The organism is Ruegeria sp. ANG10, from assembly GCF_040705255.1.
Taxonomy (GTDB): domain Bacteria; phylum Pseudomonadota; class Alphaproteobacteria; order Rhodobacterales; family Rhodobacteraceae; genus Ruegeria.
Map to the genome: position 1 here is coordinate 115,344 of NZ_JBFCVU010000004.1, position 110,872 is coordinate 226,215.

Sequence of the window (110,872 nt, forward strand, 5' to 3'; positions counted from 1 at the left end):
ATTGCGGTTCTGCCATTGTGGACTGATCCGGCTGATGACGCGGATCAGATTGCCTGGGCGCGCTCCATGCATCATGCAATGGCGCCCTATTCCACGGGCGGAACTTATCTGAACTATCTGGGTGCCGACGAAGACAGTGCGATAGAGACGGCATTCGGTGAAAATCTTGACCAAATGAAAGAGGTTAAGCGGAAATACGATCCAACCAATTTCTTCAGCGCAAACGCAAATGTTTCACCTTGAAACAGATGTCATCCGTTTGAATATGACGTAACACTGCAAAACTCGGTTCATAAGCGCCTTGAATGCGCGTGTGAACCGAGTGGCGGAGTTTTCAGGCGATGATGTCCGGTGTCAAGCGGTCCTCAATCAAACGAATGATATCTTTCAGGCGAAGTTTCTGCTTTTTCAACCGTTTAATCGTCAGTTGATCGGCTGTGCCGGTGGACTGCAGCGCCTCGATCGCTTCGTCCAGATCACGGTGCTGGCGGCGGAAAACCTCCAGTTCAACCCGCAAAACCTCGTCTGTTTTCATCGAAAGATCTGTTGGCGCATTCATGAGCGACTCAGTGCCTTTTGTGGTGCTTGTGACACAAGATAGTGTGTCAGGGTTTATCCGGCCAGACCTTGTGGACATCACGGCATAATCCCATATTCTATTATGCGCGGTTGCCGGAACGGGGCCGCATCACACGTCGCTTTGGCAATAAAGGACGAAAATACGTGTCAAAACTTACTCTTGGCTCATACCCGCATCTTTTGGGGTTCGAGCAGTTGGAACGCCTTCTGGAACGGTCTGCAAAGGCCGGCAACGAAGGATACCCGCCTTATAATATTGAGCAGACCTCGGACTTTTCATACCGCATCACCCTGGCTGTAGCTGGGTTCGCGGAACAGGATTTGTCGATCACAATCGAAGATCGTCAGCTTGTGATCCGGGGGCGCCAACGCGACGACAGCGAGGGGCGCATTTTTCTGCACCGCGGCATCGCCGCGCGCCAGTTCCAGCGCATGTTCGTGCTGGCCGATGGTGTCGAGGTAGGCGAGGCGATCATGGAAAACGGTCTGCTGCATGTGGACCTGACCCGCGCCGTGCCTGAAACCGTGGTGCAAACGATCAACATAAAAAAGGGGTAAGAGCTATGAATACACCGATTGAATATAACGCCGAAGGCGACCGCATCGTTTATGTGAAAACCGTCGATGTTGCCGATCTGCCGCGCGATGTCCGGGATAAGGCAGGTGATCTGGATCAGCTGTATGCGGTTCACGATTCCGACGGCCAGCAGCTTGCGCTTGTGACAGATCGCAAAATGGCCTTTTTCCTGGCCCGTGAACACGACCTATCACCGGTGGCCGTTCACTGAACGACCTCGCCGGTTACTTTTCGGCGTGACAATCCCAACAACAAGCGCGACACATACGAACCGGCATGACATGCCCGGCTGATTTACTCTGCATCAGAGGATTTTGCGGATGAGCTGGTTCGATTTCGATTGGGTAGACGCCTTCAGTGATCGCGCCTTTGGCGGAAATGGCTGCGCCGTGGTTTTTGACGGCGCTGACTTGCCCGAGGATGTTTGCACGGCTTACGTGCGCGAGACCTCTCTGGCTGAATGTACTTTTACGGGGCCATCCGATGTGGCCGATATCCGGGTGCGTTACTATTTGGCCAGTCGGGAAATTCCCTTTGCCGGGCATCCCACGATTGCAACTGTCGCGGCGATGCGGTCCCGTGGCATGGTTGAAGGCGACACGCTGACGCTGGAAACTGGTGCGGGAATTGTCTCGATCCGACTGAACGGGGATGACATCGAGATGACGCAGGTCGCACCGCAATTCGGCAATCTTGTACCTGCGGGTCTGGTCGCCGCTTCGGTCAGTTTGCCTGAGGATGCGATTATCTCTCAGCCGCAGTTTGTCTCTACCGGGTTGCCCTTTTGCATTACGATTCTGCGCGATCACAAGGCTCTGCGCGCAGCGAAATTGAACCTTGAGATGTTGCGTAAAGTAGCAGCAGAGGCCGGGTTTTCTGGCACGGATATGGCAGAGCCGTTCCTTGTCACGCTGCAGGGTGCGACTGCGGTTGGCGATACGTTCTCGCGCTTGTTGATGGCGCCGCCCAGCCTGCCCGAAGACCCGTTTACCGGATCGGCCACCGGTGCCATGGCGGCTTATCTGTGGAAAAACGGGATGATGCCAAAGGACAGCTTTATCGCTGAACAGGGTCATGACATGGGGCGCCCGGGTCAGGCCGTTGTGACGCGTGTTGGCCCAAGCGATGCGATGACCGGTATCAAAGTCGCAGGGCGCGGTCATGTGCTGATGCGGGGGCAGGTTGATCTGCCCGAGACAACGCAATGACACGACCTGCCATCGCCATCCTGCCATATGGGCATCGGCTGGGGCCAAAACTGGCCTCGGTTCCGTTGTCTGAGCTGATCTGGCCCGAGGGTTGCCCGGATCGCCTGACTGGTAAGACGGTGGGTGATCTAAAGCGTACTGATCACCTGATCATGTACCCGAATTCGACTGTGCATCTGCGCCTGCGTCGCGGCACTCGCGCGCGGATTTCATTGATGATGGGCGAGCCTTCGGCCATTCACGCCAAACACGACCGGATGCTGCGCCACACTTGGCGGCGGTTCTTCCGGGTGCTGACCTTTCATGACGTGCTGCTACACAACATCCCGAATGCGGTGTTCTTGCCGTATGGCGTGACGATGGTGCCCGACTGGCAGGACCTGAAGGTCGAAAAAACCAAATCCTGCTCGCTGATTGCTTCGGCCAAGCGCGATCTTATCGGGCACCAGTTGCGCCATTCGGTGATCGACTGGGTGCGCGAGACCGGCGCGGATATTGATATTATGGGCCGGGGGTACACTCCGTTTGATCTCAAATCCGACGGGCTGGCGCCATACCGCTATTCCGTGGTGATCGAGAATGTGCGTGAGAAGAATTACTTTTCGGAAAAGTTGACGGACGCGATCTTGTGTTCCACGGTCCCGATCTATTGGGGTTGCCCGAATATCGACGATTTCTTCGATACCTCTGGCATGATCCTGTGCGAGACTAAAGAAGATATTCAACGCGCGATCCAATCCGCATCAGTCGAGGAATTCGCCGCGCGCCTGCCGCATCTGCAGGCGATCCAGCAACACGCAGCAGAATATGGGGATTTTGAGGGCAGGGCCGTGCGCCTTCTGCGCGCCGAACTGGACGCGACCCCGGATTAATCTTTGGACTCGGCAGGCGCCAGCCAGCCCTTAGGCAGGATTGGGCGGGCCTTGGGGTCAATCTCGTGCCGATCGCATAGCCGCTGTAGATACGATCCGCGGACCGGAAGACCGCCTGTGTTCTGCGCCATTAGCCGTTTTTGATGACCATAGACGTGGACGGAATGAACCGTGCCACCTTCAATCTGTGTGGTCGGGGTGAACGGGTCGTGCAATTTCCACAAATCATGCTTGGACAGAGGGTAAAACACCTCCGCTTGCATGGCATGGCTGTCCTCGTCGGTCTTGCGCAGGAAATGTGCAAAGGCTTTGGGGCCGGAGCTGCCCCAGGGCAGGCTCTCGATCCCCCAGGTCTCACCGTCCCGGATGCGTTGACGGTTGCGCCGGTGTAGCGGACCGCCCCGCCAGGGCTGGGTCGGGTTGGCTGCGGTCACAAAGTCCAGCATATGCGCTAGTGTTTCCGAGTCTGTTGGCAGGCGCAACACTCCGGTCAGGAAATTTCCGGTATGGGACTGTCCAAAGATATGTGGTGATGGAAAAACGAAGGGCCTGACGCAATAGGCGTCCAGATCGACCCAGATAAAATCGGTTTTCTGCATCAGCCGCAGACGAAAAATGTCGGAAAAAACTGCGACGCGCCGCCGGTCACCGGCAGGCATATCAAACGGCGCGGGCCAGAGGATATCACTGGCGGGCCGCAGCTCGGCCCCTGCGGGAACGCCTTCGATCTCGTGCCCGGTAAAAAGAATAAACCGGTGACCCCGATCCAGATAGGATTGGATGCACAGCACCTCTAGCCAACTTAGGTCTGATCCGAACCAGAAACTGGCGATGGTGGGCAGGGTAGGGGGCATAGGCGTGATGCGTCCAAATCAGGTCAGGCAAATGCACCAATTGGCCTGCGCCTTGTCAATCGAGCCCACAAAAAAACGGCCCCCGAAAGTCGGAGGCCGCCTGAATGGAATTGCCTGCGCTTAAGACGCGGCGATCAAACCCATGCTTTCTAGCTTGAGCAGCACCTGATGGGCGCAGTTGTCGACGTCGACATTTTCAGTCTCGACACTCAGTTCGGGGTTGGCCGGTACATCGTAGGGGTCGGAAATACCGGTGAATTCCTTGATCTTACCTTCGCGCGCCAGCTTGTACAGGCCCTTGCGGTCGCGGCGTTCGCATTCTTCGATGCTGGTCGCAACGTGGACTTCACAGAAGGCACCGAACTGTTCGATGTCTTCACGTACGGCGCGGCGGGTGGTGGCATAAGGCGCGATCGGGGCGCAAATGGCGATACCACCATTCTTGGTGATCTCGGAGGCCACGTAACCGATACGGCGAATGTTCAGGTCACGGTGTTCTTTCGAGAAACCCAGTTCAGATGACAGGTTCTTACGAACGATATCGCCATCCAGCAATGTAACCGGACGGCCACCCATCTCCATCAGCTTGACCATCAGCGCGTTCGCGATGGTGGATTTGCCCGAGCCCGAGAAACCGGTGAAGAAAACGGTAAAGCCCTGCTGGCTGCGCGGCGGCTTGGTCTTGCGCAGTTCTGCGACAACCTCGGGGAAGCTGAACCATTCGGGGATTTCCAGCCCTTCGGCCAGACGACGGCGCAATTCTGTTCCGCTGATGTTCAGGATCGTGACGTTGTCTTTATCGGCGATCTCGTCATTCGGCTCGTACTGGGCGCGCTCTTGCACATAGACCATATGTTTGAAATCGACCATTTCGACGCCAACTTCATCCTGGAACTGGCGGAACAGGTCCTGGGCGTCATATGGGCCATAAAAATCCTCACCAGCCGAGTTCTTACCCGGGCCTGCGTGGTCACGACCAACGATGAAGTGGGTGCAACCGTGGTTGGCGCGGATCAGACCGTGCCAGACCGCCTCGCGCGGGCCAGCCATGCGCATCGCCAGGTTCAGCAGGCTCATCGATGTAGTCGACGCCGGGTATTTGTCCAAGACGGCTTCGTAGCAGCGTACGCGGGTGAAGTGATCGACGTCGCCCGGTTTGGTCATGCCGACAACCGGGTGGATCAGCAGGTTAGCCTGCGCTTCTTTCGCGGCGCGGAAGGTCAGTTCCTGGTGCGCGCGGTGCAGGGGGTTGCGGGTTTGGAACGCAACGATGCGGCGCCAGCCCAGCTTGCGGAAATAGGCGCGCAACTCGTTCGGCGTGTCCCGGCGGCCACGGAAATCATAGTGAACCGGCTGTTGAATGCCGACTACGGGGCCACCCAGATAGACCTTGCCAGCCACGTTGTGCAGGTAGTTCACCGCCGGGTGCGCATCGTCATCGGCACCAAAGACCTTTTCGGCCTCGCGCGCTTTGTTCGGGGTCCAGCGGTCGGTCACGGTCATGGTGCCGAGAATGACACCTTCCTGATCGCGCAGGGCAATGTCCTGACCCAGTTCAACGGTGTCTGCGAAGTCTTCGCTGACGTCCAGCGTGATGGGCATCGGCCACAGGGTGCCGTCGGCCAGACGCATGTTTTCGACGACGTTGTCGTAGTCAGCTTCGCTGAGGAACCCTTTGAGAGGGTTGAACCCGCCATTCATCAGCAGTTCCAGATCGCAGATCTGACGCGGGCTCAGGTCCCAGCTGGTCAGGTCGGCAGCTTCCACTTTCAATTTCTGCGCCGACTCGTACGAAACGTACAGTTCGGGGATCGGAGCCAGATTGCTTAACATCGTCATAGGAATACTCTTGTCGCAGTGCGGTTTTATCGGTGATTCAGGGGTGCTTGTGGGGCATGTGCCCCGGCTGCTGGGCGAAGTCCATATACATTCACGAAATTAAGGACGATATGCGCGGTTTTTGTCCGGAATGGAAGGATTTTTCGCCTGACGCAGCTTTTCCCGACTTGTATCCCGCTGACACGCGCCTGTCGTGTGAAATCAGTACATCCGTTCCTAGGCGGCTTTAACTGTTGCAAGGTCCGCAGCCCGTGTCACCGGCAGCGCGGAAACCGGTTGCGTCACGCCGCGCAGCTCAAACGATTGCAGGCCAGCCAGATCGCCGTCATACCCAGCCGCCTGCAGCAATTCGGCCGAGACCAGGAGTTCCGCCCCAAGCGCCTTGGTCTGGCCTTCAAGACGGCTGGCCACGTTAACCGCGTCTCCGATGATTGTGCGCGCAGAACTGCCTGCAGCGCCGATTTCTCCCAGTACCAGATCGCCCAGATGCAGACCCATTCCGATGCGTATCCGGGGGCTGCCTTCGGTTTGAAGCTGTTGATTGAAATGCTCAAGCGCGCGGCTGACATCGGCGGCGGCCTTCAGCCCCGAACGGGCCGAATCTTTGGCTTTTGGGGTTTCGAACACGGCCAGCAAGCCGTCGCCCATGTATTTGTCGACCACTCCACCATCCGCCGTGATCGCCGGGACGATCGCATCAAAGAACCGATTCAGCAGGAACACGATGTCATAGGGCAACTGGCCCGTGGTCCGCGACGTGAACCCGCGCATATCCAGAAACAGAACCGCCAGCTTGCGTTCCTGCCCTTGGCTGGCATGGGCTCGTCCGCGTTTGCCATCAGAGCGGAACATCCGAAACGCGGTTAGGGGGGCGGTTGGCCGTATCTGACAGGCCAGCCGTGCGCCATTGGGGGCGCTGACGGCGGCAAGGCTGCGGGTTTCAACCTCGTCAGGGGCGGGCAGCTGATCCGCGCCATCCTCAATGATCACGCGGCAGGTGGTACAACGCCCCTTGCCCCCGCAGAGGGCGGTATGCGGAATGCCATTGGCCTGCGAAATCTCAAGCAGGGTCATGCCTTTTTCGGCTACGACCTCAGGGCCATCGACATACTTGACCCGGACCGAATGCCTGCGGCGCCACAGTTTGCGGATTGTAAATACCGCAAGCGAGGCTCCCAAGGCTATCCAGAAGGCCATCAACGCATTGTCTTTAACACTGAACATGACCTGAAAGGCCTCGGGCGTGGGCCAGTTGTAGTGTTCGATGTATTGATCGCGCAGGAACGGATCGGCAAAATCCGCCCAGAGGCGCCGCCCTTCGGTCAGCAGCCCGGCCAGCGCAAAGCTGGGCACAAATACCGCCAGACCGATCAAATAAGGCACCCATCTGGACCACCAGCGGGTCAGTCGCAGCCACATGTGCAGCCCAATGCAACTGTGGACCCAAACCACCAGCAACAGCAGGCTTTGCATCCAGATTGCTGAGTTGGGCCACATCAGAATTATGATGTATCCCATCTCGTCATTGACGTTATAGATTTCGTGGGCATAGCGCGTCTGCACGATATGCGAGATCAGTTGCAGCGGGATCAGCAAACCGAGGATGACCTGCAAGGCCGTGCTGAAGGGCATGCGTAGCGTCCGGCGTTGGCTGATGGAATAAAGCGCAAGGCCAAGATGGACAAACAGCGCCAAATACAGGATCACACTGCCAAGATCGTGCCGGGTGACAGCGTGACGGCCATCCTGCATTCCGTGCAGGTAATCGGTGTGGAACAGCCCCAGCCCGATATTGATGAAGTGAAAGAACGCAAAGGCGAACAGGGTAAGACCGCTGACGATCCTCAGCCGGGTTGCCCACCCGCCTTGCCATAAAACGCTTTTCAATCAAGCCACCTGTATTCGTCTTGCGTGTGCCCGATTCTGGTACGGTGGCGCGATTGGGTCAAGCTATGGTTGCGTATCGGACGGCATCCAAGGGACGGCTTGAGTATCAGCGTAAATCACAGTTGGGGATGGTGAGAACAACACGATATGGCTCAGCTCGGGGCGGGACCGAGAGCTGTAGATCATACCGTCAGCGCCCATGTCGCGGGCACGGTTGGAAAACTGCCACGTCGGCGAAACGCCTCGTTCTTCGTGGATATCCTGCCAGACAATCGACGCATCGGGTTGGCCCCTCAGATCGACCAGTCTTGCACCAGTAACTTGGGCTCGTTGCAAAACCCGCGGCGGATCGTCAGGCGAGACATACCGCCGAAGGGCAACCCCTGCGCCTTCGGCGCTGAGAGAGGCATAGAGTGCATTCTGCCCCGAATGATGAAAACGCCCCTCGGGCGCCCGAGCAGGGGCCAAAGGGGCGTCACTTTGGGAGAGAAACAGAATTCTCCAGACCGGGCCGGAGAATTCCAGCATCAGGTTATTCCTGTTCCGCCAGGAACCGCTCGGCATCCAGCGCGGCCATACAGCCCATACCGGCACTTGTGACGGCCTGACGATAGATGTGGTCGGTCAGATCGCCTGCTGCGAACACACCGGGCACAGAGGTTTCGGTCGAGCCCGGCTTGGTCACCACATAACCACCCATATGGGTTTCCAGCGAGTCCTTGACCAATTCGTTCGCCGGCGCGTGACCAATGGCGACAAAGACGCCTTTACAGGGAACCTCGGTGATCTCACCGGTTTTGACGTTCTTGACGCGCACGCCTTCAACACCCAGTGGGGAATCGGTGCCGATCACTTCTTCCAACTCGTGGAACCACATCGGCTCGATCTTTTCGTGCTTCAGCAAGCGGTCCTGCAGAATTTTCTCAGCTCGTAGTTCATCGCGTCGGTGAATCAGAGTGACCTTGCTGGCGAAATTGGTCAGGAACAGCGCCTCTTCCACGGCGGTGTTGCCGCCACCGATCACTACGATTTCCTGTCCGCGATAGAAAAAGCCGTCGCAGGTCGCACAGGCCGAAACACCAAAACCCTTGAACTTGTCTTCCGACGGCAGGCCCAGCCATTTGGCGCGCGCACCGGTGGCCAGAATGACCGCGTCCGCAGTATAAGTATTGCCGCTATCGCCTTTTGCGGTGAAGGGACGTTTGCTGATGTCCAGATCACTGATGATATCGCCGATGACCTCACAGCCCATCGCCTGGGCGTGTTCTTGCATCTTGATCATCAGATCAGGCCCCTGAACTTCGGTGAACCCGGGGTAATTTTCGACGTCTGTGGTTGTAGTCAACTGACCGCCGGGCTCGATTCCCTGAACCAGGATCGGTTCAAGCATTGCGCGGCTCGCGTAAACGCCCGCAGTGTAACCGGCCGGTCCCGATCCGATGATCAGAACCTTGGTGTGACGTGTCTCGCTCATGGTACCCCCAACTCGATCTGCCTGATTTGGGCGCGTGGCCCCTGGCGGATGGATATAGCGACCCCTGTGCCCCGCTTAAAGCCCCTTACTGATTTACGCTTGTCTGAGGCTGGGTAAATGACGGTTGAATAAGAACATTGAAAATAAACAATATTGCGCATTCACGAAAGATTATTGCGCATCTGCCGGGTGCTGATATAACAACCGAAAAATTCAGGAGTATTTGATGGTCGCGATACGGCTGGACGAGATTGACCGCAAGATTCTGGCGGAATTGCAGGCAGACGGTCGCATGACCAATGTCGAATTGGCAAAACGTGTGGGAATTTCCGCCCCACCTTGCCTGCGGCGCGTACGCACCCTTGAAGAATCAGGCCTGATCCGCGGCTACCATGCCGATGTAAATTCACGCGAGCTGGGGTTTGAGGTTCAGGTCTTTGCCATGGTCGGTCTGGAGAGTCAGGCCGAAGCCGAGTTGACCGCGTTCGAGGAACGCTGCCGCGAATGGCCCTTGGTCCGGGAATGCCACATGCTGAACGGCGAAGTGGATTTCATTCTGAAATGCGTTGCGCCTGACCTAAGTAGTTTTCAGCAGTTCCTGACCGGCAAGCTGCTGACCACGCCGAATGTGGCCAGCGTCAAGACATCGCTTGTTATTCGCGGCGCAAAAGACGAACCAGGCGTGCCATTCGACGTTCTTGAGGAACGCATGAGCCGGACGGCCTGAATTCCAGATATTTCGGGTGTGATTTCACCGGTGGCAGGAACGCTGCCACTGACACGTAAACCATCCAACTAAGTAACAACTGCATATTGCCCCCACATTGCAGAAATTGTTTTAAACTAGGCCGATATCGCGTCCACCTCGCCATCACCCGCGCGCGGCATGACCAATGGACCGAAATCGTTCAGCGATTCGATATGCGCGAACAGGTTCAGGTAAACCGACCGCAAGGACCGGCTGACTCTGCGAATAGCGTTTGTACCAGGGTGATAGGTTTCGAATTGCAGACCGTCGACTCGGATGACCGAGTGCCGTTTCAGGCAGATATGAAACAGTTCGACCGGTGTTGGTGGCAGGGTCTCGATGACGCTCATGCCGTCCTGAAATTCGTTAACCGGTGTAAGGACCTGATCGTCACCGTGCAGGTGCCGCAAATGTGCGGGCGTGCCCAGCAACCGGGCAGCAGGGCCAGCGATCACGCCAGACATTGGTTTTTGCATTCCGAATGTGTCGGCCATGATCCGCGTTAACGGGCGCGTCCGGCCCCGCGAATCCACGCGGCCAGGAATAAGGGTGACCGACCCTTTCCACAGCACCGTTTCCGACACTCCATCTTGTGTAAGGACCGTATCGCCAGGCAGCAAGTCTTCAATCGCCATCGGGCCAAGTTCTGTTTCAACCAACGCCCCACGGGTAAAAGCGCAGAATGCGTCCTCGAACATCGGCAGGGCTGGGGCGATATGGCGGGTTTGGACCACGTCGCCGTTTTTCATGAGCGTACTGACCTCATAGCGCCGGAGCTGCGCCTTGCGTTGTGTCGTCGGTCTTGGCGCCTCACGCAGCAATGCTGAGGTTTCAACAGCATTTTTGGCGGCGCGTGAAAAAGAATGTGGAATAGCCATTACAATTCCGTCCCCTCTATAAACCGCGCAGGCAGGCAATACCCCCGTACAGGCCAGCCTGATCGGTTATTTCCATGTCTTGGAAGAAAGCGGCGACACGCAGGGCGACAAAAACGCTGAGCGCTTTTCGCGACGGGTTTTCTTACATCATTGGTCAGCACATTGACCCCCCAGACAAACTCATACAAACGCAGGTGAAATTGCCCGCGCACACACGCCCCAAGACTGAACCGCGCAAAATATCGGCGGCCGGTCGCACATCGGCTCGGAGCACCCCTCCGTTGTGCGTCTTGCTTCCCGGAACCGGCAGCTTGGTTCGCGGGATGTTCATGATCAGCGTCGGGCCGCTAGGCGGCGCGCTACTCTGACCGAGTTGCTGGAAACCCGTTTCCACGGCATCTCCAGTTCTTGCTCTCTGGTGGCCACAAGTACGGCGCTTAGAAAGCGTGATTTCGTCTTCATTGTTGTGTCCTGCTCGCTTGGGGACTGACGTCCCTTTTCCTTCTGAGGCCTTAGGTTGCTCGGCCATTACGGCGGCGATAAGGCTGATCCGGGATGAATTCAGGACAAATGAAAGTTCGCGTTTCCTCTTTTCTAACCGGGTCACGCTCTACTGGAGAATCGGCTGATAAACACCTGAGAGCGGACAATAAATATCAAATTGTCGAGACACGAATAGATAGGAAAATTGTGGCGAAAAAGCGGCGAATTTGCCGCAATTCAGGCCCGTTCTTAAAGTTTTATGGCAGAAATAAGGCGGCCGTAGTCAGCCTCTTTCGCGTGGGTCGACCGGCGATACGAGTAGAATCTGTCGGGGTCAGAATAGGTGCAATGGCGTGTCCATTCGGCCTGTCCAACCCCCGCCTGGCGCAGCCTGTGCAGGCCAAAAGCAGGCAAGTCGAACAGCATCCTGTCGCCCGTCCCATTTGCAAAGAATTGCAGGTTTTTCGGGGAATCCGCGACGAAAGCGTCCAGAAATTCAGGCCCGACCTCATACGCCGCCTGCGAGATCGAAGGGCCGATTACCGCCACCGTGTTTTCCCGCTTTGCCCCCAAGGTTTCCATCGCGTCCAGTGTCGCCTCTAGAACCCCGTCCAAGGCGCCGCGCCAACCGGCATGTGCGGCCCCGATCACGTTTGCGTTAGAATCGGCAAACAGGACCGGCTGGCAGTCAGCCGTGAGAATCGTCAGCGCCAGGCCAGGGGTTGCCGTGACCACCGCGTCGGCTTTCGGTTTGTCACCGTTGATCGGAGCATCGACAGTCAGAACGGTGGGCGAGTGGACTTGATGAATGCCCACCAGGGCTTCCGGCGTGACGTCCATCGCCTGCGCCACCCGTTTACGGTTTACCGTGACAGCTTCGGTCTGATCGGATGAGCCATAGCCGCAGTTGAGGCCCGAAAAGATCCCCGATGACGCACCGCCGCGTCGGCTGAAGAACCCGTGGCGCACAGGGGCCAGTAAATCAGAGGTCAGAATTTCCAAGGTCATGGCTCCAATCCCGGAAGTGGCGCGGAAGGGGTAGGGTAGAGGCCCAGCACTTTGAACAGGTTTCCCATTTCCTCGGGGTGCGTCAACCGGCGATGTGCGGCAATCAGCGCTTCAAGCTCAGACCCGCCGAGGGGCGCGGCAAGGGCTTGTGCGCGGGTGGCAATTCCCAGCCGCTCCAGAAATACACCCTGTGTCGTCAGGCGCGAATGGGCGCATCCAGCGGCGCGGGTCGCCAGTGCCAGTGGTTCGAAATCCACATGTGCCGTCAGATCAACCTGACCGGGGTGAGCCAAAGGATCAGCGCGTTCATGTGCCAGCAGTGCTTGAAACGTGTCGCCAAGCGAATGCCAGTCGCCATAATCTACAATCAACCCTGCGCCGCCATGGGTGCCGATTCGCCCAGCGACCACGGTAATGATGGGAATGGCAGCGGCGCACAGTTCGACCAGATCACCATCAGCAGTGTCGTTCAGCCGATCCTTGAGGGCGATTTGATCTGCACGTGGACCCAACCCCCAGGTTAACGCAGTGCCATCGCGGCCAATCAACCGCTCGCGCCAGCCATCGTGGTCGCGCAGAAACTGTCGTATAGGCAGGGCGTCGAAGAACTCGTTTGCGACCAGAAACAATGGCGCTTCGGGCAGGTCGGCAACCGAGTCGATCCAGCGCGGGTTATGGTCCTTCAAAGTCTGCGCTTGTAAGTCACGCAGAGCAGGCGAGGCTTCAAGCAGCACGACCTCGGCGGCATCATTGAAGTCCGGCACGCGGGACGTGGCGCGCAGCATGTCGGCCATCAACGTGCCACGCCCTGGGCCAAGCTCGGCCAGTACAAAATGTTCGGGGTGGCCTTGATCCAGCCAACTTTGGGCTAGGGACAGGCCAATCAATTCTCCGAACATCTGGCTAATCTCGGGGGCAGTGATGAAATCGCCTTGTGTGCCCAGAGGGTCTCGGGTGGTGTAATAACCGAATGTCGGGTGCAGCAGGCATTCGGCCATGTAGTCGGCCACACTCATCGGGCCGTCCTGCGCAATACGCGCCAGCAGATGATCTTGCAGGCTCATGCCTTCGATCTTGCACGCAGGGCGAACCACAAGCCAAGGGCAATCATCGGCAGTGATAGCAATTGGCCCATCGTCAGACCATAGCCGCCCAAGTGCCAGGCCAGACCCAGCGGATTCCCCGCCGAGATAAACTGTGCGTCGGGCTGACGGAAGAATTCGACAATGAATCGAGAGGCACCATAGCCGGCCAGAAAGACCCCCATGACCAGGCCCGGCCTGTGAAACGCGCCACGCCGATAGGCGAGCCACAGCAGCAGGGCACCCAGAAACAGTCCCTCTAACGCCGCCTCGTAAAGCTGTGAGGGGTGCCGCGCGCACATCCCGGCGGCGACACCGGGGCAATCCTGAGCTGCCCCGCCGGGAAAGATCACGGCCCATGGCAATTCGCTGGGGCGCCCCCACAACTCGGCGTTGGTGAAATTCGCCAACCGTCCGAGCAATAGCCCCGGCGGCACTGTATGGGCGATCAGGTCGGCCATGGACAGAACCGGGATCTGATGACGCCGCGCGTATAGGTAAGAGGCGATCACTACCCCCAACAGCCCGCCATGGAACGCCATGCCACCTTGCCAGACCTTGAGAATCTCCAGCGGGTTCGAAAGGTAATAGGCGGGCTGGTAGAACAGTACGAACCCCAGGCGCCCGCCCAGAATCACGCCGAGGATGATCCAGGTTATCAGATCCTCAAGCTGTTCGGGCTTCATCGGGGGCGTCTTGTCGGGCCAAATGGCTGGGCGTCGCAGCGCCGCAATGCCCATCCGCCATGCAATAAGAATGCCAACGATATAAGCCAGCGCGTACCACCGCAGGGCGAACTCCATCCCAAACAATGAGATCGAGAACAACTCGGGTGACAGATCGGGGAAATTCAGAACAGCCTGCATGTGCGTCTCATTGCCCGGGGTTTACAGGGCAAGTCAACCTTGAGCCTGGCGTAATCATTCCCCATATAGAGACCAACCGCGATTTCGGAGTAACACCATGCAAACCCGCAACAAGATTCTCGATGATGTTTCCCAACTCATGACCAATGCCATGGGCGTGGCGCAGGGCGCGCGGGAAGAAGCTGAGAATGCGATGAAGTCGATGATCGACCGCTGGCTGGCCGACCGCGATTTCGTCACACGCGAAGAGTTCGACGCCGTTCGCGCGATGGCCCAAAAAGCGCGTGAAGAAAACGCAGCGCTCGAAGCCCGCATTGCCGCGCTTGAGGCAAAGCTGGACAAGTAACGTCCCAGTAATCTGATTTTTGGCTAAAGCTATCCGCCGCGCAATCCAGACTTGGGTTGTGCAGTGTTGTGCATCATGCCGCCTTGCAGAGTTTAATCAAGACAAAGCTACAATTCGTGCCAATATTTTGATAGCCGTTGCCGACTGTCCACAACTTATTGCTGTTATCCCCAACAAATAGGGTTGCCAGAACCCATCTCGCATCGCACCATATTTAGTACAGGCAGACGGGGTTGGCCCCGGCTTGTAGAGTAAGCAACTAGCAATGGGGCGCTGCCAGCCCCTTAAAGGCTAGAGATTAGTGAGGTGGCATTATGGCCCTTTCCGAGCAGTTTCTCGAAGAAGACCTTCATCCGATCGATATAGTTGAACATATTGCTGAACATCACGACTGGGACTTTGACCGGATCGGGGATGATCAGATTGCCATGGCCGTCGAAGGGCAGTGGCGCACATACTCGATCACGTTGGCCTGGTCGAACTATGACGAAACCCTGCGCATGGTGTGCTCGTTCGAGATGGAGCCACCGTCGGATCGCGAAGCCAAGCTGTATGAACTGCTGAACAAGATGAATGATCAGTGTTGGGCCGGGGCATTTACGTACTGGGCCAATCAAAAGCTGATGGTCTATCGCTATGGTCTGGTTCTGGCCGGTGGTCAGATGGCCAGCCCGGATCAGATCGACACGATGATCACCGCCGCGGTGCTGAGCGCCGAGCGCTATTATCCGGCGATCCAGTTGGTCACATGGGGCAATCGTACCCCCGAGGATGCGATGCAAGTCGCCATTGCAGAGGCCTACGGCCGCGCGTAAAGCTTTGCCCCGAACCGAATGAGGAGAGGGGCAATCATGGACATGTCACGGGTCGCCGAGCAGGGGCTGGTTCTTCTGGGATGCGGCAAGATGGGATCGGCCATGCTCGCCGGATGGTTAGAGCATGGCCTTCCTGCGTCAGCAGTCTGGGTGATTGATCCGAACCCCTCGGACTGGCTAAAGGCGCAGGGCGTCAACATCAACACTCCGCTGCCCGAGGCCCCCGCCGTGGTACTGGTGGCCGTCAAGCCGCAGATGATGGGCGAGGCCCTGCCTGCGATCAAAGCGCTGGGCGGAGGTAACAGCCTGTTTGTCTCGATCGCGGCGGGGACGTCGATTGCCACGTTCGAGGCCGTTCTGGGCAAAGACACCCCGATCGTGCGCGCCATGCCGAACACGCCAGCCGCAATCCGGCAGGGAATCACGGCGCTTATCGGCAATGCGAAGGCTTCGGACGCCGATGTGGCATTGGCCGAAAACCTGCTGTCTGCCATCGGCGAGACCGTTCGGCTGGAAGAAGAAGAGCAAATGGACGCCGTCACCGGCCTCAGCGGTTCAGGCCCGGCCTATGTCTTTCACCTGATTGAAACGCTCGCCGCCGCTGGTCAGGCACAGGGCTTGCCACATGAACTGGCGATGAAGCTGGCCAAATCCACCGTGGCCGGGGCAGGGGCATTGGCCATGGCGGCCGAAGAAGACCCCTCGCAACTGCGGGTCAACGTTACCTCTCCCAACGGTACAACCCAAGCCGCGCTTGAGGTGTTGATGCATGAGGAAGAAGGTTTCCCTGACCTGCTTCACCGTGCAGTCAAAGCTGCGACAGATCGATCCAAGGAGCTGTCCCGTGAGTGAGATTACATTCGACGAATTTCTCAAGGTCGACATCCGCGTGGGCGAGGTGATCCGGGCCGAACCTTACCCAGAGGCCCGCAAGCCTGCGATCAAGATGTGGATCGATTTTGGGGATGAGATTGGTGAGCGCAAAACCTCGGCCCAGGTCACCGCGCATTACGATCCTTCGACGCTGGTGGGCAAGCAGGTGATGGCCGTCGTGAACTTCCCCCCGCGCCAGATCGGTCGGTTCATGTCTGAAGTTCTGGTACTGGGACTGCCCGATGAAAACGGTGAAGTGGTGTTGATTGGCCCGGATGGCGAAGTTCCTATCGGCGGGCGGATGCACTAATGAAACTGTTGATTGCCCGCCCAATGACTGACGCTGTCGAGGCCCGCGCTCGCAGCGCGTTCGATGTTGAAATCCGTAGCAACACCTTGCCCATGACGTCCGAGGAAATGCTACGCGCACTAAGGGAATTCGACGTGGTCGTGCCCACATTGGGTGACCAGTTCTCGGCCCAGATTTTCGCGGATGTCCCCAATCCTCGTTGCAAGCTGCTGGCCAATTTTGGTGTCGGTTACAACCATATCGACGTCGATGCTGCCCACGCGGCTGGTGTCGCGGTAACCAACACCCCCGGTGCAGTCACCGATGCGACGGCCGATATTGCTATGACCCTCTTGCTGTCTACGGCCCGTCGTGCGGGCGAGGGCGAACGGCTGGTCCGCGCAGGTGAATGGCAAGGATGGCACCCGACACAGATGCTGGGCCACCACGTTACCGGCAAGCGCGTCGGTATCGTTGGTATGGGCCGGATAGGTCAGGCCATTGCTCGACGGTGCCATTTCGGGTTCGCGATGCAGGTGTCGTATCAGTCACGCAGCCCGAAGGATCTAGAGTTTCCTGCCGAGTACATCGCCGAGTTGTCGGCTTTGGCTGCGTCCGTCGATTTCCTCGTGATTGCCGTGCCCGGCGGTGCCGAAACCCGTCATCTGATCAACGCGCGGGTGCTAGAGGCGATAAACCCATCAGCCATTCTGATCAACATCGCCCGCGGAGAGGTCGTTGACGAGACCGCCCTGATAGCCGCCCTACAGTCCGGCCAGATCGCGGGCGCCGGGCTGGACGTGTACGAATTCGAACCCACCGTTCCGCAGGCGCTGCGTGATATGGATAACGTGACCCTGTTGCCGCATCTGGGCACAGCCACCGAAGAAGTGCGCAGCGACATGGGCCATATGGCACTGGACAACGTGGTGGCCTTTGTCGAAGGTCGGCCGCTGCCGAATCCAGTCTAAGACCCGACTGCCTCGCGCCAGTGTTTGCGGCAGAGCGAGACATAGGTCTCGTTCCCGCCGATCTGCACCTGTGCGCCTTCGGTGATGGTGGCGCCGTACTCGTCCTGACGAATCACCATTGTCGCCTTGCGCCCACATTTGCAGATGGTGCGTACCTCACGCATTTCATCGGCCAGAGCCAGCAGTGCGGCTGAGCCCGGAAACAGACGCCCCTGAAAATCCACTCGCAACCCATAAGCCAATACCGGCACGTTTAGGTCATCTACCGCACGGGCCAGTTGCCAGACCTGATCTTCCGTCAGGAACTGCGCCTCATCTATAAATACGCAAGCGATGCCGCCTTGATCCAGCCGCGCTTGGATCATGGCAAAGACGTCATCTTCGGTTGTGAACGTATCAGCGTCTGCGGAAATCCCGATCCGCGACGCAATTTTCCCGACACCTGCGCGCCCGTCCAGGGCTGCGGTCATCAGATAAGTGTCCATGCCCCGCTCACGATAGTTGTGCGAAGCTTGCAGCAACACAGTCGATTTACCCGCGTTCATGGTGGAATAATTGAAGTAGAGCTTTGCCATGCACCCGGGTCTAATTGGCAAGACTTGCCTGGGCAAGGCATCAAAACCCGTTAAGGAAGCGACGTCGCCGTTGTCATTGCAGGGACAGAGCGTACGCTCAAAGGGGATGGATCCCCCGCGCCTACAACAGCGACGCCGTCGGCCAACATGCGGCCTATACCAAACGAGGCTTAAATTGCGCCCCGCAATCACTCTTTACCGGCCGGAACGGCCGCCACTCACTCACAAAACCCCTGCATATCTGAGGGATAGCCAATGTATGACATTTCAATTATGAATCGAATATGGGAAATTTCCTGTCCCTTTCCCCCACAGTGGCAGATGTTGTGGAGGGCACAGGCAGCAAAGGTACAAACATGGCAGATATCGGGGCCTACCTGAAAAAGCACACAGAGGCGTTGGTCAAAGACGTCGGGATTGAATCCGCGTGTGAAATCACCGGTAAATCCAAGGCGACTCTGGGGCGATATTATTCAGACAACGCCGAACACGCCGACCGGTTCATGCCCGTGGACGCCGTGGCCCGGCTTGAGGCTGTGTCAAACTATCCGCATGTGACCTCGGCGCTGGCCGATCTGAAAAACATCACGTTGTCGTATGACGGTCGCAACACCGAAAGCCCGCGCACCGGTGGGGTGAATTCGGACGTGATCGCGTTGAGCCAACGGTTCGCCATGCTGATGACCGAATACCAGGCCGCCATCGAAGACGGCATCATCACCGTGAACGAGGCCAAACGCCTGCTGAAGGAAACCAGCCTGCTACAACAGGTGCTGATCGAGATGAAGCTGCATCTGGAAGAGGAAAGCGTGAGCTGACACCTTCCGCAATGACCGACCACAAGGCTTGATTTCCGTGCGCCGTGGGCGATTGATACTGCTATGTTTACCTTCCAAACCCCCCGCTTGCCCAAGCCTTTGGAGCTGGACCTCGCGGATTTGAACGGCGGCGGCTCTTGCCCCAGTCAATTTTACGGTCACACCCATGATGATCGTAAGGTCTATGTGCGTTATCGTGGTGGGCTCTTGAGCGTTCGGATTGGTGCGGGGTCCGATGAAGATGCTGTGCAGGCAGAGCCTTTGCTGGAGGTCGACATTGGCCCGACATATGACGGTTCAATCACACTGACCCAGTTTTGCAGATTGTTTGGCGTGACGGTGTGCGGAGAGATCCCGCCTGAAGCGAACCCGGAGTCTGATCTCAACACGGACCTGTCGGGCCAGACCACCTATTTGCGGGCCTATTTGGACCCCGTGACACCGCAGACGGCCGATACCATCCTGAACATTGCGAAGGATAGTTTTCCCGATGCACTTTTGGTGCAGCCCGTTGTGAACGAAAATTTCAAGCTGTATGCATGGGCCCAAGCGGTGCTCGACGGATCAAGTGACAGCTTTTGGTTGGTGGATGGAATCACCGATACGTCTCAGATCAAATCGACGCCGGAAAGGTTTATCTTGCCGGTCGACGACCAATTGCAGATTGCGCTGGGATACACGCCCTGGAAATGGCCGGGGCCACGTTACTCCGGTATGGCACTGGAACGCGCGCATCAGGAATTGGGCAGACCGTTCTTCCAGCCGGGTATCCGAGGTGTGCCGCTAGAGCATGAATTGACGATCGACAGCTTTCAGATCAGCACCGCGTTTCCGACGGCCGATGCAGGTACACGCGAACGGCTTTCTGCGCTGGGAGAGCGGTTAAAACCTGTCCTGCCAAGTACCGAGCTTGTCCAAGTCAACCTGACCACGGATCAGGTGATCGCCAAAATGACCCGCAGGCTTGATCCGGTTGTAAATGAATGGTGCCGGTCAGCGCCCAATCGTTGGCTCTCGATTCGGAAAGAAGGGCGGGATGGGGACTGGACTGGTGTTCGCCCGGCCTGACCCTTGCGTTACCCGTGCCGCTTCACAATCACAGACCCAACCGAATACCCGGCGCCGAAGGAACAGATCAGGCCGACATCTCCGTCTGTCAGGTCATCAGAGTACTTAGAAAACGCGATGATCGATCCGGCTGAGGATGTGTTGGCATAGTCCTGCAGAATATTGGGCTGTTCACCCGCTTCGGGCTCGCGGCCCAGCACCTTCTTCCCGATGAAATCATTCATCGTCTTGTTGGCCTGATGCAGCCACAGTCGTTTCAGATCACCGCTGCCAACCCCTTCGGCCCCCATGTGATCCGAGATGTGTTTGCTGACCATCGGCAGCACTTCCTTGAACACTTTGCGACCGTTCTGCATGAACTGCATGTCACGCCGGTCAATCACCCCATCAGGGCGCGAGCGGCGTAGGTAACCGTTGTTGTTGCGGATGTTATTCGAGAAGGACGTGGCGCAGCGGGTCGAGAGGATTTCGAAATGCGGCCCTGTCGCGTCTTCGATCCTTTCGATCAGAGTGGCCGTGGCCACATCGCCAAAGATAAAATGGCAATCCCTGTCGCGCCATTCCAGGTGACCCGAGCAGATTTCGGGGTTGACGACCAGCGCCGACCGGACCGAGCCCGAGCGGATCATGTCTGCCGCCGCCTGAATGCCGAACGTGGCCGAGGAGCAGGCGACATTCATGTCGAAGCCAAAGCCGTCAATGCCCAAAGCCTGCTGAATCTCGATCGCGATCGCAGGGTAGGCGCGTTCATGGTTTGACGCGGCGCAGATCACCAGGTCGACATCCTCGGCACTGCGACCCGCCTGATCCAGCGCCTTTTTGCAGGCATCCACGGCCATCTCGGTCATGATGCCGGGTTCGTCATCGCCACGTTGACGCAGCAGGGGATGCATCACGTCAGGGTCCAGCACACCGGATTTGTCCATCACATAGCGGTTCTCGATACCCGATGCCTTGAGGATGAATTCTTCGGATGAATGCTGCATCGGCTCAATCTCACCCGCTGCAATCGCGTCGGCATTCTTGGCGTTTTGCGCGTCGGCATAGGCGTTGAAGGCGGCGACAAGCTCGGCGTTGGTGATGACGTTCTCGGGCGTGAAAACACCGGTGCCGGTGATTGCGGGCGTATACATGGCGGGTCCTGAATGTTTCGAATCCGCTTAAAATGCAGTCGTTGTGGGCTTTGATCAAGATAAGGTGACCTAAGGGAATGCGGTGGAATCGGTTAAAATACTGCTTCACAACTTGAATGGTTCATAATCTGAAGTATATGACGCCACGGACACACGGAGCCCCAAATGCCAGACAACATAAGCGACAGGCTTGGCCGCCTAAGCCCTGAAATCCAGTCAATCATGGGTGTGTATGCCCTGTACTGGAAGCTGGAGGAGGCGTTCGATTGCATTGAAACGGAACTGAGCCATCCGGAATGCCACATGTTGATCAAATTGGATCAACCCAAGCGTATGGGCGTTCTGGCGGCCGACATGCTGAGTGTCCCTTCGACCATAACCGCCACGGCGGACGGTTTGGAAAAAGCTGGCTATCTGACGCGTGAACGTGACCCCGAAGACCGCCGTGCCTGGTTGCTGGTTCTGACTGAGCAGGGCGAAGAGGCCCGGAATATGCTGGTGTCCGAAGCCGGTGACCTTTTTCATCGCGCCTCAGGGCTGGATGCAAAAGAAACTGCCGAATTCGCGCGATTGGCGCGCAAAATCCGAGACAACATCCTGAAAACAGGAATTCCTGAGGGACTGACGAAATGAAACTCCTCTCTGTTCTGAGTGCGACCCTGATCGCACTGACAACGCCGGTTCTGGCACAAGAAACAAGCAAACCGGTCAAGCTGATGCAGGTGCGCGAAACCGCACCGGGCTTTTCACGCCAGTTCTTTGGGCGCGTGGCGGCAAGGCAAACCGTTGACCTGGCCTTTCAAGTATCGGGGCAGATCGTCGAGATGCCGGTGACCGAAGGCTTTGTGATCCCCAAGGGTGAGTTGATTGCGCAACTGGATCAGGCACCATTCAAGCGCCGGTATGACCGCGCTGTCTTGCAAAAGGATCAGGCGGACCGGACTGTGGCCCGTCTGTCGCGCCTGCGTGGCACCACCGCCAGCCAGGTGGCTGTGGACGATGCCGAGACCGAAGCACAACTTGCTGATATCGCTGTGCGGGATGCGGAATACGATTTGGAACATGCCACTCTGACCGCGCCATTCGACGCGCTGGTCTCCAGCCGTGCGGTCGAAGCCTTTACCACGGTGTCCGCTGGCGCGCCTATCGTGCGCATCCACGACATGTCGGAACTGCGGATCGAGGTCGATGTGCCCGAGATCCTGTTTCAGCGCTCAGGTCAGGAAGAAAGCTATACGATCACAGCGAAATTCCCGACCAGTGACGAGGTATTCCCCCTTCAGATTCGTGAGTTTGATGCCGAAAGTTCGACCGTGGGACAGACCTTTCGCATTCAGTTCGGTCTGACCCCGCCCGAGGGTTTGCAAATCCTGCCGGGCTCGTCCGTGACCGTGACTGTTCAGGTAGAGGATGGCCGGACCGGTATCGTCATTCCGGCTGCGGCCATTGTCGCAGGCGCTGATGGAGCGCTGGGCGTCATGGTGTTTTCGCCAGTCGGCGCCGACGAAGGCGCCGTTCAATACGTACCTGTCACCATCGAACCCACCCAAACGGGTGAGGTCCGAGTGCTGACCGGTCTGTCGGACGGTGACGAAATCGTTGTCGCTGGCGGCAGTGCGCTGACCGACGGTCAGGCTGTACGCCGCTTTGCTGGCTTTGCGAACTGAGGGCAAAAAGATGAACATCGCGCGCGCCTCTATCGACCGGCCGATTTATACGTGGCTGATCATCCTGATTGCCCTGTTCGGGGGTATCTGGGGTTTCCTGTCTCTGGGTCGTCTGGAAGACCCGGCCTTCACCATCAAGAACGCTGTCATAGCAACGCAATACCCGGGTGCCACAGCCGAAGAAGTGGCGCTCGAAGTATCGGAACCATTGGAATCCGCCATTCAGCAGATGGGCGAGGTTGATACGATCACCTCGGTCAACCAACCGGGTTTTTCGCTGATCGAGGTCGAGATCAAATCGACCTATGACGGCACAGAACTTCCTGAAATTTGGACCAAGCTGCGCGCCAAGGTGCGCGACGCATCGCGAGCCTTGCCGTCAGGGGTGAGCCCGCCAATGGTGAATGACGGGTTCGGTGACGTGTTCGGCCTGTTTTACGCGGTCACGGCCGAAGGGTTTTCGGACGCTGAAAAGCATGAACTGTCCACTTTTCTGCGGCGCGAATTGCTGACCGTTCCCGGTGTGGCGGATGTTGAGGTGATGGGCCTGCCGGACGAGGCGATCTTTGTCGAACCCGATCTGGCCATTTCCGTCAACCAGAATGTGCCTATCCCGTCCATCAACGAGGCCATCGCCAACGCGGACTCGGTAAATGCGTCGGGATCAGTCCGAACCGAGAATGACCGCACCACGATCCTGACGGCCGAAGGGTCGGATACAGTGTCTGCCATTGCCGGTTTGTCGCTGGGATCGCAGGGGCAGGTGATCAACCTGTTCGACATGGCGCACGTTTTCCGTGGCCGTCAAACCGACCCCGAGGTCATGATCCGGTTCAATGGGACCGAGGCGTTCACGCTGGGCATCGCGGGCCTGTCGACCGAGAATATCGTCGAAGTCGGCCAGCGTGCCGATGCCAAATTCGCCGAGTTGAACCCTCAGATTCCCTTTGGGGTCGAAATCCTGCCGATCTATCAGCAGCATGTGGTGGTCGAGCAAGCCTCGAACGACTTTCTGGTGAACCTTGCCATGTCAGTCAGCATCGTTGTGGCGGTATTGGCTATCTTCATGGGCTGGCGCGCGGCGGTGGTCGTGGGCTCGACCCTTTTGCTGACCGTAGTGGGGACACTGTTGTTCATGTCGATCTTCTCGATTGAGATGGAGCGGATTTCGCTGGGGGCCCTGATCATCGCGATGGGGATGCTGGTGGACAATGCCATCGTGGTGGCCGAGGGGATGCAGATCGCAATGCTGCGCGGTAAAAATTCCCGCGATGCGGCGGATGAGGCGGCGTCGAAAACGCAAATCCCGCTGCTGGGGGCGACGGTTATCGGCATCATGGCTTTTGCCGGTATCGGCCTCAGCCCGGATGCGACGGGTGAGTTCCTGTTCTCGTTGTTTGCGGTAATCGGTATCTCGCTGCTGCTTAGTTGGGTTCTGGCGCTGACAGTGACGCCGATGCTGGGGCACTATTTCTTCAAGCAGGGAAAAGAGGGCGCGGTGGACGCCTATGGCGGCATCATGTTCCGTGTCTACGGGGCGATCCTGCGGTGGTCCTTGCGGATGCGCTGGCTGGTGATTGCCGCGCTGGTTGGGGTGACGGTGGCCTGTTTCGCGGGCTTCGGGTTGGTGAAACAGCAATTCTTCCCCGACTCGAACACACCGCTGTTTTTCGTGCATTACAACCTGCCGCAAGGCACGCCCATCGCGCGCACGGCCGAGGATATGGCAGTCTTCGAAGACTGGTTGGCCGAGCGCGACGATGTCGTGTCTGTCACCACCTTTGTCGGGCAGGGCGCAACTCGGTTCCTGCTGACCTATTCGGCCGAAAAACCAAACCCCAGCTATGGGCACATGATCATTCGCACTGAAACGCTGGATGACATTCCGGTTTTGCAGGCGGATCTGGAAGCGTTTGGGCAGGCACAATTCCCCGAGGGCAAATTCCGCACCAAACGCCTGATCTTCGGCCCGGGCGGCGGAGACCCAATCCAGGCCCGATTCTCGGGTAGTGATCCGAAGGTGTTGCGCCAGCTGGCCGATGAGGCGGTGTTGAAAATGCGCGAGGCTTCCCCCAATGCGTTGAACGTCTATCATGACTGGCGCGAGCAGGAGCTGGCTGTGCAGCCGATCTATGCGACCGAGCGGGCGCAAACCGCAGGTGTGTCCCGTGAAGATATCGCCGCGACGTTGCAGTTTTCGACGGACGGGATCACCGCCGGAGAATTCCGCGAGCGGGATCGTCTGATCCCCATCATCATACGTCGTCCTGCGGACGGGGATTATTCGATCGTCGATCAGGTGGTGTTTTCGGAAGAATCGCAAAAGTTCGTTCCGATCGAACAAATGGTTGATGGCTTCGAATACAAGCCGCTCAACACGCTGGTGCATCGTCGTGACCGTGTGCTGACAATCACTGTCGGGGCCGATATCCCGCCCGACATGACGGCGGCACAGGTCCATTCCGAGGTACGCGCAGCGATCGAAGAAATGGACCTGCCACCGGGTTATCGCATGGAATGGGGGGGCGAGTTCGAAAACGCAGGCGAGGCCAACGAAAGCCTTGGGCGTCAGTTGCCCCTGAGCCTGCTGATTATGGTGCTGATCTCAGTGCTGATCTTCAATGCGATCCGCCAACCGGTCATCATCTGGCTGTTGGTGCCGATGTCGGTGAACGGCGTGGTGATCGGGCTGTTGGGGACGGGTCTGCCGTTCACCTTCACAGCGCTGCTGGGGCTACTGAGCCTGTCGGGGATGCTGATCAAGAACGGGATCGTTCTGGTCGAAGAGATTGATTTGGTCCGCGCCACTGGCAAGCCCCTGCGCGAGTCGATTGTCGAAGCCTCGGTCTCGCGTTTGCGCCCTGTGATGCTGGCGGCGATCACCACTATACTAGGGATGGCACCGTTGCTGACGGACGCGTTCTTCCGCTCGATGGCGGTGACGATCATGGGTGGTTTGGCCTTTGCCACGATCCTGACCATGGTCGCGGCTCCGGTGTTTTACATGGTGTTCTTTGCACGCGATGAAAAACGCGAGGCGGCACAGCTCTGATGGGTGCCGGGCGGCTGTTTCAGTCGCCCGGGTTTTTACCCGGATCGTAGTGATAGTAAAAGCAGGACAGCTTGTTACCGTCCGGGTCGCGCAGATAGGCGACATAGAAATCAGGCGCGTAATAGTCCCGAATGCCCGGTGCACCTGCGTCCGTGCCCCCATATTCCAGACCTGCCGCGTGAAATCGCCGAACTTGCGCTGCGCTGCGGGCCGGAAAGGCAATCATCGTTCCATTGCCTACGCTGGCCGCCCCGCCATCATGCGGCGTACAGACCCAAAACCCGATCCCGGCATCGGGATCAGCTCCCCAGCCTGCGCGATCCTTTGACCACCCCGGAAGGCGTGGCTGATCCAGTACAGAAAAGATCGCGTCATAGAACCGGATGGCCCGCGGCAAGTCATTGGTTCCGTATGTGGTGTAAAGGCGCATGGTTTCACCGGTTGTCAGAACAGCATCATGCGGCTCTCGACAACACAGGGAAAGCTAAAACGGCGCCGCGGTTCGCGTCAGATCAGTGGGATCAGTGGCACATCACACGCGGCAAGCGTCATTAAAGCGGCGAAAACCATAAACCTGCGCATTTCGTTTTCCTTTTGCTCGTTTGCCGAAAAGATGCGCGCCCGAAGACACAGGGTCAACGGGCGCGGTGTGTTTGGTTCAAAATGCGCGGGTTTCACCCCAGGCGAGTTAGCCCTGCAGCGACTTCACCTCAACATCGCCTTCGGCCTGTGCCTTGATCGCCAGCGCAGCAGCGTGGCTGGCGGCCGCAGTGGTGAAATAGGGAATCTTGTCATACAGCGCAATTGAGCGGATGGACTTGCTGTCCTCAACCGCTTGCGCGCCTTCGGTGGTGTTCATCAGCAACTGCACCTGACCGTCTTTCAGCATGTCAGCCACGTCCGGGCGACCCTCATAGACTTTGTTGACCACGTCGCAGGCTACACCCTGTTCGGCCAGCCAAGACTGGGTGCCGCGTGTGGCCACCAAAGAGAAACCTTGCCCGGTCAGAACCTGCGCGGCCTCAAGCATCGCGGGGGTCTTGTCGGCATCCTTGATCGAGATAAACGCACGACCCGAGGAAGGCAGCACCATACCCGCACCCATCTGTGCCTTGAGGAAAGCGCGGTGGAAGTCGCGGTCCCAGCCCATGACCTCACCGGTCGAGCGCATTTCCGGGCCCAGAATGGTGTCGACGCCGGGGAAACGGGCAAAGGGAAGCACTGCCTCTTTCACCGAAAACCACGGCATGTCCGGATCAGCCAGTGTCATCTGGTCAGCGATCTTGGTGTCCTGACCGTCCTGATAAGGCGGGCGCTGCGGGAAGTTCGCCAGCTTCTCACCAGCCATGACACGCGCGGCAATCGACGCGATGGCACTGTCGGTCGCTTTGGCGACAAACGGTACGGTCCGTGAGGCGCGCGGGTTGACCTCGATCAGGTAAATCTCGCCATTCTTGATGGCGAACTGCACGTTCATCAGACCGACAACATTCAGCGCTTTGGCCAGTTTGAACGCCTGATCCTTGATTTGACCAAGGATTTCCTTCGACAGCGAATAAGGCGGCAGCGAACAAGCCGAGTCACCAGAGTGAACGCCGGCCTCTTCAATATGCTGCATGATGCCAGCTACATGTACGGCCTCACCGTCACAAATGGCATCCACGTCCAGCTCAACCGCACCGGCCAAATAACTGTCCAGCAGAACCGGGCTGTCGCCCGAGACCACCACAGCCTCATTGATATAGCGTTTCAGCTGCTCCATATCGCGCACGATTTCCATGGCGCGGCCACCCAGAACGTATGAGGGGCGGATGACCAGCGGGAAGCCGATTTCATCGGCGATCTCCAGAGCCTGCTCATCGGTCGAGGCGATACCGTTCTTGGGCTGTTTCAGGCCCAGATCATTGACCAGCGCCTGAAAGCGTTCACGGTCTTCGGCAAGGTCAATCGCATCCGGTGTGGTGCCGAGGATCGGAATGCCTTCAGCTTCAAGCGCGTTGGCCAGTTTCAGCGGGGTTTGGCCGCCGAACTGAACGATCACACCGTGCAGCGTGCCGTTTTCCTGCTCTTTCGTCAGGATTTCCATGACGTGTTCAAAGGTCAGCGGCTCGAAATACAGACGGTCCGAAGTGTCATAGTCGGTCGAGACCGTCTCGGGGTTGCAGTTGACCATGATGGTTTCATAACCCGCTTCGGTCAGCGCGAAACAGGCGTGGCAGCAGCAATAGTCGAACTCGATCCCCTGACCGATCCGGTTTGGGCCACCGCCAAGGATGACAACTTTTTTGCGATCAGACGGGCGCGCTTCGCACTCGACCTCGCCCATCATCGGGGCTTCGTAGGTTGAATACATATAAGGCGTCTGCGCTTCGAACTCGGCAGCGCAGGTGTCAATGCGTTTGAACACGGCGTTGACGCCCAGATTGCGGCGGGCACGGCGGACGTTGTCCTCATCCCTGCCAGTCAGATTGCCCAGACGCGCGTCGGTAAAGCCCAGCATTTTCAGCTTGCGGATGCCGTCTTCGGTCACCGGCAGGCCATCTTTGCGGACCTGACGCTCGGCCTCGATGATCTCGCGGATACGGGCCAGGAACCACGGGTCAAACTTGGTGACGCCAAAGATTTCGTCATCGGTCAGGTCGTGACGCATGGCCTGCGCGATGGTGCGCAGACGGTCGGGGGTTTGTTTGCTGATTGCCTTGATGACAGCAGCCTTGTCGGTGGCTTCTTCCCAGACACCAACGTTCAGGCCGGGGATTTCGATTTCATCAAACCCGGTCAGGCCCGATTCCATCGAGGCCAACGCCTTTTGCATCGATTCGTGGATGGTGCGACCGATGGACATGGCCTCACCCACCGATTTCATCGCTGTGGTCAGGTAGGGCTCGGACCCCGGGAACTTCTCAAAGGCAAATTTCGGGATCTTGGTGACGACATAGTCGATGGTCGGCTCGAACGAGGCCGGGGTGACCTTGGTAATGTCGTTGTCCAACTCGTCCAGCGTGTAACCCACGGCAAGCTTTGCGGCGATCTTCGCAATCGGGAAACCGGTCGCCTTAGACGCCAGCGCCGAGGAGCGCGATACACGTGGGTTCATCTCGATCACAACCATGCGGCCATCATCAGGATTGATCGCCCATTGCACATTCGACCCGCCGGTTTCGACGCCGATCTCGCGCAGAACGGCGATCGAACCGTTGCGCATGATCTGGTATTCCTTGTCGGTCAGCGTCAGGGCAGGGGCTACGGTGATCGAGTCACCTGTATGCACGCCCATTGGATCGACGTTTTCGATGGAGCAGACGATGATGGCGTTGTCGGCAGTGTCGCGCACCACTTCCATCTCGTATTCTTTCCAGCCCAGCAGGCTTTCGTCGACGAGGATCTGATTCACGGGTGAGGCATCCATGCCCGAGCGGCAAAAATGGATATAATCCTCACGGTTATAGGCCACACCGCCACCGGTGCCGCCCAGGGTAAAGGCAGGGCGGATGATGGCGGGCAGGCCGATTTCATCCAACTCGTCCAGCGCCATCTGCACACCGGCATCCAGATCGGTGGAACCGTCTTCGCGCTTGGGCGCGGTCACGATGGTTGCCTTGGGGTTTTCCAGCCCCAGCCGGTCCATCGCCTCGCGGAACAGGGCGCGGTCTTCGGCCATTTCGATGGCGTCGCGTTTGGCGCCAATCATCTCGACCCCGAACTTTTCAAGCACACCCATCTCTTCCAGCGCCAGCGAGGTGTTCAGGCCGGTCTGCCCGCCCATGGTGGGCAGCAAGGCGTCGGGGCGTTCTTTCTCGATGATCTTGGCGACAACCTCGGGGGTGATCGGTTCGATATAGGTGGCATCGGCCAGGCCCGGGTCGGTCATGATGGTAGCCGGGTTTGAGTTCACCAGGATGACCCGGTATCCTTCTTCCCGCAGCGCTTTGCAGGCCTGTGCGCCGGAATAGTCAAATTCGCAGGCCTGACCGATGACGATAGGCCCCGCTCCGATGATCATGATCGACTGGATGTCGGTTCTTCTGGGCATGGCCTGGTTCCTTCGGTTGTCTGCGAGTCAGGACGCCCCCATGCGCCCAAATTGTCCTGCGTTATAGGGACCGCGCGAAAAGGTTCAAGGGGTATCGGAAACGGTGACGAAATTGCCGCTTTCCCCTCTTTCCCTTGCCGCCGTATTCTCTATACCGCGCAGCACGACAAATGAGGATGCAATTGCGTATTCGTTTCGATCAGGGGCCAGCCGGACCCGGAACAAGTTTCGACCGGCCAGCCAGAGTGATCCGTGCGGACAAGCCGGACGACGTGCCCCAGGCCCTGGCGGCGCTGGATGAGGCGCGCGCCGACGGTGCGTGGCTTGCCGGTTATGCCAGTTATGAGCTGGGCTATGTGCTTGAGCCGCGCTTGGCTGACCGACTGCCTGCGGATCGCCGTCTGCCTTTGCTGTGCTTTGGCGCCTATGAGGCCCCGGTGCAATGGAATCTTCCCCCGGCGACCGGAGGTGTCACCGGGTTTGAGCCCCGCTGGGATGAGGCGCGGTATACGCGCGCCTTTCAACAGGTTCACGATGCCATCGGGGCCGGGGATATCTATCAGGCTAACCTGACCTTTCCTATCGACCTGACTATCCAGGGCGACAGTGATGCGCTGTATGCAGCGCTGGCAACTGGTCAACCTGTGGGGCACGGTGCGCTGGTACAGCAGGACGGCTTGCCTGATCTGCTCAGCCGCTCGCCCGAGCTGTTCTTTCGTACTGATGCGGACCGAGGGATTGAAACCCGCCCGATGAAAGGCACGCAACCCCGCAGCGACGATATGGCCGAGGATGCGCGCCGCCGAGCCTTTCTGTCGACTGACGAAAAGAATCGGGCTGAAAACCTGATGATCGTCGATCTTCTGCGCAATGACCTTAGCCGCGTTGCGCTGCCCGGATCGGTCAAAGTGCCCGAGCTGTTCAAGGTCGAAACCTATGCCACCGTGCATCAAATGGTCTCGTTAGTTCAGGCGCAACTGCATCTGGGGGCCGAGCTGTCCGATATCCTGATGGCGCTGTTCCCGTGTGGTTCAATCACCGGCGCGCCCAAGATTCGCGCGATGGAGATTTTGGCCGATTTGGAACCCTGGCCCCGCGACATTTATTGCGGCGCCATCGGCTGGGCAGCCCCGGGCGGCCGGTCTGAATTCAACGTGGCGATCCGCACGCTAATGGTCGAGGATGGCAAAGCCACTTTGAACGTGGGCGGTGGCCTGGTCTGGGACAGCACGGCCCCATCGGAATACGAGGAAGCGCTATGGAAAGCCCGCTTTGCCCACCAACTGATCCTGACTTCCGCATAATCGAGACGCTAGCGTACCGACCTGAACAGGGGTTCGTGCGGCGTGATCGGCATTTGGCCCGGATGACCCGATCGGCCCAAGCCTTTGGGATTTCCTTTGACGCGGACCGCGCTATTGATCTGTTGAACGGCGTGGATGGCTCATCACCGCTTAGGTGTCGACTGACGCTAGCCGCAGGTGGTCAGCTGGATATAACGACCGGAGCATTGGCCGATAACCCGACGATCTGGCGGATCGCCGTTGCCGAACCGCGCCTGACCGCGTCTGACATCTGGTTGCAGCACAAAACAACACGGCGTGCCCTATATGACACCACTCGGGCGACTTTGCCTCAAGGCATAGACGAGGCCCTGTTTCTGAACGAACGAGACGAGCTGTGCGAAGGCACCATCACCAATCTGTTCCTGCACATGCCGGATGGCCGCCGCCTGACGCCGACGTTGTCCAGTGGCCTTCTACCCGGCATTCTGCGCGAAGAATTGCTGAGTAATAAAGAGGTTACCGAAGCCACCCTGACCTTGACCGACCTGAAAAACGCAGAAAAACTCTATATGGGAAATTCGTTGCGTGGTCTGATCCGGGCGGAGTTGGCAATACAGTGAGCAAACAAACCGATTGGGCGGACAGCAGGGTGCCGTATCCGCGATTGCGGCTAGAATTCGGATTGTTTTTCATTGCCGCGCCGGTGCTGATCGCGGTGTTCTTCCCACCCGACTGGATGTTCCCCTCGTTATTCACCTTCACGGCCATCGGGATTGTGTTGCTGCACATTACACCCGGCTTTGCCTGGGGTGAACTGCGGTACAACTGGCGCAACTGGTCCTGGCGCGAGGTTGCTTTGTTCACTTTAGCCATGACGATCCTTTGCGCGGCACTTGTAATGTTAATGCGACCCGAGGCGGCGTTTTTCCTGCTGCGCAATCGGCCCGAATTCCTTCTGGTGATTTGGATTGGTTACCCACTGCTGTCGGCCCTGCCGCAAGAGCTTTTGTTCCGGTCCCTGTTTTTCCGCCGCTATCACGAAATCCTGCCTAACGGACGCGCGGCCTATCTGCTGAACGCGACTCTTTTTTCGCTGGCACATCTGATGTACTGGAGCTGGATCGTCGCCGTCATGACCTTTGCCGGAGGGTTGCTGTTCACCTGGGCCTATCGTAAACGTGGATCGTTTTTCTACGCGGTCTTACTGCACGCGATTGCGGGAAACATCATCTTTGCCGTCGGTCTGGGTATCTATTTCTACTCGGGCAACGTGCAAAGGCCGTTTTGACGGCGCGACCTGCCTTGACTTTCCAAGCCTGACAGGGTGTATCGGCGCGACGAATTCTGCGCCCGAAGGGATACTCCATGCACGCCTATCGCAGCCATACCTGCGCCGCTCTGACCGCCGCCAATGTCGGTGAAACCGTCCGCCTGTCCGGTTGGGTGCATCGTGTCCGAGATCACGGTGGCGTGCTGTTCATCGACCTGCGCGATCATTTCGGAGTGACACAGGTTCTGTGTGACGGTGACAGCGCCGCCTTTGCCGAGCTGGAAAAGGTTCGGTCCGAATGGTGTATCCGCATCGACGGCACTGTCAAAGCGCGCGACGCTGAGCTGGTGAACCCGAAACTGCCCACCGGCGAGATCGAAGTTTACGTGCGCGAATTGGAAGTGCTGGGCGCCGCTGATGAGCTGCCGTTGATGGTGTTCGGCGATCAGGAATACCCCGAAGAAACTCGCCTGCGCTATCGCTACCTGGACCTGCGTCGCGAGGCGATGCAGCAGAACATGACCCTGCGCTCGGACGTTGTGGCGTCCATGCGCCGTCGCATGTGGGATCAGGGGTTTCGCGAGTATCAGACGCCAATCATCACTGCGTCCTCGCCCGAAGGCGCGCGTGACTTCTTGGTGCCTTCGCGTCTGCACCCGGGCAAGTTCTATGCGCTGCCGCAGGCACCGCAGCAGTTCAAGCAGCTGATCATGGTCTCGGGTTTTGACAAATATTTCCAAATCGCGCCGTGTTTCCGCGATGAAGATCCCCGCGCCGACCGTTCGCCCACCGATTTCTACCAGCTCGACCTAGAGATGTCGTTTGTTGAACAGCAGGACGTGTTTGATACGATCCAACCCGTTTTGACCGGTGTGTTCGAAGAGTTCGGCGGTGGCCGCAAGGTCGATCAAGACTGGCCGCAAATCTCCTACAAGGACGCGGCACTTTGGTATGGCAGCGACAAACCGGACCTGCGCAATCCTATTAAAATGCAAGTGGTCTCCGACCACTTCCGCGATTCTGGCTTCGCGATTTTCGCGAAGCTGTTGGAGCAGGAAGGCACTGAAATCCGCGCCATCCCTGCGCCGACCGGCGGTAGCCGTAAGTTCTGTGACCGCATGAACGCCTTTGCCCAGAAAGAAGGCCTGCCCGGTATGGGCTATATTTTCTGGCGCGATCAGGGTGAAGGCATGGAGGCCGCAGGTCCCCTGGCCAAGAACATCGGCCCTGAACGTACCGAGGCGATCCGTCAGCAACTGGGTCTGGGTGTCGGCGACGCCGCGTTCTTCTTGGGCGGCAAGCCGAAGGCCTTTGAAAAGGTGGCCGGAAAGGCGCGCGATGTGATCGGTGAGGAACTGAACCTGACCGAAAAAGACCGTTTTGCGTTCGCCTGGATCGTGGATTTCCCGATCTATGAGCAGGATGAAGAAACGGGCGCGATCGACTTTGAACACAACCCATTCTCGATGCCGCAAGGTGGTATGGAGGCGCTGCAGGGTAATCCTCTGGACGTGCGAGGCTATCAGTACGATCTGGCCTGCAACGGGTATGAGCTGGTCTCGGGTGCGATCCGGAACCACAAGCCCGAGATCATGCTGAAAGCCTTTGAACTGGCAGGCTATGGCGAGGATGAGGTGAAAAGCCGATTTGGTGCGCTGTTCAACGCCTTCCACTATGGCGCTCCGCCGCACGGCGGTTGTGCTGCGGGGATCGACCGGATCGTGATGCTATTGGCTGATGAGGCCAACATCCGCGAAGTCATGATGTTCCCGATGAACCAGCGCGCCGAAGACCTGATGATGGACGCGCCCTCCGATCCGACCTCGGATCAGTTGATGGAATTGGGATTGCGGATCATCCCACAGGATTGATCAATCGCCCGCCGCAGCCCCTGCGGCGGGATTTTCTTTTGGATCAGGTGCCCCAAGCCTGCGGTTAATATTCTGCGGTAAATTCTGTATTGCCCCAGTGTCGGTCAACGGACATGATTTTGATCCGCGTGCAACACGGATGTTCCTGGCTGTTGTGCGGGTCTGAAAATAGGCCCAGATCGTCAGGATCGTGGATGTCAGAAAATAAGCAGTCACCATTTCAGATTGCCTCGCGCTGTTCCAACCTTGCCTGAACGATACCGGCAACCTTTGCGGCCAGCGCCGTAACCGGCGCCCCGTCTGCGCGCGATTCGGCCAGTTTCTGCGCGGCATCTGCCAGAACCGTATCCTCGGCATCCCGGGCAACACCGACCAGGAATTGAGCTGCATAGTCCAAAGTGCGATGATCGTTTGGCCCAGCCAGCACATCCGCGATATGCGCCATGTCGTCCTGATAGGCCATCGGGTCCGGGTGGATAACCTCATCCCGAATGGCGTGCAGGCTGTTGGGCCGACGATCCTGTGGCAGGTTTTCCAGAATGAACTGCTGAAAATAAGAAAGTGATTTCAGGGGTTTGTTCAAAAAACCATCGGCACCTGCTTGCAACGCAGCCTCCTGACCGTGATCGTCGCCGGACATTCCCAGAATGGCGCCGATACGTGGGGTTGCTTCGGCCAATTCGGCAATCAGGTCGGCACCGGACCCATCTGGCAGGCCGATATCCACCAGAATGACAGAAGGGCGATAGATCTGCAGGTGACGCCGGGCCGAGGTCAAGCAATCCGCCCGCCGGATACGCGCACCGCTATGCAGGCACATCAGCCGGATGGCGTCGCAGGCATAGCGGCTGTCTTCGACAACCAGAATGGTTTGACCCAGCAGAGGCCGCGTGGCCGTCGGCTGCGCGGGTGAGGCGAAGGGGCTCGAATCGTCCATGGCAGAACTCCTAATCAGCAGATGCCCTAAGCTAGAAACTTCTGGCTAACACAGGGTTAACGGCAATTTGGCGCACTTGTTCTTTGCCCAATCTGCCCTCATAACCGCGGCAACGCAGAACACAGGAGAGTTCAATGATTGGTCGTCTGAACCACGTCGCCATCGCCGTACCCGATCTTGAGGCCGCGTCCGCGCAATATAGCAATGCACTGGGCGCCAAGGTCGGCGCGCCGCAGGATGAGCCCGATCATGGCGTTACCGTTGTGTTCATCGAACTACCCAACACCAAGATCGAATTGCTTTACCCGCTGGGTGAAAACAGCCCGATCAACGGCTTTCTGGAAAAGAACCCGGCAGGCGGCATCCACCATGTCTGCTATGAGGTCGAAGACATCATCGCGGCCCGTGATCACCTGAAGGAAACCGGTGCCCGCGTTCTGGGATCGGGCGAGCCGAAGATCGGCGCGCATGGCAAGCCGGTACTGTTTTTGCACCCCAAGGACTTTAACGGCTGTCTGGTCGAACTAGAACAGGTTTAACCAAGCGAGGCTGTCATGACGATCACTGCTGCACTGGTATTGTTTGCCGTCATCTGGTTCATGACGCTGTTGGTTGTGTTGCCCATCCGTATCAAAACGCAGGGCGATCTGGGTGATATCGTTCCGGGCACCCATGCGGGCGCGCCGGAAGTGCATCATATGAAGAAAAAGATGTGGATCACCACCGGGATTTCGGTGGTACTCTGGGCTGTTATTGCCGGGATTATCATCTCTGGTGTGATCTCGGTGCGCGATTTCGATTGGCTGAACCAACTGGAACCGCGGAACTGAGCGTCAGGTCGAAAGACCTGACAGCTTATGATAGATATGGGTGAAAGTAGCGACCCCGAGGATTGGGATCACCAGATTCACCAGCGGCACCGAGAGGGGAATGGCCATCAAGGTGCCGGCCAACCAAATGGTGGCGGCGTGTTTGGCGCGTAACTTGCGCGCGCCGTCCCGCCCGATCCGACGCATCGCGGCCAGCGTGAAATACTCCCGACCCAGCAGAAATCCGTTCATTACCCAGAAAATAAACGGCGCCAGCGGAGGGAACATCGCATAAAGGATCAACGCCAGCAGGTTGGCCGCAACCAGCACGCCCATGAAGCTAACCGCATCCCTTGACCCTTCGCTGAACGGGATGCCCGGAACGGCGGGCAGGGAGGGATAGTGTTTATCTTCGACCGCCTGCGCGACCTCCTCCAGAAACAAGGACGTAATCGCCGAGGCGACTGGCATCATCAGAAACACCGGCAGAATCAGCACCACAAAGATGCCGGAATAATTCAGAACATCGTTCAGCCACGGGACTGCGCCGATCCAGGGCAGCGAAATCTCATCCCCAGACAGTCTGTTGATCAGCCAGATTGCACCGGCGCAGGCCGCGATCAACAACACGATTGTCAGACCAACGCCACGCAAAAGAACGGCACGGAACTTGGGGTCTCCGATCTGACCAAGCGCCGCGAAAAACGCGTTGAGGATCATCATTCAACGACCCATTCGGTCAGCGCTGCCACATCCGGGCGAGGACGTTCTGGCGGTGCAGTGCCTTCGGTGGCAATGTGGATCAGGCCAGCGATGCGCTCGTTGTCTTGTAAGCCAAAAGCCTGGCGGCAGAATTCGGGATCATGGGTTTGCCAGCCGGACAACCAGTTCGCCCCCCAACCCGCTGCAAGTGCCGCGTTCAGCAAGGCCAGACAGACAGCACCAGCCGAATAGGTCTGTTCAATCGCCGGGATTTTCTCGGATGGTTTCTGCACCTCGACCACGGCAACGGCCAGTTGGCCCATGTCAAACTGGCTTTGCGCTTTCGCGATGTCCTCGGGCGTCTTGCCCAGGGCGACGCCCCGCTCGTGCGTCAACCCGGACAGGCGCGCCATTGCGCCTTTCTCAAGCACGATAAAGCGCCACGGCTCTAGCTTGCCGTGATCGGGGCTGCGGGCGGCGGCGGTCAACAGCGGCAACAGCTCATCCCGCGTCGGGGCCGGTGCAATCAGCGTTTTGGCAGGGCGGGACCGGCGCGATTGCAGAAATTCTAGGGCAGCCGGGTTTTTCAAGGACATATGTTAACTTCCTTTACATGAGCAGTCTGTATCTGGTTGAGTATCTGGCGCGTTTCAAGTGCAATCAGCTGGATAGGCCGGATCATTTTCATTCCCCGGTTCCCCATGCAAGGGTGTTTGCAGGCAAGAGGTGAAAAGATGGCCAAGTCGAAACTGCGCGACATACCGGACCTGAGCGCCTATGCCATCTCTGGCACGGCGGTTCCGGTCCGGGTCACGCCGAAAGCCGCAAAGGACAGCATCACAGTGGATGAGGGAGCAATCCGCATTACGGTCACTGTGCCGCCCGAAAACGGCAAGGCCGACGAAGCTGTGCGCCAGATACTGGCTACGGCCATGCAGGTCGCCCCATCGGCGCTGACCCTGAAACAAGCGCAGACTGCGCGGGACAAGCTGTTTGTCTACGCGCCTTGACTGGGTCTTTCGTGGATTTGATACACCCCCTCCGGCAGATCCAGCGCGGCGGCCAGATCGCGGACTTGCTCAGGAGACAGAGTTATTTTCTGTATCTTGTCTGTGCGTGGGTCCAGCTGCTCAAGCGTCACACATTCGGCGAAGCTGTTGATGACGACATCCTCTTGCAAAGGTTTGGGGCCTTCGTCCACCAGAGTAATGACTGTCGAGTCGAATTCATGCTCAATCGAAAACATGTAGGCAGAGTGCCGGGAGCAAAGCGGCAATGCAACCCGTTCCCGCGCAATCCGACGGTGGCGGTCCCCCAGGTGTCGCGCTATGGTTTTTCAAACGGGATCACCGTTTCAAAGGAATATGAATGCGCTGTCTGATCTATTTGCTGTTTCCTCTGGTGTTGACGGCCTGCAGTGCCGGTGTTCTGCGTGTGCAACCGGCAAATGAATGGTCGCTGGAGTCGAGTGAATTTCAGGTCGACGCCGCCGCGTTTCGGAAAATCAGCCGTCAGGTCGGCGACGAAGCCCGCGCCGAATGTCTGCGCCAGGCCAAGGTCGAAAATTGCGATTTCACGATATTGGTCGACCTGAACCCGCGCGCACCGGCAAATGCCTTTCAGACCCTGGATGATGACAATCAGCCAGTGATCATATTCACGCGTTCGATGATCCAATCTGCGAAGAATCCTGATGAACTGGCCTTTGTCATGGGGCACGAGGCAGCGCATCATGTTTTGGGACACATCGCCCGGCAGTCGAAAAACGCCCAGGAAAGTGCCGCGATCTTCAGCGAATTGGGTAAGCTGCATGGCGAGGAAGGCAAAGACCTTGAACGCACACAGAAATTGGGGGCCGAATTGGGTGTGCAGGTGAACGTGAAAGCGTTCGAGCTTGAAGCGGACCAACTGGGCACGATCATCACCCATAACGCGGGATACAACCCTTTGATCGGTGCCAAGTATTTTGATCGCCTTCCCGATCCGGGGGATCAGTTTCTGGGAAGTCACCCTCCTAATGCCGACCGGGTTCAGATCGTTCTTGAAACCGCAAGACAGTTGGGTCTGACGCAATGACATCCCTGACACGGCTGGGCGTTATCCTGACGGACCGGGGGTCGAAGTACGCGGTAACAGGCGCAGCAGTTGGCACGCGGGCCGAAGTTGATGCAGCCTTGCAAGAGCTCAAGTCAGACAAAGCTTATGCCAAAGCCACGCACAACACCTGGGCGGTCATATTGCCGACTGGGGCGTTGAAGGCCGATGATGGGGAAAGCGGTGCGGGCATGGTGATTCTAAGGATGCTTGAGCGGGCCGGGCTAGACAGTCATGTGGTCATCGTCACCCGCTGGTACGGCGGAAAAAAGCTGGGTGGGGATCGATTTAGGCGCGTGCAGGACGCGACCCGAGCCTATCTGGATCATATTGGCGCCGGGCCTTGATGTGAGTCAAAGGCCCAAACACCGGGCTGAGATATCCTGTTTTGGACATGTGGCAGGAAAGGACCTCTCATGCCCGACCAAGAAATCTTGAAGTTCCATGCAGGTCTTGTGGATCAGATGGCCACCAAACTTGGCGTCGATCTGCAGCAATCCGCGATTGAAGGTGACGTTTCGATCGATCAGCTTTCCGATGCTGTTCTGAGATGCACGGGCTGTGCAAATCCCAATCATTGCCAGAGCTTCCTGCAGCAGCCCGCGCAGGCGGATCAAACGCCGGAATACTGCCGCAATCAGGAATTGCTCCGAAAACTGCAGCCTTAACGACAGGAAGGTTTCATGCCGCATGAGAGTGGTCACCGGACGCGACAGGTGACCTAACAGATGCGCAGAAACCAACACCGGTTTGCGGTGTTGAAAACATGATCAAGGCAGGAAAACTGATGGCGCGAAATACTCTGGGGGATGTCGAAAAACACTTTTGGCTAACCCGTTCGGTGGCGCGATGTATGAAAATCTCATTGACCGAAGCCATGGCAGAGAACCGGCTTACACCGGATCGCTATGCCGAAATGGTGACACGCTGCCGGGCATCGCAGTGCAGCAACCAATGTGCCATCTGGTTGTCTGAACAACAATCCGAGGCCCACACTGCGCCCGAATTCTGTGCCAACGCTGATCTGATGAACGCGTTGAAGACCTAATTACAGCTTGGAATGGGACCCGTCGCACAGCGGAGGATTCCCGCTGTGTTTGCAGCCACAGAAAAAGACTTTCTTGCTGCTGTCTGCCGTGTACTTGACCGGTTCGAACCCTGTGTCTTTATGCGATCCATCGCAAAACGGCTGCCGTTTGGATCGGCCGCATGCACACCAGAAATAGCTTTTCCCTTCGATCACTTCGACCGGGAAGGGACCTTTTTGCGCGATGGTGGGGCTGTCTGACATGTGGCTACTCCGTCTTTTGCTGATGTCACTCTACCAGTGTAAGCCGATATGCGAAAATCTGTAGGAAATGCTCATAAATCCGCTGTTTCTGAGGGGGTTACCGGCGTTGTTTCGCCTTTCCTCACGATCGCGTGATCGAATTCGTTGCCAAAATGCCATTCAAGTCGTATTGTGAGACCGGCCCCGGATTCTTGGGCAATATCAGGAAATTAATAGAGGAATGACGGACATGAAACTCAAATTTGCTGCCGTTGGTGCATTTGCCCTAGTTTTGGCTGCTTGCTCGCAGCAGGAAGAACCGGCACCGGTTTATATCACGCCTGAGTACGACAAATTCGGCACACCTAGCTGCCCGGCAGGAACTGAGCTGGCCACGACAGAAGCAGGCCAGACTGTCTGTAATCCGGTCGCACAATAAGTATTCCGCGGGTGGCCGGTTTATTAGGCCGCCCGCGCATTCTCGACCCAAAAACCGCCCCTGGGGCGGTTTTTTCTTGCCCGCCATACACCAATGCGGCTTCAGTTCCGTACACCGAAAAGTTGAAGACTGATGAGAAACCTCCTTACACATCTCAAGGACCGAACGCGTTGGAGCTGGCAAGGGCTGGTCGCGACCTGGCGGGAAGAGTATTCGTTCCGCGCCTGGGTTTGGGCAAATCTGGTTTCGGCTGGTCTGGCTGTTTGGTTGCCGCTCGGTGAAGGGATACGCGCCCTGATCCTGATATTGGGCCTGCTTGTTTTGGTAGCCGAGCTGTTCAATACCGCGATCGAGCGCGCTGTCGATCATACCTCGACCGAACACAACAAACTGGCGGGGCAGGCCAAGGACGCCGCCAGTGCCGCTGTTGCGTTAACGGCTTTGGCGGCGGGATTGGCTTGGGTCATCGGGCTTTTAAGCCTGGTCTGATGCCCTCAATACCTGCGCCGTTTAATACCATAGCGATATCCCCGATTCTGAATTCCGTAACTCCGTGGAAGGTAATAAGGCGAGGCATGTTTGTTGCTGAACGCTTGCCTTGACCGGTGGTGCCGTTTGACCGGCTTGACGTAATGAACCTTGGGTTTGCTCTTGTGGTGGTACACTTTCGGCTTGGTTTGATGTGGGTGCTTGCTGGTCCGATGATAGACTTTGGGTGCACCATAGTATCGCTGCACATGGTGTTTGCTGCGCAGATGGAGGCTAAGCGGTTCGGACCCTATGATAATGAAACCGCCTGCGCGGACATTATCCGCAACAGCGGGAAAGGCATAAAGCTGAGCAGCAAGTATAACCGTTATGCATTTCAGGCCAAAGGGGCGTAGGCAGGACATTGGAACTTCCTTCCTATAAGGCGGTATGTCCCGTCATAATCCACGAGTCTGGCGCAAAACGCCAATAAACTTGCCTCACGCTTTGCCCAACCGGGGTGATCGGATCAGGTCAGCTTGCCCCAAAGGTCATATTCGCCAGCCTCATCGACCTCGACCGAGACGATGTCGCCGGGGTTGAGGGCTTCAAACCCTTCGTCGATAAACAGATTGCCATCGATCTCGGGTGCATCGGATTTGGTGCGGCAGGTGGCGGCCTCGCCGTCGACCTCATCCACGATCACCTCGATGGTCTGGCCGACCTTGGCGGCCAGCTTGGCCTCGGAAATCGCCTGGGCCTTCTCCATGAACCGTTCCCAGCGCTCTTGTTTGATCTCAGCCGGAACATGGTCGGGCAGATCGTTCGAGCGTGCTCCGTCCACGTTTTCGTATTGGAAGCATCCCACGCGATCCAATTGCGCCTCATCCATCCAATCCAGCAACGTCTGGAACTCAGCCTCGGTCTCGCCGGGATAGCCGACGATAAAGGTCGAGCGCAGGGTGATATCAGGGCAGGTCGCGCGCCAGGCGGCAATCTCGTCCAGAGTTTTGGCCGCTGCCGCCGGGCGGGCCATGCGTTTCAGAACATCCGGGTGCGCATGTTGGAACGGAATATCCAGATAGGGCAGGATGTTGCACCCGGCATCAGCCATCAGGGGGATCAGCTCGCGTACATGCGGGTAGGGGTAGACGTAGTGTAGACGAACCCAGGCATCCAGCTGCCCCAGCTCACACGCCAGGTCGGTGATGTGGCTGCGCACCTCACGGTCCTTCCACGGGTTCACATCGTATTTCCGGTCCAGCCCATAAGCCGAGGTATCCTGCGAGATGACCAGCAATTCACGCACGCCATTATCGACCAGCTTTTCGGCCTCACGCAATATGGCGTGGGCCGGACGGCTGGCCAGCTTGCCGCGCATGTCAGGGATGATGCAGAACTTGCACTTGTGGTTACAGCCCTCGGATATCTTTAGATAGCTGTAGTGGCGTGGGGTCAGCTGCACGCTCGCAGCGGGCAGCAGATCAACAAATGGGTCTGGATCGGGGGGCACCGCTGAATGCACCGCATCCAGCACCTGTTCGTATTGATGCGGCCCGGTCACAGCCATGATGTGCGGGTGGTGTTCACGGATATAGTCAGGTTCGGCCCCGAGACAGCCCGTCACAATGACCTTGCCATTTTCCACCAAAGCCTCGCCAATGGCGTCCAGAGACTCAGCCTTGGCGCTGTCGAGGAACCCGCAGGTGTTCACGATTACGGCATCGGCCCCGGAATAATCTGGCGAAATGCCGTACCCTTCTGCACGAAGACGGGTCAAAATCCGCTCGCTATCGACCAATGCCTTGGGGCAGCCCAGCGATACCATACCAATGGTTGGCTGGTTGGTACGTGGCGTATCAGGCATCCGGGCGGCTGGCGCCAGGTCAGGGCGGAGGTTTGGTGGGTTCGTGCTCATGGCGCGGCATATAGTGGGGAACGCTTCCTCTTGCAAATACGGGCTGGGCTTTGGATGATCTTTTCAACGCATGCCAAATAAGCGGAGAGCAGAAAAATGAAGTGGCTGGTGCGCATACTCTTCTTATTCGTGGCCGCAATCGGGTTGGTCATCGGCGCCTTATTGCTGATGCCAGGGGATAAGCTGGCGGTGATTCTCGCGGAACAGGTCAAAAGCGAAACGGGGCGCGACCTGACATTGTCGGGGGATGTGAATCTGTCGTTCTGGCCCGTTCTGGGGATGGAGACCGGCCCTGTCACGTTTGGCAACGCACCCTGGGCCGGGACCGAACCGATGCTCAGCGCCGAAAGCCTTGCCGTCGGTGTGGATGCTTCGGCGCTGCTGAACGGAGATTTACGGATAAGGCGGGTTGTCGCGGACAATCCGATTTTACGGCTCGAGTTATCCGATGGGCGCGGCAATTGGGAACTAAGCGCTCCGGTTGCCTCGCAGGCGACGACCGGAAGCAATACCAGCGCGTCATCTGCATCGCCGCAAGGTGCCGTGACGCTGGACCGCCTGGAACTGACCAATGCACAGTTGGTTTACATCGAAAATGGCGCAACGAAATTCAACTTCTCAAACGTTGATCTGTCGGCCAGCTGGCCGGGACCGACCTCACCCATGGTGATGGAGGCACGGATGGCGGTGCCGGGTGGCCATGTGAAAGTTGACCTCGAATTACCGGACCTGCCGACCTATGCGTCAGGGGCTGTCGCGCCTTTGAAATTGGCTCTGACCGCGCCGGGCGGCGAGGTTGGATTCGATGGCCGCGTTAATCTTGCTGGAGAAATGGACGGCGCGCTTGCGGTCAAAACCACGAACACCGAGGAAATGCTGGCCGCCTTTGGACAGGCCGGTGTCGGGGTGCCGTTGGGGTTGGGGCGTAAGGCCGATGTGTCTGGGCAGATGACCTATACCAGCGAGGGCCGTATCTCACTGCGCAACTTGGTGGCGCAGTTGGACCACAACCGCTTTACGGGGGAGACGGATATTGAGATTTCGGATCCACCAAAAATCACAGCGCGGCTCAAGAGTGGGGATATTGACCTGTCACGTTTCAATGACGCTCCGGCATCGAGCGGGGGTGGGACGGGAACAGCGTCCTCACCCGACAGCGGGTGGTCAACGGCCCCGATTGATGCCTCGGCCCTGTCGCTGGCCAATGGGGAAATACGCCTGACAGCCTCGTCCATTGTCCTGCCCGACATTAAACTGGGTGACAGCGACCTGATCCTCATACTCGACCGGTCCCGTGCTGTGTTGCAGATGAACCCGGCCACAATGTTTTCGGGGCAGGTGAACGGGCAGGTGGTGGCCAACAACCGCAATGGCCTGTCAGTCGGCGGTAAGCTGAAGGCGAAAAACATGAACGTTCAACAAGCCCTGTCCACCCTCGTGGGGATTGAGCGTTTTACGGGTACAGGAACGGGTGAGTTTGAATTTCTAGGCGTCGGGCAGACCGAAGACCAGATCATGCGATCCCTCAGTGGCACGGGCAATCTGAATGTGGGGCAAGGCGTGATTTCGGGTTTTGATCTGGATCGCCTGATGGGGCGCGGCAAAGGTTCGGGTGGGACAACCGTGTTCAACAGCCTGACAGCCAGTTTTACCATTGATCAGGGTGTGCTGACCAATAACGACCTGCTGATGTCACTGGACAATTTCCGTGCAGATGGGACCGGCAAGGTCAATATCGGCGCGCGCAGGATCGACTATCTGTTTACCCCAACCGCGCTGCGGGCCAACTCGGGGCAGGGTCTGTCGGTGCCAGTGCGGATTGTCGGGCCGTGGAGCTACCCTTCGATCAAACCTGACCTGTCCAAGGTGATCGAGGCTGCCGCCGAAGGTCAGCTCAAAGACCTTGAGGACGACGCCAAGCAAAAGGTGCTGGACAAAGTGGGTGATGAGCTGGGCACAGCAGTGACTGACAGCGAAAGTGTCGAGGATGCTTTGAAAAACAAGCTGGAAGAAGAGGCCAAGAAAGGCCTGTTCAAACTGTTGGGCGGAAATTAAAGGGCGGGGCGACCGCGGTGCCCCGATCCCATATCAGATGGTTTGGTCGTAATCGCCAACGCCGGGCTCAGTCCGGATGATGGCGTCGATATCGGCAAAAATGGCGCGCATTTCGTCTTCGCTTTCGCTGCTTTCGCAGACCACAACCAGGTTTGGCGTGTTCGAGGACGCCCGCACCAGCCCCCAGCTGCCATTATCCAAAATGACCCGCGCGCCGTTGACGGTGACAACCTCTTTGATCGCGCGGCCTGCCAGGGTTTCACCTGCATCGGCCTTGGCGACCAGCTTGTCCACCAGCCGTTTGAGGATGTCATATTTCTCGGTATCAGAGGCATACGGCGACATGGTCGGCGTCGACCAGGTTTTTGGCAACGCCTTGCGCAGATCCGACATACTTTGATCCGGGTTGCGGTCCATCAGTTTGCAGATCTCAACCGCGACCCGCATGCCACAGTCATAGCCGCGCCCGATCGGTTCGGCCAGGAAGTAGTGACCCGATTTCTCGAACCCGGCCAAGGCGTTGATTTCCTTGACCCGACGCTTCATGTGGCTGTGGCCGGTTTTCCAGTAGTCGGCTTTGACACCACGTGCCTGCAACTCGGGGTCGCTGGCGAAAAGACCAGTTGACTTAACGTCCGCGACAAAAGTTGCGTTCGGGTACAGCTTGGCCAGATCGCGGGCCATGATCACGCCGACCTTGTCGGCGAAAATCTCTTCGCCCTCGTCATCGACAACACCGCAGCGATCGCCGTCACCGTCGAACCCCAGCGCCATATCGGCACCGCTGGATTTCACAGTGTCGGACATGTCGTGCAACATCTCCATGGCTTCGGGGTTGGGGTTGTAGTTGGGGAAGGTGTAATCCAGACGGGTGTGGCTGGGCACGACCTCGACCCCCATCCGCTCGAAAATTTCGGGGGCAAAGGCTGACGCTGTACCATTACCCGTCGCACAAACGACTTTCAGTGGCCGGGACATTTTGAAGCCACCAACCAGGTCGTCGATATACGCTTCCTTCACACCGTCGACGAATTCGTACGAGCCCCCTTCGTGGCGGACGCCTTGTCCATTCAGAACGATGTCACGCAATTCCGACATCTCGTCCGGGCCGTGGGTCAAAGGGCGCTCAAAGCCCATTTTCACACCGGTCCAGCCGTTTGGGTTATGGCTGGCGGTGACCATGGCCACGGCAGGGACATCCAGATGGAACTGGGCGAAATAGGCCATAGGGCTCAGTGCCGGGCCGATATCCTTGACCTGAATTCCGGCCTGCATCAGGCCCAGGATCAGCGCATTCTTGATCGCCAGCGAATAGTCGCGATAGTCGTTGCCGACCGCGATCACAGGCGCGATTCCACGCTTGCGCATCTGAGTGCCCAAACCCAGCCCCAGCGCCGTCATGCCCGGCAGATTGATCTCTTCGGGGTATTTCCAACGGGCGTCATATTCGCGAAACCCGGTGGGTTTGATCATCGGGTCGCGCAGAAAACTCCAGGTGTTCGGAGTCACCTCGGGGATGGGTTTGGTCATGCTATCGCTCTTGCTTAAATCTGAATCGGGTTGGCTTTGGCCAATGCATCAAAGCGCATCAATGTGTCAATCAATTGAGGCATTTGATCCAGATAGATCATGTTGGGACCGTCGGAAGGGGACTTGTCCGGGTCCTCATGCGTTTCGATGAACACTGCACCCACACCGATTGCCGCAGCCGCACGTGCCATCAGCGGAGCAAATTCGCGCTGCCCGCCAGTCGACCCACCTAGGCCTGCGGGTTGCTGAACTGAATGGGTTGCGTCCATCACGACCGGATAGCCCGTCTGCGCCATTTGCGCCAGCGAACGCATGTCGGTCACCAATGTGTTGTATCCAAACGAGGTGCCTCGTTCTGTCAGCAGAATGTTTGAATTCCCAACGCTCTCAATCTTCGTGACAATGTTTGCCATGTCCCAAGGCGCCAAAAACTGCCCTTTTTTCACGTTGATGGCCGCGCCTGTTTCTGCGGCGGCCAAAACCAGATCGGTTTGACGGCACAATAGGGCTGGAATCTGCAGCACATCGCAAACGTTGGCCGCGTCCGCACATTGATCTGGCGAATGTACGTCAGTCAGAACAGGCACCCCAATTTGCTGCCTGACGCTCTCTAAAATCTCAAGTCCCTTGGAAATTCCTGGGCCACGGACACCAGAAATAGAGGTGCGGTTCGCCTTGTCGTAGGACGCCTTAAAGACGTACTGCGCACCGGCGGCGTCGCAGGCCTCTTTCATTTTGCCGGCGATCATCTGGGCGTGATCGGCGGTTTCAAGTTGGCAGGGGCCGGCAATGATCGTCAGAGGCAGATCATTACCGACCGTGAGATCGGAGATTTTTACATGTTTCATGTGTCTTACGAGGATACCTGTTCACGAAGGACCGACGCGGTAAGCGAGATCATCAGGTAGATACCAGCAAACAATAGGAAAGCCAAAATCGTATTTTCGAACTTACGCGGATAGCTGGGTTCCTCACTGGCGACCGGGTTCACTGAAACCGTCAGGTAACGCACTTTGCGGTTGGCTTCGGTCCGTGTGGTTTCCATCTGTTCCATTGCGGTTTGCAGCATCAAATCACGAGCCACAAGGTCGGCTTGCGCCATCTGAATTCGCACGCTTAAACGCGCCAGCGAGTTTTCGCCTGCTGACGCGTCCAGCATTTCGGCGTTCAGTTCAGCCAACACAGCTTCGAGTCTTTGAATATCCGCTCGTACGCCTTCCACTTTGGCCTCGTTCGGGCGCAGGTTGTCCAGAAGCGCGGCCAGTTGCAGTTCCTTTTCCTGCAGCTCAATCTCGATCACGTTGATCCGTTCGCGCAGGCCAAGGAGGACGTTTTCTGGGTCCAAAACCGCCCCCTGCAACTGCAGCTCGATTAATTCTTCTTGCGCCTTCCGGCGTTCTTCCTGAGCCAATTCAAAACCGGCCCGAGCATCGCGCATTTGGTCTTCGCGTTTCAATTCGGTCAGACCGTTGATTGTTTCTTCGGCATAGGACAGTAGAAGATTGGAAAGTTCGACTGAAATCTCGGGGCTTGGTGCCGCAACTTCCATCCGAATGATACCGTCGCTGGGGTCGTACCCAATGGTAATCATTCGTTTGAAAAGCTTATAGGTATCCTCAAGAGAAGCGTCCTGCGGCAGGCGTTGAATCGGATCGATCCAATCCTGCTTGAAGATTTCGGAAAAATTGGTGTCGTTTTCAAGTCGCACCAGTGCGTCTTTGGATTCCAAAAATTCCTGCGTGGCAACGGAATCCTGTGCGGTGGCGAATTGAGTACCTGCAAGAAACCCACCAAAGGACGCCCCGCCGCCGTCTGCCTGCAAGATCGAAAAGGCAGAATCGCTGGCGTACATCGGTGTTGCGTAGCGATAGAAATATGTGCCTACAATCAGGGTCGGCAGCAGTACAAAGGCCGCCAGGCGTGCAAACAGCGCAAACAGCTTGCGTTTGCGGCGGCGTGCGATGTCCTTCTGAATCTCACCGATTTCGAGATTTCGCCGCTCTGCCGGGGTTAATTCGGGACCGGGCAGGCCTTGCAAAGTGTTCGAGATCGTCTGAGGCAACTGAATTTTGATCTTATCCTTTGCCTGATCGTTCGAGCTTGTCTTTTCGGCCGCCAAATCAAGTAGGTTGGCGCGTTCAAAAGGGTCGATGCCTTTTTTACGTAGTAGCCGCACCGCATCGTAATCCGACGTTGCAGCAAGCCCGTTTTTTTGGGCCAGACGCCGTGCCACGCGCAATTGGCGACCGGTTAGCCCTTCGCGCTTGATCGCCTCAATATCGGTCGAGGGAGAAGGGTCATTTGCCGCCTCAGACGGTTGCGTGGCCTTTCTGATGCGCGAAATCGCGTCGGCCCGGGTGTCTGCGGAATCCGAGCCCTGACGATTGCGGCGCCAGCGATATTTTTTAGCCTTGGGTTTGGTAGTCATATAACTGTCGTGCCTCTTCCAAGGTGTCGAACATGTAAAGCTGACCGTCCAATAGAACGGCCGCCTGCTGTGCAAATTTCTCAATAACGTCGGGATTGTGGGACACGATCACCAGTGTCGTTGTCCGCAAACGCTCTCGCAGGATGTCACCTGCCTTTCGGTTGAATTCAACATCTGTGGATGAGGGCATGCCCTCGTCAATCAGATACATGTCAAAATCCAGCGCCAGCATCAGGGCAAAGGTAAAGCGGGCCCGCATACCGGTTGAATAGGTCCCGATAGGTTGGTTGAAATACTCACCCAGATTGCACAGCCAGCTGCAATACGCCTCGACATAGTCGGGATCCATTCCGTAGATTTTGGCGATGTAGCGGGCGTTTTCCAAGGCCGAAAGCTTTTTGACCACACCGCCGGAAAACCCCATCGGGAACGAGATGCGGCAGGATTTGCGGATCACGCCCTCATCCGGTTTTTCCAGCCCTGCCATCATGTTGATCAACGTCGTCTTGCCGGTGCCGTTTGGGGCCAATATGCCAATCGACCGGCCCAGTTCGATCTGGAACGAGACCCGATCCAGGATCACCTTGCGGCGGGTCCCGGTCCAAAAGGACTTACTGACATTCTCAAACTCAAGCATTCACGGCCTGCTGCTCTGGCGTTTGTTTGGTACACCGCCCAGGTTGGTAAACCATCGACTAATTTATTGGTCTATGTTGGCTACATTATGTCGAATTGTGAAACAAATGATCAATGCGTACCGTCGCTGTGCTGTTGGTTTTGTGACTTTTGCATCTATTGGCCTCGGGGTGCCCGTTGACTATCTTTCCTTTCGACCGTCAACCAATTTGATGCAGGAAGTCTTGCGATCTGATGAATTCGCTACAGAAAGAGATTGAGGCCTGCCGTATTTGCGCAGACAGGTTTCAAACCACGTTTACTGCGCATGAGCCGCGCCCGGTGGTTTGGTTTCGGTCTGGGGCGCCATTGTTGATCGCAGGGCAGGCGCCTGGCGCGCGGGTCCATGCCTCGGGGCGTCCGTTTACCGATCCCTCTGGCGATCGTCTGCGCGACTGGTTGGGGATTGATGAGATCGTTTTCTATGACCGCGCCCGCGTGTCGATCGTTCCGATGGCCTTTTGCTTTCCTGGATATAACGAGCGTAAAGCCGATCTACCACCGCCGCCCATCTGCGGAAAGACATGGCATGAAAGGGTTATGGATGAGTTGGGCGAGGTGCCCCTGACGGTTCTGGTCGGGGGGCACGCGCACAAATATCACCTAGGTGTACGTACGGCCGTGACCGAAACCGTGCGCAACTGGCGAGACCATGCGCCGCGCGTCTTTCCCTTGCCTCACCCGTCTTGGCGGAATACGGCATGGCTGAAGAAAAACCCGTGGTTCGAAGCTGAACTGCTGCCGGTTCTGCGTGCGCGGGTGCAAGAGGTTCTGAATGACTGACGCCACGGCGCTTGACGCCGCCCATGCCACGATGGAGGCCAATCCGCAGGATGACGCGGCGCGTTTGCGGTTCTTTGAACGTCTCGCGGATTCTGAGCTGTTTCTGTTGTTGGCCGAAGAAGCGCAGGGCGAGAATATCTCGCCCGAGCTGTTCGATGTTGCGGATGGCCGCTTTGTACTGGCCTTTGATCGCCACGACCGTCTGGCCCGATTTGCGGAACGTCCCGTGCCTTACGTCGCGCTGTCGGGGCGGGTGCTGTCGACGATGCTGGCGGGGCAGGGGATCGGGCTGGGTCTGAACCTTGAGGTTGCACCTTCATCCATGCTGATCCCGGCCGAAGCGCTGGGCTGGCTGGCCACCACGTTGGAACATGCCCCGGAAGAGGTTCAGCAACGTCTGGCAGAGTTCCTGCCGCCAAAAGGCATGCCGGATGATCTGTTGACAGCGCTGGATGCGAAACTGGCCACAGCCGTCGGCTTGGCCGAAGCTGCATTTCTGGTCGGCACCAAGACGGAAGAGGGCGGCATGGGCCACCTTCTTGGTTTTGTCGGCGCGGTTGAGGGGGCTGAGCCCGCACTGGCCAAAGCTACGTCCGAGGCGCTGACCTTTTCCGGGATCGAGGCTGGGGCGATGGATGTTGGTTTTTTTGGCCCGCATGATCCAGCATCAGCGGCACTGGCACGGGTTGGATTACGGTTCGACTTGCCACAGCCCGAGGCGCGGGTCATCGAACAGGTTACGCCGGGCAGTAACCCGGATAAGCCACCAATTTTGAAATAGGCAGTTAGGCAGGCCCCGCGATCTAAGGAACCGCGGGGCGTCGCGATTATTCTGCTGCTGCTTCCAGCTTGTCTTGTGTGCGGGTGTCAAAATCGCTTGCGTCGTGGCGTTCGTGCAGCTGCGTATGCGGCTCACCAAACGCACGATTGACCATGCGGCCACGCTGAACAGCAGGGCGCGCATCGATCGCCTTGGCCCACCGCATCACGTTTTTATAGGACTCGACATCCAGAAATTCGGCCGCGCTGTAGAGGCGGCCCAACACCAGTTGGCCATACCAGGGCCAGATGGCCATGTCGGCAATGGTATAGTCTTCGCCTGCAATATAGGCGTTTTCAGCCAGTTGCCGGTCCAGCACGTCCAGCTGCCGTTTGGCTTCCATCGCAAAGCGGTTGATCGGGTATTCCCATTTCTCAGGCGCATAGGCGTAGAAATGGCCAAAACCGCCGCCAAGATAAGGCGCACTGCCCATCTGCCAAAACACCCAGTTCATGACCTCAGTCCGTTCCTGACCCGATTTGGGCAGGAAAGCATCGAACTTTTCAGCCAAATGGAACAGGATCGAGGCGCTTTCGAAAACACGCACAGGCTCATCGCCTGAGCGGTCCCAAAGTGCAGGAATCTTAGAGTTCGGATTGGCGTCGACAAAGCCCGAGCTGAACTGGTCCCCCTCGCCGATATTAACCAACCATGCATTGTATTCGGCGCCTTCGTGACCCAGCGCCAGTAGTTCTTCCAGCATCACTGTGACTTTGACACCGTTTGGGGTGGCCAGTGAATAAAGCTGTAGTGGATGCTTTCCGACCGGTAGGTCCTTGTCGTGGGTCGCCCCGGCAATGGGTCGGTTGATATTGGCAAATCGACCACCGCTTTCGCTGTCCCATGTCCAGACTGCGGGGGGCGTGTATGGGGATTGCTCGCTCATCTGTCGTCTTTCTCAGCTGCGTTCTGGTAAAGTTTATGTCCGTCTCAACAGCTAATGTTGCAAAGCCCCGAGTCCAACCCCGGATGTTGGGGCAGTTTTGTAACATTCGGGATCGAACCTCTCACGTTTCTTCATGCGATGTCACAGCGGCGCGAGCGGGACTGCCCATCGCGGCGAAAATATCTATTCTCTCAGCAAGTGCCCAACCCCGAGGACAAAAGGATTTACCACATGAAACGCTTTGCCCTGACTTTCGTGACAGCTTTGGCCTTTGCCGTGCCGGCTTTCGCCGGTGATCAGTATGTAGACGGCACCGGTTTTGCCGTGTCGGGTTACGACGTTGTCGCCTATCGTGGCCTGGATCAGGCGCCGGTTGGCCAAGCCCAGCCCGAGGCTGTGCGTGGCCGTTCTGATATTACAACGGACTATAACGGTGCCACCTGGGCGTTTTCGACCGAAGAGAACCGCGATAAGTTTCTTGAAAACCCCGCCTATTACGCCCCGGCCTATGATGGGCATTGCGCTTACGGTGTATCGCGTGGTGGCAAGGTTCCGGCGAACCCGAACCTGTGGCGGATTGTCGATGACAAGCTGTACCTGAACATCACTGATGTTGTTGTCGGCTTTTTTGAAGAGGATATTCCCGGCAACATCAATCTGGCCGAAGGCAACTGGCCGGGGATCGAAGGCGATGACGCATCGACCAGCGTTATTCCGAAATTCACCTCGGAAGGTCCGGTCGCAAACTAATTTGCCACTCACCTAAGCCAAACCCGGCCCACACCAGGCCGGGTTTTTTGTTGTTAGCCAGCCAACCAGAAATCGTCGCGCATCTGTTGATCCGCGTCGAACTTGATGCGTACGCTTTTTGCGCCGGGAAACTTTCGTTCGGTGATCGTGTCGGGAACCACGACTTCACCGGCCCCCGCATCGTTCGATTGGAAGCTCAGAACTTCGGTTTCCGTCCGCCGGGCCGAGGCAAGAACCGAGGTTGGCAGCGCTACCCGGTTGGATCCTTCACATACCGGTGTTGGAACAAAATAGGTCAGATGACGGCCATAGAACCCAACGGCTTCGGGGACATGGTCCGCTTCGATTGAGGTCTGAGAATCCGGGTTTGCGCCATCCGGGCTGTGCGCCAGAGCTGTGTTCAGTAACACGCGGCAGGCGTCGATATCGGCGCTTTCCAATTCAATGACACGTTTGCGTAGCTTCGGCCGGCGCGGCATGCCGGTGGCACGTCCTTTAACGGTCAACCCTTCGTGTCGTAAAAAATCATACGCCTCTTTGGCGCGCGCGAAATGTGTGCAATCGCCGTTTCTGTGGTCTGGATGTGCGTGAAATGCGATGTGGCGCCAAGCATCCCGGATATCGTCGGACCCTGCATTCTGGTCCAAGCCCAAAGCCTCGAGCGCGTCAGCGCGTGCATTTATCTTTTCAACAGGCTCCATGGCCAAAACACTCATTAAACAAACACTACGAACTCAGTGTGTGGAGGCTCACGAATTTGTCAAACTTTATCAAAAATTTATCGCTATTTGGGGGACAGTTCGAAAGGGGTCGCGCTATTGTTCACATCCCGGTTGCACTTGTGATCCCGCAAAAAAGCCCGGAGCCTTGGTAGGGTCCGGGCAAAGTAACCAACAGGGATCAAATCAGGCGACGTTTTGCAATTCGGCCTTTGGAGTAATACCCAGTGCAAAGCACACGTCGCGCGTCAGTTCAGGCCGATTCAGGGTATAGAAATGCAGCTTGTCCACGCCTTCGTCGATCAGGTCCGAACACAGTTCGGTGCATAGTGCTGTGGCCAGCAGATCCTCTCGATCATCGCGAATCGCCTTTTCAAAGGCGTTTTCGACCCAGTCAGGGATATGCGCACCACAGCGGCGGGCAAAATTGCGGGCACCTTTCCAGTTCTCGATGGGCAGGATACCGGGAACGATGGGCTTGTCGATCCCGGCTTTTTCGCAGGCATCGCGGAAGCGGAAAAAGGTCTCAGCCTCAAAGAAGAACTGCGTCAGGGCTTCGTCCGCACCGGCATCCAGCTTGGCCTTGAGCCAATCGATATCGGCGGAAAAGTCCTGTGCCTCGGGGTGCTTGTCGGGATAGGCGCCGACGCGGATGCTGAACATTTCGGTTTCAGCCAGGGCTTCGATCAACTCGACCGAGTTTGCGAACCCATCGGGATGCGGCACGAACCGATCCTGACCTTTCGGCGGATCACCCCGCAAGGCGACAATGTCCTGAACCCCGGCACGCGCGAATGTATCGGCGATCTCCAGCGTTTCCTGGCGCGAGGCGTCCACGCAGGTCAGGTGCGCTGCCACAGGAAGGCCGGATGATTTGTGCAGGGTGGCCACGGCATCGCGGGTCAGTTCGCGGGTTGTGCCGCCCGCCCCATAGGTGACCGAGACAAAGCGCGGCTCAAGCGGGGCCAGTGTCTGAACCGTATCCCACAGTCGGAATGAGGCCTCGAGCGTTTGCGGCGGGAAAAACTCGAATGAAATTTCTGGTTTCGTCATGTCTGCCTCACAGGTCCTATCTGTGGCCCTTGTGCCAGTTTGTGCATTGTGAGACAAACTCATATTACTCAAGAACAACATGAGTCACGCAACAATGCACATCGAATTCCGACACCTGCGTACGATCAAGGCCATCCATGAATGCGGCGGCTTGGCCCGAGCGGCGGATCAGTTGAACATCACACAATCCGCGCTGAGCCATCAGATCAAAGGGTTGGAGGATCAGGCGGGGGTCGAACTGTTCCTGCGCCGGTCCAAGCCGATGAAACTGTCCGCAGCGGGCTTGCGTCTGTTACGGCTGGCAGAGCAGATTCTGCCGCAACTTGAGGCGACGCAACAGGAATTTTCCTCTCTGCGGGACGGACGCACGGGGCGTATGCATATTGCCATCGAATGCCACGCCTGTTTCGAATGGCTGTTCCCAGTGCTGGAGTCTTTCCGCAAATCCTGGGGCGATGTGGATGTCGATATCCGCCCGGGTTTGGCCTTTGACGCTTTGCCTGCCCTGCAGAAGGAAGAGGTTGATCTGGTGGTGTCGTCCGACCCCGAGGAGCTGCCGGGCATCGAATTCATCGAACTGTTTGACTATGACGCTGTTTTTGTCGCGTCGTCCTCACATCCTTTGGCGCAGAAAGAGTTCATCGAAGCCGAGGATTTCCGGGGACAAACTCTGATCACATACCCGGTCGAACGCACACGACTGGATGTATTCAGCCAGTTGCTGATCCCGGCACGGGTTGAACCGGCTGCGATCCGGCAGGTGGAATTGACGGCTGTGATCCTGTTGCTGGTGGCCTCGAACCGGGGCGTTGCGGCGCTGCCTGACTGGGTTGTTCGCGAGGTAAAATACAACTCGGACTATGTCACCCGCCCGCTGACAGAAAACGGAATTACCCGCACATTGTACGCGGCTGTGCGCTCGGAAGACCTGGAAAAACCCTATGTGCAGGAACTGATCGAACTGGCGGGAACCGAGGCGCGCAAGCTGCAAACGCAATAGGTCGAAAACGCGGGTCTGCTATGCGCATCATTCCTCTTGGCAAGGGCGCGTTGCACCAGTATACGCGCGGTTTGACCGGACAGGAGCCTTTGGACAATGGTTGGCAGTGCAAACCTCAACATCATGATCAAAGCCGCGCGCAAAGCGGGGCGTTCTTTGGTCAAGGATTTTCGTGAAGTCGAGAACCTTCAGGTGTCGATGAAGGGCGCGGGCGACTTTGTCTCGAAGGCCGATATTGCCGCCGAGGCGATCCTGAAAGAGGAGCTGCTGGGTGCGCGCCCAACTTATGGTTGGCTGGCCGAAGAAGGTGGCACCATCGACGGTGAAGATCCGACCCGCCGTTGGATCGTAGACCCGTTGGACGGCACCACCAACTTTCTGCACGGCCTGCCGCACTGGGCGGTGTCGATTGCGCTGGAACACAAGGGCAAGATCGTGGCCGGAGTGATCTATGACGCCGCCAAGGATGAGATGTTCTTTGCCGAAAAAGGTGAAGGCGCATGGATGAACGATACCCGTATCCGTGTCTCGGGCCGTCACCGCATGATCGAGTCCATCTTTTCGACCGGCTTGCCATTTGGGGGCCGCTCGGACCTGCCTGCCACGTTGCAGGATCTGGCCCGGCTGATGCCTGCCTGCGCTGGCGTGCGCCGCTGGGGCGCTGCGGCGCTGGACATGGCCTATGTGGCCGCGGGCCGTTACGAAGGGTTCTGGGAACGTCGCCTGAACTCCTGGGACGTGGCCGCTGGGATCATCATCGTGAAAGAGGCCGGTGGCTTTGTGCAAGCCCTGAACTCCGAAGGCAACGTGCTGGAGGATGGTGAGGTGATCTGCGCCAATGAGCCGATCTTTGACCAGTTCGCAAAGGTGATCCGGGGCTAACCACCACTGCATGTCCATTAAAAAAGCGCACCCTTTTACAGGCGCGCTTTGTCGTTTCAGGGTGACTGGATTCAGAGGGCTGCGCGTTGCGCCAGCCCGGCTTCATCCGCCAACCGTGCGGCAACGGATGCAACCGCCAGGTCCTGTAGCCCAACGCCGGTTCCGTCGAACAAAGTGATCTCATCCGCGCTTGCCCGCCCCGAATGGTCGCCATTGATGACGGCACCGATTGGGGTGATCTGGTCTTCGGTCAACGAGCCGTTTGCGATGGCATGCTGAGCTTCGCCAAGGGTGATCGATTGGGCAACTTCGTCGGTGTAAACCGTTGCACTGGCAACCAACGCGGCGTCGACTTCTTGCTTGCCAACCGTATCGGTGCCCATGCAGGCCAAATGGGTGCCCGGTTTGATCCAGTCTTTCATCAGCAAAGGTTCAAACGCCGACGTGATGGTGATGATGACATCCGCCTGTGCGCCTAGCTCTTCTTGACTAACAGCTTCGAAGTCGAGGCCGATTTCTTTCGCGACCTCACCCAGACGCGGTAGCATCTCGGGGTGGGGGTTCCAGGCAACGACTTTTTCAAAGTCGCGTTGCTCGGCCGCGGCGCGCAGTTGGAAGGCGGATTGATGGCCAGCGCCGACCATGCCCAAAACCTTGGAGTCCTTGCGGGCCAGATGGGCGATGGATACCGCGGACGATGCAGCCGTGCGCACGGCCGTCAGGTAGTTGCCACCGACCAACGCCGACAGACGCCCGGTGTCCGGGTCGAACAGGAAGACGGTGGACTGGTGGTTGGTCAGTCCTTTGTCCAGATTGCCCGGCCAGTAGCCGCCTGATTTGACGCCCAGCACCTGACCGGCCCGGTCAAAACCGGATTTGAATCCGTAAAGCGCATCGGCATAGCCAATCGCCTCACGAATGACTGGAAAGTTGTAAGCATCTCCGCGCGCCATTGCGGCGAACACGTCCTGCACCGCGTCAAACGCGTCGCTGCGGCCAACCAGTTGCTGGCACAGATCTTCTCCGACGATCAGCAAGGGTTTTTCCGACATATCTTTCATGACCTTTTCCTTAACTTGAGGACAGGTCCGGGCGGCAGGGAAGGGAAGAACCGCCGCCCGGATCAATGCGGTTCGGCTTAATACGCCTTACCGCGAGCGGATACTGGCCAGAGGGTTTCGACCTTGCCGTTGCGCACCCCAACATACCAATCATGGACATTGGCCGTGGGATCGCAGTGACCCGGCACCAGACGCAATTTGTCGTTCACCTTCAACGCACCATCGGGATCAGCGACAACACCGTGTTCGTCCGAACACTTGACGTATTCCACGTCGGTGCGTCCAAAAATCACCGGCAAGCCACTGTCCACCGACTGCGCCTTGAGGCCTGCATCGACGATGGCCTTATCGGCCTTGGCGTGGCTCATGACGCTGGTGAGGATAAAGAACGCGTTCTCCCATTCTCCACGGTCGATGCGGTTGCCGTCCTGATCAAGGATACGGCCATAATCGGCATCCATGAAGGCGTAGGAACCGCACTGCAGTTCATTGTACACGCCGGAAGTGCTTTCAAAATAGTAGGATCCGGTGCCGCCACCGCCGACAATGTCACACTCCAGACCTTCTGCGGTCAGCCCGTCCACTGCGTCTTTGACCTGCGCCACGGCAACGTCGATCTTGGCCTTGCGGTCCTCGTAACGATCCATGTGCTGCATCGCGCCCTGATAAGCCTGAATGCCCGAGAACTTCAGCCCCGGAGCCGCGTCGATGGCTTTGGCGATGGCGATTACCTCGGGTGTCGTCGTCACACCGCAGCGACCTGCGCCGCAGTCAATCTCGACCAGACATTCAATCTGGGTGCCATGGCGCTGTGCCGCCTCGGACAGATCGGCGACATTGTCGATATCGTCGACACAGCAGATCGTCCGCGCGCCCAGTTTGGGCATGCGCGCCAGGCGGTCGATCTTGGCCGGGTCGCGCACTTGGTTCGAGACCAGAACGTCCTTGATACCGCCGCGGGCAAAGACCTCGGCCTCTGAAACCTTCTGGCAGCATACCCCACAGGCCCCGCCCAGCTCGACCTGCAGCTTTGCCACATCGACGGATTTATGCATCTTGCCATGCACCCGGTGACGCATCCCATGGGCCTTGGCATAGTCACCCATCTTTTTAATGTTGCGCTCTAGCGCGTCCAGGTCCAGCACCAGGCTCGGCGTCTGAATTTCGGCCTCGTCCGTGCCAATCGCGGCAGGAATGTCAAAGCCAACTTCAAGCTGATCGATATTCACAGGCTTGTTCATACTTCTTCCTCCTCAGCCCTTGATCCAGGGCAATTTATCCAAATCCACGTTGCCGCCAGTGATGATCACGCCGACGCGCTTGCCTTTGAACACTTCGGGGTGTTTCAGGATGGTGGCTAACGGCACGGCGCTGCTGGGTTCCATCACAACACGCAGGTATTTCCAGGTGATCTTCATCGCCTCGACGATTTCGTCTTCGCTGGCGGTCTGAATGTCGGTGACAAAGCGGGACACGAAGTGCCAGGTGTTTTCCTTCAGCGGCACTTTCAGACCGTCGGCGACAGTGACCGGCGCGTCATCGGCGATGATGTGCCCGGCCTTGAAACTGCGATAGGCGTCGTCGGCTTGTTCCGGTTCAGCGGCGTATATCTTTACATCAGGGGCCGCGTTCGACAGGGTCAGGCATGTGCCCGAGATCATGCCACCGCCACCAATGGGTGCGACCACTGCGTCCACACCATCGGTTTGCTCAAGCAGCTCGGCCGAACACGTTGCTTGCCCTGCAATTACGCGCGGGTCGTTGTAGGGGTGTACGAACTCACCGCCCGTCCGGCCTTGAACTTCGGCAAACACCGCCTCACGCGAGGTGGTCGAAGGTTCGCATTCGGTGATGATCCCGCCATAGCGGCGCACCGCGTCCTTCTTGGCTTGGGGTGCCGTGCGCGGCATAACGACATTGCAGGGAATACCCCGCCGTCCCGCCGCGTACGACAGGCTCAGCGCATGGTTGCCGGAAGAATGGGTTGCCACGCCGCGCTTGGCGGCGTCGTCATCCAGACCAAAGACCGCATTGCAAGCCCCGCGCACTTTGAAGGCCCCTGCCTCTTGGAAGTTTTCACATTTGAAAAACAGCTGTGCGCCGGTCAATTCGTCCAGATAGTCCGAACGCATCACAGGGGTGCGGTTGATATGGGGCCGTATCCGCTCGTGCGCTTCGCGCATGTCGGCCAGCGTCAGGCTGTCAGCTGTGGTCAATGAGTCCAACATCAAACTCCTCCTTAAGCCGCGGATTGCATCGGCGTGGCGCTGCCGCTGCGGAAGTATTCCTGCGCCGCCGCAACACCGCTGCCCAATGTGATCGGATAGTCCAGATCAGCCATCGCCATTTCGATCGTGGCCAGACCGGACAGAACCATTACATCCGTCAAGCTGCCCAGATGACCAATACGGAACGCTTTGCCATTCATTTCGCCCAGTCCGATGCCAAAGCTTACGCCATAGGCATTAAAGGCGTGATCGGTCAGCGCATTGCTGTCAAAGCCTTCAGGTACGTAAATCGCACTGACGGTATCGGAATAAAGGTCGGGCGATTGCGCCACCAACTCCAGCCCCCAGGCAGCGGTGGCCTTGCGGACCCCTTCGGCCAGACGGAAATGGCGGGCATATACGTTGTCCAGCCCTTCCTCGAACAGCATCTTCAGGCTTTCGCGCATACCATAGATAAGCTGCAGCGGTGGGGTATAGGGAAACCCGCCCGAGGCATTTGCATTCATCATGTCGCGGAAATCAAAGAAGGTGCGCGGCAGTTGGGCCGTTTCCATCGCAGCCAGCGCCTTGGGGCTGACACACAGGATCGCCATACCGGTTGCCAGCATGAAGCCCTTTTGCGAACCCGAAACCGCGATATCGACGCCCCAGCCATCAAACTCGAACGGCATCGAGGCCAGCGAGCTGACGCAATCCACAAACAGCATTGCCGGGTGGCTACTGGCATCCATTGCCTTGCGCACCGCTCCGATATCCGAGCGTACGCCGGTCGCCGTCTCGTTATGCGTAACCAGAACTGCCTTGATCTTATGCTCTTTGTCTGCGGCAAGAGCTTCGGCAAACTTATCTGCGGGCGCACCGCTGCCCCAGGGGCATTCGATGATGCGGACATCCAGACCGTGCCGTTGGCAGAGGTCGATCCAGCGATGGCTGAACATGCCATAACGCGCAACTAGTACGCTGTCGCCTGGGCTGAGCGTATTGGTTACTGATGCTTCCCAGCCGCCTGTTCCGCTGGCCGGGAAGGTGATGATCTTCCCTTCTTTGGTTCCGAACACCTTTTTGGTGTCTTCCAGCACCGGGGCAAAGGTTTCAACAAAATCAGGCGCGCGGTGGTCCTGAGTCTGGACCTGCATTGCTAGGCGCAGCCGATCCGGGATGTTGGTAGGGCCGGGAATGAATACCGGGTTTTGATTGGACATTTTTAGATCCTCCGATTTGAAGAAGAGTGTTGTAGAAATCGCCCCTTGGTGCAATTTTCTTGAAAAATATTTTCATTTTTGCAATTAAATAAGTAATCCATTGAATAGATGTGATTTTCCGTTTTTCATTTTTGAGTTTCAGAAAGCGGGATGAAAAAAACTTTGCCGGGCTGAAAGGAGAAATCAGTGACGGACACCCCAAAAAGGCCACGCGGCAGGCCCAAATCGCTGTTCAAGGAAAGCTCGGCCGGGACTATGCAGTCACTGGATAGGGCGCTGGTTGTTCTGACCGCAGTGGCGCGAATGGAACGCGCTGCGCTAAGCGATCTTGCGCGCGAAGTGGATGTACCTACGGCCACTACGCACCGCATTCTGGCGACGTTGCAGAAACATGGGTTTGTCGCCTTCGATGACGAGCGACAGGAATGGATGATTGGGATTGAAGCGTATCGCACCGGCGCTTCGTTCCTGCGCCGAAACAGCGTGATTGAAATCGGGCGACCGATCTTGCGGCGTTTGATGCAAGACAGCGGCGAAACCGCCAATTTGGCCGTGCCAGACGGGGCCGAAGTGGTCTTTGTCGGACAGGTTGAGACGCCGAACCCGATCCGGGCGTTTTTCCCGCCGGGCGCGCGGACACCGATGTACGCGTCCGGCACGGGAAAAGCGATATTGGCCGCGATGAGCGAGTCTGCGGCCAGCAAAGCATTGGCGGCTGACGCTGTTCGTTTCACCTCACATACGTTGCTGCCGAACGAAGGGTTAGAGGCGGATTTGGCAAAAACCCATGCCCGTGGCTGGTCGCATGATCACGAGGAGCGGTACGAAGGCATGTCCTGTATCGGTTCCGCCATCTACAATGACCGGGGCGAACCTTGTGCCGGGATTTCCGTATCCGGGCCGTCTGTCCGGTTCGTTGCCGACCGGGCAACAGAACTGGGTGCGTTGGTTCGGGACGCCGCAGAAGAGATCACGCAGCTCAGCGGCGGTCGATTACCGAAGCCGCCTGAGGACTAGCACCTATTTTCGCGGAACCCGCGGAATGCGGGATTGCGACAGTTTGTATTTGTGCTCGGGGTGGGGCGGGTGGCCATGGGTGCGGCCCCAAAACGCGGGGCCACCTCGTTTCAGCCAAAGCGGGACGCATAGGGCCAGACCGACAAAAAAGCCCCCCGTATGCGCCCAATAGGCAACTCCGCCTTCGTCGGGATTGCTCGCAAGGCTGCCCATGAATTGAAGACCCAACCAGATGCCCAGCATGATGAAGGCTGGGATGGTGAAAATCCGGAAATAGACAATCAGAATCAGCAGAACGTCCACGCGCGCCTTGGGGAACAGCAAAAGATAGCCGCCCATCACCCCGGCAATCGCACCCGAGGCCCCGATGGTCGGCACCACCGAATCCGGCGCGGTGGCAACGTGGATCAGCCCCGCGCCGATACCGGCCAACAAATAGAACAGCAGGAAAAGCAGGTGGCCCATCTCATCTTCGAGGTTGTCCCCGAAAATCCAAAGGAACAGCATGTTGCCTGCCAGATGCATCCATCCGCCGTGCAGAAACATCGACGTCACAAGGGTTTCGAACGCAAACCCATCGGTGATCCGCGCCGGGATGATGGCATAGTCGAAATACAGCCTGTTGATCAGCGGTGCATTATCCATGATCCCCACATAGCTGAAGAAAATCAGGATATTGGCTGCCATCAGCAGGTAAACGACATAGGGCGTGCGCCCCGAAGGGTTGTGGTCACGGATCGGAAACATGGGGGGACGCTGGGCTTTTCCCGGCCCAGCGTCAAGGTACGGTTACGCCGCACCTCCTAACAAGGCCGCGTTGCCACCGGCGGCGGTGGTGTCGACACAGACATGACGCTCGCCCAGAACCCTCGCCCGGTCAGGTTGGCCTGGGATCAGCGGCAGAATCGGGCCATCGCGGCGGGCCAGATGGCGCTCGATCGCGCGCGCGGTTTCATCATCTCCCCACCACAAAACGCCCGAGATGCTGGTGATGTTTTCCAGCCTGTGCAAATCCACCATGCCGGTCGATAGGATTGCAGTGCCGCCCAGGGTTACGACTGCTTCGGCCTGCGCTTGCGCGGCCTCGGGTCCTGGCCCCATGCACAACAAAGGCGCGCGGGGAAATTCACTCAGTCGGTTGGATTCGCCGGTTGGACCGGGCAGGGATTGCGTGCGGATGACAGCAGGCTGGCCTTGCGGATCGGGTAGATCGCCCATCGTGCTGTTCCAATTCGCCGTACTGTGTTGACGATCCGGAGCACAGAAGCGTGCCATGTAGTTCGGTCCACCCGCCTTGGGTCCGGTGCCCGACAGACCTTCGCCGCCAAAGGGCTGAGAACCCACGATCGCACCAATCTGGTTGCGGTTGACATAAATGTTGCCCGCGTGAACGGCCTCGGTGATGTGTTGCACCCGGTCATCGATGCGGGTGTGCAGGCCGAAAGTCAGCCCATAGCCCGTGGCATTGATGTCGGCGATGACCTGATCAATCTCAGCAGCCTTGAACCGAACGACATGCAGGACCGGGCCGAACACTTCACGCTCCAGCGCGTCTATACCAGAGATTTCAATCAAGGTCGGTGCGATGAACGTCCCGTCGGGTGGCGTGGCCAGTTCCTTCACCACCCGGCCTTCTGCGCGCGCTTGCGCGATGTGGTCCGCAATGCCATGCAGCGCGTCCTGATCAATCACCGGGCCGCAGTCGGTCGACAAAAGCCATGGGTCACCGACCAGCAAAGCCTCCATCGCGCCGGTCAGCATGGCCAGCAGATCGTCGGCGATATCCTCTTGCACATAAAGGCAGCGCAGAGCCGAGCATCGCTGCCCCGCAGACTGAAACGCGCTTTCGATTATGGATTGTACAGCCTGTTCGGGCAGCGCGGTGCTGTCCACGATCATCGCATTGAGCCCGCCGGTTTCTGCGATCAAGGGCGTGCCCGGTTGCAAATTCTCCGACATGGCGGCACGGATTTTCAACGCAGTGGCGGTTGAGCCGGTGAAAGCCACACCAGATACGCGCGCGTCTGACGTCAACGCCGCCCCGACTGACGGCCCGCCGGGCAGCAGTTGCAAAACGTCGCGTGGTACTCCGGCCTCGTGCAGCAGTTGGACAGCCCTGTGCGCGACCAACGGCGTTTGCGGTGCAGGTTTCGCCAGAACGGCATTGCCAGTGGCCAAAGCTGCCGAAATCTGCCCGGTGAAGATTGCCAGCGGAAAGTTCCAAGGGCTGATGCAGGTAAACGTGCCCGCCGGTTCGGCCGCCGGGATATTAGCAGCATAATAACGAAGGAAATCGACCGCCTCGCGCAGTTCAGCGACCGCATCGGGAACTGATTTACCAGCTTCTCGGGCTAGCAAGGCGAACAGCTCGCCAAAATGCGCTTCGTACAGATCGGCCGCCGTATTCAATACTTGGGCCCGTTGCGCAGCGGGAGCGTCCCACGGAGCCGCCGAGGCCAACGCAAGCTCAACATCCTGAGCGCTGGCCGGGGCGACTGCGCCGGGGCGGTCCTGTGGATGTGCCGGATTGATGACGGGTTCATCGGCATCAGGATGTGCGTCCTCGGACAATAGCGGCTGCGCATACCAATGATGTGCGCGAAACGCATCGCGGGCGGCGTCAATCCGATCGAGCGTCGGTGTGTGTTGCAGATCAAACCCTTTTGAATTGGGACGTTCGGGTTGAAACAGTTCAGGGCCGGTTGGCAGCGGTGATTTAGGTTCTGCAATGGTGTCGAACGGGTCCGAGGCGACCTCCTCGGGCGGCACATTTTCATCGACGATCTGGTTCACGAAGGAGGAGTTCGCGCCGTTCTCAAGCAGACGCCGCACCAGATAGGCTAAAAGATCGCGATGCGCTCCGACCGGGGCGTAAATTCGGCAGCGGGTGTTGCTTTGATCGCGAACAATCTGATGCAAGGTTTCGCCCATGCCATGCAAACGCTGAAACTCGAATGGTTGCGTGTCGGCCATATGCAGGATGGCGCTGACTGTGTGGGCGTTATGGGTGGCGAATTGCGGGTAAATTCGGTCGGTCATGCCCAACAGTTTGCGAGCATTGGCAATGTACGAGATATCAGTCGCCGCCTTACGCGTGAAAACCGGGAAGCCATCGACACCCTCGACCTGCGCGCGCTTGACCTCGGTATCCCAATAGGCCCCCTTGACCAGTCGAACCATCAGTTTGCGGTCATGACGTTCCGCCATGTCATAGAGCGTGTCCAGCACGATCCCGGCACGCGGCCCATAGGCCTGAACCACGATGCCGAAACCATCCCAACCGGCCAATGCGGGTTCACCCATAACAGCCTCGATCACTTGCAGGGAAAGCGACAGGCGGTCGGCTTCCTCGGCGTCTACATTCAGGCCCATACCGGCGGCCTTGGCCAACAGACACAGGGCGCGCAGGCGGGGAACGAGCTCCTCCATCACCCGGTGTTCCTGCGCCAGTTCATAGCGTGGATGCAGGGCTGACAGTTTTACCGATATCCCCGGGTTGGCCCGGATATCGTCATGGGTGCAGGCATCGGCGATGGCCGCGATGGCGCGGGAATAGGACAGGTGATAACGGGCGGCGTCAGCTTCGGTGCGCGCCGCCTCGCCCAGCATGTCGTAGGAATAGGTGTAGCCCTTTGCCTCCATCCCGGCGGCACGGTCCATGGCGGACTGGATAGTCTCACCCAGAACGAATTGACGGCCCATTTCCTTCATCGCGCGGCCAACGGCAGTGCGGATCACCGGCTCGCCCAGTCGCTTGATCGCCCCGCGTAGGGCGCCAACGGGCGACGCTTTGCCCTCGTCCAGAACCTTTCCGGTCAGCATCAGCGCCCAAGTTGACGCGTTCACCAGCGAAGACGAGGACTGCCCCAGATGTTTGCCCCAATCCGACGGCGCAATCTTATCCTCGATCAGCGCGTCGATGGTGTCAGCATCCGGGACACGCAGCAGCGCCTCGGCCAGACACATCAGTGCGATACCCTCGTCAGTGGACAGCCCGTATTCGGCCAGAAACACCTCCATCATGCCGGGCGAAGTGCTGGACCGGATGTCACGCACCAATTGAGCCGCCGCGGCACAGATCGCAGTGCGGTCGGCCTGGGGCAGGTTGGCCTGTTCGACCAATTGATCCAATACTGCAGACTGGTCAGCATAGGTCTGGCTGTCGATATGGGTGCGCAGGCTGTGTGTCATGTATCCTCCGGGCTTTTGGAGAGTATACAGTCGATTTTTCAGGACAATCGCCTTAAGTTCAAAAAATGGTAGGCGATTGTTCTGAAATTTTGAGGTTCAGCGATGCAAAATGGTAATCCCGATCTGGATCGGTTCGACCGGGCAATCTTGACGATTCTGGCCGAGGACGGGCGCATTTCGGTTGCCGACCTCGCGCGGCGGATCGGGTTGTCGAAATCTCCAACTCAAGCACGTGTGAAGAGGCTTGAAGCCGAAGGTATCATCACCGGATATCGTGCCCTGCTGGACCCGATCCGTCTTGGTCTGGATCACGTCGCCTTTGTCGAGGTCCGCCTAACCGACACACGTGAGAAGGCCTTGGCCGAGTTCAACGCGGCAGTGCGTAAGGTGGCCGAGATCGAGCAAGCCCATATGATTGCGTCGAATTTCGACTATTTGCTGAAAATCCGCACCGGGTCGATGTCGGAATACCGCGCGGTGCTGGCCGAGAAAATCTCATCCCTGCCGCATGTGGCCAACACATCGACCTTCGTCGCGATGGAAGCGGTGAAAGAGACAGGCCTGTCCGGTGCCATTGACGGGATGGGTTGACGAAAACCCCGCACGCGTCACCATTGGGTCATGAAACAGATCACCTTTGCCGCCATCCTGTTAATAACATCCACAACAGCACATGCCGATGAATGCCCTGTTGCGCCGGATCACAGCGCCGATGTCAGCGGCGTAATCGCCCAGATACAACAGGCCGAAAACGAACAGGCGGCCCGTCTCTTGTCGAACCAATTGTGGGAATTTTGGACGGACGCACCTGATGAAAGCGCGCAGGCGGTGCTGGACCGAGGCATGACGCGCCGAAACGCATGGGACCTGCTGGGCGCGATCGAGGATTTCAACAAGCTGGTCGCCTATTGCCCGTCATATGCCGAAGGGTACAACCAGCGCGCCTTTGCGCATTACTTGCGGCAGGATTTTCAGGCCGCATTGCCCGATTTGGACAAGGCGATCGAACTGTCGCCGAACCATGTGGCGGCCATCAGCGGGCGCGCCCTAACCTTGTTGGGATTGCAAAGGATCGACGAGGCGCGCGAAGCTTTGAACCAAGCGCTGGAACTGAACCCGTGGCTGTCGGAGCGTCATCTTCTGGCACCCGGAGGGCCACTGGCGCCTCCGGGTGAAGATATCTGACAAAACGCCCCCAACTGTAGTGTGGTGGCTTTTTCGACGTTTAGCCGACCAGACCGTTGTCGGAGCGCTTGATCGCGATGACCGATGATCGCGGTGTACCGCCATCGGGCCAGTTGCTGCCCGGATGCTGAATGCCTACAAACATGGTGCGCAGGTCGTTGGACCAGGCCAAGCCTGTGACCTCGCAACCATTGGGGCCCGTCATGAACCGTACGATTTCACCGGTCACCGGGTCGCCAACCAGCATCTGGTTATTGCCATTGCCAGCAAAGTCACCCTCGTTGTTGTCCTTACCGTCGGTCTGAATCCAGATCAGGCCCGTCGAGTCGATGACCATGCCATCGGGCGAGTTGAACAGGTTACCCTCATTCACATTCGGCGAGCCAGCGCGGTCGTCGGAATGCACCGTTGGGTTGCCCGCCATGACGTAGAGATCCCAGTCAAAGGTGCCTGCGGCGTGATCGTCATTCGCTGGTCGCCAGCGCACGATCTGACCGTACTTGTTTGCCTCACGCGGGTTGGCGGCATTAACCGACGTGTCGTCACCACCGGCATTTGGTTTGACACCACGGTTCTTGTTGTTGGTGAGGCAACAATAGGCCTCGACCGCGACCGGGCTTGATGCCACCCATTCTGGGCGGTCCATGGTGGTGCCACCTACGGCCGACGCTGCCATGCGGGTAAAGATCCGGATTTCTGCATCATCCATGCCGGTCGTTTCCGGCGTCAGGGGCAGCCATTCGCCGGTTGCATCGTCGTTAAATTTTGCCACGTAAAGCGTGCCGTCATTCAACAAACTCTCGGATTCGCCACCCGGCTGATAGGTCCCGTTCGAGACGAACTTGTACAGATACTCGCCACGCTCATCATCGCCCATATAAACGACCACACGGCCATCTGCGGCCAGTGTCACTTCGGCGTTTTCGTGTTTGAAGCGACCCAGGCCGGTGTGTTTGACCGGCGTGCTGTCCGGCTTGGTCGGGTCGATTTCCACGATCCAGCCCGCACGGTGCGGTTCGTTCGGATTTTTTGACGTGTCGAAACGCGGATCGAAAAGCTCATACCCGTTCCAGCTTTCGGCTTTGACACCGTAACGCTTGAAGCCGTCTGCCACCTTCTGGTCGTAGCTGGCGTTCTCATCGGACGACCCGAAATAGCCGTTAAAGTTCTCTTCGCAGGTCAGGTATGTGCCCCATGGCGTTTTACCCGCGCCACAGTTGTTCATGGTGCCCAGAGACGCCGTGCCGGTCGGGTCGGCCTGCGTCTTCAGCAGATCGTGACCCGCAGCGGGACCTACGATCTTCATCGGCGTATTGTGGTGGATACGGCGATTGAAGGGGCTGTCTTTGATAACCGACCAGCCGTTGGGGCTTTCGGCGATCTCCATGACTGTGACGCCCTGAATGTTCTGCAGCTTCAGAACGTCGTCCGCGTTGGCGGGTACGCCTTCCTGCGCCGCTGGCATGTTGATCTTGCGGTTCGGGTATTCGTGGTTGATGGCGATCAGTTCATGACCTTGGAACGAAAACGTCTCCATCCCATCGGTGTTTTCACCGAAGATACGGTCGGATTTGTCCAATGGGCCGCCATCCGTCAGGTCATAGCCATCGGCATCGGAAAACAGCGGATCGCCCCAACGCATCAACATTTTCCACTCATACCCTTCGGGCACATGCACGGTGCCATCGGTCTGCGCGGCAATCGGCGTGAAAGCAAAGCGCGACGTGGTGACGGCATGAGCGGCAGTCGACCCCATCAGACCCGCGCCCATAGCGGCAGCGCCTGATCCGAATGCCAACACACCACCCAAGAAACCTCGGCGCGAAACGGCGCTTTCTACAACACGGTCAAAGTCGTTTTCGTCGGGGCGGGGGAAATGCAGCTCATCCCAGTCATCAGCGGACAGGGTGGTGGGATCAATGTCTTTCATGGATAGCTCCTGGCTGTCAGAAAATAGCAGATGAAAGGCATTTAGGATTTCTTTGTGACAGGTTGATAACAACCCCATTAAGGGAGAGGTCCGATCTTTCAGAATATTGCGCGCAATGAAAAGGGAAAAGGCCTTTTCTCTGTGGGAATCCGCGCTTTCTGGTCCGCAATTGTACTGCAGAAAGCCACATGTGCCTGCGACATTTAGCGCAAACGCTGGCCAGCTTCATCGAACCGATAGGCCTTGTCAGCAGTATAGGCGAGCCGCAATTCCTGACCTTCGGAAATGGCGTGTTGACCAAATAGCCGCGCGGTCACGGATTGGTCGTGTATATTGGCGATGACGTTTGTATCCCCACCCAGTTTTTCAACGTGGCTGACCTGCGCTGTCAGCGGGCCGTCGTCGGACAGGAACAGGTCTTCGGGGCGGATTCCAATGGTGTTCTGGCCGCTATCCCCCAACAGGCTTTCGGGTAGGAAATTCATAGACGGTGAGCCCAGAAATCCGGCGACGAACTGGTTTGCAGGGTTGTTGTACAGCTCCATCGGGCTGCCGATCTGTTCCACCCGCCCGTCACGCAGAACGACAATCTTGTCGGCCAACGTCATCGCCTCGGTCTGGTCATGGGTGACATAGATCATCGAGGCGTCCAGCGCCCGGTGCAGGTTCGCAATCTCGATCCGTGTATTCATCCGAAGGGCGGCGTCCAGATTCGACAGTGGCTCGTCAAACAGGAACAGCTTGGGTTCCCGCACAATGGCGCGGCCGATAGCGACCCGCTGGCGTTGACCGCCCGACAATTCAGACGGATAGCGATCCAGATAGGGGTCAAGGTTCAGCATCCGGCTGGCTTTAGCGACGCGTTCCTCGATCACCGCTTTGGACTGCTTTTCCTGCTTCAGCGCAAGTGTCATGTTCCCGCGCACGCTGAGGTGCGGGTAAAGCGCATAGCTTTGAAAAACCATTGCGATTCCGCGCTTGGATGGCGGCACCAGATTGACCTGTTGGCCACCGATATTGATTTCGCCAGACGACGCATCCTCAAGTCCCGCAATCACCCGCAACAGGGTGGACTTGCCACAGCCCGAGGGGCCGACGAAGACAACAAACTCGCCTTCTTCAACCTCAAGCGTGATGTCCTTGAGGACATGCACATTGCCGAAGGATTTGTTCACATTGCTCAGCGTCAGGGCGGTCATTTTGCGGGCTCCTCAAGGGAAACGGGCTGGCCGGTGCGGATACTTTCATCCGCGGCCAGACAAATGGCGAGGGATTGAACGGCGTCATTCATATGCCGGGTCAGGTCGATATCTTCGGCAATCACGCGCAGCACATAGGCTTGCTCAGCATCGCAGAGCTCCTGATGGCCGGGTTCGTCGGGCATCTCGATGGTACGGTCGCCTTCGGCCGTGTGAACCAGAATGCCGCCGACTCTCGTATGCCCATCGATATCGGAAGATGCGCCCTTGTTGCCATCGGTGATCGAAACCGAGCCGTTGGGCGAAACGATATCTTTTACGAAAAAGGCCGTTTCTGACATCATCGGACCCCAGCCGGCCTCGTACCAGCCGACCGAGCCGTCATCGAAAACCACCTGAAACTGACCGTAATTGTACATGTCCGGTGCGATCTCATCGGACAGGCGCAGGCCCATCCCATGAACCCGAACAGGTTGCGCATCGGTGATCTGGCACATGACGTCGACATAATGAACTCCGCAATCGACAATCGGAGACGTGGTCTGCATCAGCGCCTTATGCGTTTCCCATTCCGCGCCCGAGGATTGTTGGTTCAGGTTCAGACGGAACACATATGGCCCGCCCAGATTGCGCGCCTCGGCGATCAGGCGCATCCACGAAGGGTGATGGCGCAGGATATAGCCCACGACCAACTTGCGGTTCAGCCGCGTGGCGGCTTCCACCACCCGACGCGCGTCGGCGACATTGGTGGCCAATGGTTTTTCCACGAACACATGCGCGCCTGCTTCCATCGCCGCACAGGCGTAATCGGCGTGGCTGTCAGAATAGGTCGCGATCACAACCAGATCGGGGCGTGTCTCGGCCAGAGCAGTTTCGAAATCCGAATACGCGGGATAATCCGAAAGTTCGGGGTGATCTACGCGCCCAGATCGGTTCACCAGCCCGACGATTTGCGCATCGGGGTGGTGGTGATGGGCCAGCGCATGGCTTAGCCCCATATTGCCCAGGCCTGCGATCAGTACGCGGGTCATTTGACAGCTCCGGATGTGATGCCGCGGATCAGTTGGCGCGAGAAGATGACATAAAGGACCAGCACCGGCAGGATCGCCATGGAAAGGGCGGATAAAACCGCGTTCCAGTCGGTCACGAACTGGCCGATAAAGACCTGACTGCCCAGCGTCAGCGTTTTGGTTTCCTCAGCCGGGGCAAGGATCAGCGGGAACCACAGGTCATTCCAGATCGGAATCATGTTGAATACGGCCACGGTCGCCATTGCCGGACGAACCAGTGGCAGGACCAGTCGGAAAAAGATCGTGTATTCCGACAGACCGTCAATGCGGCCTGCGTTTTTCAGGTCATCACTGACCTGCCGCATGAATTCAGACAGTATGAATACGGCCAGCGGTAACCCCTGCGCCGTGTATACCAAAATCAGCGCCCACAGCGTGTTCACCAGCCCGGTCGCCACCATCATCTCAAGGATCGCCACAGTGCCGATGCGGATAGGGATCATGATCCCCAGCGCCAGATACAGCCCCATGAGCAGGTTGCCTTTGAACTGATATTCAGACAGCGCATAGGCCGCCATTGCGCCAAACAGCAGGACAAAGAACAGCGATGCGACGGTGACGATCATCGAGTTCTGGAAGTAGAGGAAGAAATCCCCCTGTTTCATCACCGTCTCGTACCCGATCAGAGAGAAGCTGTCCGCACTGGGCAGGGCCAAGGGTTCGCGAAAGATCGCGCGGCGGGTTTTGAAGCTGTTGATCAAGATTACGAAGACCGGGAACAGCGCAATCAGCGTGTACAGGATCAATGCTCCGTGCATTGCAGCGGTGTTGAAGGGATTTTGGCGTGCTTTGTTCATCCGTTCACCCTCATAGTTGATACCGGCGCATCCGGGTCTGGATGCCAAACAGATAGATGCAGACACCCACCAAGATGATGGCAAACATGGCCCCGGCGATGGCTGATCCCATATGCGGATCGCCTAGTTGCAGCTGAAAACCAAAGAAGGTGCGGTACATGAACGTGCCCAGAATGTCGGTTGAAAAATCCGGCCCGGCCAGCGCGCCCTGCGCCGCATAGATCAGATCGAACGCATTGAAATTGCCCACAAAGGTCAGGATCGAAATGATTCCGATCGACGGCAGGATCAACGGCAGTTTGATTTTCCAAAAGGCTGAGGCCCCGGTGATGCCGTCAATCTCACCTGCCTCAAGGATTTCTTCCGGAATGGTCAGCAAGGCGGCATAGATCAGCATCATCGGGATGCCCACGAACTGCCAAACCGAGATCAGCGCCAGCGTGGTTAGGGCGTATTCCTCTTTTCCCAGCCATGGGGCGAACAAGGATTTCAGCCCAATCGCGTCCAGCATTGACGGTGCGATTCCCCAGATCGGTGACAGGATAAGTTTCCAGGCGAAGCCGACAATCACAAAGCTTAGGATTGTGGGGATGAAAATCGCCGACCGGTACAAGGCCGCAAACCGCAGGCGCGGGTGGCTGAGAAGCGCGGCCAGTGCGATGCCAATGGGGTTTTGCACTAGCATATGGATCAGGAAGAACCAGAAGTTATTCCCCAACGCATTCCAGAACTGCTCGGACCAGACCGGGTCAAAGAACAGCGTTCGAAAATTCTGTAGCCCGACGAACACACGGGTCTGGTCGACCTCGGTAAACAGCGCCAGGCGCAGCGTGTTGAACAGCGGAAAGATCATAACCGCGGTATAGACAAGCACGGCGGGTGCCAGAAACACGACGATATGCCAGCGGAAGCGGGGGCGGTTCATTGGACTGCTTTCAATGGGGTGTCGGGTTTACCCGGGCGAACATCGCCGCCCGGGTATGATTGGGATCACTGGTGCGGCGCGTACCAGGAGGCAAGGCCTTCCTGTAATTCTGCACCCAGATCCTCGGGGGATTTGGCGCCTTTGATGGCGGCAACCGACGCGCCCCAGGTTTCATTTTCAAGGTTCGGTGTGCCGCGCGACAGGATTTGATAGGTCGAGCGGATGGTCGATTCACACTCGTCGCGCCAGCCTACGATTTCCTTGGCCAGTGGATCTTGCAATTCGACAGGCGTGTTAGACAGTGGGAAGAAACCGGGCAGGGCATTGCCGAAAATTTCTGCAAATTCCGGGCTTGCGACCCAGGCCAAGAATGTCTCGGCGGCCTCGGGATGTTCAGTTGCGGCGTTCATGCCGATGCCAATATCGGTGTGGTCCGAAATATAGCAGGTGTCTCCAGCGTTACGGACTGGCGGCTTGAATGCCCCCATCTCAAAATCGGCCAGTGTGTTGAAGCCCGAGATTTCCCATGAGCCAGCGGGATAGATCGCCGCCCGACCCAGTGTGAAGATGTTCTGACTGTCGGGATAGGTCTGTGCCTCATACCCGTCGCCCAGATACTCACCCCAACGTGCCAATGTGGCATAAGGTGCTGTCCAGGCCTCATCAGTAAGCTTCTGCTCACCTGCGATCAGGGCCTGCCGGCCTTCCTCACCCTTCCAATAGTTAGGGCCGATGTTGTTGTAACCCATTGTGGCGGCTTCCCACTGGTCGTTGGTGCCCATCGCCATCGGAATATAGGTGCCATCTTCCCGGATCTTGTCGAGCGCGGCAAAGAACTCATCCTCGGTCGTTGGAACCTCGATCCCAAGCTCATCAAATGCGTCCTTGTTGTAAATAAAGCCATGAATCACCGAAGCCATCGGAACGCAGAATGTGACTGCGCCATCATCCGTCTGCCAGGCTGATTTCGCCACGTCCGAGAAGTTGCTCATCGCATCGACCCCGGATAGATCGGTCAGGTGTCCTGCATCATACAGCGCCAAAGAGGCGTCAAAGGGGCGGCAGGTGATCAGGTCACCGGCTGAACCCGCATCCAGTTTCGAGTTCAAAACGGCGTTATACTCTGCCGGTGCTGACGGGGTGAAATCAATCTTGATTCCAGGGTGCTGGGCCTCGAACGCGGGAATGATCTGGTCCTGCCACAGGGTCAGGTCATCATTGCGCCAGCTTTCGATGGTCAGGGTTACGTCTTCGGCATAGGCAGTTGTGGCCATCAGGGTTGTCCCCAGTAAGGCCAGCTTCAGGCTTTTATGCTTCATCTCTCTCTCCCGTTATTTAGTTGTTAATCCTTGGCCAATGCAGCGGTCAGAACTCCGTTCGTGGTTCGCAAGCGAGCATCCGCTTGCGCCAGCGACAGGTCTTGTGCGGCAATCAGAATGGCGGGTTTTACGTCGCCATGCGCAACGTTCAGTGCGTTTTGCGCTGTTTCTGTATCCACTTCGGCGATGCGGGCGACGATCCCGGCGGCGCGGCCCCGCAATTTGTCGTTGTCGGCACGCAGATTGACCATCATGCCGCCATGCACATGGCCAAGCTCAACCGCCATAAGCGAAGACAGCATATTCAGCGCAATCTTCTGCGCTGTTCCAGCACCCATGCGTGTGGACCCCGAGATCAGCTCGGGCGGCGTGGCCAAAAGGATGGGAATGTCAGCGCCCAGCAGCAAGGGGCTGCCGCCGTTATTGGCGATACTGATTACAGTTGCGCCTTTGGCGCGGGCGATGTTCATGGCAGCCACGGTGTAGGGCGTGGAGCCGCTGGCCGAAACTGCAATCACCGTGTCTTTGGCTTGTAAGCTGTCCAAGGCCAGCTCCAACCCTTCGGTCGCATCCTCGGCCCCACCTGGCATTTCGACTCCGGTGGGCAGGCCCCCTGCCATGTGTATGCGCAGACGGGCAGGGGGGATCGAGAATGTGCCGCCCAGCTCTTGCGCGTCGGCTGCGGCCATCAGGCCAGACGACCCGGCGGCCACAAAATGCAAAACACCCTCTGCGCGAATGGTTTCCGCCATGGCCTTGGCGCCCCGGACGATGTTGTCCTCGGCGTCGCGAACGGCTGCGGCAGCTTTGATCTGACCTTCGGCCAACGCGCGAGCTGAAGTGGCCAGATCGCCTGGTGACAGGCGCGCGGCATCAGGGTGTAACTGTTCGGTTGACGGCAGCGTCAAGAGAATCCTCCCACGTTTCCCTAATACAATACCTATCTAATACCACTTGTCTAGAATTTTATTTCTGACTGAGACTTGTCGGGAAAATTCATCAGTTTAGGTGGCGACGTGTCCACTCAGTGCTGAATTTGGCCTTTTCTATCGCTGAAAGGTATTATAATGGTATTGTCATGAGTGAGTCTCGAGAAAATGCTGTGTTGGCCGTTGATGGCGGGGGAACGCGATGCCGTGCCGCCTGTGAAATCGGGGGTGTGGTCCATAGTGTCGAGACTGGAGCAGCCAATGTTTCGACCGATTTTGACAGCGCGCTGGCGCAGATTCGGGTCGGGCTGGATCAATTGTCGCGTCAGATCGAGGTGACCATAGGGGATATGCTCGACTTGCCTGCTTTTGTGGGGTTGGCGGGCGTTACCGATGCTGCGATCGCAGGGCGGTTGCGGGATGCGCTGGGCCTGACCCGCGCGCGGGTCGAAGATGACCGGCCCGCCGCCGTGCGGGGGGCATTGGGCGCGCAGGACGGTTTGATCGCGCATTGCGGCACCGGGTCTTTTCTTGCAGTGCAGGCGGACGGCGCGATGCGCTTTGCCGGCGGTTGGGGATCGATTCTGGGGGATGAGGCCTCGGCCCTGTGGGTTGGGCGTAGAGCCTTGGCCGAGACGCTGCGTGCATATGATGGCACGCAAACCGAAAGCGGTCTGACGCAAAAGCTGTTGAGTGACCTTCAAGGCCCGGCTGGCATTGTTCGCTTTGCTGGAACGGCCACGCCCGCACAATTCGGGGCGCTCGCACCTACAGTGACGTCCGCTGCGAAAAAGGGCGATGCTGTTGCCATTCATATTCTGCGAGCTGGGGCAGACTATATCGCGGATACCGCCAAACAGTTGGGTTGGCAGGCGGGTCAGACGATCTGCTTGACCGGTGGGATTGCGGGACAATATGCACACTATTTACCTGATGACATGCAATCGGTCATTCGCCCGCCGCTGGGTGAGCCGCTGACCGGGGCATTGGCCCTTGCGAAGGAGATCCGACATGAGCATCTCTGACTTCCTGCGCGCCGATTTGTGGCTGAGCCCGGACAAAGGGCCGCGTTATGTTCAGCTAAGGCATAGGCTGCAAGAGGGGATCGACACCGGCGTGTTGCCTCCGAATTCCTCGCTGCCGTCGGAACGTGAGCTGGTTGAAATCACTGACTTGTCACGTGTCACCGTTCGAAAAGCGATTCAGGAACTGGTGCAGGAAGGTGTGATCGAACAACGTCAGGGGTCAGGCTCGTTCATTCGCGAGCGTGTGGCGCGAGTCGAACAATCGCTGACTCATTTGACTTCGTTCACCGAGGACATGTCGAGCCGCGGTATGCAGACCACCTCGAAATGGTTGGAGCGCGGTGTTTTTGCACCAACCCCCGAAGAGGTCCAAGCCCTGAGCCTGAAAGAAGGCGAACAGATTTCCCGCATCTATCGCCTGCGCGAAGCTAATGGCCGCCCGCTTGCGCTGGAACGTGCTGCGCTGCCGCTGGACATCCTGCCAAACCCGATCGAGGTGACCGCCTCACTCTACGAGGTGCTAGACGGTCTGGGGCGACGACCAGTGCGCGCGGTACAGAAGATATCGGCCCTTAACCTTGCGGCGCGAGAGGCCGAGTTGCTGGAGGTGCCCGAAGGGGCCGCCGGGCTGAACATCGAACGCGTTTCATTTCTAAAAAACGGACGGGTCGCGGAACTGACCCGATCCCTCTATCGAGGCGACACCTATGACTTTGTCGCCGAGTTGCGGCTGTAGCCGGAAAGGCAAGTAAGCATGTCAGAACACAGTTCGAAAATGCGTCAGGAGGTTTTGGAAATCCCCGACGCCGTTGACCGATTGCTAAGCCAGGGTGCCGCCAATATTCAGGATGCGGCAAGGCGGGTGAAAGAGGCCGACCCGCGGTTTCTGATCACAGTGGCGCGAGGGTCGTCGGACCATGCTTGCGCCTATCTGAAATACGCTGCCGAATTGTTGCTGAACCTGCCTGTGGCCTCGGTCGGGCCGTCGGTCAGTTCGATCTATGGGGCTGAACTGCGTGCGGCTGGGGCGGTGTGCCTTTCGGTGTCGCAGTCGGGCCAAAGTCCAGACATTGTAGGGATGACCCGAACGCTGAAATCTTCGGGCGGGGTGACGGTTGCGATCACCAACAACACGGCCTCGCGCCTTGCCGAAGTGACGGATGCGGTCTTGCCCCTGCACGCAGGGCCGGAACTGAGTGTCGCTGCGACCAAAACCTTTGTCACCTCGCTTGTGGCGGGGTTGTGGTTATTGGCTGAAATCAAGGGGGATGGTGATTTGACGGCCGCGATCCGATCCTTGCCTGATCATCTGGGGCAGGCCGCGCAAAGCGATTGGGCGGCGGCGGCTGACGCAATCACCGGCCGGTCACTGTTCACGCTGGGCCGCGGTCCGTCCTTTGCGATGTCCAATGAGGCTGCTCTGAAAATCAAGGAAACCTGCCAGATTCACGCCGAAAGCTATTCGGCGGCCGAGGTTCTGCATGGTCCGGTCTCAATCGTTGAACAGGGGTTCCCTGCCATCGTTTTTGCAGCCGCAGACGCCGCCGAGCAAACGACAGCCGAGGCGGCTGATGCGTTGGCAGGCAAAGGTGCGGCTGTTTTCGCGGCCACGGGCAAGGTCACCAAGGCGCACAGCCTGCCGGTAACCCGCACCGATCACTGGTTGACTGACCCCATTGCCACGATCACTTCGTTTTACAGCATGGTCGAAGCCGTGGCGCAGGCGCGCGGGATCGACCCAGACACTCCACGCCATTTGAGAAAGGTGACAGAGACGGTATGACCTCGGACTCCATAACATTTCGCAACGGTGCCCTGTTCGATGGTGAGCGCCTGCATTTTGGTCAGGCCATGACCTTTCGCAACGGCGCCCTTGCCGCGCTTGCGGCTGAGGAGACCGCAGAGATCGAAGGGCAGGTCATCGACCTGAACGGTGATATCTTGTGCCCCGGCTTCGTCGACCTGCAGGTGAACGGCGGCGGCGGCGTGATGTTCAACGACGACCCCTCGGTTGATACGATCCGGCAGATCGCCGAAGCGCATCGCCGTCTGGGTGTGGCGTCTTTGCTGCCGACACTGATCACCGACACGCCCGAGAAAACCGAAGTCGCCGTTTCAGCCGCGGTAGAGGCGGTTCGCGCGGGGGTTCCAGGTGTGGCCGGGCTGCATCTTGAAGGGCCACACCTGTCGGTGGCGCGAAAGGGGGCGCATGACGGGGCGCTGATCCGCTCGATGGAGGACGCGGACCTGACCATGCTGATAGCGGCGGCAGAGCAATTGCCTTGTCTTAAGGTGACCCTTGCGCCCGAATCCGTGTCACAACAGCAGGTGAAAGCTTTGTCGAACGCCGGGATTCTGGTGTCGCTAGGACATAGCAATGCAGATTTTCAGACGTGTCAGCGTTATGCCGCAGCGGGCGCGCGCTGTGTCACACACCTTTTCAACGCCATGAGCCAGTTGGGCAGCCGCGAACCCGGCCTGGTGGGTGCCGCACTGGCAACCGGCGAGCTGTCGGCGGGGGTGATTGCCGATGGTATCCATGTCCACCCCGAGGTGATCCGCGCGGCCTGGGCTGCCAAAACAGCGCCCGGCCAGATCTTTTTGGTCAGCGATGCGATGGCTGTTGCGGGTACGGATCAGGCAGCGTTCGAGCTGGAGGGTCGCCGGATCACGCGGACGGATGGACGCCTGACGCTTGAGGACGGAACGCTGGCTGGGGCAGATTTGGACCTGACCACTGCGATCCGCATTTTGGTCACACGCGCTGGCGTGCCGCTTCAGGAGGCACTGGCTGCAGCCACGACCTATCCGGCGTTTCTGATCGGTCAGCCGGTTGCGCAACCGCTGCGTGCTGAGTCGATGATCCGGATTTCCTCAGACCTCGAATCCTGTTCTTGGTTATGTTCACAGGGTTGAGGCAAGGGCGTCTGTCTCCTGCATTAGAAAGCGATTACAGAAATTGATTTCCTGCGCCGAACGGCGCTTGACGACACCAGACGCATCCCTTAAACCGACCTGCGCTGAGCGGGCGTCGTATACTGGCTATTACCTCAGCCTTCCAAGCTGATGAAGCGGGTTCGATTCCCGCCGCCCGCTCCAAATCAGCCCCGAAATTCTGCGTCAAATGGCCCTTACAGGCCGTGAATTGGTGACGCGCTGCTTGACCCCGCCGTCTGCTGCCGCCAAGAAGCGACCACCTGATTGCGAATTTTAACTAAGGGCCACGCATGGCAAGAACCGCCCCAGCCAGTCCAGCACAACAACCCGCACCCGGCGCCAGTGAAGAGCGCGCCCGGTCCAAGAAAATTGGCGTTCTGGCGTCGTTGTGGCCCTTCATGCGCCCCTATCGGATGTTGATGGCCGGGGCGACACTAGCGTTGGTGCTGACGGCAAGCATGACCCTTGCGCTGCCACTTGCCGTGCGCCGTGTGGTCGACAATTTCCGCATCGAAGATGGTGAGTTGCTAGAGTGGTACTTTCTGGCAGCACTAGGCATCGCCGGGATTCTGGCCGTGGGCACTGGTCTGCGCTATGCGCTGGTGACCCGGCTGGGCGAAAGGGTGGTCGCCGATATCCGTGAGGCCGTGTTCGACCGCGTCATCGGCATGAGCCCCGAGTTCTACGAACGTATCATGACCGGCGAGGTCCTGAGCCGGATAACCACCGACACGACGCTGATCCAGTCAGTGCTTGGCTCGTCTGTGTCCATCGCGCTGCGCAACATGTTGTTGTTCTTCGGCGGGCTGGTGTTGATGTTACTGACATCGGCCAAGCTGACGGGTTTGGTTTTGTTATTGATCCCGGTGGTGGTGGTGCCGATTCTGGTGCTGGGGCGCCGCCTGCGGGTGATCAGCCGCGAAAATCAGGACTGGATCGCAGCCTCATCCGGTAACGCGGGTGAGGCGCTGAGCGCGGTGCAAACTGTGCAGGCCTTTACTCATGAACAGGCCAGCCGCAAGCAATTCGCGGATATGACCGAAACGTCTTACGTCGTCTCGCTGCGCCGCATTCAGACGCGCGCGGTTCTGACTGTGATCGTCATCTTTCTGGTGTTTTCGGGCATTGTCGGCGTGTTGTGGATGGGCGCAAATGACGTTCGCAACGGCGTGATGACCGAAGGCGTTCTGATCCAGTTCGTGATCTATTCGATCATCATGGCCGGGTCCGTAGCAGCCCTGTCCGAAATTTGGAGCGAGTTGCAGCGCGCTGCAGGAGCAACCGAACGGCTGGTGGAGCTGCTGAATGCACAGGACACCGTCACCGATCCGACCAATCCCAAAACGCTGCCTGTACCGGTGCGGGGTGAGATTCGCTTTGACGATGTGACCTTCCGCTATCCGTCACGCCCCGATGTTGTCACGCTGGAACATCTGTCATTGCAGGTTAACCCCGGCGAGACGGTGGCATTCGTCGGCCCCTCAGGGGCGGGCAAGACAACCGTCATACAGATGATCCAGCGGTTCTATGATCCGGTCTCGGGGCAGGTCAGCCTGGACGGCGTGGATCTGCGTGACATCGACCGGGCCGAGTTCCGCCGTCACATGGCGCTGGTGCCGCAGGACCCTATCATCTTTGCCTCTTCGGCGCGTGAAAACATCCGGTTTGGTCGTCTGGACGCCACCGATGCCGAGGTTGAGGCCGCCGCCCGTGCGGCCGCCGCACACGATTTCATTTCGGCTTTGCCCGAAGGTTACGACAGTTTTGTTGGTGAACGGGGTGTGATGCTGTCTGGCGGGCAAAAGCAACGTATCGCCATCGCTCGCGCGATCCTGCGGGACGCGCCTGTACTGCTGTTGGACGAGGCGACCTCGGCGCTGGACGCCGAAAGCGAGCGTGCGGTTCAAGGCGCCGTCGATCAGATGCGCGCCGGACGCACCACGCTGATCGTGGCGCACCGGCTGGCAACCGTCAAAAAGGCTGATCGGATCGTGGTGATGGAGGCCGGCCGTATCGTGGCGCAAGGCACCCATGACGATCTGGTGGCACAGGACGGCCTGTATGCCAGATTGGCGCGTCTGCAGTTCACTGACGGTATGGCGGCAGAATAAAGTGACGCCGGGGCAGGGCAGTTCGCTCCGCAGCGTAATTCTACCTCTTTCCGGGCTTCACAGCTAAGCCCTTTCTTGATCATGCACGGTTTTGCTTCCATCTTGGCGGTGGATACAAAACCCGTGCGGGACACGGGAGAGATAAGGGAGGAGTCACATGGCCTTTGTGGGTTTGGAAGACAAGGCAAGGATGGAGCAGGAAATGCCGTGGGAGGACCGCGATGTTCCGGTCACCTTCCACCAGTTGCTGTCACGCACGGCAAGCAAGTTCCCCAACAGCAATGCAATCAGCTTTCAGCTTTTGTCCGGGCCGACCGACAAGGCCGAAACCCTGACCTGGTCTGAACTGCTGGGTAAGGTTAATCAGGCTGCCAACCTGTTCCGCTCGCTGGGGATCGGCGAAAAGGATGTGGTGGCCTATGTGCTGCCCAACAGTAACGAGACCCTGATCACCATGATGGGTGGCGCTGTTGCAGGGATCGTGAACCCGATCAACCCGTTGCTGGAGCCCGAACAGATTGCCGCGATCCTGCGCGAAACCGGTGCCAAGGTCGTGGTCACGCTGAAATCCTTCCCTAAGGCCGATGTGGCCCAAAAGGTCGAAGAGGCCGTGCGCCACGCGCCCAACGTCAAAACTATTCTTGAGATCGACCTCAACCGCTATTTGACGCCGCCGAAATCCTGGCTGGTGCCGTTCCTGCGACCCAAGATGGGCGACAAGGAACATCTTGCGCATGCTGATTATAAGAATTTCAATCAAGAGCTAGCCAAACAGCCCACGACGCTGACCTTTGAGGACAGTAAAGAAGACCGCGTGGCCTGCTATTTCCACACCGGCGGAACCACCGGTATGCCCAAGGTGGCGCAGCATAAATACTCGGGCCTGATCTATAATGGCTGGCTTGGAAACACGCTGTTGTTCTCGGACGAAGACGTGATCATGTGCCCGTTGCCGATGTTCCACGTTTTCGCTGTGCATGTGATTGTTATGGCCGCAGTGTCCTCGGGCGCGCATGTGGTCTTCCCAACCCCTGCCGGGTATCGGGGCGATGGAGTGTTCGACAATTTCTGGAAGCTGATCGAACGCTGGAAGGTCAGTTTCATCATCACTGTCCCCACCGCGATTGCCGCCAAGATGCAACGCCCGGTGGATGCCGATATCTCAAGCGTGAAAACCGCGTTTTCGGGCTCGGCCCCGTTGCCGGTCGAACTGTTCCGCCGGTTCGAAGAAGCGACGGGTGTGACCATCGTCGAAGGTTATGGCCTGACCGAAGCGACCTGTCTGGTGTCGTGCAACCCGGTGGATGGCGAAAAGAAAATCGGATCGATCGGGATTCCATTCCCCTATACGGATGTGAAAATCCTGCAGGACGGGCCGGACGGCCCCAAGGAATGCGGCGCGGATGAGATCGGCGAGATCTGTATCTCAAACCCTGGTGTCTATGCGGGCAACACCTATACCGAGGCGGACAAGAATGTTGATCTGTACCATTTCGACAAGTACCTGCGCACAGGTGATCTGGGTCGGTTTGACGAGGATGGCTATCTGTGGATCACCGGCCGCGCCAAGGACCTGATCATTCGTGGCGGCCACAATATCGACCCGGCCGAAATCGAAGAGGCTTTGCTGGGCCACGACGCCGTCGCCTTTGCCGGCGCTATTGGTCAGCCCGACGCGCACTCGGGCGAGGTGCCCTGCGCCTTTGTCGAACTGGTCGACGGGGCCAGTGTGACCGAGAACGAATTGATGGAATACTGCGGCGTGCATGTCCACGAACGTGCGGCAAGACCCAAGCATATGACCATTCTGGACGAGTTGCCGAAAACCGCCGTGGGTAAGGTCTTTAAACCCGAACTGCGCAAGCAGGCGATCACTCGCATCTATAACGGCGCGTTGGAAGAGGCCGGGCTGGATGCGCGCGTCGTATCCGTGATTGACGACAAAAAGCGCGGGCTTGTCGCGCAGCTTGACGCGAACGGCTGCTCGGACGACGATGTCGGTAAGGTGCTGGGATCGTTCACCCGGCCATGGGAATGGGCTGCCTGACCGGGAGGGACAATGGATTATGAACGTCTGATCGATGAAGAAACATGGGCGTTCATAAGACGAACGGCTGAAAGCTATCCTGATGACACGGTTGACCTTTCGATCGAAGATCAGCGCCGCGTCTACAACAAGATGTGTCAGGACTTTCGCCAACCCCGGCCTGCAGGTCTGGATGTGCAGGACAGGTCCGCCAATGGCGTGCCTGTCCGGGTTTATACCGCTGGTGAGCCCACAAGAACCGTCGTCTATTTTCATGGCGGCGGTTTTGTCGTCGGTGGGCTGGACAGTCATGACGATGTCTGTGCCGAACTGTGCGTTCAGACGGGGTATCGGGTTGTGGCCGTGGATTACCGACTGTGCCCCGAACATGTACATCCGGCGCAGTTTCAGGACAGTTGGACTGCCACGAACTGGGTGGCGCAGGAATTCGGCGACCCGTTGATTCTGGCCGGTGACAGCGCGGGCGGCAATCTGGCCGCCGCCGTGGCGCAGCATGCACGGGGACAGCTTGAAGGGGTGCTGGGGCAGGTCCTCATCTATCCCGGTCTGGGCGGAGAGACATCAGCAGGGTCATACGTTGAACATGCTCAGGCACCGCTTTTGACGCTGGAAGAAATCCGGTTCTACGAGAAAGTGCGCTGTGGCGGACCCGCACCCAAGAACGACCCCACGTTTGCGCCGCTGCAAGATGGCGATTTCTCGGATCTGCCGCCTACTGTGGTGGTCACCGCGGATTGCGACCCACTGCGCGACGACGGCCCGGCTTATTGCAACAAGATCGCCGAAGCGGGCGGGCGCGCGCATTGGGTGAATGAGCCCGGCCTCGTGCATGGGTATCTGCGGGCGCGCACCTCGGTAAAACGCGCCGCAGACAGTTTTGAGCGGATATCTGTCGCCATCGAGGCGTTGGGCCAGAAGATCTGGCCCTACGACTGATTACTTCAGGAACGGCTTGGCTTTCATCGTCTCGGCGATCGGTGCGCCCATGCGGTTCAGGATCGTGGGTGCCAGTTGCAGCTGGTCGATCACGGTATCAGCCTCGGGGCCTTTGGCATCGCCGAAATAATACAGTGCTGTATCCTGTTGCAACGGCCCGCGCCCGCCGTGATGGCCGCGTTCGTCCTGACCGTGGTCGGCGGTCACGATGACCTCATACCCCAGTTGCCGCCAGCGCGGGATGAAAGGAGCCAGCATTTCGTCCATGACGAAACAGGCGTGGTCCATTTCCTCGCAGTCGTGATGAAACCGGTGACCCATACTGTCCAGCGTGCAAGTGTGCAGGACGCCGTAATCCAGCCCAAAGCGCAGGCACAGATTGGTCAGCGTGCCAAACAGATCAACGTCCGACGGCGTCATCTGATTTACTTTGCTGTAACCGGTCATCGAGTGGAACCGGCCATGGTTGATCGTATTGCTCTCGGGCTCGTCATATTCGACGTCGCGGACATAGTCGAATGGGTGACGGTTGAAGAACTGCGACCAAAAGCTGTGGGTCACCGCCCCGGTCACGCCGCCCACTTCGCGGACCTGGCTGAAGACATCCTTGTGGCTTAGGCGGAAGACGTTGCCGTTGCCGGTGCAGCCATGTTCCTGCGGTGTGACGCCGGTGTGGATTGAGGCATAGCAACTGGCCGAGATCGATGGCAGCACGGCGCGATGCTTCCAAACCTGCGCCTCGCCACTGTCGACCCAGCCTTCCAGATTGCCGAACAGGCGGCGAAAATTGCGCCATGGAACACCGTCCAGAATGATGAGGAGGAGTTTTCGGTCCATTCCCTGACCCTTTCTTAAAGTCCTTCAGGCGACCCTAGGGGATTCGTTGCCTTGGGGCTGCCTGTTCCCGCCCCCAATAGCAAAATCCCGACACCTGTCATCAGACAAAGCGCCGGGATTTTCAGTTTATTCAACCTGTCGTGGTCCGGGTCAGTTCCCCGCGCTCTCCATCTTGCGATGGGCGACAACTTCTTCCAGCCAGCCCAGATGCATCTCGGGCACCGAGCTGAGCAGCAGGTCGGTATAGTCGTCGAACGGCGGGCTGAGCACCTGCGATTTCGGGCCATAACGAACCACGCGGCCCTGATACATCACCGCGATGCTGTCGCTGATCGCACGAACCGTCGCCAGATCGTGGGTGATGAACAGATAGGCCACGTCCTCGATCTTTTGCAGGTCGAGCAAAAGCTTGAGGATGCCATCCGCCACCAGCGGGTCGAGCGCTGATGTGACCTCATCACAGATGATCATCTTGGGCTTGGCCGCCAGCGACCGCGCGATACAGACACGCTGTTTCTGACCACCAGACAGCTCGGCCGGATAGCGATCCATGAACTTTTCGCCCAGTTCGATCTCATCCAGCAGTTCGATGATCCGCTTGCGTTTTTCCGCGCCGCGCATGTTGAAGTAGAACTCCAGCGGGCGCCCGATAATCGTACCGACGGTCTGGCGTGGGTTCATCGCCACGTCGGCCATCTGATAGATCATCTGCAACTCGCGCAGGTCCTCGCGGGTGCGGCCCTTCAGGTCGCCACTGAGCTTGCGCCCGGCAAAGGTGATCTCACCATCGCGCGGCGGCAGCAGGCCGGTAATAACCCGCGCCAGCGTTGATTTGCCCGAACCGGATTCGCCCACAACTGCCAGCGTCTGCCCCGGGTGGAGTTCGACATTGACATTGTGCAGCACGTCGAAATTCAAACCCTTGTAGCGTGCGGTGATGCCGTCGACGCTTAGCACCGCTTCGGGTGTGGGCTTTTTCTCTTCGTGCTCGATCGAGCGGACCGAGACCAGAGCCTTGGTATACTCTTCCTGAGGGTTGTTGATGATCTGGTCGGTATTGCCATACTCGACCGTATTGCCCATCCGCAGCACCATGATGTCGTCGCTGACCTGCGCCACAACCGCAAGGTCGTGGGTGATGTAAAGCGCGGCAACGCCAGTGTCTGCAATGGCCTCCTTGATCGCCATCAGAACGTCGATCTGAGTTGTCACGTCCAGCGCCGTGGTGGGTTCATCGAACACCACCAGATCAGGCTCGGGGCAGAGCGCCAGCGCGGTCATGCAACGCTGCAGCTGACCACCTGAAACCTGGTGCGGATAGCGCTCGCCAATATTATCAGGATCGGGCAGGCCCAGCTTGGCGAACAGTTCCCGGGCACGACCTTCGGCCTCTTTACGGCTGAACTTTTTCTGTTCCACCGCAGCCTCGACCACCTGATCCATGATCTTTTTGGCAGGGTTGAAGGACGCCGCGGCGGACTGGGACACATACGTGACCTCACCCCCGCGCAGCTTGCGGATATCGCCATGCGATGTCTTGAGGATATCGCGCCCGTTGACCCAAACCTCACCACCGGTGATTTCCACGCCGCCGCGGCCATAGGCCATTGAGGCCAGTCCAATGGTCGATTTACCAGCGCCGGATTCACCGATCAGCCCCAGCACCTTGCCGGGCGCGAGGTCAAAGCTGACCCCGTGCACGATTTCGATGTCATGGGGTTTTTCACCCGGCGGATAAACGGTCGCGCCAATTTTGAGGTCGCGGACCTTGAGAAGGGCTTCTGTCATCCCCGGCCTCCTTTCAGCGATGTGGTACGGTTCAGGACCCAGTCAGCCACGAGGTTGACCGAGATCGCCAGCGTTGCGATGGCGACAGCAGGGTAAAGCGCCGCGCCGATGCCATAGACGATGCCGTCCTTGTTTTCTTTCACGATGCCGCCCCAGTCCGCCAGCGGCGGCTGCACGCCCAGACCCAGGAACGACAGGGTCGAGACAAACAGAACCATGAAGATGAACCGCAGACCCAATTCTGCAACCAGTGGCGACAGAGCGTTGGGCAGGATCTCACGGAAGATGACCCAGGCTTGACCTTCACCACGCAGGCGCGCGGCTTCGACATAATCCATCACCGCGATATCCACGGCGACGGCGCGGGCCAGACGATAGACGCGTGTTGAGTCTAGTAGGCCCATGACGAGGATCAAAACAGGTATGGTCACCGGCACCATGGCCAGAACCACCAGCGCAAAGATCAGTGTCGGGATCGACATGATCAGATCCACCATGCGCGACATGACCTGATCAGCCCAGCCACCCAGCACCGCGGCCAGAAAACCAAGGATCGAGCCGGTCACGAAGCTAAGGATCGTGGCCACCGTGGCGATAAAGATCGTCGTGCGCCCGCCATAGATCATCCGGCTGAGAAGGTCACGGCCGATGTTGTCAGTACCCAGCCAGAATTGTGAGCTGGACGGCTCCCATACGTCGCCCACGACCTCGGCCATACCGTAAGGGGCCAGCAGAGGGGCAAGGAGGGCGATGATGAAGTACAGGGCTGTGAAGGCCAGCCCGATCATTGCAGAAATAGGGATGTTCTTCATTTCGGATGCCTCAGCCTTGGGTTGGCCAGAATGGCAACAATGTCTGCAATCATGTTCAGCCCGATATAGATCGCGGCAAAGATGACGCCGCAGGCCAGAACCACCGGAACGTCACGCTTGGTCACGTGGTCCACAAGGTACTGCCCCATGCCGGGATAGACGAACACCACCTCAACCACGACGACGCCGACAACCAGATAGGCCAGGTTCAGCATCACCACGTTGACGATGGGCGCGACGGCGTTCGGAAACGCGTGGCGGTAGATAACTTGAAAATTGCTCAGACCCTTCAGCTCTGCGGTTTCGACGTAAGCAGACTGCATCACGTTCAGGATCGCGGCGCGGGTCATGCGCATCATATGCGCCAGAACAACCAACGTCAGAACGATAACGGGCAGAGCGATCGAATTCAGCTTTTGCCAAAAGGACATGCTGTCGTTGATCATCGCCAGGGGCGAGAACAACCCTAGCTTAACGGCCACGAAATAGACCAGCACATAACCGATCAGAAACTCGGGGATCGAGATGGTTGTAAGGGTAACCGCCGAAATCAGCTTGTCCGGCCAACGGTTACGATAACGCACGGCCAACAGGCCCAAAAAGATAGCTAGCGGTACGGAAACAACAGCGGCCCAGAAGGCCAGAAACAGCGTGTTGCCCAGACGACTGCCGATCGACTCGGCGATATCCAGTTTATTGGTCAGGGATTGTCCAAGATCACCTTGAACAATGCCGCCCAGCCATTCGAAATAACGGGTCAGGGCGGGGCGGTTGAGGCCCATTTCCTCGCGCAGGTTTGCCAGCGCCTCGGGGGTTGCAGCTTGGCCTAGGACCGCTTGCGCAGCGTCCCCAGGAAGGGCTTCGGTGAGGCCGAATATCAGAGCCGATGCACCGAAGAGAAGCAGGAATCCCAGCGCAAGGCGCTGGGAAACCAGTTTAATGATAGGATGCATTATCCGTGGGCCCTATCAGGAGAACCACATCTTGCGGGACATGTTGCCATTCATCATCTCTTGGGTCGGATCGTTTTCCCAACCTTCCAGCTGATTAGTGACGCCTTCGACAAAGTCATTGAACATTGGGCAGATCAGGCCGCCTTGGTCACGGACCATCATGCCCATCTTGCTGTATATGTCCTTGCGCTTGTCGTTGTCCAACTCGGCGCGGGCTGCAAACAACATCTCGTCGAATTCTGGAACCTTGAAACGGGTATCGTTCCAATCAGCACTAGACAGATAAGCGGTTGAGTACATCTGATCCTGCACTGGACGGCCACCCCAATACGAGGCGCAGAAGGGCTGCACGTTCCAGACTTCGGACCAGTAGCCATCGTTGGGCTCGCGCTTGATTTCCAGCGGGATACCTGCCTGTGCAGCGGTTTGCTGGAACAGCGCCGCAGCATCCACGGCACCTGGGAAGGCGCCATCTGCAACGCGCAAGATGATCGGCGAACCGTCATGGCCCGACTTCTTGTAATGCTCAGCCGCTTTCTCAAGGCTGAACTCGCGCTGAGGAATTGATCCATCAAACAGCGGGTATGCTGCATTAACAGGCATATCGTTGCCAACTGTGCCATACCCGCGCAGAACCTTGTCGACCAAGTCCTGACGGTCAATGGCGTGTTTCAGTGCCAGACGCAGTTCGTTGTTGTCGAACGGCGCGGTGTCGCAATGCATGATGAACACATAGTGCCCGCGTCCCGCCGTCGAATGTACGGTCAGATTCGGTGCGCGACCCAGCAAGTCAGCAACCTTCGGCTCAACGCGGTTGATCGCGTGAACCTGCCCACCCTGCAGAGCAGCCGTTCTGGCCGTCGCATCGTTGATGACAATTACTTCAACGCTGTCGAAATTTCCGAAGTCAGGGTTCCAGTGGTTTTCAAACTTCGTGTACAGGTGACGTACACCGGGCTCATCCACTTCTACCTTGTATGGTCCAGTGCCGATGCCTGCACCTGGATTTTCCATGCCGCCGTCTGGCTGAATGATCAGGTGGTAGTCTGCCATCAAGTAAGGCAAGTCGGCGTTAGGCTCGGTCAGTGTGACCTGGAAGTTGTCGCCATCGGCCTTCATCGACTCGATGCCTTTCATGATGCCCAGAGCACCAGACTTCGAATCTTCGTTTGAGTGGCGCTCCATGGTCTTCAGCACGTCTTCACTGGTCATGGTCTTGCCGTTGTGGAATTCGACGCCCTGACGCAGTTTGAAGGTCCAGACTTTGGCATCCGCGCTGCCTTCTACGCTTTCTGCCAGACGAGGTTCGATCGAGCCGTCGGGTGCAACCTCTACCAGCTGGTCACCAAATTGCTTGCCGTTCTGGAATGGCACCGAGCTTGCATAGGTTGCTGGGTCAAGCGAGTTGGTCGATTCACCGCCCTGAAGACCGAACTTCAGATCACCGCCTTTTATCGGGCCTGCCGCACGCGCGGCATCTGCAAAAATGGTGCTTGCCATCGCTGCGGTGACACCCAAAGCCGCTGCCTTCCCCATGAATTCGCGGCGGGTCAGCTTGCCCGCTGTGACCTGCTTGGTCATGTGAGTGAGTTGTTCGTTCATTCAAAGATCTCCCAGTTGATTGGATTGTTCGTCCTTTGCGGACTTTTTATTGACGCATGAGTCAAAGTAGGCTCATTTCGGTCAGCCGAGCAAGGGTAAATGTCTGCCCCATTCCGGCGTATGATTTTTATTTGATCGCGTGAAACGGCATCCTCCACCTGCTTTGTTAATAGCAAGCATTCGCCTTCAAAGGCATTCATTTCTGCTACGAGGTGGAATGTCGGTTCTTCTTCCTGCATTTCGCAAGGCATTCCTGTTCTCAAATCGATACCAATCCGACTGATTTCCTGCCTGCGGCGGCATTATTCATGGCCTTGATTGCGCCGAACCTTTCCCAGACCGCACTGCGCCACCAATTGTTGTCCAGCGCTTGGCGGGTGTAAACTTTTCTTATCAGGTCTTCGCTGCTGTCATTGCCGCGCAATTCCAAACGAATGCGACCACAGCCGTGTTCCGCGAGCCACGAAGGGGCCAGCGCACCCCATATCGAGACGTCGTCGCGTTTCTCAAAAAGCAGAATGCCAAAAATGGCGGGGGCGGAGGTTTTCAGTGCATCCGAGGGGCGAGACACGCGGGCCGACCGGCGACAATCATCGCGCATACTAATGCCAACGTTGGAAAGGTCTTGCATGTTGCGTAGCGCGTTTGAGGGCGGCGTCATTCAAATATTGTCCGGGTGTTTTATAACCCGGGCAGTCCGAAAACCGTCAAATCATGTGCGGATCGCGACAAGCAAGTCCATCACGTTTGTTCCGGTTGGACCCGTCACCAGCAAGGCGCCTACGCGATCCAAATAGCTGCCGCTGTCTGCCTGTTGTAACGCCAACTCGGCGCCGTCGCCCCAAGTGGTGCCGTCGACGACAGCTCCGGCAGCTTGCGTCGGCCCGTCTGTGCCGTCGGTGCCGCCGACTAACACCGTGATTCCGTCGTACCCCGCAATCTCGTGCGCGAGTGCCAGTGCCAGCGCCTGATTGCGCCCGCCGCGCCCCGGATTGTCGGGTAGTACGACGGTTGGTTCACCGCCGAAGATCAGTACCCCTTTGGGCATGGTGCGGATGCGTTCGCCCAGCGTTTTGGCGACTCTCAGGAAATCATCGTGCAGGCATTCTTCGTTGGCGTGTACCGGAATGCCGTCGTCTTTTGCCAATTCAGCAGCGGCTGCGCGGGCATGGGCGTTTGAGGCCACGATCTGAGTCGTCACCGCAAAATTAACTGTACCCGGCAGCGCTCCGATGCCCGACCCGACAACATTCAGATCATCGCCCGGTACATCCGAAATCGCCAAAACGGTCGCCCTGTTACCCTGGAAATGAGACAGCAACCCGCCTCCCTTGATCCGCGACAGCTTGCGCCGTTCCGCATTCATCGTGGTGATGTCCAGCCCTTCGGACAGCAGCTTTTTGTTCAGCCGTTCCAGATCATCCAGTGTCTTACCCGGCAGCAAATCCTCGGCCAGCGAGGACGCCCCGCCCGAAACCAGCAACAACAGATGCGAGCCCGGCTTCATTGCCTCAACCGCTTCGCGCAAGGCCTGACCTCCCTGAAGACTGCGCGCGTCCGGAACGGGGTGCGAAGCCTCGATCACTGTGACATAATCCGGCAGATCGCGGCCGTGGTCGTCCTTGGTGACAACCAATGTTGGGCGCGGGCCGAAATGCTCAAGGGCCGCACGGGCCATGGCTGCGGCGGGTTTGCCGACGGCTAGTATCTGATCGGGCTCAGGGATATCCTGCAAAACCTTGGTGGTCGCTGCGTGGCCGCCTACGGCGTCGACCCCGGCCTGCCAGATGCGAATTGCCTGTTCTTTCCTGTCCATCAGCTTTCCATCCAAATCGTGACGGGCCCGTCATTGACCAGTTCCACGGCCATATCAGCACCGAATTGTCCGGTCTCTACCGGCACGCCAAGCGCCTGCAATCGCTGGGCAAAGACCTCATACAGGTGTTTGCCGACATCCGGTGCGGCGGCCTCGGAAAACCCCGGCCTGTTGCCGCGAGATGTATCGGCGGCCAGCGTGAACTGGCTGATCACCAGCGCGGACCCTTCGATATCTTTCACGGACCGGTTCATTTTACCGGCGTCATCCTTGAAGATACGCAGCTTGGAGACCTTGGTGGCAAGTTGATCTGCCTTGGCTTCATCATCGCCCTGCATGGCACAGACCAATATCATCAACCCCGGTCCGGTCTGACCGATTACCTGACCGTCAACCGAGACATTGGCCCGTGAAACTCGTTGTAGGACTGCGCGCAAAATCGTTCTCCGCTTGGTGTGGTTGTTATCCGACCCAGTTTACGATCTCACTCAGGTCGGCGCGGTCGGTGCGAAAGCCGTTGGCTGGATGATCTGTATCCGCATAGCCAAAGGAAATCGCGCATAAAATCAACCGGTCTTCCGGGATGTCGAAATATCTGCGCAGGAACGGGCTGTAGGTGGCCAGTGCGGCCTGCGGGATCGCGGCAACGCCAAGCGCTTGCGCGGCCAGCGAAAAGGCGGTGATGAACCCACCACAATCCAGCGCGCCATAGGTGCCAAGCTCGACCGGGCTTGTTACTATGGCGCAATGCGGCGCCCCGAACAGAGAGAAATTCTGCATCATTTGCCGGGCCGAAGCACAACGGTCGCCGCGCTCAACCCCGACAGCCTCATACAAAGCCCAACCACAGGTCCGGCGGCGATCTTGGTATACGCCGGAATAAGAGGTTGGAAAGGGTATGTCCGGGCAGGGTGTGCCCGTCGCAGCCTCGGCCTGCATCGCCGAGCGAAACCGGTCTGTTTCGCTGCCGCTGGTAACAATGACGTGCCAAGGTTGGGCGTTGCACCAGCTGGGCACACGCGCGGCGCTGGTTAGGATTTGTTCGATTTGATCCTTGGGCACCGGATCGGGGCGAAAGGCCCGGCAGGAATACCGCGAGGCCAGCAACCGGTTCAGATCGGATAGTGTCACTCTGGCCTCTCCCCTTAGGCGTCGACGCCGTGGAGGATGGCGTCACGCAGCGGGAAGTTCAAGCGCTAACATCGACTGATTTCTGGGCTTGCCGACAGCTCTATCATTGTTGGCCGGTTGCCATCAGATACCCGACACCCGCCGCCGCAAGCAGGCCCAGAATAACGGCAATGGTGATCTTGATGGCGGACCAAGGGCGCTCTCCCTGAACGCGGCCCGTGCGTCCGTTCACGACGAAGCGATAGGTCTGCCCACGGTATTTGTAGGCCGCCATCCAGACCGGCAGCAGGATATGCTTGAAGGTCACATTACGTACATCCGTGTCAATCGCGTGTATCCGCTGACGGTCTCCGCCAATATCAAAGCGCACGTCGCGTTCGATCACCCGCGCCATGTACGCACGGGCCTCATTATAGCCCTCTTGCAGTTCAACGGTGTAGGCCTCGGCCCGGAAACCGGCCAGGTATTCCGGTTGATAGGGTTCCAGTGCGGGCAGGTCCCAGGGCTCCAGCGCATCGGTGTAGCTTTTGGGCAAAGACTGTGATGCCAGCACCAACACATCGTCAAAGAACCGCGCGACCCGTCCGGATTTCGGAGACCACCGCACCTTGGGAACTTGCTGTTGCACACGCTTTCCGTCGCGCATGACGGTCCGGGTTTCGTAGTAAACAGTTCCCCGCTCACCGCGATAGCTGGACTTGGTGTCCGCATCAAAGGTCCAATACGGCACATAGATGCCCTGCATTTTGCGGCCTTTGCGGGCATATTCTTTCAACCCGTTGGGCGCGAACCAGAGACGACCCAGCCAATCCCCCATCGCCTTGTGCGCAGTGCGCTCGTCCAGCGCAAAGGGCAGCACACCGCGTGGTTTGATATGTCGGTTAACGCCAGTATCTGTTACCACGGGTGTCGCGCAGAACGGGCACTCAGCAGCGTGGGTGGTTGGATCGAACTCGACCTGAGCCGCGCAATTGGGGCAGGACAGAACACGCGTTTCCTCGATCTCGCTGTCCGGCAGCCGTTTCGCGATTGCAGCGTCGAAATCCAGTTCCTTGAGACTGGCACCGCCCCAAGGACCAGCGCCAATTGCCTCGGAATGCCCGCAATGGTCGCAGATCAGACTGCCATCGCCGGGGTTGAACCGGTAGTCCGAACCGCATTGCTCGCAGGGAAATCGGTGTTCTTCGCTCATTGCTTTGCCTCGATTGGCGGATCGCATTTTCCGGGGCCAATAACCAAGCGCACGATTAACGCGGCGAGGATGCAGATCAGGATGAATTGAAAGGAGTTTTGAGCAAGCCGCCACCAACCGTAATCAGTAAATAGACCGTTTACTTCGATCGTACCAATGCCGTCGCCATAGCCGGACGTGGTCTTTGCATCCTGTGACTGCCGCCAGCCCCTGTAACGGCTAAAAGCAACAGAAACGGTCACAAGGCTGAACCCGATTCCTGCGCCCCAACAGGCTGCGCGGACATAACTAATGTTGCGCCGCATCATGATGCGCATAAACGGTTTTACGAACAGCCAGCAAATGAAAAGAGAAATAGGCAGGCCAATCAATGCATACCAGAAAACAAGGGACAGCGAGTTCAGATCAAGGCCGTTTCGATATTCATGAGAAAAAACTGGCGCGCCAATAACACCCACCCATCCCAGAAATGCGGACAGCTTGACCGCACACGCGATGTCACGTTGGGAATATGGAGTTATCCGATCGGCGTCATTCACCGGGTTAGGCTCCGGGCGGTGGCGGCGGCAGGATGGTGAACAGTTGCGCCAGTTCCTGCACGTCTTCTGCTTTTTTCCAACCGTCCTGACCGGCGGTCCACACGTGGGTGTCGCGGGTGATCTCTCCGTCCGTTGCCATACGGCCCATCTTGGCTTTTGAGAACGGCCCACTGGTCTGTCCATCCACCGCAATATGCCACACATGTTCGACCGGAGGTGGAGGCGGCGGTGCGGCATGCGCAGCCGGTTGCGGCGCAGCGGGGGCGGAACTGCCCCACGGGCCGCTGGGTTGACCCGCTGCCATGTTCGACATCTGTTGCGCCATGGCCATGCCCATGCCCATGCCAAGCCCGGCGCCCATGCCGCCGCCCTGACCGGGGTTGTTGGCCGCGGCTGTCATCGCCTCGGCTGCTGAATATTGGGTGAACTTACCCAGATCGCCCGCCAACCCCATTGAAGTGCGTTTATCCAATGCCGCTTCAACAGCAGGCGGCAGAGAGATGTTTTCAATGTAGAATTCCGGCATCTCCAGACCGTAACCATCCAGCACTGGGGAAACCTCGGCTGCAATCAGCTTGCCCAGATCGGCGGTGTTTGCGGCCATGTCCAGAACTGGAATGCCTGATCCGGCGATCACTCGGCTGAATTCCTGCACGATGATGTTGCGGATCTGAAAGCTGATCTCATCCATCGTGAATTCACCGTCGGTGCCCACGATCTCGATCAGGAATTTCGCCGCATCCTTCACGCGAACTGTATAAGTGCCAAATGCTCGAATACGGGTCGGGCCGAATTCCGGATCGCGCAGCATGATCGGGTTCTTGGTGCCCCATTTCAGGTCATTGAACCGGGTTGTGTTGACGAAATAGATCTCGGACTTGAAGGGCGACTGAAAGCCGTGGTCCCAGTGCTGCAAGGTCGTCATGATCGGCATATTGTTGGTCTCAAGCATATAGAGACCTGGCGTGAACACATCCGCCAACTGCCCTTCATGCACGAACACGGCGGCCTGACCTTCGCGCACCGTCAGCTTAGCGCCGTACTTGATTTCATGGCCCTCACGCTCAAACCGCCAGACCATGGTGTCTCGGGTGTCGTCGACCCAGTGAATGACATCAATAAATTCTCCGGTCAGAAAATCGAAAATACCCATTTGGGGTCTCCTTTCCTTGGGCTCAGAGCTGCTGGCCCATCAATTCGCGTGCAATGATCCGCACCACGGGGCGGGCGTCATCCGCCGTCACCCCGGGCTGAAGTCGCGGATCGTAAAGCATGGTCAGTAGTTTTTCGTCATGGCTGGTCAGCAGCGCAAACTCATCATCGTCGTTGAAAATCGAAGGCCGCGCTGCGGGGCTGTCGTTTGGAAGGCCAAGTCCCTGCGCAATTTCCTCGTGGATGCAGCTCAAACGCAGCAGGTTGGGTAGTTCTGCACGTATGTAAGCTACGGCACGGATTACGGTATTGGTGTCCTCTTGGCCGGAAAACGTAAAGACAAAACAATAAAACGGCCTGTCCAGCGTCCTCAGCAAATTCAACCTGTCGTCAGGGATACCCGGAACAAGTGATTTCAACCTATTCTGAGCGTAGGCCACATCATCCTGACCAGCTATGAAAACAAGAAAGTTCCCGTCACCATTTACACTTCGAACGTTGTGCCCGGTCGCTTTTTGCAGCCGTTTGGCATAGTTTTGAATGGTTTGCCGATCAGCTTCACGGCTCTCCATAGAAACGCTCGGACCAAACTCAGTCCTGATGCGGATTGGGCTTTTCCAGCGATTTAACTTAATCTCGCTCGGGCCGCTGACAAATGCGGCGGATTTGCCGGAGTGTTCGTTGATGAAAGCAATTTTGCCAAAATTGCGGGCTAAATCATCAGCGTCATACGGTGTGTCAGGGCCTCCTCCGTCCGTTCGCAGCAAACCGCGGGTCAACAGATCCCGCTCGACCCGCTGATAGAACCGGGCAAGGTCCTGACTGGCAGCGGACGGGGGTACATAGGCATTGGCGGCAGGCGCCAGTGCCTCTGGGCGCGGTTGCGGAACGACCGAGGATGTCAGCGTTTCATCGCAATTGGCCAATACCAATAGCAATAGAAAGCCCATGACCGGCTTCAGATATCCCGAAAACCGCATCCTTCGCACGCTGTCAGCCCGGAACCGCCGTGCCGGCATTGTCGCCAATACCATCCTTGCGGGCCTTGGCCGCGGCCAGCGTATCGCGCAGTTCGGTCTCCATCTTCTGAAGTTCTTGCTCGGCGGCGGCACGCTTGGCTTTGCCCTCGTCGGCAATGGCCAGACTTTCATTGATGGTGCCGATCAGGTCGGCATTGGCCTGTTTGACCGCCTCGATGTCGAACACGCCGCGTTCCATTTCCTCACGGATCATCTTGTTCGATTCACGCAGGTTCGCGGCGTTCGAGGTCAGCAACTCATTGGTCAGGTCATTTGCATCGCGCACGGCCGAAGCCGCCTCGGCGCTGCGTTGGATGGTCACGGCTTGGGCCAGCTGGGTTTCCCACAGTGGTACAGTATTAACCAGCGTCGAGTTGATCTTGGTCACCAACGACTTGTCGTTTTCCTGAACCAGGCGGATCGAGGGCAGCGACTGCATTGTCACCTGCCGCGTCAGTTTCAAGTCATGCACGCGGCGTTCCAGATCATCCCGCGCGGCGCGCATGTCGCGCAGCTCCTGCGCTTTCATCACTTGTTGATCCTCAGGCGCAGCCTGAACCTCGGCCTCTTTTTCGGGGATAACCTGGCTGTCCAGTTCAGTCAGCTTTTCCTCGCCCGCCGCGATATAAAGCGCCAGCTCATCGTAGAAACCAAGGGTCTTCTCATACAGCAAATCCAGCGACTTGATATCTTTCAATAACGTGTGTTCATGACCCAGCAAGTCGTCAGTGATCCTGTCGATCTGGCTCTGAACTTCTTCGTATTGTGCGGTAAACTTGGCGAAGGGCGCGGCTTTACCGATCAGCTTTTCCCACCAGCTGCGTTCACGGCGCACATCCAGTTCACTGACCGAAAAGCCCCGGATCGAGGTGACGATATCGCGCAGGCTGTCACCAGCAGGGCCCACATCCTTATTGCGCACATCTGCCAGCATGGCTTGGCTGATTTCCTGCAATTCCGCCTGCGCGGACGAACCGAAAGACACGATCGAGTTCGTGTTGCTCATGTCCAGCTCATCCATGCGTTTGCGGATTTCAGCGCCGACAGGGTCGTCTGCGTCTTCCAGCGAGATGACCTCGGCCGTGGGTTCAGGCAACGCAACGGCGGTCACTTCCTGTACCAGCGTTTCTGCTTCGACCGCTTTGTTCTTGATCTCATCGGACATGGGGTAATCCTTTCTCAAAAAATGGGCCGGTTAATCCAACCGGACGCCTTCGCGCTGCAGCCGTTCGCGCAACACGTCAATTTCAACCGTCAGATCACTGCGGTCATCCAATAGCATCTTGCGGGTGCGGGCCGCGAAATTCTGTTCCAGATCGTCCAGCAAGGCCGAATAGTCAGCCAATGCTTGCGCATCCCGCGTGCGGGCGTAGACATCGGCAAACTTCACCGTCGCATCACGGGCACCTTGCAGGTAGACGGTCAGGTATTTGCGGGCACCGGCCAGATCGCGTGGGTCTTCTTCGACCGTGCGAAACAGATCGCGGGCGGTTTCCTGAAACCGTTCGACGCGCGCCTCGATCCGGCGGTCGCCTGCACGTTTTATAGCATCGGTCATCTCTGTCAGATGGGTTTCGGCATCTTCAACCACACGGGCCACGCGGTCTTGCTGAAAGGTGTCGACCCCCTCCATGCCCTTGTCTTTCATAGGGTCCAGACCGAAGGACACGGAATGCAGGACCGTTGCCACCACCCCGAACAGGATCGGGGCCAGCAGGCCGGCCTGAGCAGCAGTTTCGGCATCCAGGTATTCCGTCCGGTACGCGGCCACAGCGACACCAATTCCGGTCAACACGCTTGCGAAAATCTTGCGTGGAAAGGCCGGGCGTCGCGCGGTGCGACGTGCGTTAAATTCGGCCTCGGCGCGCAAACCTTCGCGCAACAGAAAGGCAGCGGCGGTCAGCAGGCCAGCGGCGATCAGCCCGATCGTCATTCCGACTGCACCGTCGTTTAGCGACAGAAACACCAGGGGAATGGCAGGCAGAAAAAGGATATTGGCCCGTGCGCCCGCCGGTTCGACGCGCGCGCCATGAAATTGCCCGCGCTGCGGTTGGTCGTCGTCAGAGCCGCCGCCTTCGGGGCTGAATTTTCCGCCATACCGCTTAGCCATGCGCTACAGCCCCCCCAGCACGCCGGTACAGACACCGAGCATCAGCACAAGAAGGGCCGCATAGGCCAGTTTTTGCACTCCGGTCCCTGACATGGCGTTCCCCCGTGGAATAACTTACGGAAAATTTAGGCGATACGTGGGCTTGGCGCTAGGGGGAAGGTTGCTAAACCCGCGTCACTTGCGAGATTTCTTGCCGACCGGTGGTCGTTTTCGTTGCGGACGAGCAGGGCGTTTGGGTTTGGTTTCGGGCTCAGCGTCCAGACCCAGTTGGTCGCGCATCACGCGGCGGCGGATCTCTTCAACCTCGCCGGGCTTCAGACTGCCCAGCTGGAAAGGGCCGTAAGACACCCGTAGCAGGCGGTTCACGGCATAGCCGATATCCTCCATTGCGCGGCGAATCTCACGGTTCTTGCCTTCGCGCAAGCCGATGGTCAGCCACGCGTTTGCGCCTTGTTGGCGGTCCAGCGACACGTCCATCGGCAGAAAGCGCTCTCCATCGATCACAAGCCCCCTGCGCAGCGGCGCAAAATCTTCGTCCTTGGGGCGGCCATTCACACGAACGCGGTATTTGCGCAGCCAACCGGTTGAAGGCAGCTCAAGCTTGCGTTTGATGCCGCCGTCATTGGTCAGCAGCAGCAACCCTTCGGAATTCAGGTCCAGCCGCCCAACGCTCATGACGCGGGGCATGTCCTCGGGCAGGTTGTCGAAAATGGTGGCGCGGCCTTTTTCGTCGCGGGTCGTTGTCACCAAACCTGATGGCTTGTGATACAGCCACAGACGCGAGGGTTCGGGTTCCGACACCGGTTTGCCGTCGACGACGATCTTGTCTTTGGCGGTCACGTTCAGGGCCGGGCTATCAATAACCTTGCCATTCACGGCCACGCGGCCAGCTTCGATCATACGTTCCGCTTCACGGCGCGAGGCGACGCCCGCGCGGGCCAGCACTTTGGCGATCCGGTCGCCGGGAGGAGGGGTTTTGGTCATCCGCAGCCCATAGCGCATCCCGCCCGCTTGCGAAAGACAGGTTTCTGATGCAGTCAGAGGCATGACGTTCAAATCGCATATGGACAAAGCGCTGGTCGAGGCGCGCGCTGCCGCAGATCGCGGTGAGGTGCCGGTGGGCGCCGTGATCGTCGCGCCTGACGGTCGGATCGTAGCCTTAGCGGGCAACCGGACCCGCGAGTTGAATGACCCCACCGCCCATGCCGAGATTCTGGCCCTGCGCGCGGCCTGCGCCGAGGCCGGGTCCGAACGGCTGCCGGACCACGACCTGTACGTCACACTGGAACCTTGCGCCATGTGCGCGGCAGCTTTGGCCGCAGCGCGTATCCGGCGCATCTATTATGGGGCTGCCGATCCTAAATCTGGCGGTGTGGCCCATGGCGCGCGGGTTTTCACCCATAAACAGGCGCACCATGTCCCCGAAATTTATGACGGCATCGCAGCGCAAGAGGCCGCCGATCTTCTGAAAGCCTTCTTCGCTGCACGCCGTGATTTTAAAGAGTGATAGGTTTCATCAACTCAGGTTCGATCACGTCCACCCCCGGCAACCCATCAATCAGCGCTTGAGCAGACTGTTCCAGAATTGGGAAGGTTTTGTAATGGCAGGGAATCACTGTCTTGAAATTGAAATACCGCTTGGCCGCATAGGCCGTGCCCTTCATGTCCATGGTGAAATGCCCGCCCGCCGACAGGATGCCGATATCGGGTTTGTAGTAATCGCCCATCCACTCCATATTGGCCATGATGTCGGTGTCCCCTGACACGTAAAGCATGTGACCGTCCGAGGCGATCATGAAGCCGACCTCGCTGCCTCCGGTCCGCAGGCCGTCCGGCGTTGAAAAGGTCGAACTATGCGAGGCAGGGACCATGGACACTTTGACCCCGTTCAAATCCACTGTGCCGCCCTTGTTGAAACCGACGGTTTCTAACCCTTCGGTCTCGCTCCAATACCCCATCAGGTCGTATTGGCCGACCACGGGAACCTTCAGATGCTTGGCCAGCGACACCACGTCTGCGACGTGATCGAAATGTGTGTGCGTCAGCAGAATGTGCGTCGCACCATCCAGCGCATTGTCATGGTGGTCCTCGGACAGCACCGGGTTGCCGGTCAGCCACGGGTCGATCAACAGCACCTGCCCGCCGGTTTCAATGCGGAAACTGCCGTGGCCCAGCCAGATGATATTCATTGAAAAAATCCTCCTGATCATACTGTTGGCATCAACCTAGCATCGGCTATGTAAAAGTGCATGGACTGGTTTCAGGAAATTGACGGCTATTGCGAGCGCCTGTCGCCCGCCTATTGGGCCGAGCCGATCAACGCCGTGACAAACGCGGCGTTTCTGATCGCGGCGTTTGTTATGTGGCGGCGCGTTCGGGGGCGGGGGATGCCGCTGGCAATGGCCCTGGTGGTCATTCTGGCCACCATAGGTGTCGGCAGTTTTCTGTTCCACACCCATGCGCAGACCTGGGCGGCCATGGCGGATGTTGTGCCGATCTTGCTGTATATTCTGGTCTATATTTTTGCCATCAACCGGGACGTTTGGCGGTTCAGACCGATGATCGCGGCAGTTTTGATGGCCCTGTTCATACCTTACGCGGCGTTGACGGTGCCGTTGTTTCAGCTTGTTCCGGGGCTGGGCGGATCAGCGGCTTACGCTCCGGTTCCGCTGCTGATCCTGATTTATGCATTCCTGCTGCGTAACCGGGTGCAGGATATTGCGCAGGGGTTGGCCATCGGGGCGGTGATCCTGATCGTCTCGATTGCATTTCGTGCGCTCGATGACCCCATTTGTGCGCAGGTGCCACTGGGCACACATTTCATGTGGCACATCCTGAACGCTGTCATGCTGGGTTGGATGATCGAGGTCTATCGCAGGCATCTGGCCCGCGCGTCTCAGACCTGAAACGCTGCTGCCAGTTGTTCCGGCAGGTCAAATTCGGAAAGCACCCGCGCCCGTCCGTCGCCTGACATCTTGCGCGCGGTTTTCTCGACAATGCGCTGGATCTTCTCGGCCGAATGTTTTTCCGCGAAAGGGGCGAAATACCACTTGAGGAAAACGAAACAGATGACGTCTTCCAGCGCCTGAACCTCGTCATCACGCTTGATGCCCTGTTTGCGCAGCATACGACCGGCGGCGTCGGCCTCATCCGTGCTGTATCCGGCTTGTTGCATCAGTCCCATAACAATTTCGGCGTGATGTTCAGCCTGCGCCTTGCGCCAGGTCAGATATCCGGTGCGGCCTTCGGGGTATTCACTGCGCGCCAGCTTCCAGCGTTCCACATGTTGCCCGCGCGCCGCGATCTGCAATGTGTCCGAGGCGTCAGGAAACAGCCTGTCCAGTTCTTCGCTCATCCTTTGGCCGTATAGCAGGGCGGCGGGTTGGCCATCTTCGATTGTGGGGTCTTTCTGGTTGGCCGCATCTATTGCGTCCAGAACCGCTTGCTTGCGTGCGCTCATCTTCCGCTCCGTTGGCTTGCCAGATTTGCGATGCAGTCCGGCGGGTTAGTTCGCACCATCGTAGCGGCTGGTTTTATCGGATGCAGCAGTGAATTGCATCCTGGCCGGGCCAGTAGGGGGGAATCTGGCCCGGCCGCGCGCGTCATCTTATTTGCCCAGTTTGGCTTTGTCCTGTGTCACCGTCTCGGACGAGGGGGTCGGGAACGAGAGGTCGGGGATCAGGGTTTGCGCGCTGGGACCAAAGGCCATGGCCGGGGTGCTCAGAATGGATGCGGTCAAAAGGGCTGCGGTGATGAAGGTTTTCATTTTCTGTCTCCGGTTATTGGCTGTGCCATGCATTATGAAGTGAACAGTTTGGTTCACTTTTTCAAGATAAGAACTGAACTAATCGGTTTACTTTTGCGTATACGTGCTATTCAATTTTGAATGGTTGGACGCATCCACGGCGGAAACAGGGTCACATCTGCCCTTCGGCGGACTTGCGACCCGGGCACCAGACGGGTAAATGCCCCCTAACGCATATGAGGTTTTCCGATGTCGATTGACCAAAGCACCGCCGCCAAGGTGGCCAAACTGGCCCGGATTAAGGTCGAGGATGACGCGCTGCCCGCGCTGGCGTCCGAGTTCAACACCATTCTTGGGTTCATCGAGCAACTGAATGAGGTCGATGTCGAAGGCGTCGAGCCGATGGTCTCGGTCGAGCCGATGCGCCTGAAGCGTCGCAAGGATGTGGTCACCGACGGCAATCAGCAGGCCAAGGTTCTGGCCAACGCCCCCGACGCGCGCGAAGGCTTTTTCGCAGTCCCCAAAGTGGTGGAGTAAGACATGAGCGATCTGAACAAACTGGGCCTGGCCGAGGCCCGCGACGCGCTGCGCAAGGGTGATGTGACCTCGGTTGAGCTGACCGAATCCTGCCTCAAGGCCATCGAAGACGCCGACGCGCTGAACGCTTTTGTCCATAAAACGCCCGAGATTGCGTTGGAACGCGCCAAGGCCGCGGATGAGCGGATCAAGGGTGGCGACGCGCCGTCCATGTGCGGTCTGCCGATTGGTATCAAGGACCTGTTTTGCACCAAGGGCGTTCCATCGCAAGCCGCGTCAAAGATTCTGGATGGCTTCAAGCCTGAATACGAATCCACCGTTTCGCAGCAACTGGCCGATGCGGGTGCCGTGATGCTGGGCAAGTTGAATATGGATGAATTTGCCATGGGTTCGTCCAACGAAACCTCGGTTTATGGCAACGCGGTCAGCCCGTGGCGTCGCGGTAATGATGACGCGCAGTTGACACCGGGTGGTTCGTCGGGCGGATCCGCTTCGGCTGTTGCTGCCGACCTGTGTCTGGCCGCAACCGGCACCGATACCGGCGGCTCGATTCGTCAGCCTGCCGCCTTTGTTGGCATCACCGGTATCAAGCCGACCTATGGCCGTTGCTCGCGCTGGGGTATCGTGGCCTTTGCGTCCTCGCTGGATCAGGCCGGGCCGATGACCAAGAACGTGCGTGACGCGGCGATTATGCTGGAAACCATGTGCGGTCACGACGCCAAGGATTCGACCAGCGCCGAACTGGCCGTCCCGAACTTCGAGGCGATGCTGACGGGCGACATCAAGGGCAAGAAAATCGGTATCCCAAAAGAATACCGCATGGACGGCATGCCCGCCGAGATCGAAAAGCTGTGGTCCGAAGGGGCCGAGATGCTGAAAGCGGCAGGGGCCGAGATCGTAGATATTTCGCTGCCGCACACCAAATACGCGCTCCCAGCGTATTATGTGATTGCCCCGGCCGAGGCCTCCTCGAACCTTGCGCGCTATGACGGCGTCCGCTATGGCCGCCGCGCGCAGTTGGCGCAGGGCGACGGCATCACCGAGATGTACGAAAAAACCCGCGCCGAAGGGTTTGGCCATGAAGTGCAGCGCCGCGTCATGGTCGGTACATATGTGCTGTCCGCAGGTTTCTACGACGCTTACTATAATCGCGCGCGTCGCGTCCGCACCCTGATCAAGAAAGACTTCGAAGATGTCTTCGCCGCAGGCGTCGACGCAATCCTGACCCCGGCAACGCCGTCGGCCGCTTTCGGTCTGGGTGAAATGACCGAGGCGGACCCGGTTCAGATGTATCTGAACGACGTCTTTACTGTGACTGTGAACCTGGCCGGTTTGCCTGGCATCTCTGTGCCTGCCGGTCTGGACAAACAGGGCCTGCCGCTGGGGCTGCAGCTGATTGGTCGCCCGTGGGAAGAGGGCGATCTGCTCAACACGGCCTATGCGCTGGAAAACGCCGCCGGGTTTGTGGCCAAGCCTGGCAAATGGTGGTAATCCTCAGGTCAGGCAAGACAACGCAAGACGGAGCAGCTGGATGCGCTTTACGCTTCTGATCCCCGCAATCGGGTTCGTGGCCGCCTGTAATTCGGTGGCCCCGATAGGTGGCACGGATTTCAACAGCCCCACCTATCAGGCACAGCGTGAGGCCCAACTGGCGGGGCAGGGATATACTGGTAACCCGCTGCTTGGCCCGCCCGAAGTGTCCGAACAGCAGCTGGGCGCGCCTGGAACAGTGGCCCCGTTACCAACCGGCGAAAATGCCGACATCGCTTCGGCGACCGCGGCTGCGCTGGCAGGCACCTCAGGGCAAGGCGCGATCACTCCGGCACCGTCGCCCGTCGAAGACCCCATCAACAACGCGATTTCCGATGAGCAGGATTTCGGAGCGGTCTCTGACCGTCGCACCATCGAATCCGACGCCGCATTGATCGAACAGAACCGCCAGACCTATGAGGTGGTCGCGCCCACCGCCGTTCCGGAACGTGGAACGGATGGTCAGCCCAATATCGTGCAATACGCGCTGAACACATCGAACCCGGTCGGGACCCAGCTATACAGCCGTGCAGGTCTGAACCTGCAAGCCAAGGCGCAGCGCAATTGCGCCCGCTTTCCATCCCCGGATCAAGCTCAGATTGAGTTCCTGTCCAACGGTGGCCCGCAACGCGACCGCAAGGGACTTGACCCGGATGGCGATGGCTACGCTTGTGGCTGGGACCCCAGCCCGTTCCGCAGTGCCGTCAACAACTGAGCCGCTGACGCCTAACTGGCACCCGTCCCCTAACTTTGGCGAGCGCAGGGATGGGCTGACCCCGTCGCTGATCGTGCTGCACTATACCGCGATGGACAGCGCAACCGAGGCGCTGGACCGGCTGTGCGACCCTGCCCATGAAGTATCCGCGCATTACCTGATCGGCAGCGATGGCACACTCTGGCAGATGGTGCGCGAGGAGGATCGGGCCTGGCATGCCGGGGCGGGTGAGTGGCATGGCCAGAGCGATATCAATTCCCGCTCGATCGGGATTGAACTGGACAACACCGGCGCGCACCCTTTTTCCGAGCCGCAGCTGGGCGTTTTGGGAACCCTGTTACACCAAATCATGAAACGGTGGGCTATCCCCCCTGAACATGTAATCGGCCATTCCGACATGGCGCCGGGCCGTAAGTCCGATCCCGGTCCGCGCTTCCCATGGCAGCGTCTGGAACACATGGCCCTTGCCGGAAAGCGCTCTCAACACGACCCCGGCAATACCCCGCTACATACGTTCAATGCGCTGGCACGCGCTGCAGGTTACACGGCTGAGACGGATGACGACACGCTTCTGGCCACGGTGCGCCTCAGATATCGGCCATGGGGTAGAGGTCCTCTGGAACAGGTCGACCTTGTTCCATTGACCAAGAAAATCTGATCCGCTCTTCATCTGGCTGAAAATACCTCGGGGATGAATTGGCCGACGGCCAAGAAGGGGCTGGCCCCTTCACCGCCCATCCACCCTTGACGCCGCCGTACCTAGGGCATACCCACACCCGGCGCGGAGGGCCGGATGGCCGCTGGGGCATATGCCCGAGAGGAAAGTCCGGACTCCACAAGACAACGGTGCCGGGTAACGCCCGGGCGGGGCAACTCGACGGAAAGCGCCACAGAAATCAGACCGCCGCACTATTGCAGAGGTTCGCCTCAGGCAATACGCGGTAAGGGTGAAACGGTGGGGTAAGAGCCCACCGCGCCGCTGGCAACAGCGGCGGCACGGCAAGCCCCACCGGGAGCAATGCCAAATAGGGTCCCCGCGCGGGCCGGTCGGCGTCAGCCGATACCGCCGCTAAGCGCGTCTTGGCCGAGAGGGACCGGGTTGGCAGCTTGAGCCGCGCAGCAATGCACGGCCTAGAGGAATGGTCATCGAAGGGGGTAACCCTGGAACAAGATCCGGCTTACAGGCCCTCCGCGCGATTTCTCGATTAAATTCAGCAATCTAGGGGAATGACGAAGGAATTACTCCACAAACCTTTAACCAAACCGCCGTCGCGCACTCGTTTCATTGGACAGCCAGTTTCCGTTGTAATGGTTTGTATCATGGCAGATTCCCAAGCCCGGTATTTCTTCCAGGTAAAGGTCGGAAGGTTTTTCAATGGCCAGACAACGCCGTAGCTTGATCCATTTACATCAATACGGCGCAGCTGGCCCTCAAAGTTTCCAATTTCTACGGGCACTCCGGGTGTGGTTTTGTTCGTTGCTTTTGCAGCGGCCTCTGCATTGGTTTTGCGCGCGCTGACAGAGTAGGTTGGAACCGCGCCCGAAGTGGGAACTGAAACATTCAGGGCAGCAGACTGAACCGGCGCCCCGTAGGTGTATGTTTCAACCGTTGTATTTGGGCCTGCCTTTTTCACTGAAACTGTCTCAGTTGGCGAAATTTGATAACTTGTTGCCGTCGCCGTGGATTTCGTCGACTCGCTGGCCGCGGCTTGCTCGGACCCGATTGGAGTGTGAGGGATGGGTATGGTCGAAACCGAGTCTCCGCAGGCACTTACAAGAAGAAAAAGGGGGATGATTTTGTACGTCATAAATGTGCTCATGGCTGGTATTCCAACCTTGAGTAATTTCACAATTGGGCAAAACTTTGGTCGGTTGATTCAAACTTCTGCAATCAACTCAGTCGAGACAGCCAAACACGCGCGACGACCAAGCTGCGTCAGGCGATACCGCCGCTAAGCGTGTCTTGGCCGAGAGGGACCGCGTTGGCTGCTTAAGCCGCGCAACAATGCGCGGCCTAGAGGAATGGTCATCGAAGGGGGCAACCCCGGAACAAGATCCGGCTTACAGGCCCTCCGCGCGTATTTCCTGTTTACCGGCCCGGCGCTTTGTAGGCTCCGGTCAATTTTGCGGCTTTTTTGGTCACGGCGACAAAGTCCTTTGCCTTCCATGCGCGCACGGTTTCAACTTTTGACACCGCGCCTGATGCTGCAACGGCCATGCCTATGGCAACTGCATCCGTGCCTTCCGGCAGTTCGCTGACAACCACTACGTCATTGTCGCCAGAGGTCATGTAAAACGCCACCAGCTTACCGCCGGCTTTTTTCAGCAATGCCCTGACCGCGCCCGAGCGGTCCACGGGTTTCTTGAGCATTCCCTTGACGCCTTCCTGCGAATAGGATGCGTAGGTAATGAAAATAGGCATGACTACCTCCTGTCAAAAAAGTTAATGCAGGACCCGAAATTTGGCCGGTCCTTCGACCCTTATGAACATTTCAACCTGTCGCGATCTATGCGATCGCGATCAGCCAAACGCCCACGACGATTAATGCAACACCAGTGAACGGAACGAACCACCGCACCCGCGGCATCAGTTTTTCCAGCGCGACATAAACGGCAATGCCCACAATCCAATAAAGGTTCATCACACCGCCCACGAACAGCAGCAACATCAACGCCCAGCAACATCCCAGACAAAACGCACCATGCAGCGCGCCGGTGCAAAACGCGCCATAGGCGCCAGGCCGGTTGTGATCGGCAAGAAACTGGGCTGGGCTGCGGCAGTGGCGCAGACAGGCGGTTTTCAGGCTGGACAACTGGTACACCCCCGCAGCGATCAGCACGCATCCGGCAAAAAATTTCGAGTGGATCGTCATCATCGGCCCATCGGACAGTCCGATGCTTTCCATCGCCCATTGTGCGCCTGTCGCAATGATGCTGAACACCGCCCAGGCAACCAGATAGCCCGTCAAAAAAAGCAGACTGAGACGCGACGCCCGCAACTTGTCCGGGCCCATCCGTTTGATGGCCGTGTACAACAGCACAGTGGGGGCGGCGCTGGGGGTCATCATGGCAATCATCATGACCCACCACATTAGGAAAATCAGAACGGCGTAGATCGGTGTCCAGCGTGTTTCTGTCGCCATGCTCATCGGCTCGCCAATCGGGCCAGCCATTCGGGTCATGTCGATGGCGGACATGTTCATACCGATGCCCGCAATCGTGTACCAGGACGCGCTCAGGATAATAAGCAGAACGCAGAACAGAACGATGCCGCTGTCGCGCCGCAGCACCCGATCTACGACTCCGGGTCGGGGAGGGGACGTGCTCATGTCAGCCTCCGCTATGCGCCGAGGACTCCGTGGCCCGAGATGTTGAGATGCGCCAAATGCGCGTGTGTCGCGTCAAAGGTTAGGCTGATCGCGCCGCCCGTAGTCTTGGCGGTCCCCGAAGCTGCTTCGGCATGACGATACTCAAACCCATTGGGCAGTTGGATCGAGGCCCTGTGCGGCATGCCCGAAACGATATGCGGGATCGGGCTGACCTCTACGTCGAAGACACCGGAAACCTTGGCGTATCCAGCGCGCTCGTCCCGGTCCCATTTCAGCTCAATCGGAGCATACAGAGTTTCATGCTTTGTCGGGGCCATGGCGCTGTAGACGTACCACATGGTGGCCATCTCGTCGGTGTCCTCACCTTTCATGATGGCCTCAATAGCGGCGCGCTGGTCGGCGCTGGCAGCTTCGTCAATGATCAGCTGCATCTGGCCGTTGCCCTCGTGAATGGGGCCAGGCCAGTGATACACGCCAGCCGCGCGCACCCCGGCCAGATCGGTGTCACCATAGTTCCCGGATTCGATATCGAACACGACAACAGCCTCGCAATTGCCATGGCTTGGAAGAACGCTGAACTGGCACGGGCAACCAAAGTTGCAATTGCAATTGGCCAATTCTTCGCCCTGAAGTTTCCATTCCGTCATGATAGCCCCCAAAAACATGCTTAAAAACCCTGCCGTCAGAGGGTATCGCCTGTTTCTGCCTTTGCGGAATTCGAGCCTGTCGTCGGCTTCTTTGTGGGATAGAATGGCGGGACCTTATCACAGAACCGTGATCGCGCCAAACCGGGGCAGGGTGCGACAGCAGGAATTGTGGGCGTTGTGCGCGGAATCTGGTTGACTCGGCTGCGCGACCGAGTAAAAGCGCACGCTCATAGGAATTCAACCGAAAGGCCCCTGCCTTTCCGGACGCAGGAGATAACCATGGCGAAGCCGACGACAATCAAGATCCGTCTGAACTCGACCGCGGGCACGGGCCACTTCTACGTGACCAAAAAAAACGCGCGCACCATGACTGAGAAAATGACCATTCGTAAGTACGATCCGGTCGTTCGGAAGCATGTCGAGTATAAGGAAGGCAAGATTAAATAATCTGCCGTCCAACTTGGACAGTTTTTAAAGGGTTCTGCCACGGCAGAACCCTTTTTCTTTGCGCATACCCCGATGGGATCGGGCTTGTGGCGTTTCGCGCCGTTGCAACGAAGCATCAGCGATTGGGGCAATCGGATCGTCGACGGGTTGCTTTTTTTGACGTCTTACTCATACGCTTCAACAACTCGTTCCAAAATGTTGGCCGCCATGAAAAAAATCTTG

At 58.1% G+C, this 110,872-nt stretch carries 119 protein-coding genes, 1 tRNA gene and 1 other RNA gene (2 of these 121 only partly in view); 56 read left to right on the forward strand and 65 right to left on the reverse strand.

What is annotated here, in order from left to right; translation table 11 throughout:
- On the forward strand, positions 1–243 hold the end of the coding sequence (locus AB1A64_RS10430; RefSeq protein ID WP_366551355.1) for an FAD-binding oxidoreductase. 1,143 nt of this gene lie to the left of the window's left edge; 243 of the gene's 1,386 nt are visible here — the last part of the coding sequence; the start codon falls outside the window, past its left edge; it ends in the stop codon at positions 241–243.
- Positions 244–334: 91 nt separating this feature from the next.
- Here the strand turns inward: AB1A64_RS10430 and AB1A64_RS10435 are convergent, their stop codons facing one another.
- Positions 335–559 (reverse strand): DUF465 domain-containing protein, encoded by a 225-nt coding sequence (locus tag AB1A64_RS10435; protein WP_058280035.1) that lies wholly within the window; start codon positions 557–559, stop codon positions 335–337.
- 164 nt (positions 560–723) lie between these two features.
- Between AB1A64_RS10435 and AB1A64_RS10440 the strand changes: the two genes are divergently transcribed.
- From AB1A64_RS10440 to AB1A64_RS10455, 4 genes are all read left to right on the forward strand, one after another.
- Positions 724–1,137: an Hsp20 family protein gene (locus AB1A64_RS10440; RefSeq protein ID WP_170347844.1), complete on the forward strand. Its 414-nt coding sequence runs from the start codon at positions 724–726 to the stop codon at positions 1,135–1,137.
- Positions 1,138–1,142: 5 nt separating this feature from the next.
- The gene (locus AB1A64_RS10445; RefSeq protein WP_170347845.1) at positions 1,143–1,367 is read left to right on the forward strand and encodes a DUF1150 family protein; all 225 of its coding nucleotides are present in this window, start codon (positions 1,143–1,145) and stop codon (positions 1,365–1,367) included.
- 109 nt (positions 1,368–1,476) lie between these two features.
- Positions 1,477–2,364, forward strand: a complete 888-nt coding sequence (locus AB1A64_RS10450; protein WP_366551356.1) for a PhzF family phenazine biosynthesis protein — start codon at positions 1,477–1,479, stop codon at positions 2,362–2,364.
- Positions 2,361–3,236 (forward strand): hypothetical protein, encoded by an 876-nt coding sequence (locus tag AB1A64_RS10455; RefSeq protein ID WP_366551357.1) that lies wholly within the window; start codon positions 2,361–2,363, stop codon positions 3,234–3,236. Before AB1A64_RS10450 ends, AB1A64_RS10455 begins: the two co-directional genes overlap by 4 nt.
- Here the strand turns inward: AB1A64_RS10455 and AB1A64_RS10460 are convergent.
- The 5 genes from AB1A64_RS10460 to trxB all read right to left on the reverse strand — a co-directional run bounded on the left by AB1A64_RS10460 (position 3,233) and on the right by trxB (position 9,290).
- Positions 3,233–4,090 (reverse strand): hypothetical protein, encoded by an 858-nt coding sequence (locus AB1A64_RS10460; protein ID WP_366551358.1) that lies wholly within the window; start codon positions 4,088–4,090, stop codon positions 3,233–3,235. The two genes, AB1A64_RS10455 and AB1A64_RS10460, sit on opposite strands and share 4 nt — an antisense overlap.
- A gap of 120 nt (positions 4,091–4,210) precedes the next feature.
- Positions 4,211–5,929 carry a bifunctional sulfate adenylyltransferase/adenylylsulfate kinase gene (locus AB1A64_RS10465; RefSeq protein WP_366551359.1) on the reverse strand — a complete coding sequence of 573 codons (1,719 nt, stop codon included), beginning with the start codon at positions 5,927–5,929 and terminating at the stop codon, positions 4,211–4,213.
- 216 nt (positions 5,930–6,145) lie between these two features.
- Positions 6,146–7,816 (reverse strand): adenylate/guanylate cyclase domain-containing protein, encoded by a 1,671-nt coding sequence (locus tag AB1A64_RS10470; RefSeq protein WP_366551360.1) that lies wholly within the window; start codon positions 7,814–7,816, stop codon positions 6,146–6,148.
- A gap of 63 nt (positions 7,817–7,879) precedes the next feature.
- Complete coding sequence (locus tag AB1A64_RS10475; protein ID WP_366551361.1) at positions 7,880–8,344, reverse strand: RES family NAD+ phosphorylase; 465 nt, start codon at positions 8,342–8,344, stop codon at positions 7,880–7,882.
- A gap of 4 nt (positions 8,345–8,348) precedes the next feature.
- Complete coding sequence (trxB, locus tag AB1A64_RS10480) at positions 8,349–9,290, reverse strand: thioredoxin-disulfide reductase (protein ID WP_366551362.1); 942 nt, start codon at positions 9,288–9,290, stop codon at positions 8,349–8,351.
- 226 nt (positions 9,291–9,516) lie between these two features.
- Here trxB and AB1A64_RS10485 point away from each other — a divergent pair, with 226 nt between their 5' ends.
- Positions 9,517–10,017 carry an Lrp/AsnC family transcriptional regulator gene (locus AB1A64_RS10485; protein ID WP_170347853.1) on the forward strand — a complete coding sequence of 167 codons (501 nt, stop codon included), beginning with the start codon at positions 9,517–9,519 and terminating at the stop codon, positions 10,015–10,017.
- Between the two features lie 116 nt (positions 10,018–10,133).
- Here the strand turns inward: AB1A64_RS10485 and AB1A64_RS10490 are convergent, their stop codons facing one another.
- The 5 genes from AB1A64_RS10490 to lgt all read right to left on the reverse strand — a co-directional run bounded on the left by AB1A64_RS10490 (position 10,134) and on the right by lgt (position 14,355).
- On the reverse strand, positions 10,134–10,916 hold the full coding sequence (locus AB1A64_RS10490) for a Hint domain-containing protein (protein ID WP_366551363.1): 783 nt from the start codon (positions 10,914–10,916) through the stop codon (positions 10,134–10,136).
- Positions 10,917–11,249: 333 nt separating this feature from the next.
- A complete protein-coding gene (locus AB1A64_RS10495; protein WP_366551364.1) occupies positions 11,250–11,378 on the reverse strand; it encodes a hypothetical protein in 129 nt (42 codons plus the stop codon).
- Positions 11,379–11,648: 270 nt separating this feature from the next.
- Positions 11,649–12,407: a peptidoglycan editing factor PgeF gene (gene pgeF / locus AB1A64_RS10500; RefSeq protein WP_366551365.1), complete on the reverse strand. Its 759-nt coding sequence runs from the start codon at positions 12,405–12,407 to the stop codon at positions 11,649–11,651.
- Complete coding sequence (locus tag AB1A64_RS10505; RefSeq protein WP_366551366.1) at positions 12,404–13,471, reverse strand: SAM-dependent methyltransferase; 1,068 nt, start codon at positions 13,469–13,471, stop codon at positions 12,404–12,406. The genes pgeF and AB1A64_RS10505 overlap by 4 nt, the downstream gene beginning before the upstream one ends.
- Positions 13,468–14,355: a prolipoprotein diacylglyceryl transferase gene (gene lgt, locus AB1A64_RS10510; protein WP_366551367.1), complete on the reverse strand. Its 888-nt coding sequence runs from the start codon at positions 14,353–14,355 to the stop codon at positions 13,468–13,470. Before lgt ends, AB1A64_RS10505 begins: the two co-directional genes overlap by 4 nt.
- A gap of 97 nt (positions 14,356–14,452) precedes the next feature.
- On the opposite strand from lgt, the gene AB1A64_RS10515 reads away from it, so the two are divergent.
- The 5 genes from AB1A64_RS10515 (at position 14,453) to AB1A64_RS10535 (ending at position 17,649) form a co-directional block, all read left to right on the forward strand.
- Positions 14,453–14,701 carry an accessory factor UbiK family protein gene (locus AB1A64_RS10515; RefSeq protein ID WP_050604795.1) on the forward strand — a complete coding sequence of 83 codons (249 nt, stop codon included), beginning with the start codon at positions 14,453–14,455 and terminating at the stop codon, positions 14,699–14,701.
- Between the two features lie 314 nt (positions 14,702–15,015).
- Positions 15,016–15,516 (forward strand): YbjN domain-containing protein, encoded by a 501-nt coding sequence (locus AB1A64_RS10520; RefSeq protein ID WP_366551368.1) that lies wholly within the window; start codon positions 15,016–15,018, stop codon positions 15,514–15,516.
- A 36-nt stretch (positions 15,517–15,552) separates the two neighbouring features.
- Complete coding sequence (gene proC / locus AB1A64_RS10525) at positions 15,553–16,368, forward strand: pyrroline-5-carboxylate reductase (RefSeq protein ID WP_366551369.1); 816 nt, start codon at positions 15,553–15,555, stop codon at positions 16,366–16,368.
- Complete coding sequence (locus AB1A64_RS10530; RefSeq protein ID WP_170395442.1) at positions 16,361–16,699, forward strand: tRNA-binding protein; 339 nt, start codon at positions 16,361–16,363, stop codon at positions 16,697–16,699. The genes proC and AB1A64_RS10530 overlap by 8 nt, the downstream gene beginning before the upstream one ends.
- The gene (locus AB1A64_RS10535) at positions 16,699–17,649 is read left to right on the forward strand and encodes a D-glycerate dehydrogenase (RefSeq protein WP_366551370.1); all 951 of its coding nucleotides are present in this window, start codon (positions 16,699–16,701) and stop codon (positions 17,647–17,649) included. Before AB1A64_RS10530 ends, AB1A64_RS10535 begins: the two co-directional genes overlap by 1 nt.
- On the opposite strand, the gene AB1A64_RS10540 is transcribed toward AB1A64_RS10535, so the two are convergent.
- On the reverse strand, positions 17,646–18,224 hold the full coding sequence (locus AB1A64_RS10540; protein WP_366551371.1) for a thymidine kinase: 579 nt from the start codon (positions 18,222–18,224) through the stop codon (positions 17,646–17,648). The genes AB1A64_RS10535 and AB1A64_RS10540 overlap by 4 nt on opposite strands.
- Before the next feature lie 356 nt (positions 18,225–18,580).
- Between AB1A64_RS10540 and AB1A64_RS10545 the strand changes: the two genes are divergently transcribed.
- Entirely contained in the window at positions 18,581–19,042 is a 462-nt protein-coding gene (locus tag AB1A64_RS10545) for a hypothetical protein (RefSeq protein WP_170347863.1), read from the forward strand.
- Between the two features lie 63 nt (positions 19,043–19,105).
- The gene (locus AB1A64_RS10550; RefSeq protein WP_366551372.1) at positions 19,106–20,110 is read left to right on the forward strand and encodes a hypothetical protein; all 1,005 of its coding nucleotides are present in this window, start codon (positions 19,106–19,108) and stop codon (positions 20,108–20,110) included.
- A gap of 8 nt (positions 20,111–20,118) precedes the next feature.
- On the opposite strand, the gene AB1A64_RS10555 is transcribed toward AB1A64_RS10550, so the two are convergent.
- Entirely contained in the window at positions 20,119–21,243 is a 1,125-nt protein-coding gene (locus tag AB1A64_RS10555) for a beta-ketoacyl-ACP synthase III (RefSeq protein WP_366551373.1), read from the reverse strand.
- Positions 21,244–21,408: 165 nt separating this feature from the next.
- On the opposite strand from AB1A64_RS10555, the gene AB1A64_RS10560 reads away from it, so the two are divergent.
- Genes AB1A64_RS10560 through AB1A64_RS10570 form a run of 3 tightly spaced genes read left to right on the forward strand, consistent with a single transcriptional unit; the run spans position 21,409 to position 25,962 of the window.
- Positions 21,409–21,876: a MarR family transcriptional regulator gene (locus AB1A64_RS10560; protein ID WP_170347866.1), complete on the forward strand. Its 468-nt coding sequence runs from the start codon at positions 21,409–21,411 to the stop codon at positions 21,874–21,876.
- On the forward strand, positions 21,873–22,910 hold the full coding sequence (locus tag AB1A64_RS10565; protein WP_366551374.1) for an efflux RND transporter periplasmic adaptor subunit: 1,038 nt from the start codon (positions 21,873–21,875) through the stop codon (positions 22,908–22,910). The genes AB1A64_RS10560 and AB1A64_RS10565 overlap by 4 nt, the downstream gene beginning before the upstream one ends.
- Positions 22,911–22,920: 10 nt before the next feature.
- Complete coding sequence (locus AB1A64_RS10570) at positions 22,921–25,962, forward strand: efflux RND transporter permease subunit (protein WP_366551375.1); 3,042 nt, start codon at positions 22,921–22,923, stop codon at positions 25,960–25,962.
- A gap of 19 nt (positions 25,963–25,981) precedes the next feature.
- On the opposite strand, the gene AB1A64_RS10575 is transcribed toward AB1A64_RS10570, so the two are convergent.
- On the reverse strand, positions 25,982–26,392 hold the full coding sequence (locus AB1A64_RS10575; RefSeq protein WP_366551376.1) for a VOC family protein: 411 nt from the start codon (positions 26,390–26,392) through the stop codon (positions 25,982–25,984).
- A gap of 258 nt (positions 26,393–26,650) precedes the next feature.
- The gene (carB, locus tag AB1A64_RS10580; protein ID WP_366551377.1) at positions 26,651–29,995 is read right to left on the reverse strand and encodes a carbamoyl-phosphate synthase large subunit; all 3,345 of its coding nucleotides are present in this window, start codon (positions 29,993–29,995) and stop codon (positions 26,651–26,653) included.
- A gap of 176 nt (positions 29,996–30,171) precedes the next feature.
- Here carB and AB1A64_RS10585 point away from each other — a divergent pair, with 176 nt between their 5' ends.
- The 4 genes from AB1A64_RS10585 (at position 30,172) to aspS (ending at position 34,422) form a co-directional block, all read left to right on the forward strand.
- Positions 30,172–31,299, forward strand: coding sequence for an aminodeoxychorismate synthase component I (locus AB1A64_RS10585; protein ID WP_366551378.1), 1,128 nt, complete (start codon positions 30,172–30,174; stop codon positions 31,297–31,299).
- Complete coding sequence (locus tag AB1A64_RS10590) at positions 31,254–31,901, forward strand: aminotransferase class IV family protein (protein WP_366551379.1); 648 nt, start codon at positions 31,254–31,256, stop codon at positions 31,899–31,901. Before AB1A64_RS10585 ends, AB1A64_RS10590 begins: the two co-directional genes overlap by 46 nt.
- On the forward strand, positions 31,898–32,569 hold the full coding sequence (locus AB1A64_RS10595; protein WP_366551380.1) for a CPBP family intramembrane glutamic endopeptidase: 672 nt from the start codon (positions 31,898–31,900) through the stop codon (positions 32,567–32,569). The genes AB1A64_RS10590 and AB1A64_RS10595 overlap by 4 nt, the downstream gene beginning before the upstream one ends.
- Positions 32,570–32,646: 77 nt before the next feature.
- The gene (aspS, locus tag AB1A64_RS10600) at positions 32,647–34,422 is read left to right on the forward strand and encodes an aspartate--tRNA ligase (protein ID WP_366551381.1); all 1,776 of its coding nucleotides are present in this window, start codon (positions 32,647–32,649) and stop codon (positions 34,420–34,422) included.
- Positions 34,423–34,642: 220 nt separating this feature from the next.
- Here aspS and AB1A64_RS10605 read toward each other — a convergent pair whose 3' ends face one another.
- Positions 34,643–35,359: a response regulator gene (locus tag AB1A64_RS10605; protein WP_366551382.1), complete on the reverse strand. Its 717-nt coding sequence runs from the start codon at positions 35,357–35,359 to the stop codon at positions 34,643–34,645.
- Between the two features lie 134 nt (positions 35,360–35,493).
- Here AB1A64_RS10605 and mce point away from each other — a divergent pair, with 134 nt between their 5' ends.
- Together mce and AB1A64_RS10615 are read left to right on the forward strand one after the other, a co-directional pair.
- The gene (gene mce, locus AB1A64_RS10610; RefSeq protein ID WP_170347876.1) at positions 35,494–35,898 is read left to right on the forward strand and encodes a methylmalonyl-CoA epimerase; all 405 of its coding nucleotides are present in this window, start codon (positions 35,494–35,496) and stop codon (positions 35,896–35,898) included.
- Between the two features lie 15 nt (positions 35,899–35,913).
- Positions 35,914–36,189 (forward strand): DUF1467 family protein, encoded by a 276-nt coding sequence (locus AB1A64_RS10615; RefSeq protein ID WP_170347877.1) that lies wholly within the window; start codon positions 35,914–35,916, stop codon positions 36,187–36,189.
- A gap of 3 nt (positions 36,190–36,192) precedes the next feature.
- Here the strand turns inward: AB1A64_RS10615 and AB1A64_RS10620 are convergent, their stop codons facing one another.
- Together AB1A64_RS10620 and AB1A64_RS10625 are read right to left on the reverse strand one after the other, a co-directional pair.
- Positions 36,193–36,888: an EI24 domain-containing protein gene (locus tag AB1A64_RS10620; RefSeq protein WP_366551625.1), complete on the reverse strand. Its 696-nt coding sequence runs from the start codon at positions 36,886–36,888 to the stop codon at positions 36,193–36,195.
- The gene (locus AB1A64_RS10625) at positions 36,888–37,466 is read right to left on the reverse strand and encodes a nitroreductase family protein (protein ID WP_366551383.1); all 579 of its coding nucleotides are present in this window, start codon (positions 37,464–37,466) and stop codon (positions 36,888–36,890) included. Before AB1A64_RS10625 ends, AB1A64_RS10620 begins: the two co-directional genes overlap by 1 nt.
- Positions 37,467–37,604: 138 nt before the next feature.
- Between AB1A64_RS10625 and AB1A64_RS10630 the strand changes: the two genes are divergently transcribed.
- Positions 37,605–37,880 (forward strand): DUF167 domain-containing protein, encoded by a 276-nt coding sequence (locus tag AB1A64_RS10630; protein ID WP_366551384.1) that lies wholly within the window; start codon positions 37,605–37,607, stop codon positions 37,878–37,880.
- On the opposite strand, the gene AB1A64_RS10635 is transcribed toward AB1A64_RS10630, so the two are convergent.
- Positions 37,868–38,116 carry a hypothetical protein gene (locus AB1A64_RS10635; RefSeq protein ID WP_170347880.1) on the reverse strand — a complete coding sequence of 83 codons (249 nt, stop codon included), beginning with the start codon at positions 38,114–38,116 and terminating at the stop codon, positions 37,868–37,870. The genes AB1A64_RS10630 and AB1A64_RS10635 overlap by 13 nt on opposite strands.
- Before the next feature lie 122 nt (positions 38,117–38,238).
- On the opposite strand from AB1A64_RS10635, the gene AB1A64_RS10640 reads away from it, so the two are divergent.
- The 4 genes from AB1A64_RS10640 to AB1A64_RS10655 all read left to right on the forward strand — a co-directional run bounded on the left by AB1A64_RS10640 (position 38,239) and on the right by AB1A64_RS10655 (position 40,012).
- Positions 38,239–38,946, forward strand: coding sequence for a M48 family metallopeptidase (locus AB1A64_RS10640; RefSeq protein WP_366551385.1), 708 nt, complete (start codon positions 38,239–38,241; stop codon positions 38,944–38,946).
- A complete protein-coding gene (locus tag AB1A64_RS10645; protein ID WP_366551386.1) occupies positions 38,943–39,311 on the forward strand; it encodes a YigZ family protein in 369 nt (122 codons plus the stop codon). The genes AB1A64_RS10640 and AB1A64_RS10645 overlap by 4 nt, the downstream gene beginning before the upstream one ends.
- A gap of 69 nt (positions 39,312–39,380) precedes the next feature.
- Positions 39,381–39,632, forward strand: coding sequence for a DUF6455 family protein (locus AB1A64_RS10650; protein WP_366551387.1), 252 nt, complete (start codon positions 39,381–39,383; stop codon positions 39,630–39,632).
- A 119-nt stretch (positions 39,633–39,751) separates the two neighbouring features.
- Positions 39,752–40,012: a DUF6455 family protein gene (locus AB1A64_RS10655; RefSeq protein WP_366551388.1), complete on the forward strand. Its 261-nt coding sequence runs from the start codon at positions 39,752–39,754 to the stop codon at positions 40,010–40,012.
- On the opposite strand, the gene AB1A64_RS10660 is transcribed toward AB1A64_RS10655, so the two are convergent.
- Positions 40,013–40,255: a CDGSH iron-sulfur domain-containing protein gene (locus AB1A64_RS10660; RefSeq protein WP_170347885.1), complete on the reverse strand. Its 243-nt coding sequence runs from the start codon at positions 40,253–40,255 to the stop codon at positions 40,013–40,015.
- Positions 40,256–40,484: 229 nt separating this feature from the next.
- On the opposite strand from AB1A64_RS10660, the gene AB1A64_RS10665 reads away from it, so the two are divergent.
- The 3 genes from AB1A64_RS10665 (at position 40,485) to AB1A64_RS10675 (ending at position 41,557) form a co-directional block, all read left to right on the forward strand.
- Positions 40,485–40,673, forward strand: coding sequence for a hypothetical protein (locus AB1A64_RS10665; protein ID WP_170347886.1), 189 nt, complete (start codon positions 40,485–40,487; stop codon positions 40,671–40,673).
- A 132-nt stretch (positions 40,674–40,805) separates the two neighbouring features.
- Positions 40,806–41,162 carry a diacylglycerol kinase gene (locus AB1A64_RS10670; RefSeq protein ID WP_366551389.1) on the forward strand — a complete coding sequence of 119 codons (357 nt, stop codon included), beginning with the start codon at positions 40,806–40,808 and terminating at the stop codon, positions 41,160–41,162.
- 143 nt (positions 41,163–41,305) lie between these two features.
- Positions 41,306–41,557, forward strand: coding sequence for a hypothetical protein (locus AB1A64_RS10675; RefSeq protein ID WP_366551390.1), 252 nt, complete (start codon positions 41,306–41,308; stop codon positions 41,555–41,557).
- Between the two features lie 113 nt (positions 41,558–41,670).
- Here AB1A64_RS10675 and rimO read toward each other — a convergent pair whose 3' ends face one another.
- Positions 41,671–43,059 carry a 30S ribosomal protein S12 methylthiotransferase RimO gene (gene rimO / locus AB1A64_RS10680; RefSeq protein ID WP_366551391.1) on the reverse strand — a complete coding sequence of 463 codons (1,389 nt, stop codon included), beginning with the start codon at positions 43,057–43,059 and terminating at the stop codon, positions 41,671–41,673.
- Between the two features lie 96 nt (positions 43,060–43,155).
- Between rimO and AB1A64_RS10685 the strand changes: the two genes are divergently transcribed.
- The gene (locus AB1A64_RS10685) at positions 43,156–45,114 is read left to right on the forward strand and encodes an AsmA family protein (protein ID WP_366551392.1); all 1,959 of its coding nucleotides are present in this window, start codon (positions 43,156–43,158) and stop codon (positions 45,112–45,114) included.
- A 33-nt stretch (positions 45,115–45,147) separates the two neighbouring features.
- On the opposite strand, the gene AB1A64_RS10690 is transcribed toward AB1A64_RS10685, so the two are convergent.
- From AB1A64_RS10690 to AB1A64_RS10705, 4 genes are read right to left on the reverse strand one after another with little or no spacing between them, the layout of a single operon-like run.
- A complete protein-coding gene (locus AB1A64_RS10690; RefSeq protein ID WP_366551393.1) occupies positions 45,148–46,644 on the reverse strand; it encodes a phosphomannomutase/phosphoglucomutase in 1,497 nt (498 codons plus the stop codon).
- Positions 46,645–46,658: 14 nt separating this feature from the next.
- Positions 46,659–47,492 carry a 3-deoxy-8-phosphooctulonate synthase gene (gene kdsA / locus AB1A64_RS10695; protein WP_366551394.1) on the reverse strand — a complete coding sequence of 278 codons (834 nt, stop codon included), beginning with the start codon at positions 47,490–47,492 and terminating at the stop codon, positions 46,659–46,661.
- A gap of 5 nt (positions 47,493–47,497) precedes the next feature.
- Positions 47,498–49,072 (reverse strand): capsule biosynthesis protein, encoded by a 1,575-nt coding sequence (locus AB1A64_RS10700; protein ID WP_366551395.1) that lies wholly within the window; start codon positions 49,070–49,072, stop codon positions 47,498–47,500.
- The gene (locus AB1A64_RS10705) at positions 49,050–49,709 is read right to left on the reverse strand and encodes an ATP-binding cassette domain-containing protein (protein WP_366551396.1); all 660 of its coding nucleotides are present in this window, start codon (positions 49,707–49,709) and stop codon (positions 49,050–49,052) included. The genes AB1A64_RS10700 and AB1A64_RS10705 overlap by 23 nt, the downstream gene beginning before the upstream one ends.
- Before the next feature lie 233 nt (positions 49,710–49,942).
- Between AB1A64_RS10705 and AB1A64_RS10710 the strand changes: the two genes are divergently transcribed.
- The gene (locus tag AB1A64_RS10710) at positions 49,943–50,530 is read left to right on the forward strand and encodes a uracil-DNA glycosylase family protein (protein ID WP_366551397.1); all 588 of its coding nucleotides are present in this window, start codon (positions 49,943–49,945) and stop codon (positions 50,528–50,530) included.
- Entirely contained in the window at positions 50,523–51,311 is a 789-nt protein-coding gene (locus AB1A64_RS10715; protein WP_366551398.1) for an SseB family protein, read from the forward strand. The genes AB1A64_RS10710 and AB1A64_RS10715 overlap by 8 nt, the downstream gene beginning before the upstream one ends.
- A gap of 46 nt (positions 51,312–51,357) precedes the next feature.
- On the opposite strand, the gene yghU is transcribed toward AB1A64_RS10715, so the two are convergent.
- Entirely contained in the window at positions 51,358–52,236 is an 879-nt protein-coding gene (gene yghU, locus AB1A64_RS10720) for a glutathione-dependent disulfide-bond oxidoreductase (RefSeq protein WP_170409013.1), read from the reverse strand.
- A 231-nt stretch (positions 52,237–52,467) separates the two neighbouring features.
- Between yghU and AB1A64_RS10725 the strand changes: the two genes are divergently transcribed.
- Positions 52,468–52,986, forward strand: coding sequence for a YHS domain-containing (seleno)protein (locus AB1A64_RS10725; protein WP_366551399.1), 519 nt, complete (start codon positions 52,468–52,470; stop codon positions 52,984–52,986).
- A gap of 53 nt (positions 52,987–53,039) precedes the next feature.
- Here AB1A64_RS10725 and AB1A64_RS10730 read toward each other — a convergent pair whose 3' ends face one another.
- Complete coding sequence (locus AB1A64_RS10730; protein WP_366551400.1) at positions 53,040–53,687, reverse strand: DnaJ domain-containing protein; 648 nt, start codon at positions 53,685–53,687, stop codon at positions 53,040–53,042.
- Positions 53,688–53,891: 204 nt separating this feature from the next.
- Complete coding sequence (gene metF / locus AB1A64_RS10735; RefSeq protein WP_366551401.1) at positions 53,892–54,758, reverse strand: methylenetetrahydrofolate reductase [NAD(P)H]; 867 nt, start codon at positions 54,756–54,758, stop codon at positions 53,892–53,894.
- A 94-nt stretch (positions 54,759–54,852) separates the two neighbouring features.
- Between metF and AB1A64_RS10740 the strand changes: the two genes are divergently transcribed.
- Together AB1A64_RS10740 and AB1A64_RS10745 are read left to right on the forward strand one after the other, a co-directional pair.
- Positions 54,853–55,758 carry a LysR family transcriptional regulator gene (locus tag AB1A64_RS10740; RefSeq protein WP_366551626.1) on the forward strand — a complete coding sequence of 302 codons (906 nt, stop codon included), beginning with the start codon at positions 54,853–54,855 and terminating at the stop codon, positions 55,756–55,758.
- A gap of 96 nt (positions 55,759–55,854) precedes the next feature.
- Complete coding sequence (locus AB1A64_RS10745; protein ID WP_366551402.1) at positions 55,855–56,640, forward strand: inositol monophosphatase family protein; 786 nt, start codon at positions 55,855–55,857, stop codon at positions 56,638–56,640.
- Between the two features lie 71 nt (positions 56,641–56,711).
- On the opposite strand, the gene bhcD is transcribed toward AB1A64_RS10745, so the two are convergent.
- From bhcD to bhcA, 4 genes are all read right to left on the reverse strand, one after another.
- Positions 56,712–57,701 carry an iminosuccinate reductase BhcD gene (bhcD, locus tag AB1A64_RS10750; RefSeq protein ID WP_366551403.1) on the reverse strand — a complete coding sequence of 330 codons (990 nt, stop codon included), beginning with the start codon at positions 57,699–57,701 and terminating at the stop codon, positions 56,712–56,714.
- Positions 57,702–57,778: 77 nt separating this feature from the next.
- Positions 57,779–58,942, reverse strand: coding sequence for a 3-hydroxy-D-aspartate aldolase BhcC (gene bhcC / locus AB1A64_RS10755; RefSeq protein ID WP_366551404.1), 1,164 nt, complete (start codon positions 58,940–58,942; stop codon positions 57,779–57,781).
- Between the two features lie 12 nt (positions 58,943–58,954).
- Positions 58,955–59,929, reverse strand: a complete 975-nt coding sequence (gene bhcB, locus AB1A64_RS10760; RefSeq protein ID WP_366551405.1) for a beta-hydroxyaspartate dehydratase BhcB — start codon at positions 59,927–59,929, stop codon at positions 58,955–58,957.
- An 11-nt stretch (positions 59,930–59,940) separates the two neighbouring features.
- Positions 59,941–61,131: an L-aspartate--glyoxylate aminotransferase BhcA gene (gene bhcA / locus AB1A64_RS10765; RefSeq protein WP_366551406.1), complete on the reverse strand. Its 1,191-nt coding sequence runs from the start codon at positions 61,129–61,131 to the stop codon at positions 59,941–59,943.
- A 186-nt stretch (positions 61,132–61,317) separates the two neighbouring features.
- On the opposite strand from bhcA, the gene AB1A64_RS10770 reads away from it, so the two are divergent.
- Positions 61,318–62,148 (forward strand): IclR family transcriptional regulator, encoded by an 831-nt coding sequence (locus tag AB1A64_RS10770; protein WP_366551407.1) that lies wholly within the window; start codon positions 61,318–61,320, stop codon positions 62,146–62,148.
- A gap of 3 nt (positions 62,149–62,151) precedes the next feature.
- Here AB1A64_RS10770 and AB1A64_RS10775 read toward each other — a convergent pair whose 3' ends face one another.
- The gene (locus AB1A64_RS10775; protein ID WP_366551408.1) at positions 62,152–62,895 is read right to left on the reverse strand and encodes a rhomboid family intramembrane serine protease; all 744 of its coding nucleotides are present in this window, start codon (positions 62,893–62,895) and stop codon (positions 62,152–62,154) included.
- A 42-nt stretch (positions 62,896–62,937) separates the two neighbouring features.
- Positions 62,938–66,339 (reverse strand): bifunctional proline dehydrogenase/L-glutamate gamma-semialdehyde dehydrogenase PutA, encoded by a 3,402-nt coding sequence (putA, locus tag AB1A64_RS10780; RefSeq protein ID WP_366551409.1) that lies wholly within the window; start codon positions 66,337–66,339, stop codon positions 62,938–62,940.
- A 102-nt stretch (positions 66,340–66,441) separates the two neighbouring features.
- Between putA and AB1A64_RS10785 the strand changes: the two genes are divergently transcribed.
- Positions 66,442–66,930 (forward strand): winged helix-turn-helix transcriptional regulator, encoded by a 489-nt coding sequence (locus tag AB1A64_RS10785; RefSeq protein ID WP_366551410.1) that lies wholly within the window; start codon positions 66,442–66,444, stop codon positions 66,928–66,930.
- Between the two features lie 30 nt (positions 66,931–66,960).
- Positions 66,961–67,524, forward strand: a complete 564-nt coding sequence (locus AB1A64_RS10790; RefSeq protein WP_366551411.1) for a tetratricopeptide repeat protein — start codon at positions 66,961–66,963, stop codon at positions 67,522–67,524.
- Between the two features lie 40 nt (positions 67,525–67,564).
- Here AB1A64_RS10790 and AB1A64_RS10795 read toward each other — a convergent pair whose 3' ends face one another.
- The 7 genes from AB1A64_RS10795 to AB1A64_RS10825 form a co-directional block, all read right to left on the reverse strand.
- Positions 67,565–69,454 (reverse strand): PhoX family phosphatase, encoded by a 1,890-nt coding sequence (locus AB1A64_RS10795; protein WP_366551412.1) that lies wholly within the window; start codon positions 69,452–69,454, stop codon positions 67,565–67,567.
- 203 nt (positions 69,455–69,657) lie between these two features.
- Complete coding sequence (locus tag AB1A64_RS10800; RefSeq protein ID WP_366551413.1) at positions 69,658–70,653, reverse strand: ABC transporter ATP-binding protein; 996 nt, start codon at positions 70,651–70,653, stop codon at positions 69,658–69,660.
- On the reverse strand, positions 70,650–71,684 hold the full coding sequence (locus AB1A64_RS10805) for a Gfo/Idh/MocA family oxidoreductase (protein ID WP_366551414.1): 1,035 nt from the start codon (positions 71,682–71,684) through the stop codon (positions 70,650–70,652). Before AB1A64_RS10805 ends, AB1A64_RS10800 begins: the two co-directional genes overlap by 4 nt.
- Complete coding sequence (locus AB1A64_RS10810) at positions 71,681–72,520, reverse strand: carbohydrate ABC transporter permease (RefSeq protein WP_170516547.1); 840 nt, start codon at positions 72,518–72,520, stop codon at positions 71,681–71,683. The genes AB1A64_RS10805 and AB1A64_RS10810 overlap by 4 nt, the downstream gene beginning before the upstream one ends.
- A 10-nt stretch (positions 72,521–72,530) precedes the next feature.
- The gene (locus AB1A64_RS10815; RefSeq protein WP_366551415.1) at positions 72,531–73,445 is read right to left on the reverse strand and encodes a sugar ABC transporter permease; all 915 of its coding nucleotides are present in this window, start codon (positions 73,443–73,445) and stop codon (positions 72,531–72,533) included.
- Positions 73,446–73,510: 65 nt separating this feature from the next.
- A complete protein-coding gene (locus AB1A64_RS10820; protein ID WP_366551416.1) occupies positions 73,511–74,764 on the reverse strand; it encodes an ABC transporter substrate-binding protein in 1,254 nt (417 codons plus the stop codon).
- 23 nt (positions 74,765–74,787) lie between these two features.
- A complete protein-coding gene (locus AB1A64_RS10825; protein ID WP_366551417.1) occupies positions 74,788–75,672 on the reverse strand; it encodes an N-acetylmuramic acid 6-phosphate etherase in 885 nt (294 codons plus the stop codon).
- 170 nt (positions 75,673–75,842) lie between these two features.
- Between AB1A64_RS10825 and AB1A64_RS10830 the strand changes: the two genes are divergently transcribed.
- The 8 genes from AB1A64_RS10830 (at position 75,843) to AB1A64_RS10865 (ending at position 84,749) form a co-directional block, all read left to right on the forward strand.
- Positions 75,843–76,718, forward strand: a complete 876-nt coding sequence (locus AB1A64_RS10830; RefSeq protein WP_366551418.1) for a BadF/BadG/BcrA/BcrD ATPase family protein — start codon at positions 75,843–75,845, stop codon at positions 76,716–76,718.
- Positions 76,705–77,454, forward strand: a complete 750-nt coding sequence (locus AB1A64_RS10835) for a GntR family transcriptional regulator (RefSeq protein WP_366551419.1) — start codon at positions 76,705–76,707, stop codon at positions 77,452–77,454. Before AB1A64_RS10830 ends, AB1A64_RS10835 begins: the two co-directional genes overlap by 14 nt.
- 18 nt (positions 77,455–77,472) lie before the next feature.
- Complete coding sequence (locus tag AB1A64_RS10840) at positions 77,473–78,501, forward strand: SIS domain-containing protein (RefSeq protein ID WP_366551420.1); 1,029 nt, start codon at positions 77,473–77,475, stop codon at positions 78,499–78,501.
- A complete protein-coding gene (nagA, locus tag AB1A64_RS10845; protein WP_366551421.1) occupies positions 78,498–79,634 on the forward strand; it encodes an N-acetylglucosamine-6-phosphate deacetylase in 1,137 nt (378 codons plus the stop codon). Before AB1A64_RS10840 ends, nagA begins: the two co-directional genes overlap by 4 nt.
- Positions 79,635–79,742: 108 nt before the next feature.
- Positions 79,743–79,817: transfer RNA gene (locus AB1A64_RS10850), tRNA-Gly, on the forward strand.
- A gap of 128 nt (positions 79,818–79,945) precedes the next feature.
- Positions 79,946–81,766: an ABC transporter transmembrane domain-containing protein gene (locus tag AB1A64_RS10855; RefSeq protein ID WP_366551422.1), complete on the forward strand. Its 1,821-nt coding sequence runs from the start codon at positions 79,946–79,948 to the stop codon at positions 81,764–81,766.
- A 157-nt stretch (positions 81,767–81,923) separates the two neighbouring features.
- Entirely contained in the window at positions 81,924–83,813 is a 1,890-nt protein-coding gene (locus AB1A64_RS10860; protein ID WP_366551423.1) for an acyl-CoA synthetase, read from the forward strand.
- Positions 83,814–83,825: 12 nt separating this feature from the next.
- The gene (locus tag AB1A64_RS10865; RefSeq protein WP_366551424.1) at positions 83,826–84,749 is read left to right on the forward strand and encodes an alpha/beta hydrolase; all 924 of its coding nucleotides are present in this window, start codon (positions 83,826–83,828) and stop codon (positions 84,747–84,749) included.
- Here the strand turns inward: AB1A64_RS10865 and AB1A64_RS10870 are convergent, their stop codons facing one another.
- From AB1A64_RS10870 to AB1A64_RS10950, 17 genes are all read right to left on the reverse strand, one after another.
- The gene (locus AB1A64_RS10870; RefSeq protein ID WP_366551425.1) at positions 84,750–85,586 is read right to left on the reverse strand and encodes an alkaline phosphatase family protein; all 837 of its coding nucleotides are present in this window, start codon (positions 85,584–85,586) and stop codon (positions 84,750–84,752) included. It abuts the gene before it with no gap.
- A gap of 150 nt (positions 85,587–85,736) precedes the next feature.
- Positions 85,737–87,374 carry an ABC transporter ATP-binding protein gene (locus AB1A64_RS10875; protein WP_366551426.1) on the reverse strand — a complete coding sequence of 546 codons (1,638 nt, stop codon included), beginning with the start codon at positions 87,372–87,374 and terminating at the stop codon, positions 85,737–85,739.
- Entirely contained in the window at positions 87,371–88,186 is an 816-nt protein-coding gene (locus tag AB1A64_RS10880; protein WP_366551427.1) for an ABC transporter permease, read from the reverse strand. The genes AB1A64_RS10875 and AB1A64_RS10880 overlap by 4 nt, the downstream gene beginning before the upstream one ends.
- Positions 88,183–89,139, reverse strand: a complete 957-nt coding sequence (locus AB1A64_RS10885) for an ABC transporter permease (protein WP_058280125.1) — start codon at positions 89,137–89,139, stop codon at positions 88,183–88,185. Before AB1A64_RS10885 ends, AB1A64_RS10880 begins: the two co-directional genes overlap by 4 nt.
- A 15-nt stretch (positions 89,140–89,154) precedes the next feature.
- On the reverse strand, positions 89,155–90,741 hold the full coding sequence (locus AB1A64_RS10890; protein ID WP_366551428.1) for an ABC transporter substrate-binding protein: 1,587 nt from the start codon (positions 90,739–90,741) through the stop codon (positions 89,155–89,157).
- A complete protein-coding gene (locus tag AB1A64_RS10895) occupies positions 90,738–90,980 on the reverse strand; it encodes a hypothetical protein (protein ID WP_366551429.1) in 243 nt (80 codons plus the stop codon). Before AB1A64_RS10895 ends, AB1A64_RS10890 begins: the two co-directional genes overlap by 4 nt.
- A 20-nt stretch (positions 90,981–91,000) precedes the next feature.
- On the reverse strand, positions 91,001–91,402 hold the full coding sequence (locus tag AB1A64_RS10900; RefSeq protein WP_366551430.1) for a hypothetical protein: 402 nt from the start codon (positions 91,400–91,402) through the stop codon (positions 91,001–91,003).
- Between the two features lie 51 nt (positions 91,403–91,453).
- Positions 91,454–92,557 (reverse strand): DUF4147 domain-containing protein, encoded by a 1,104-nt coding sequence (locus AB1A64_RS10905; RefSeq protein WP_366551431.1) that lies wholly within the window; start codon positions 92,555–92,557, stop codon positions 91,454–91,456.
- On the reverse strand, positions 92,557–92,994 hold the full coding sequence (gene dtd / locus AB1A64_RS10910) for a D-aminoacyl-tRNA deacylase (protein WP_366551432.1): 438 nt from the start codon (positions 92,992–92,994) through the stop codon (positions 92,557–92,559). The genes AB1A64_RS10905 and dtd overlap by 1 nt, the downstream gene beginning before the upstream one ends.
- A 25-nt stretch (positions 92,995–93,019) precedes the next feature.
- Complete coding sequence (locus AB1A64_RS10915) at positions 93,020–93,688, reverse strand: nitroreductase (protein WP_366551433.1); 669 nt, start codon at positions 93,686–93,688, stop codon at positions 93,020–93,022.
- Positions 93,689–93,791: 103 nt separating this feature from the next.
- Positions 93,792–94,880 (reverse strand): TFIIB-type zinc finger domain-containing protein, encoded by a 1,089-nt coding sequence (locus AB1A64_RS10920; RefSeq protein ID WP_366551434.1) that lies wholly within the window; start codon positions 94,878–94,880, stop codon positions 93,792–93,794.
- On the reverse strand, positions 94,877–95,419 hold the full coding sequence (locus AB1A64_RS10925; protein WP_366551435.1) for a hypothetical protein: 543 nt from the start codon (positions 95,417–95,419) through the stop codon (positions 94,877–94,879). The genes AB1A64_RS10920 and AB1A64_RS10925 overlap by 4 nt, the downstream gene beginning before the upstream one ends.
- A gap of 4 nt (positions 95,420–95,423) precedes the next feature.
- Complete coding sequence (locus tag AB1A64_RS10930) at positions 95,424–96,572, reverse strand: SPFH domain-containing protein (protein WP_366551436.1); 1,149 nt, start codon at positions 96,570–96,572, stop codon at positions 95,424–95,426.
- Between the two features lie 22 nt (positions 96,573–96,594).
- Positions 96,595–97,605 carry a DUF2927 domain-containing protein gene (locus AB1A64_RS10935; protein ID WP_366551437.1) on the reverse strand — a complete coding sequence of 337 codons (1,011 nt, stop codon included), beginning with the start codon at positions 97,603–97,605 and terminating at the stop codon, positions 96,595–96,597.
- The gene (locus AB1A64_RS10940; RefSeq protein ID WP_366551438.1) at positions 97,565–98,755 is read right to left on the reverse strand and encodes a toxic anion resistance protein; all 1,191 of its coding nucleotides are present in this window, start codon (positions 98,753–98,755) and stop codon (positions 97,565–97,567) included. The genes AB1A64_RS10935 and AB1A64_RS10940 overlap by 41 nt, the downstream gene beginning before the upstream one ends.
- Positions 98,756–98,785: 30 nt before the next feature.
- The gene (locus AB1A64_RS10945; protein ID WP_366551439.1) at positions 98,786–99,700 is read right to left on the reverse strand and encodes a 5-bromo-4-chloroindolyl phosphate hydrolysis family protein; all 915 of its coding nucleotides are present in this window, start codon (positions 99,698–99,700) and stop codon (positions 98,786–98,788) included.
- A 174-nt stretch (positions 99,701–99,874) separates the two neighbouring features.
- Positions 99,875–100,747, reverse strand: coding sequence for a pseudouridine synthase (locus AB1A64_RS10950; RefSeq protein ID WP_366551440.1), 873 nt, complete (start codon positions 100,745–100,747; stop codon positions 99,875–99,877).
- Here AB1A64_RS10950 and AB1A64_RS10955 point away from each other — a divergent pair.
- Positions 100,746–101,207 carry a nucleoside deaminase gene (locus AB1A64_RS10955; RefSeq protein WP_366551441.1) on the forward strand — a complete coding sequence of 154 codons (462 nt, stop codon included), beginning with the start codon at positions 100,746–100,748 and terminating at the stop codon, positions 101,205–101,207. The genes AB1A64_RS10950 and AB1A64_RS10955 overlap by 2 nt on opposite strands.
- On the opposite strand, the gene AB1A64_RS10960 is transcribed toward AB1A64_RS10955, so the two are convergent.
- Positions 101,197–101,889 carry a metal-dependent hydrolase gene (locus AB1A64_RS10960; RefSeq protein ID WP_366551442.1) on the reverse strand — a complete coding sequence of 231 codons (693 nt, stop codon included), beginning with the start codon at positions 101,887–101,889 and terminating at the stop codon, positions 101,197–101,199. The genes AB1A64_RS10955 and AB1A64_RS10960 overlap by 11 nt on opposite strands.
- A gap of 60 nt (positions 101,890–101,949) precedes the next feature.
- On the opposite strand from AB1A64_RS10960, the gene AB1A64_RS10965 reads away from it, so the two are divergent.
- Positions 101,950–102,606: a ceramidase domain-containing protein gene (locus AB1A64_RS10965; RefSeq protein WP_366551443.1), complete on the forward strand. Its 657-nt coding sequence runs from the start codon at positions 101,950–101,952 to the stop codon at positions 102,604–102,606.
- Here AB1A64_RS10965 and AB1A64_RS10970 read toward each other — a convergent pair.
- Together AB1A64_RS10970 and AB1A64_RS10975 are read right to left on the reverse strand one after the other, a co-directional pair.
- Entirely contained in the window at positions 102,597–103,160 is a 564-nt protein-coding gene (locus AB1A64_RS10970; RefSeq protein WP_366551444.1) for a DUF4202 domain-containing protein, read from the reverse strand. The genes AB1A64_RS10965 and AB1A64_RS10970 overlap by 10 nt on opposite strands.
- Before the next feature lie 147 nt (positions 103,161–103,307).
- Positions 103,308–103,466 carry a hypothetical protein gene (locus tag AB1A64_RS10975; protein WP_366551445.1) on the reverse strand — a complete coding sequence of 53 codons (159 nt, stop codon included), beginning with the start codon at positions 103,464–103,466 and terminating at the stop codon, positions 103,308–103,310.
- 228 nt (positions 103,467–103,694) lie between these two features.
- On the opposite strand from AB1A64_RS10975, the gene gatC reads away from it, so the two are divergent.
- From gatC to rnpB, 5 genes are all read left to right on the forward strand, one after another.
- The gene (gene gatC, locus AB1A64_RS10980; protein WP_366551446.1) at positions 103,695–103,982 is read left to right on the forward strand and encodes an Asp-tRNA(Asn)/Glu-tRNA(Gln) amidotransferase subunit GatC; all 288 of its coding nucleotides are present in this window, start codon (positions 103,695–103,697) and stop codon (positions 103,980–103,982) included.
- 3 nt (positions 103,983–103,985) lie between these two features.
- Positions 103,986–105,473 (forward strand): Asp-tRNA(Asn)/Glu-tRNA(Gln) amidotransferase subunit GatA, encoded by a 1,488-nt coding sequence (gene gatA / locus AB1A64_RS10985; protein WP_366551447.1) that lies wholly within the window; start codon positions 103,986–103,988, stop codon positions 105,471–105,473.
- Between the two features lie 40 nt (positions 105,474–105,513).
- A complete protein-coding gene (locus AB1A64_RS10990) occupies positions 105,514–106,227 on the forward strand; it encodes a hypothetical protein (protein WP_366551448.1) in 714 nt (237 codons plus the stop codon).
- Positions 106,172–106,885, forward strand: coding sequence for an N-acetylmuramoyl-L-alanine amidase (locus AB1A64_RS10995; protein WP_366551627.1), 714 nt, complete (start codon positions 106,172–106,174; stop codon positions 106,883–106,885). The genes AB1A64_RS10990 and AB1A64_RS10995 overlap by 56 nt, the downstream gene beginning before the upstream one ends.
- A 123-nt stretch (positions 106,886–107,008) precedes the next feature.
- Positions 107,009–107,424, forward strand: an RNA gene (rnpB, locus tag AB1A64_RS11000) — RNase P RNA component class A.
- Between the two features lie 14 nt (positions 107,425–107,438).
- Here the strand turns inward: rnpB and AB1A64_RS11005 are convergent.
- From AB1A64_RS11005 to AB1A64_RS11020, 4 genes are all read right to left on the reverse strand, one after another.
- Positions 107,439–108,047, reverse strand: a complete 609-nt coding sequence (locus AB1A64_RS11005) for a hypothetical protein (RefSeq protein ID WP_366551449.1) — start codon at positions 108,045–108,047, stop codon at positions 107,439–107,441.
- Between the two features lie 269 nt (positions 108,048–108,316).
- Positions 108,317–108,649 carry a GYD domain-containing protein gene (locus tag AB1A64_RS11010; protein ID WP_170516524.1) on the reverse strand — a complete coding sequence of 111 codons (333 nt, stop codon included), beginning with the start codon at positions 108,647–108,649 and terminating at the stop codon, positions 108,317–108,319.
- A gap of 85 nt (positions 108,650–108,734) precedes the next feature.
- Positions 108,735–109,556 carry a DUF2182 domain-containing protein gene (locus AB1A64_RS11015; RefSeq protein WP_366551450.1) on the reverse strand — a complete coding sequence of 274 codons (822 nt, stop codon included), beginning with the start codon at positions 109,554–109,556 and terminating at the stop codon, positions 108,735–108,737.
- Between the two features lie 11 nt (positions 109,557–109,567).
- The gene (locus AB1A64_RS11020) at positions 109,568–110,203 is read right to left on the reverse strand and encodes a DUF1326 domain-containing protein (RefSeq protein ID WP_366551451.1); all 636 of its coding nucleotides are present in this window, start codon (positions 110,201–110,203) and stop codon (positions 109,568–109,570) included.
- A gap of 279 nt (positions 110,204–110,482) precedes the next feature.
- Between AB1A64_RS11020 and rpmG the strand changes: the two genes are divergently transcribed.
- Together rpmG and AB1A64_RS11030 are read left to right on the forward strand one after the other, a co-directional pair.
- Positions 110,483–110,650 (forward strand): 50S ribosomal protein L33, encoded by a 168-nt coding sequence (gene rpmG / locus AB1A64_RS11025; RefSeq protein ID WP_037309480.1) that lies wholly within the window; start codon positions 110,483–110,485, stop codon positions 110,648–110,650.
- A gap of 84 nt (positions 110,651–110,734) precedes the next feature.
- Positions 110,735–110,872, forward strand: the 5' portion of a protein-coding gene (locus AB1A64_RS11030) for a hypothetical protein (RefSeq protein WP_366551452.1). 486 nt of this gene lie beyond the right edge of the window; 138 of the gene's 624 nt are visible here — the first part of the coding sequence; it begins with the start codon at positions 110,735–110,737; its stop codon lies beyond the right edge, outside the window.

Bases quoted from the DNA above. Each gene is read 5' to 3' on its own strand.
- AB1A64_RS10435 (WP_058280035.1), bottom strand. From the start codon at position 559: ATGAATGCGCCAACAGATCTTTCGATGAAAACAGACGAGGTTTTGCGG.
- AB1A64_RS10445 (WP_170347845.1), top strand. From the start codon at position 1,143: ATGAATACACCGATTGAATATAACGCCGAAGGCGACCGCATCGTTTAT.
- AB1A64_RS10450 (WP_366551356.1), top strand. From the start codon at position 1,477: ATGAGCTGGTTCGATTTCGATTGGGTAGACGCCTTCAGTGATCGCGCC.
- AB1A64_RS10455 (WP_366551357.1), top strand. From the start codon at position 2,361: ATGACACGACCTGCCATCGCCATCCTGCCATATGGGCATCGGCTGGGG.
- AB1A64_RS10460 (WP_366551358.1), bottom strand. From the start codon at position 4,090: ATGCCCCCTACCCTGCCCACCATCGCCAGTTTCTGGTTCGGATCAGAC.
- AB1A64_RS10465 (WP_366551359.1), bottom strand. From the start codon at position 5,929: ATGACGATGTTAAGCAATCTGGCTCCGATCCCCGAACTGTACGTTTCG.
- AB1A64_RS10475 (WP_366551361.1), bottom strand. From the start codon at position 8,344: ATGCTGGAATTCTCCGGCCCGGTCTGGAGAATTCTGTTTCTCTCCCAA.
- trxB (WP_366551362.1), bottom strand. From the start codon at position 9,290: ATGAGCGAGACACGTCACACCAAGGTTCTGATCATCGGATCGGGACCG.
- AB1A64_RS10485 (WP_170347853.1), top strand. From the start codon at position 9,517: ATGGTCGCGATACGGCTGGACGAGATTGACCGCAAGATTCTGGCGGAA.
- AB1A64_RS10490 (WP_366551363.1), bottom strand. From the start codon at position 10,916: ATGGCTATTCCACATTCTTTTTCACGCGCCGCCAAAAATGCTGTTGAA.
- AB1A64_RS10495 (WP_366551364.1), bottom strand. From the start codon at position 11,378: ATGAAGACGAAATCACGCTTTCTAAGCGCCGTACTTGTGGCCACCAGA.
- pgeF (WP_366551365.1), bottom strand. From the start codon at position 12,407: ATGACCTTGGAAATTCTGACCTCTGATTTACTGGCCCCTGTGCGCCAC.
- AB1A64_RS10505 (WP_366551366.1), bottom strand. From the start codon at position 13,471: ATGAGCCTGCAAGATCATCTGCTGGCGCGTATTGCGCAGGACGGCCCG.
- lgt (WP_366551367.1), bottom strand. From the start codon at position 14,355: ATGCAGGCTGTTCTGAATTTCCCCGATCTGTCACCCGAGTTGTTCTCG.
- AB1A64_RS10515 (WP_050604795.1), top strand. From the start codon at position 14,453: ATGCAAACCCGCAACAAGATTCTCGATGATGTTTCCCAACTCATGACC.
- AB1A64_RS10520 (WP_366551368.1), top strand. From the start codon at position 15,016: ATGGCCCTTTCCGAGCAGTTTCTCGAAGAAGACCTTCATCCGATCGAT.
- proC (WP_366551369.1), top strand. From the start codon at position 15,553: ATGGACATGTCACGGGTCGCCGAGCAGGGGCTGGTTCTTCTGGGATGC.
- AB1A64_RS10535 (WP_366551370.1), top strand. From the start codon at position 16,699: ATGAAACTGTTGATTGCCCGCCCAATGACTGACGCTGTCGAGGCCCGC.
- AB1A64_RS10540 (WP_366551371.1), bottom strand. From the start codon at position 18,224: ATGGCAAAGCTCTACTTCAATTATTCCACCATGAACGCGGGTAAATCG.
- AB1A64_RS10545 (WP_170347863.1), top strand. From the start codon at position 18,581: ATGGCAGATATCGGGGCCTACCTGAAAAAGCACACAGAGGCGTTGGTC.
- AB1A64_RS10550 (WP_366551372.1), top strand. From the start codon at position 19,106: ATGTTTACCTTCCAAACCCCCCGCTTGCCCAAGCCTTTGGAGCTGGAC.
- AB1A64_RS10555 (WP_366551373.1), bottom strand. From the start codon at position 21,243: ATGTATACGCCCGCAATCACCGGCACCGGTGTTTTCACGCCCGAGAAC.
- AB1A64_RS10560 (WP_170347866.1), top strand. From the start codon at position 21,409: ATGCCAGACAACATAAGCGACAGGCTTGGCCGCCTAAGCCCTGAAATC.
- AB1A64_RS10565 (WP_366551374.1), top strand. From the start codon at position 21,873: ATGAAACTCCTCTCTGTTCTGAGTGCGACCCTGATCGCACTGACAACG.
- AB1A64_RS10570 (WP_366551375.1), top strand. From the start codon at position 22,921: ATGAACATCGCGCGCGCCTCTATCGACCGGCCGATTTATACGTGGCTG.
- AB1A64_RS10575 (WP_366551376.1), bottom strand. From the start codon at position 26,392: ATGCGCCTTTACACCACATACGGAACCAATGACTTGCCGCGGGCCATC.
- carB (WP_366551377.1), bottom strand. From the start codon at position 29,995: ATGCCCAGAAGAACCGACATCCAGTCGATCATGATCATCGGAGCGGGG.
- AB1A64_RS10585 (WP_366551378.1), top strand. From the start codon at position 30,172: ATGCAATTGCGTATTCGTTTCGATCAGGGGCCAGCCGGACCCGGAACA.
- AB1A64_RS10590 (WP_366551379.1), top strand. From the start codon at position 31,254: ATGGAAAGCCCGCTTTGCCCACCAACTGATCCTGACTTCCGCATAATC.
- aspS (WP_366551381.1), top strand. From the start codon at position 32,647: ATGCACGCCTATCGCAGCCATACCTGCGCCGCTCTGACCGCCGCCAAT.
- AB1A64_RS10605 (WP_366551382.1), bottom strand. From the start codon at position 35,359: ATGGACGATTCGAGCCCCTTCGCCTCACCCGCGCAGCCGACGGCCACG.
- mce (WP_170347876.1), top strand. From the start codon at position 35,494: ATGATTGGTCGTCTGAACCACGTCGCCATCGCCGTACCCGATCTTGAG.
- AB1A64_RS10615 (WP_170347877.1), top strand. From the start codon at position 35,914: ATGACGATCACTGCTGCACTGGTATTGTTTGCCGTCATCTGGTTCATG.
- AB1A64_RS10620 (WP_366551625.1), bottom strand. From the start codon at position 36,888: ATGATCCTCAACGCGTTTTTCGCGGCGCTTGGTCAGATCGGAGACCCC.
- AB1A64_RS10625 (WP_366551383.1), bottom strand. From the start codon at position 37,466: ATGTCCTTGAAAAACCCGGCTGCCCTAGAATTTCTGCAATCGCGCCGG.
- AB1A64_RS10630 (WP_366551384.1), top strand. From the start codon at position 37,605: ATGGCCAAGTCGAAACTGCGCGACATACCGGACCTGAGCGCCTATGCC.
- AB1A64_RS10635 (WP_170347880.1), bottom strand. From the start codon at position 38,116: ATGTTTTCGATTGAGCATGAATTCGACTCGACAGTCATTACTCTGGTG.
- AB1A64_RS10640 (WP_366551385.1), top strand. From the start codon at position 38,239: ATGCGCTGTCTGATCTATTTGCTGTTTCCTCTGGTGTTGACGGCCTGC.
- AB1A64_RS10645 (WP_366551386.1), top strand. From the start codon at position 38,943: ATGACATCCCTGACACGGCTGGGCGTTATCCTGACGGACCGGGGGTCG.
- AB1A64_RS10650 (WP_366551387.1), top strand. From the start codon at position 39,381: ATGCCCGACCAAGAAATCTTGAAGTTCCATGCAGGTCTTGTGGATCAG.
- AB1A64_RS10655 (WP_366551388.1), top strand. From the start codon at position 39,752: ATGGCGCGAAATACTCTGGGGGATGTCGAAAAACACTTTTGGCTAACC.
- AB1A64_RS10660 (WP_170347885.1), bottom strand. From the start codon at position 40,255: ATGTCAGACAGCCCCACCATCGCGCAAAAAGGTCCCTTCCCGGTCGAA.
- AB1A64_RS10665 (WP_170347886.1), top strand. From the start codon at position 40,485: ATGAAACTCAAATTTGCTGCCGTTGGTGCATTTGCCCTAGTTTTGGCT.
- AB1A64_RS10670 (WP_366551389.1), top strand. From the start codon at position 40,806: ATGAGAAACCTCCTTACACATCTCAAGGACCGAACGCGTTGGAGCTGG.
- AB1A64_RS10675 (WP_366551390.1), top strand. From the start codon at position 41,306: ATGAACCTTGGGTTTGCTCTTGTGGTGGTACACTTTCGGCTTGGTTTG.
- rimO (WP_366551391.1), bottom strand. From the start codon at position 43,059: ATGAGCACGAACCCACCAAACCTCCGCCCTGACCTGGCGCCAGCCGCC.
- AB1A64_RS10685 (WP_366551392.1), top strand. From the start codon at position 43,156: ATGAAGTGGCTGGTGCGCATACTCTTCTTATTCGTGGCCGCAATCGGG.
- AB1A64_RS10690 (WP_366551393.1), bottom strand. From the start codon at position 46,644: ATGACCAAACCCATCCCCGAGGTGACTCCGAACACCTGGAGTTTTCTG.
- kdsA (WP_366551394.1), bottom strand. From the start codon at position 47,492: ATGAAACATGTAAAAATCTCCGATCTCACGGTCGGTAATGATCTGCCT.
- AB1A64_RS10700 (WP_366551395.1), bottom strand. From the start codon at position 49,072: ATGACTACCAAACCCAAGGCTAAAAAATATCGCTGGCGCCGCAATCGT.
- AB1A64_RS10705 (WP_366551396.1), bottom strand. From the start codon at position 49,709: ATGCTTGAGTTTGAGAATGTCAGTAAGTCCTTTTGGACCGGGACCCGC.
- AB1A64_RS10710 (WP_366551397.1), top strand. From the start codon at position 49,943: ATGAATTCGCTACAGAAAGAGATTGAGGCCTGCCGTATTTGCGCAGAC.
- AB1A64_RS10715 (WP_366551398.1), top strand. From the start codon at position 50,523: ATGACTGACGCCACGGCGCTTGACGCCGCCCATGCCACGATGGAGGCC.
- yghU (WP_170409013.1), bottom strand. From the start codon at position 52,236: ATGAGCGAGCAATCCCCATACACGCCCCCCGCAGTCTGGACATGGGAC.
- AB1A64_RS10725 (WP_366551399.1), top strand. From the start codon at position 52,468: ATGAAACGCTTTGCCCTGACTTTCGTGACAGCTTTGGCCTTTGCCGTG.
- AB1A64_RS10730 (WP_366551400.1), bottom strand. From the start codon at position 53,687: ATGGAGCCTGTTGAAAAGATAAATGCACGCGCTGACGCGCTCGAGGCT.
- metF (WP_366551401.1), bottom strand. From the start codon at position 54,758: ATGACGAAACCAGAAATTTCATTCGAGTTTTTCCCGCCGCAAACGCTC.
- AB1A64_RS10740 (WP_366551626.1), top strand. From the start codon at position 54,853: ATGCACATCGAATTCCGACACCTGCGTACGATCAAGGCCATCCATGAA.
- AB1A64_RS10745 (WP_366551402.1), top strand. From the start codon at position 55,855: ATGGTTGGCAGTGCAAACCTCAACATCATGATCAAAGCCGCGCGCAAA.
- bhcD (WP_366551403.1), bottom strand. From the start codon at position 57,701: ATGAAAGATATGTCGGAAAAACCCTTGCTGATCGTCGGAGAAGATCTG.
- bhcC (WP_366551404.1), bottom strand. From the start codon at position 58,942: ATGAACAAGCCTGTGAATATCGATCAGCTTGAAGTTGGCTTTGACATT.
- bhcB (WP_366551405.1), bottom strand. From the start codon at position 59,929: ATGTTGGACTCATTGACCACAGCTGACAGCCTGACGCTGGCCGACATG.
- bhcA (WP_366551406.1), bottom strand. From the start codon at position 61,131: ATGTCCAATCAAAACCCGGTATTCATTCCCGGCCCTACCAACATCCCG.
- AB1A64_RS10775 (WP_366551408.1), bottom strand. From the start codon at position 62,895: ATGTTTCCGATCCGTGACCACAACCCTTCGGGGCGCACGCCCTATGTC.
- putA (WP_366551409.1), bottom strand. From the start codon at position 66,339: ATGACACACAGCCTGCGCACCCATATCGACAGCCAGACCTATGCTGAC.
- AB1A64_RS10785 (WP_366551410.1), top strand. From the start codon at position 66,442: ATGCAAAATGGTAATCCCGATCTGGATCGGTTCGACCGGGCAATCTTG.
- AB1A64_RS10790 (WP_366551411.1), top strand. From the start codon at position 66,961: ATGAAACAGATCACCTTTGCCGCCATCCTGTTAATAACATCCACAACA.
- AB1A64_RS10795 (WP_366551412.1), bottom strand. From the start codon at position 69,454: ATGAAAGACATTGATCCCACCACCCTGTCCGCTGATGACTGGGATGAG.
- AB1A64_RS10800 (WP_366551413.1), bottom strand. From the start codon at position 70,653: ATGACCGCCCTGACGCTGAGCAATGTGAACAAATCCTTCGGCAATGTG.
- AB1A64_RS10805 (WP_366551414.1), bottom strand. From the start codon at position 71,684: ATGACCCGCGTACTGATCGCAGGCCTGGGCAATATGGGGCTAAGCCAT.
- AB1A64_RS10810 (WP_170516547.1), bottom strand. From the start codon at position 72,520: ATGAACAAAGCACGCCAAAATCCCTTCAACACCGCTGCAATGCACGGA.
- AB1A64_RS10815 (WP_366551415.1), bottom strand. From the start codon at position 73,445: ATGAACCGCCCCCGCTTCCGCTGGCATATCGTCGTGTTTCTGGCACCC.
- AB1A64_RS10820 (WP_366551416.1), bottom strand. From the start codon at position 74,764: ATGAAGCATAAAAGCCTGAAGCTGGCCTTACTGGGGACAACCCTGATG.
- AB1A64_RS10830 (WP_366551418.1), top strand. From the start codon at position 75,843: ATGAGTGAGTCTCGAGAAAATGCTGTGTTGGCCGTTGATGGCGGGGGA.
- AB1A64_RS10835 (WP_366551419.1), top strand. From the start codon at position 76,705: ATGAGCATCTCTGACTTCCTGCGCGCCGATTTGTGGCTGAGCCCGGAC.
- AB1A64_RS10840 (WP_366551420.1), top strand. From the start codon at position 77,473: ATGTCAGAACACAGTTCGAAAATGCGTCAGGAGGTTTTGGAAATCCCC.
- nagA (WP_366551421.1), top strand. From the start codon at position 78,498: ATGACCTCGGACTCCATAACATTTCGCAACGGTGCCCTGTTCGATGGT.
- AB1A64_RS10855 (WP_366551422.1), top strand. From the start codon at position 79,946: ATGGCAAGAACCGCCCCAGCCAGTCCAGCACAACAACCCGCACCCGGC.
- AB1A64_RS10860 (WP_366551423.1), top strand. From the start codon at position 81,924: ATGGCCTTTGTGGGTTTGGAAGACAAGGCAAGGATGGAGCAGGAAATG.
- AB1A64_RS10865 (WP_366551424.1), top strand. From the start codon at position 83,826: ATGGATTATGAACGTCTGATCGATGAAGAAACATGGGCGTTCATAAGA.
- AB1A64_RS10870 (WP_366551425.1), bottom strand. From the start codon at position 85,586: ATGGACCGAAAACTCCTCCTCATCATTCTGGACGGTGTTCCATGGCGC.
- AB1A64_RS10875 (WP_366551426.1), bottom strand. From the start codon at position 87,374: ATGACAGAAGCCCTTCTCAAGGTCCGCGACCTCAAAATTGGCGCGACC.
- AB1A64_RS10880 (WP_366551427.1), bottom strand. From the start codon at position 88,186: ATGAAGAACATCCCTATTTCTGCAATGATCGGGCTGGCCTTCACAGCC.
- AB1A64_RS10885 (WP_058280125.1), bottom strand. From the start codon at position 89,139: ATGCATCCTATCATTAAACTGGTTTCCCAGCGCCTTGCGCTGGGATTC.
- AB1A64_RS10890 (WP_366551428.1), bottom strand. From the start codon at position 90,741: ATGAACGAACAACTCACTCACATGACCAAGCAGGTCACAGCGGGCAAG.
- AB1A64_RS10895 (WP_366551429.1), bottom strand. From the start codon at position 90,980: ATGCAGGAAGAAGAACCGACATTCCACCTCGTAGCAGAAATGAATGCC.
- AB1A64_RS10900 (WP_366551430.1), bottom strand. From the start codon at position 91,402: ATGACGCCGCCCTCAAACGCGCTACGCAACATGCAAGACCTTTCCAAC.
- AB1A64_RS10905 (WP_366551431.1), bottom strand. From the start codon at position 92,557: ATGGACAGGAAAGAACAGGCAATTCGCATCTGGCAGGCCGGGGTCGAC.
- AB1A64_RS10920 (WP_366551434.1), bottom strand. From the start codon at position 94,880: ATGAGCGAAGAACACCGATTTCCCTGCGAGCAATGCGGTTCGGACTAC.
- AB1A64_RS10930 (WP_366551436.1), bottom strand. From the start codon at position 96,572: ATGGGTATTTTCGATTTTCTGACCGGAGAATTTATTGATGTCATTCAC.
- AB1A64_RS10935 (WP_366551437.1), bottom strand. From the start codon at position 97,605: ATGGTATTGGCGACAATGCCGGCACGGCGGTTCCGGGCTGACAGCGTG.
- AB1A64_RS10940 (WP_366551438.1), bottom strand. From the start codon at position 98,755: ATGTCCGATGAGATCAAGAACAAAGCGGTCGAAGCAGAAACGCTGGTA.
- AB1A64_RS10945 (WP_366551439.1), bottom strand. From the start codon at position 99,700: ATGGCTAAGCGGTATGGCGGAAAATTCAGCCCCGAAGGCGGCGGCTCT.
- AB1A64_RS10955 (WP_366551441.1), top strand. From the start codon at position 100,746: ATGACGTTCAAATCGCATATGGACAAAGCGCTGGTCGAGGCGCGCGCT.
- AB1A64_RS10950 (WP_366551440.1), bottom strand. From the start codon at position 100,747: ATGCCTCTGACTGCATCAGAAACCTGTCTTTCGCAAGCGGGCGGGATG.
- AB1A64_RS10960 (WP_366551442.1), bottom strand. From the start codon at position 101,889: ATGAATATCATCTGGCTGGGCCACGGCAGTTTCCGCATTGAAACCGGC.
- AB1A64_RS10965 (WP_366551443.1), top strand. From the start codon at position 101,950: ATGGACTGGTTTCAGGAAATTGACGGCTATTGCGAGCGCCTGTCGCCC.
- AB1A64_RS10970 (WP_366551444.1), bottom strand. From the start codon at position 103,160: ATGAGCGCACGCAAGCAAGCGGTTCTGGACGCAATAGATGCGGCCAAC.
- AB1A64_RS10975 (WP_366551445.1), bottom strand. From the start codon at position 103,466: ATGAAAACCTTCATCACCGCAGCCCTTTTGACCGCATCCATTCTGAGC.
- gatC (WP_366551446.1), top strand. From the start codon at position 103,695: ATGTCGATTGACCAAAGCACCGCCGCCAAGGTGGCCAAACTGGCCCGG.
- gatA (WP_366551447.1), top strand. From the start codon at position 103,986: ATGAGCGATCTGAACAAACTGGGCCTGGCCGAGGCCCGCGACGCGCTG.
- AB1A64_RS10990 (WP_366551448.1), top strand. From the start codon at position 105,514: ATGCGCTTTACGCTTCTGATCCCCGCAATCGGGTTCGTGGCCGCCTGT.
- AB1A64_RS10995 (WP_366551627.1), top strand. From the start codon at position 106,172: ATGGCTACGCTTGTGGCTGGGACCCCAGCCCGTTCCGCAGTGCCGTCA.
- AB1A64_RS11005 (WP_366551449.1), bottom strand. From the start codon at position 108,047: ATGAGCACATTTATGACGTACAAAATCATCCCCCTTTTTCTTCTTGTA.
- AB1A64_RS11010 (WP_170516524.1), bottom strand. From the start codon at position 108,649: ATGCCTATTTTCATTACCTACGCATCCTATTCGCAGGAAGGCGTCAAG.
- AB1A64_RS11015 (WP_366551450.1), bottom strand. From the start codon at position 109,556: ATGAGCACGTCCCCTCCCCGACCCGGAGTCGTAGATCGGGTGCTGCGG.
- AB1A64_RS11020 (WP_366551451.1), bottom strand. From the start codon at position 110,203: ATGACGGAATGGAAACTTCAGGGCGAAGAATTGGCCAATTGCAATTGC.
- rpmG (WP_037309480.1), top strand. From the start codon at position 110,483: ATGGCGAAGCCGACGACAATCAAGATCCGTCTGAACTCGACCGCGGGC.